Annotated in this window: 104 protein-coding genes and 1 pseudogene (2 of these 105 only partly in view); 42 read left to right on the forward strand and 63 right to left on the reverse strand. The window is 66.2% G+C overall.

Going from position 1 to position 112,845, the window contains the following annotated elements; translation table 11 throughout:
- From ACN0V4_RS01895 to ACN0V4_RS01905, 3 genes are all read left to right on the forward strand, one after another.
- Window positions 1–185, forward strand: partial view of a formate--tetrahydrofolate ligase gene (locus ACN0V4_RS01895; protein WP_417672815.1) — the end only. Its footprint begins 1,492 nt before the window's first position; 185 of the gene's 1,677 nt are visible here — the last part of the coding sequence; its start codon lies off the left edge, out of view; its stop codon occupies window positions 183–185.
- Window positions 186–361: 176 nt separating this feature from the next.
- The gene (folD, locus tag ACN0V4_RS01900) at window positions 362–1,246 is read left to right on the forward strand and encodes a bifunctional methylenetetrahydrofolate dehydrogenase/methenyltetrahydrofolate cyclohydrolase FolD (protein WP_417672816.1); all 885 of its coding nucleotides are present in this window, start codon (window positions 362–364) and stop codon (window positions 1,244–1,246) included.
- A 301-nt stretch (window positions 1,247–1,547) separates the two neighbouring features.
- Window positions 1,548–2,330 (forward strand): LytTR family DNA-binding domain-containing protein, encoded by a 783-nt coding sequence (locus ACN0V4_RS01905; protein ID WP_417672817.1) that lies wholly within the window; start codon window positions 1,548–1,550, stop codon window positions 2,328–2,330.
- 45 nt (window positions 2,331–2,375) lie between these two features.
- Here the strand turns inward: ACN0V4_RS01905 and pdeM are convergent, their stop codons facing one another.
- The 4 genes from pdeM to ACN0V4_RS01925 all read right to left on the reverse strand — a co-directional run bounded on the left by pdeM (window position 2,376) and on the right by ACN0V4_RS01925 (window position 6,848).
- The gene (gene pdeM, locus ACN0V4_RS01910; protein WP_417672818.1) at window positions 2,376–3,026 is read right to left on the reverse strand and encodes a ligase-associated DNA damage response endonuclease PdeM; all 651 of its coding nucleotides are present in this window, start codon (window positions 3,024–3,026) and stop codon (window positions 2,376–2,378) included.
- A 95-nt stretch (window positions 3,027–3,121) separates the two neighbouring features.
- Window positions 3,122–3,799 carry a ZinT family metal-binding protein gene (locus ACN0V4_RS01915; RefSeq protein ID WP_417672819.1) on the reverse strand — a complete coding sequence of 226 codons (678 nt, stop codon included), beginning with the start codon at window positions 3,797–3,799 and terminating at the stop codon, window positions 3,122–3,124.
- Window positions 3,800–3,922: 123 nt separating this feature from the next.
- Entirely contained in the window at window positions 3,923–6,343 is a 2,421-nt protein-coding gene (locus ACN0V4_RS01920) for a ligase-associated DNA damage response DEXH box helicase (protein ID WP_417672820.1), read from the reverse strand.
- Between the two features lie 7 nt (window positions 6,344–6,350).
- Complete coding sequence (locus ACN0V4_RS01925; RefSeq protein ID WP_417672821.1) at window positions 6,351–6,848, reverse strand: MarR family winged helix-turn-helix transcriptional regulator; 498 nt, start codon at window positions 6,846–6,848, stop codon at window positions 6,351–6,353.
- A 309-nt stretch (window positions 6,849–7,157) separates the two neighbouring features.
- On the opposite strand from ACN0V4_RS01925, the gene ACN0V4_RS01930 reads away from it, so the two are divergent.
- Window positions 7,158–8,684, forward strand: coding sequence for an MDR family MFS transporter (locus ACN0V4_RS01930; RefSeq protein WP_417672822.1), 1,527 nt, complete (start codon window positions 7,158–7,160; stop codon window positions 8,682–8,684).
- 26 nt (window positions 8,685–8,710) lie between these two features.
- On the opposite strand, the gene ACN0V4_RS01935 is transcribed toward ACN0V4_RS01930, so the two are convergent.
- The 13 genes from ACN0V4_RS01935 to ACN0V4_RS01995 form a co-directional block, all read right to left on the reverse strand.
- Window positions 8,711–10,018, reverse strand: a complete 1,308-nt coding sequence (locus ACN0V4_RS01935; protein ID WP_417672823.1) for an ATPase — start codon at window positions 10,016–10,018, stop codon at window positions 8,711–8,713.
- 106 nt (window positions 10,019–10,124) lie between these two features.
- Window positions 10,125–10,619 (reverse strand): prepilin peptidase, encoded by a 495-nt coding sequence (locus ACN0V4_RS01940; protein WP_417672824.1) that lies wholly within the window; start codon window positions 10,617–10,619, stop codon window positions 10,125–10,127.
- 4 nt (window positions 10,620–10,623) lie between these two features.
- Window positions 10,624–11,472 carry a tetratricopeptide repeat protein gene (locus ACN0V4_RS01945; RefSeq protein WP_417672825.1) on the reverse strand — a complete coding sequence of 283 codons (849 nt, stop codon included), beginning with the start codon at window positions 11,470–11,472 and terminating at the stop codon, window positions 10,624–10,626.
- A gap of 31 nt (window positions 11,473–11,503) precedes the next feature.
- Window positions 11,504–12,067, reverse strand: coding sequence for a tetratricopeptide repeat protein (locus ACN0V4_RS01950; protein WP_417672826.1), 564 nt, complete (start codon window positions 12,065–12,067; stop codon window positions 11,504–11,506).
- A 31-nt stretch (window positions 12,068–12,098) separates the two neighbouring features.
- Window positions 12,099–13,079 (reverse strand): type II secretion system F family protein, encoded by a 981-nt coding sequence (locus ACN0V4_RS01955; protein WP_417672827.1) that lies wholly within the window; start codon window positions 13,077–13,079, stop codon window positions 12,099–12,101.
- Window positions 13,080–13,084: 5 nt separating this feature from the next.
- Window positions 13,085–14,053, reverse strand: a complete 969-nt coding sequence (locus ACN0V4_RS01960; protein WP_417672828.1) for a type II secretion system F family protein — start codon at window positions 14,051–14,053, stop codon at window positions 13,085–13,087.
- A complete protein-coding gene (locus ACN0V4_RS01965; RefSeq protein WP_417672829.1) occupies window positions 14,053–15,528 on the reverse strand; it encodes an ATPase, T2SS/T4P/T4SS family in 1,476 nt (491 codons plus the stop codon). The genes ACN0V4_RS01960 and ACN0V4_RS01965 overlap by 1 nt, the downstream gene beginning before the upstream one ends.
- A gap of 20 nt (window positions 15,529–15,548) precedes the next feature.
- Window positions 15,549–16,790 carry an AAA family ATPase gene (locus ACN0V4_RS01970; RefSeq protein WP_417672830.1) on the reverse strand — a complete coding sequence of 414 codons (1,242 nt, stop codon included), beginning with the start codon at window positions 16,788–16,790 and terminating at the stop codon, window positions 15,549–15,551.
- A 213-nt stretch (window positions 16,791–17,003) separates the two neighbouring features.
- Window positions 17,004–17,657: an OmpA family protein gene (locus tag ACN0V4_RS01975; protein ID WP_417672831.1), complete on the reverse strand. Its 654-nt coding sequence runs from the start codon at window positions 17,655–17,657 to the stop codon at window positions 17,004–17,006.
- A 17-nt stretch (window positions 17,658–17,674) separates the two neighbouring features.
- Window positions 17,675–19,111 (reverse strand): type II and III secretion system protein family protein, encoded by a 1,437-nt coding sequence (locus ACN0V4_RS01980; RefSeq protein WP_417672832.1) that lies wholly within the window; start codon window positions 19,109–19,111, stop codon window positions 17,675–17,677.
- A gap of 192 nt (window positions 19,112–19,303) precedes the next feature.
- Complete coding sequence (gene cpaB / locus ACN0V4_RS01985) at window positions 19,304–20,161, reverse strand: Flp pilus assembly protein CpaB (RefSeq protein ID WP_417672833.1); 858 nt, start codon at window positions 20,159–20,161, stop codon at window positions 19,304–19,306.
- A 136-nt stretch (window positions 20,162–20,297) separates the two neighbouring features.
- A complete protein-coding gene (locus ACN0V4_RS01990; RefSeq protein ID WP_417672834.1) occupies window positions 20,298–20,480 on the reverse strand; it encodes a hypothetical protein in 183 nt (60 codons plus the stop codon).
- A 199-nt stretch (window positions 20,481–20,679) separates the two neighbouring features.
- Window positions 20,680–20,877: a hypothetical protein gene (locus ACN0V4_RS01995; protein ID WP_417672835.1), complete on the reverse strand. Its 198-nt coding sequence runs from the start codon at window positions 20,875–20,877 to the stop codon at window positions 20,680–20,682.
- 114 nt (window positions 20,878–20,991) lie between these two features.
- Between ACN0V4_RS01995 and ACN0V4_RS02000 the strand changes: the two genes are divergently transcribed.
- Together ACN0V4_RS02000 and ACN0V4_RS02005 are read left to right on the forward strand one after the other, a co-directional pair.
- Window positions 20,992–21,177 (forward strand): hypothetical protein, encoded by a 186-nt coding sequence (locus tag ACN0V4_RS02000; RefSeq protein WP_417672836.1) that lies wholly within the window; start codon window positions 20,992–20,994, stop codon window positions 21,175–21,177.
- A 65-nt stretch (window positions 21,178–21,242) separates the two neighbouring features.
- Window positions 21,243–22,100, forward strand: a complete 858-nt coding sequence (locus tag ACN0V4_RS02005) for a lytic transglycosylase domain-containing protein (protein WP_417672837.1) — start codon at window positions 21,243–21,245, stop codon at window positions 22,098–22,100.
- Window positions 22,101–22,225: 125 nt separating this feature from the next.
- On the opposite strand, the gene ACN0V4_RS02010 is transcribed toward ACN0V4_RS02005, so the two are convergent.
- The 5 genes from ACN0V4_RS02010 to tldD all read right to left on the reverse strand — a co-directional run bounded on the left by ACN0V4_RS02010 (window position 22,226) and on the right by tldD (window position 29,461).
- Entirely contained in the window at window positions 22,226–22,852 is a 627-nt protein-coding gene (locus tag ACN0V4_RS02010) for a 3-oxoacid CoA-transferase subunit B (protein ID WP_417672838.1), read from the reverse strand.
- Between the two features lie 2 nt (window positions 22,853–22,854).
- A complete protein-coding gene (locus ACN0V4_RS02015) occupies window positions 22,855–23,559 on the reverse strand; it encodes a CoA transferase subunit A (RefSeq protein ID WP_417672839.1) in 705 nt (234 codons plus the stop codon).
- Between the two features lie 198 nt (window positions 23,560–23,757).
- Window positions 23,758–26,394 carry a type I DNA topoisomerase gene (topA, locus tag ACN0V4_RS02020; RefSeq protein WP_417672840.1) on the reverse strand — a complete coding sequence of 879 codons (2,637 nt, stop codon included), beginning with the start codon at window positions 26,392–26,394 and terminating at the stop codon, window positions 23,758–23,760.
- A 299-nt stretch (window positions 26,395–26,693) separates the two neighbouring features.
- Entirely contained in the window at window positions 26,694–27,827 is a 1,134-nt protein-coding gene (gene dprA / locus ACN0V4_RS02025; protein WP_417672841.1) for a DNA-processing protein DprA, read from the reverse strand.
- 212 nt (window positions 27,828–28,039) lie between these two features.
- Window positions 28,040–29,461, reverse strand: a complete 1,422-nt coding sequence (gene tldD / locus ACN0V4_RS02030) for a metalloprotease TldD (RefSeq protein ID WP_417672842.1) — start codon at window positions 29,459–29,461, stop codon at window positions 28,040–28,042.
- A 176-nt stretch (window positions 29,462–29,637) separates the two neighbouring features.
- Between tldD and coxB the strand changes: the two genes are divergently transcribed.
- The 10 genes from coxB (at window position 29,638) to ACN0V4_RS02080 (ending at window position 38,755) form a co-directional block, all read left to right on the forward strand.
- On the forward strand, window positions 29,638–30,528 hold the full coding sequence (coxB, locus tag ACN0V4_RS02035) for a cytochrome c oxidase subunit II (protein ID WP_417672843.1): 891 nt from the start codon (window positions 29,638–29,640) through the stop codon (window positions 30,526–30,528).
- Window positions 30,529–30,586: 58 nt separating this feature from the next.
- Window positions 30,587–31,543, forward strand: a complete 957-nt coding sequence (cyoE, locus tag ACN0V4_RS02040; protein WP_417672844.1) for a heme o synthase — start codon at window positions 30,587–30,589, stop codon at window positions 31,541–31,543.
- Window positions 31,540–31,716, forward strand: a complete 177-nt coding sequence (locus tag ACN0V4_RS02045; protein WP_417672845.1) for a hypothetical protein — start codon at window positions 31,540–31,542, stop codon at window positions 31,714–31,716. Before cyoE ends, ACN0V4_RS02045 begins: the two co-directional genes overlap by 4 nt.
- A gap of 35 nt (window positions 31,717–31,751) precedes the next feature.
- The gene (locus tag ACN0V4_RS02050) at window positions 31,752–32,333 is read left to right on the forward strand and encodes a cytochrome c oxidase assembly protein (protein WP_417672846.1); all 582 of its coding nucleotides are present in this window, start codon (window positions 31,752–31,754) and stop codon (window positions 32,331–32,333) included.
- 22 nt (window positions 32,334–32,355) lie between these two features.
- Window positions 32,356–33,171, forward strand: coding sequence for a cytochrome c oxidase subunit 3 (locus tag ACN0V4_RS02055; protein ID WP_417672847.1), 816 nt, complete (start codon window positions 32,356–32,358; stop codon window positions 33,169–33,171).
- A 97-nt stretch (window positions 33,172–33,268) separates the two neighbouring features.
- Window positions 33,269–33,949 carry an SURF1 family protein gene (locus ACN0V4_RS02060; RefSeq protein WP_417672848.1) on the forward strand — a complete coding sequence of 227 codons (681 nt, stop codon included), beginning with the start codon at window positions 33,269–33,271 and terminating at the stop codon, window positions 33,947–33,949.
- Entirely contained in the window at window positions 33,946–35,334 is a 1,389-nt protein-coding gene (thrC, locus tag ACN0V4_RS02065) for a threonine synthase (protein ID WP_417672849.1), read from the forward strand. Before ACN0V4_RS02060 ends, thrC begins: the two co-directional genes overlap by 4 nt.
- Window positions 35,331–36,593: a M16 family metallopeptidase gene (locus tag ACN0V4_RS02070; protein WP_417672850.1), complete on the forward strand. Its 1,263-nt coding sequence runs from the start codon at window positions 35,331–35,333 to the stop codon at window positions 36,591–36,593. The genes thrC and ACN0V4_RS02070 overlap by 4 nt, the downstream gene beginning before the upstream one ends.
- Before the next feature lie 19 nt (window positions 36,594–36,612).
- A complete protein-coding gene (locus ACN0V4_RS02075; protein ID WP_417672851.1) occupies window positions 36,613–37,209 on the forward strand; it encodes a GNAT family N-acetyltransferase in 597 nt (198 codons plus the stop codon).
- 130 nt (window positions 37,210–37,339) lie between these two features.
- Complete coding sequence (locus ACN0V4_RS02080; protein ID WP_417672852.1) at window positions 37,340–38,755, forward strand: FAD-binding oxidoreductase; 1,416 nt, start codon at window positions 37,340–37,342, stop codon at window positions 38,753–38,755.
- A gap of 41 nt (window positions 38,756–38,796) precedes the next feature.
- On the opposite strand, the gene ACN0V4_RS02085 is transcribed toward ACN0V4_RS02080, so the two are convergent.
- A complete protein-coding gene (locus ACN0V4_RS02085; protein ID WP_417672853.1) occupies window positions 38,797–40,833 on the reverse strand; it encodes an FAD-dependent oxidoreductase in 2,037 nt (678 codons plus the stop codon).
- Between the two features lie 271 nt (window positions 40,834–41,104).
- Here ACN0V4_RS02085 and ACN0V4_RS02090 point away from each other — a divergent pair, with 271 nt between their 5' ends.
- Window positions 41,105–42,760, forward strand: coding sequence for an ArnT family glycosyltransferase (locus ACN0V4_RS02090; protein WP_417672854.1), 1,656 nt, complete (start codon window positions 41,105–41,107; stop codon window positions 42,758–42,760).
- Here ACN0V4_RS02090 and ACN0V4_RS02095 read toward each other — a convergent pair.
- From ACN0V4_RS02095 to lptF, 6 genes are all read right to left on the reverse strand, one after another.
- Complete coding sequence (locus ACN0V4_RS02095) at window positions 42,745–43,440, reverse strand: phosphatase PAP2 family protein (protein ID WP_417672855.1); 696 nt, start codon at window positions 43,438–43,440, stop codon at window positions 42,745–42,747. The two genes, ACN0V4_RS02090 and ACN0V4_RS02095, sit on opposite strands and share 16 nt — an antisense overlap.
- On the reverse strand, window positions 43,437–44,297 hold the full coding sequence (locus ACN0V4_RS02100; protein WP_417672856.1) for a phosphatase PAP2 family protein: 861 nt from the start codon (window positions 44,295–44,297) through the stop codon (window positions 43,437–43,439). Before ACN0V4_RS02100 ends, ACN0V4_RS02095 begins: the two co-directional genes overlap by 4 nt.
- Window positions 44,294–45,757 carry an ArnT family glycosyltransferase gene (locus ACN0V4_RS02105; protein WP_417672857.1) on the reverse strand — a complete coding sequence of 488 codons (1,464 nt, stop codon included), beginning with the start codon at window positions 45,755–45,757 and terminating at the stop codon, window positions 44,294–44,296. The genes ACN0V4_RS02100 and ACN0V4_RS02105 overlap by 4 nt, the downstream gene beginning before the upstream one ends.
- Entirely contained in the window at window positions 45,723–46,040 is a 318-nt protein-coding gene (locus ACN0V4_RS02110) for a lipid-A-disaccharide synthase N-terminal domain-containing protein (protein ID WP_417672858.1), read from the reverse strand. The genes ACN0V4_RS02105 and ACN0V4_RS02110 overlap by 35 nt, the downstream gene beginning before the upstream one ends.
- A complete protein-coding gene (locus ACN0V4_RS02115) occupies window positions 46,037–46,780 on the reverse strand; it encodes a glycosyltransferase family 2 protein (RefSeq protein WP_417672859.1) in 744 nt (247 codons plus the stop codon). Before ACN0V4_RS02115 ends, ACN0V4_RS02110 begins: the two co-directional genes overlap by 4 nt.
- A 217-nt stretch (window positions 46,781–46,997) precedes the next feature.
- A complete protein-coding gene (gene lptF, locus ACN0V4_RS02120) occupies window positions 46,998–48,140 on the reverse strand; it encodes an LPS export ABC transporter permease LptF (protein WP_417672860.1) in 1,143 nt (380 codons plus the stop codon).
- Between the two features lie 165 nt (window positions 48,141–48,305).
- On the opposite strand from lptF, the gene ACN0V4_RS02125 reads away from it, so the two are divergent.
- Complete coding sequence (locus ACN0V4_RS02125; protein WP_417672861.1) at window positions 48,306–49,901, forward strand: GMC family oxidoreductase; 1,596 nt, start codon at window positions 48,306–48,308, stop codon at window positions 49,899–49,901.
- Here the strand turns inward: ACN0V4_RS02125 and ACN0V4_RS02130 are convergent.
- The 8 genes from ACN0V4_RS02130 to ACN0V4_RS02165 all read right to left on the reverse strand — a co-directional run bounded on the left by ACN0V4_RS02130 (window position 49,898) and on the right by ACN0V4_RS02165 (window position 57,023).
- Entirely contained in the window at window positions 49,898–50,773 is an 876-nt protein-coding gene (locus ACN0V4_RS02130; RefSeq protein ID WP_417672862.1) for an EamA family transporter, read from the reverse strand. The genes ACN0V4_RS02125 and ACN0V4_RS02130 overlap by 4 nt on opposite strands.
- A 53-nt stretch (window positions 50,774–50,826) precedes the next feature.
- Entirely contained in the window at window positions 50,827–51,459 is a 633-nt protein-coding gene (gene wrbA / locus ACN0V4_RS02135) for an NAD(P)H:quinone oxidoreductase (protein WP_417672863.1), read from the reverse strand.
- 95 nt (window positions 51,460–51,554) lie between these two features.
- Window positions 51,555–52,457, reverse strand: a complete 903-nt coding sequence (locus ACN0V4_RS02140; RefSeq protein ID WP_417672864.1) for a LysR family transcriptional regulator — start codon at window positions 52,455–52,457, stop codon at window positions 51,555–51,557.
- 66 nt (window positions 52,458–52,523) lie between these two features.
- On the reverse strand, window positions 52,524–53,357 hold the full coding sequence (locus tag ACN0V4_RS02145) for an FAS1-like dehydratase domain-containing protein (protein WP_417672865.1): 834 nt from the start codon (window positions 53,355–53,357) through the stop codon (window positions 52,524–52,526).
- A 21-nt stretch (window positions 53,358–53,378) separates the two neighbouring features.
- A complete protein-coding gene (gene ectA / locus ACN0V4_RS02150; protein WP_417672866.1) occupies window positions 53,379–53,867 on the reverse strand; it encodes a diaminobutyrate acetyltransferase in 489 nt (162 codons plus the stop codon).
- Between the two features lie 62 nt (window positions 53,868–53,929).
- Entirely contained in the window at window positions 53,930–55,189 is a 1,260-nt protein-coding gene (gene arsJ / locus ACN0V4_RS02155; protein WP_417672867.1) for an organoarsenical effux MFS transporter ArsJ, read from the reverse strand.
- Complete coding sequence (locus tag ACN0V4_RS02160; protein ID WP_417672868.1) at window positions 55,186–56,184, reverse strand: ArsJ-associated glyceraldehyde-3-phosphate dehydrogenase; 999 nt, start codon at window positions 56,182–56,184, stop codon at window positions 55,186–55,188. Before ACN0V4_RS02160 ends, arsJ begins: the two co-directional genes overlap by 4 nt.
- Window positions 56,181–57,023, reverse strand: coding sequence for a helix-turn-helix domain-containing protein (locus ACN0V4_RS02165; RefSeq protein ID WP_417672869.1), 843 nt, complete (start codon window positions 57,021–57,023; stop codon window positions 56,181–56,183). Before ACN0V4_RS02165 ends, ACN0V4_RS02160 begins: the two co-directional genes overlap by 4 nt.
- A gap of 103 nt (window positions 57,024–57,126) precedes the next feature.
- Between ACN0V4_RS02165 and ACN0V4_RS02170 the strand changes: the two genes are divergently transcribed.
- Complete coding sequence (locus ACN0V4_RS02170) at window positions 57,127–57,942, forward strand: fructosamine kinase family protein (protein WP_417672870.1); 816 nt, start codon at window positions 57,127–57,129, stop codon at window positions 57,940–57,942.
- Between the two features lie 119 nt (window positions 57,943–58,061).
- On the opposite strand, the gene ACN0V4_RS02175 is transcribed toward ACN0V4_RS02170, so the two are convergent.
- The gene (locus ACN0V4_RS02175; protein WP_417672871.1) at window positions 58,062–58,259 is read right to left on the reverse strand and encodes a heavy-metal-associated domain-containing protein; all 198 of its coding nucleotides are present in this window, start codon (window positions 58,257–58,259) and stop codon (window positions 58,062–58,064) included.
- Window positions 58,260–58,420: 161 nt separating this feature from the next.
- Between ACN0V4_RS02175 and ACN0V4_RS02180 the strand changes: the two genes are divergently transcribed.
- A complete protein-coding gene (locus ACN0V4_RS02180) occupies window positions 58,421–60,907 on the forward strand; it encodes a heavy metal translocating P-type ATPase (RefSeq protein ID WP_417672872.1) in 2,487 nt (828 codons plus the stop codon).
- Window positions 60,908–60,917: 10 nt separating this feature from the next.
- The gene (cueR, locus tag ACN0V4_RS02185) at window positions 60,918–61,325 is read left to right on the forward strand and encodes a Cu(I)-responsive transcriptional regulator (protein WP_417672873.1); all 408 of its coding nucleotides are present in this window, start codon (window positions 60,918–60,920) and stop codon (window positions 61,323–61,325) included.
- A gap of 69 nt (window positions 61,326–61,394) precedes the next feature.
- Here the strand turns inward: cueR and ACN0V4_RS02190 are convergent, their stop codons facing one another.
- The gene (locus ACN0V4_RS02190) at window positions 61,395–63,737 is read right to left on the reverse strand and encodes a Tex family protein (RefSeq protein ID WP_417672874.1); all 2,343 of its coding nucleotides are present in this window, start codon (window positions 63,735–63,737) and stop codon (window positions 61,395–61,397) included.
- A 352-nt stretch (window positions 63,738–64,089) separates the two neighbouring features.
- Between ACN0V4_RS02190 and ACN0V4_RS02195 the strand changes: the two genes are divergently transcribed.
- Window positions 64,090–66,303, forward strand: coding sequence for an NADP-dependent isocitrate dehydrogenase (locus tag ACN0V4_RS02195; protein WP_417672875.1), 2,214 nt, complete (start codon window positions 64,090–64,092; stop codon window positions 66,301–66,303).
- A 79-nt stretch (window positions 66,304–66,382) separates the two neighbouring features.
- Here ACN0V4_RS02195 and ACN0V4_RS02200 read toward each other — a convergent pair whose 3' ends face one another.
- The 3 genes from ACN0V4_RS02200 to ACN0V4_RS02210 form a co-directional block, all read right to left on the reverse strand.
- A complete protein-coding gene (locus tag ACN0V4_RS02200) occupies window positions 66,383–67,084 on the reverse strand; it encodes a TetR/AcrR family transcriptional regulator (protein WP_417672876.1) in 702 nt (233 codons plus the stop codon).
- Between the two features lie 594 nt (window positions 67,085–67,678).
- Window positions 67,679–68,461 (reverse strand): HpcH/HpaI aldolase family protein, encoded by a 783-nt coding sequence (locus tag ACN0V4_RS02205; RefSeq protein WP_417672877.1) that lies wholly within the window; start codon window positions 68,459–68,461, stop codon window positions 67,679–67,681.
- Window positions 68,454–69,176 (reverse strand): GntR family transcriptional regulator, encoded by a 723-nt coding sequence (locus ACN0V4_RS02210; protein ID WP_417672878.1) that lies wholly within the window; start codon window positions 69,174–69,176, stop codon window positions 68,454–68,456. Before ACN0V4_RS02210 ends, ACN0V4_RS02205 begins: the two co-directional genes overlap by 8 nt.
- Before the next feature lie 222 nt (window positions 69,177–69,398).
- On the opposite strand from ACN0V4_RS02210, the gene ACN0V4_RS02215 reads away from it, so the two are divergent.
- From ACN0V4_RS02215 to ACN0V4_RS02245, 7 genes are all read left to right on the forward strand, one after another.
- Window positions 69,399–70,070 carry a hypothetical protein gene (locus ACN0V4_RS02215; protein ID WP_417672879.1) on the forward strand — a complete coding sequence of 224 codons (672 nt, stop codon included), beginning with the start codon at window positions 69,399–69,401 and terminating at the stop codon, window positions 70,068–70,070.
- Between the two features lie 61 nt (window positions 70,071–70,131).
- A complete protein-coding gene (locus ACN0V4_RS02220; protein ID WP_417672880.1) occupies window positions 70,132–71,658 on the forward strand; it encodes an ABC transporter substrate-binding protein in 1,527 nt (508 codons plus the stop codon).
- 75 nt (window positions 71,659–71,733) lie between these two features.
- Complete coding sequence (locus ACN0V4_RS02225) at window positions 71,734–72,753, forward strand: ABC transporter permease (protein ID WP_417672881.1); 1,020 nt, start codon at window positions 71,734–71,736, stop codon at window positions 72,751–72,753.
- A gap of 3 nt (window positions 72,754–72,756) precedes the next feature.
- Complete coding sequence (locus tag ACN0V4_RS02230) at window positions 72,757–73,614, forward strand: ABC transporter permease (RefSeq protein WP_417672882.1); 858 nt, start codon at window positions 72,757–72,759, stop codon at window positions 73,612–73,614.
- Window positions 73,615–75,438: a dipeptide ABC transporter ATP-binding protein gene (locus ACN0V4_RS02235; protein ID WP_417672883.1), complete on the forward strand. Its 1,824-nt coding sequence runs from the start codon at window positions 73,615–73,617 to the stop codon at window positions 75,436–75,438. It abuts the gene before it with no gap.
- A complete protein-coding gene (locus tag ACN0V4_RS02240) occupies window positions 75,435–76,379 on the forward strand; it encodes an NADP-dependent oxidoreductase (RefSeq protein WP_417672884.1) in 945 nt (314 codons plus the stop codon). The genes ACN0V4_RS02235 and ACN0V4_RS02240 overlap by 4 nt, the downstream gene beginning before the upstream one ends.
- Window positions 76,376–77,764 carry an FAD-binding oxidoreductase gene (locus tag ACN0V4_RS02245; protein ID WP_417672885.1) on the forward strand — a complete coding sequence of 463 codons (1,389 nt, stop codon included), beginning with the start codon at window positions 76,376–76,378 and terminating at the stop codon, window positions 77,762–77,764. The genes ACN0V4_RS02240 and ACN0V4_RS02245 overlap by 4 nt, the downstream gene beginning before the upstream one ends.
- Window positions 77,765–77,777: 13 nt before the next feature.
- Here the strand turns inward: ACN0V4_RS02245 and ACN0V4_RS02250 are convergent, their stop codons facing one another.
- Window positions 77,778–79,088, reverse strand: a complete 1,311-nt coding sequence (locus ACN0V4_RS02250) for an LLM class flavin-dependent oxidoreductase (protein WP_417672886.1) — start codon at window positions 79,086–79,088, stop codon at window positions 77,778–77,780.
- A gap of 20 nt (window positions 79,089–79,108) precedes the next feature.
- Window positions 79,109–79,642, reverse strand: a complete 534-nt coding sequence (locus ACN0V4_RS02255; RefSeq protein WP_417672887.1) for an NAD(P)H-dependent oxidoreductase — start codon at window positions 79,640–79,642, stop codon at window positions 79,109–79,111.
- 108 nt (window positions 79,643–79,750) lie between these two features.
- Here ACN0V4_RS02255 and ACN0V4_RS02260 point away from each other — a divergent pair, with 108 nt between their 5' ends.
- Window positions 79,751–80,518, forward strand: coding sequence for a GntR family transcriptional regulator (locus ACN0V4_RS02260; protein WP_417672888.1), 768 nt, complete (start codon window positions 79,751–79,753; stop codon window positions 80,516–80,518).
- Window positions 80,519–80,523: 5 nt separating this feature from the next.
- Here the strand turns inward: ACN0V4_RS02260 and ACN0V4_RS02265 are convergent, their stop codons facing one another.
- Window positions 80,524–81,723 carry an alpha-hydroxy acid oxidase gene (locus ACN0V4_RS02265; RefSeq protein ID WP_417672889.1) on the reverse strand — a complete coding sequence of 400 codons (1,200 nt, stop codon included), beginning with the start codon at window positions 81,721–81,723 and terminating at the stop codon, window positions 80,524–80,526.
- Window positions 81,724–82,006: 283 nt separating this feature from the next.
- Between ACN0V4_RS02265 and ACN0V4_RS02270 the strand changes: the two genes are divergently transcribed.
- A complete protein-coding gene (locus tag ACN0V4_RS02270; protein WP_417672890.1) occupies window positions 82,007–83,119 on the forward strand; it encodes an LLM class flavin-dependent oxidoreductase in 1,113 nt (370 codons plus the stop codon).
- 75 nt (window positions 83,120–83,194) lie between these two features.
- On the opposite strand, the gene ACN0V4_RS02275 is transcribed toward ACN0V4_RS02270, so the two are convergent.
- On the reverse strand, window positions 83,195–84,202 hold the full coding sequence (locus tag ACN0V4_RS02275) for a YeiH family protein (protein ID WP_417672891.1): 1,008 nt from the start codon (window positions 84,200–84,202) through the stop codon (window positions 83,195–83,197).
- A 111-nt stretch (window positions 84,203–84,313) separates the two neighbouring features.
- Between ACN0V4_RS02275 and ACN0V4_RS02280 the strand changes: the two genes are divergently transcribed.
- On the forward strand, window positions 84,314–85,201 hold the full coding sequence (locus ACN0V4_RS02280) for a LysR family transcriptional regulator (RefSeq protein ID WP_417672892.1): 888 nt from the start codon (window positions 84,314–84,316) through the stop codon (window positions 85,199–85,201).
- Window positions 85,202–85,204: 3 nt separating this feature from the next.
- Here the strand turns inward: ACN0V4_RS02280 and ACN0V4_RS02285 are convergent, their stop codons facing one another.
- Complete coding sequence (locus tag ACN0V4_RS02285) at window positions 85,205–85,981, reverse strand: phosphodiesterase (RefSeq protein WP_417672893.1); 777 nt, start codon at window positions 85,979–85,981, stop codon at window positions 85,205–85,207.
- 338 nt (window positions 85,982–86,319) lie between these two features.
- On the opposite strand from ACN0V4_RS02285, the gene ACN0V4_RS02290 reads away from it, so the two are divergent.
- The 7 genes from ACN0V4_RS02290 (at window position 86,320) to ACN0V4_RS02320 (ending at window position 93,039) form a co-directional block, all read left to right on the forward strand.
- A complete protein-coding gene (locus ACN0V4_RS02290) occupies window positions 86,320–87,624 on the forward strand; it encodes an ABC transporter substrate-binding protein (protein ID WP_417672894.1) in 1,305 nt (434 codons plus the stop codon).
- Window positions 87,625–87,698: 74 nt separating this feature from the next.
- A complete protein-coding gene (locus ACN0V4_RS02295; protein ID WP_417672895.1) occupies window positions 87,699–88,601 on the forward strand; it encodes a carbohydrate ABC transporter permease in 903 nt (300 codons plus the stop codon).
- A complete protein-coding gene (locus ACN0V4_RS02300; protein WP_417672896.1) occupies window positions 88,601–89,467 on the forward strand; it encodes a carbohydrate ABC transporter permease in 867 nt (288 codons plus the stop codon). The genes ACN0V4_RS02295 and ACN0V4_RS02300 overlap by 1 nt, the downstream gene beginning before the upstream one ends.
- 21 nt (window positions 89,468–89,488) lie before the next feature.
- Window positions 89,489–90,559 (forward strand): ABC transporter ATP-binding protein, encoded by a 1,071-nt coding sequence (locus ACN0V4_RS02305; protein WP_417672897.1) that lies wholly within the window; start codon window positions 89,489–89,491, stop codon window positions 90,557–90,559.
- A gap of 14 nt (window positions 90,560–90,573) precedes the next feature.
- The gene (locus tag ACN0V4_RS02310; RefSeq protein WP_417672898.1) at window positions 90,574–91,350 is read left to right on the forward strand and encodes a DeoR/GlpR family DNA-binding transcription regulator; all 777 of its coding nucleotides are present in this window, start codon (window positions 90,574–90,576) and stop codon (window positions 91,348–91,350) included.
- Window positions 91,347–92,162 (forward strand): histidinol-phosphatase, encoded by an 816-nt coding sequence (hisN, locus tag ACN0V4_RS02315; protein ID WP_417672899.1) that lies wholly within the window; start codon window positions 91,347–91,349, stop codon window positions 92,160–92,162. Before ACN0V4_RS02310 ends, hisN begins: the two co-directional genes overlap by 4 nt.
- A 103-nt stretch (window positions 92,163–92,265) precedes the next feature.
- The gene (locus ACN0V4_RS02320; protein WP_417672900.1) at window positions 92,266–93,039 is read left to right on the forward strand and encodes a carbon-nitrogen hydrolase family protein; all 774 of its coding nucleotides are present in this window, start codon (window positions 92,266–92,268) and stop codon (window positions 93,037–93,039) included.
- On the opposite strand, the gene ACN0V4_RS02325 is transcribed toward ACN0V4_RS02320, so the two are convergent.
- From ACN0V4_RS02325 to ACN0V4_RS02365, 9 genes and pseudogenes are all read right to left on the reverse strand, one after another.
- Window positions 93,026–93,709 (reverse strand): aspartate/glutamate racemase family protein, encoded by a 684-nt coding sequence (locus ACN0V4_RS02325; protein ID WP_417672901.1) that lies wholly within the window; start codon window positions 93,707–93,709, stop codon window positions 93,026–93,028. The two genes, ACN0V4_RS02320 and ACN0V4_RS02325, sit on opposite strands and share 14 nt — an antisense overlap.
- A complete protein-coding gene (locus tag ACN0V4_RS02330; RefSeq protein ID WP_417672902.1) occupies window positions 93,685–94,623 on the reverse strand; it encodes a hypothetical protein in 939 nt (312 codons plus the stop codon). The genes ACN0V4_RS02325 and ACN0V4_RS02330 overlap by 25 nt, the downstream gene beginning before the upstream one ends.
- Entirely contained in the window at window positions 94,620–95,945 is a 1,326-nt protein-coding gene (locus ACN0V4_RS02335) for a TRAP transporter large permease (protein WP_417673065.1), read from the reverse strand. The genes ACN0V4_RS02330 and ACN0V4_RS02335 overlap by 4 nt, the downstream gene beginning before the upstream one ends.
- Window positions 95,946–96,083: 138 nt before the next feature.
- Window positions 96,084–96,740 (reverse strand): annotated as a pseudogene (locus ACN0V4_RS02340) (TRAP transporter small permease); the annotation flags it as partial.
- Window positions 96,703–97,671, reverse strand: coding sequence for a TRAP transporter substrate-binding protein (locus ACN0V4_RS02345; RefSeq protein ID WP_417672903.1), 969 nt, complete (start codon window positions 97,669–97,671; stop codon window positions 96,703–96,705). The pseudogene ACN0V4_RS02340 and the gene ACN0V4_RS02345, both read right to left, overlap by 38 nt.
- 262 nt (window positions 97,672–97,933) lie before the next feature.
- A complete protein-coding gene (locus ACN0V4_RS02350) occupies window positions 97,934–99,331 on the reverse strand; it encodes a hypothetical protein (protein WP_417672904.1) in 1,398 nt (465 codons plus the stop codon).
- On the reverse strand, window positions 99,328–99,705 hold the full coding sequence (locus ACN0V4_RS02355) for a hypothetical protein (RefSeq protein WP_417672905.1): 378 nt from the start codon (window positions 99,703–99,705) through the stop codon (window positions 99,328–99,330). Before ACN0V4_RS02355 ends, ACN0V4_RS02350 begins: the two co-directional genes overlap by 4 nt.
- Window positions 99,706–99,713: 8 nt before the next feature.
- Entirely contained in the window at window positions 99,714–100,712 is a 999-nt protein-coding gene (locus ACN0V4_RS02360) for a D-2-hydroxyacid dehydrogenase (protein ID WP_417672906.1), read from the reverse strand.
- A gap of 73 nt (window positions 100,713–100,785) precedes the next feature.
- Window positions 100,786–102,060, reverse strand: coding sequence for an NAD(P)/FAD-dependent oxidoreductase (locus tag ACN0V4_RS02365; RefSeq protein ID WP_417672907.1), 1,275 nt, complete (start codon window positions 102,058–102,060; stop codon window positions 100,786–100,788).
- 208 nt (window positions 102,061–102,268) lie between these two features.
- Between ACN0V4_RS02365 and ACN0V4_RS02370 the strand changes: the two genes are divergently transcribed.
- Together ACN0V4_RS02370 and ACN0V4_RS02375 are read left to right on the forward strand one after the other, a co-directional pair.
- Window positions 102,269–103,192, forward strand: a complete 924-nt coding sequence (locus ACN0V4_RS02370) for a LysR substrate-binding domain-containing protein (protein WP_417672908.1) — start codon at window positions 102,269–102,271, stop codon at window positions 103,190–103,192.
- Window positions 103,193–103,462: 270 nt separating this feature from the next.
- A complete protein-coding gene (locus tag ACN0V4_RS02375; RefSeq protein ID WP_417672909.1) occupies window positions 103,463–104,302 on the forward strand; it encodes a hypothetical protein in 840 nt (279 codons plus the stop codon).
- A 14-nt stretch (window positions 104,303–104,316) separates the two neighbouring features.
- Here the strand turns inward: ACN0V4_RS02375 and pip are convergent, their stop codons facing one another.
- From pip to ACN0V4_RS02390, 3 genes are read right to left on the reverse strand one after another with little or no spacing between them, the layout of a single operon-like run.
- Window positions 104,317–105,258, reverse strand: a complete 942-nt coding sequence (pip, locus tag ACN0V4_RS02380; protein ID WP_417673066.1) for a prolyl aminopeptidase — start codon at window positions 105,256–105,258, stop codon at window positions 104,317–104,319.
- A gap of 5 nt (window positions 105,259–105,263) precedes the next feature.
- The gene (locus tag ACN0V4_RS02385) at window positions 105,264–105,851 is read right to left on the reverse strand and encodes a TetR/AcrR family transcriptional regulator (RefSeq protein ID WP_417672910.1); all 588 of its coding nucleotides are present in this window, start codon (window positions 105,849–105,851) and stop codon (window positions 105,264–105,266) included.
- On the reverse strand, window positions 105,851–106,339 hold the full coding sequence (locus tag ACN0V4_RS02390) for an HPP family protein (RefSeq protein WP_417672911.1): 489 nt from the start codon (window positions 106,337–106,339) through the stop codon (window positions 105,851–105,853). The genes ACN0V4_RS02385 and ACN0V4_RS02390 overlap by 1 nt, the downstream gene beginning before the upstream one ends.
- A gap of 300 nt (window positions 106,340–106,639) precedes the next feature.
- Here ACN0V4_RS02390 and ACN0V4_RS02395 point away from each other — a divergent pair, with 300 nt between their 5' ends.
- Window positions 106,640–107,782: an acyl-CoA dehydrogenase family protein gene (locus ACN0V4_RS02395; RefSeq protein ID WP_417672912.1), complete on the forward strand. Its 1,143-nt coding sequence runs from the start codon at window positions 106,640–106,642 to the stop codon at window positions 107,780–107,782.
- Here the strand turns inward: ACN0V4_RS02395 and argE are convergent.
- The 4 genes in view from argE to ACN0V4_RS02415 are tightly spaced (at most 20 nt apart) and all read right to left on the reverse strand, a layout consistent with a single transcriptional unit that may run on beyond the window.
- Window positions 107,779–108,885, reverse strand: a complete 1,107-nt coding sequence (gene argE, locus ACN0V4_RS02400; protein WP_417672913.1) for an acetylornithine deacetylase — start codon at window positions 108,883–108,885, stop codon at window positions 107,779–107,781. The genes ACN0V4_RS02395 and argE overlap by 4 nt on opposite strands.
- Complete coding sequence (locus ACN0V4_RS02405; RefSeq protein ID WP_417672914.1) at window positions 108,879–110,528, reverse strand: amidohydrolase; 1,650 nt, start codon at window positions 110,526–110,528, stop codon at window positions 108,879–108,881. Before ACN0V4_RS02405 ends, argE begins: the two co-directional genes overlap by 7 nt.
- Window positions 110,529–110,539: 11 nt before the next feature.
- Window positions 110,540–112,609 carry an NAD(P)-binding protein gene (locus tag ACN0V4_RS02410; RefSeq protein ID WP_417672915.1) on the reverse strand — a complete coding sequence of 690 codons (2,070 nt, stop codon included), beginning with the start codon at window positions 112,607–112,609 and terminating at the stop codon, window positions 110,540–110,542.
- A gap of 20 nt (window positions 112,610–112,629) precedes the next feature.
- Window positions 112,630–112,845 carry the end of a DUF1028 domain-containing protein gene (locus tag ACN0V4_RS02415; RefSeq protein ID WP_417672916.1) on the reverse strand. 462 nt of this gene lie beyond the right edge of the window, so only the last 216 of its 678 coding nucleotides appear in the window; the start codon falls outside the window, past its right edge — the gene reads right to left on this strand; its stop codon occupies window positions 112,630–112,632.

Here is a 112,845-nt window from a genome sequence, read left to right on the forward strand (position 1 = left end):
ATCCGACCCTGCTGGGCGCGCCCGAGGGGCATACCATCCCGGTGCGCGAGGTGCGGCTGTCGGCGGGCGCCGGTTTCGTGGTGGCGATCTGCGGCGAGATCATGACGATGCCGGGCCTGCCCCGGGTGCCGGCGGCGGAAGCGATCCATCTGAACGAATTGGGCCAGATCGAAGGGCTGTTCTAAGCCGCCGCGATCTGTCCCCATAGCGCGCCGCGGTGGGTTTCCGTTGCGTCGCAGCCCGTGCGGATGGGAAACCGGAGGGTCGCCCGAAACCGGTGATTATCCTTTCCCCGCACTGGCGCTTGGTACAGGCCGACGCTAGAGCTTGCGCCAGAAAGTGGATTAGGAAAGGTCGATCAATGACGGCGACAATAATCGACGGCAAGGCCTTCGCGGCGACGGTACGCGGCAAGGTGGCGGAACATGTGGCGCGGCTGAAGGCCGATCACGGGATCACCCCGGGGCTTGCCGTGGTTCTGGTGGGCGAGGATCCGGCCAGTCAGGTCTATGTCCGTTCCAAGGGCAAGATGACCGTCGAGGTCGGCATGAACTCCTATGAACACAAGCTGCCGGCCGAGACGTCGGAGGCCGATCTCCTGGCACTGATCGAGCAGCTCAACACCGATCCGGCGGTGCATGGCATCCTGGTGCAGCTGCCGCTGCCCGGCCATCTGAACGAGGATCTGGTGATCAACTCGATCGACCCGGCCAAGGATGTCGACGGCTTCCACATTTCCAACGTCGGGCTGCTGGCGACCGGGCAGAAGGCCATGGTGCCCTGCACGCCGCTGGGGTGCTTGATGATGCTGCGCCACCACCACGGCAGCCTCTCGGGGCTGGAGGCGGTGGTGATCGGCCGGTCGAACATCGTCGGCAAGCCGATGGCGCAACTGCTGCTGCGCGACAGCTGCACGGTGACCATCGCCCATTCGCGCACCAAGAACATCGAAGAGGTGGTCAAGCGCGCCGATATCGTCGTGGCCGCGGTGGGTCGTCCCGAAATGGTGACCGGCGACTGGATCAAGCCCGGCGCCACGGTGATCGACGTGGGCATCAACCGGGTCGAGGGGCGCAACGGCCTGTTGGGCGATTGCCATTTCGACAGCTGTGTCGAAGTTGCCGGCGCGATCACCCCGGTGCCGGGCGGCGTCGGGCCGATGACCATCGCTTGCCTTCTGGCCAATACGCTGACCGCCTGTTCGCGCGCCAACGGTCTGGCCGAACCCGAGGGGCTGACGGCCTAAGTTTGCGATGCCGCGCCGACCCGCCGTATTTCGGCGGGTCGGCGTGCTGGCGTTCTTCCATAGGTTGTTCTGCCTGTTTCAAGGGATGAAAGAGACCTCTGCCACAGCTCAATTTGCCACCAATCTGCACCAAGATTGTTGACGTAACGGAAATTATTACCGGAAGCGCATTTTCTCTTTCTTCAGAGACATCTAGGGTAGGGTTAGGAAACACGAATAAAACGGCGAATTATTGGGTATTTTTCCGAAGCGGAACGCGACCCGCACCTCTTTTCTGCCCCGGGTGTCACGCAGTGAGGCCGTGATCTGGGCAGTGTTTTCCTTTCTCGCAGCCTATGGCGCGCCTTTTGGGACCTATGGATTCAGTTTCAACCGCAGGTTGCTTTACTGGTCTTTGGTGGTGGTGATCTCCTCCCTGCTGGCGCGGTGCTTCAGCCGGCTGGCCTCCAGGCTGGTTCGGCGATTCTGGCAGGCAGACGGGATCGTCGTTCTGTTGATGAGCGTGTTTTTCACCCCGATTCTGCAGGGGCTGAACCTTTGGCTCCTGCCGCGTGGGGCGCCGAGCGTCGAAATGTTCCTGCATCTGATGACGCTGGTGGCCCTGATTTCTCTCGGGGTGGTGATGACGCGTCGGGTGATTCCGGCGCTGTTGCTGGGCGGCGAACATGCGGCGGCACCGGCGCCACAGCCGGCGTTGCTCGAACTGCCTGAGCCGGACCTGGTCAAGGAACGTTTGCCCGATCCGGCCCCGCCGGTTGAGGAGAATCCGCTGCCGCCCCGTCTGATGCGGCGGCTGTCCGAGGGGTTTCACGGGCCGATTCTGCGGCTTTGTTCCGAGGACCACTTTGTCGAAGTGGTTTCGGCCACTAACCGGGAGCGGCTGAGGATGCGCCTGGCCGATGCAATCGACGAGATGGACACGGTTGCAGGCCACAGCGTGCACCGGTCGCATTGGGTCACCCGCGAGGCCATCGAAGGGGTGGAACGCGAAGGCGCGCGCATCTTCCTGCGGCTCAGCAATGGCGACCGGGTGCCGGTCAGCCGGACCTACAAGCCCAAGCTGGAAGCGGCGGGGATCCTCTGACCCGGGCTCAGAGAGAGGCGGGCGGCGGATCGCTGTCCGCCACCGTCAGCGCGGCATCGGGATGGCGTGCACCGTGGCGCCGGTGAGCAGCGCCAGCGCTTCGGGGCGCATCAGGTCGGACAGAGCAGGGTCATTCGTTCTGAGCCCGCCGGTATAGCTGCCGTAGGCGGGCAGGATCACCCGGTCCCGGTCCAGCAGAAAGGCGGGGCGAGTGGCCGTCGCGAGCCGGGCCTTGGGGTGGTAATGGCCGGAAATCTCGCCGCTCGCCCCGGGGCGGGCGATATGGCGAAAGCTCAGCGGTGCCAGTGGCAGTTCGGCCAATGAGGTTCCCGCCAGTCCCGCCGGGCCTGCGTCATGATTGCCCTCGATCCAGACCCAGCGCCGTCCCGCTTGTAGCTTGGCGATCCATTGCCGTTCCTCCTCGGGCAGGGCGCGGGCGGCGTCGAGATCGTCGAAACTGTCGCCCAGGCAGATCACGATGCGAGGCTGCATCCGGGTCAGGTCGACGGCCAGACGGGTCAGCGTGTCGCGGGTGTCATAGGGCGGCAGCGCCGCGCCGCCGCGCCGGGCGATGCGTTCGGATTTGCCCAGATGCAGGTCGGAAACGCAGAGCAGCCGCTGATCGGGCCACCAGAGCGCGCCACTGCCAAAGGCCACCAGCGATATGCCGGCAAGGGTGAAGTCGAAACCGTTCATGCTCCGTTCCATGATCCGGGGCGGAGCAAAAGGCAAGGGGCGGCAACGCGCCCCCTGCGGGTTGCCGCCGGGCGGGCGGCCTCAGAAAGCGGCGATCAATGCGCCATCATCTCGTGCACGATCTGATCCGGGCTCAGCGCCGCGGGATAATAGGTCGGCCAGTTGGTGACCTCCTCCAGCAGCGCGGCGCGGTCATCGCCCCAATAGAGGTGATAGTGATCGGACACCGAGGGCGCGATGCGGTGATCGCTGAACTGGATGAAGCCCGGGGCGGCCTGGTCCCCGGCGGTCTTGGCGAAGATGAAGCGCACGCCGCGGTTGCCCTTCTTGTAGGTCAGCACCTCGAACCCGTCGCTGGCATAGGTGCCGGTGACCGCCTTGTCGCCGGTGTAAAAGCTGACCTGGTCGCCGTCGATCACGATCCGGTCGACATCGGTCCTATAGCCGATCTCGTAGTAAGCCTTGTAGTCGGCGGCGGTCTGCGTGCCGTGTTCGGCCTTATGCGCCATCACCGGGTCGAGCGTGCCGTTCATCAGCAGGGGAAAGACCGACTGCCAGCCGCCTTCCCAATCGGACAATGGGCGCGCGGCGATCTGGCTGTCTTCGAAATAGCCGTTGTAGATTTGCTTTTGCTGCTCGTCGCCATGGCTGTGGTCATGCGTGTGGGTGTGGTCGGCCGGCTTGGCGCTCTGCTCTGCCTGGGCTTCTACCGCGAAGAGCGTCATCGCCCCGATGGCCAATGCACCGACGTGCCGCGTGATCGTGGTTTTCATGGTTGGGAACCCTTTCAAGTGGTCTTGGGGATTATTAGAATCGTTACGTTATAACGTAACTTTGTGACTAGAGGACTTGCCTCTGACTGGCAATCCCCGGGGAGAGGTTGGTGGTGGCGTGGCCTAGCTCTGCGGTAGCCCCGCCAGCCCGGACGCGGCCATCAGCCGTGCCGCTTCCTCTGCCAGCAGCCGCTCCTCTGCCTGGCCGGCGACGGGCACCCGGCCGATCTCCAAGAGCAGCGGCGCGGCCAGCGGCGTCACGCGATTTAGCCGGATGTGGTCAATCCGGTCGCCGACGCGGTCGAGCATCTCTTCGATCCGTCCGAAATCGACCAGGCCGCGCATCGCCTCGGTCCGGGTGATCCGCAGCATCAGGTGGGAAGGGTCGTATTTCAGCAAGGTGTCATAGAGGATGTCCGAGGAAAACGTCGCCTGCCGCCCGGTCTTGCGTTGCGAGGAAGGGATGTTCCGTTCGATCAGCCCGGCGATGGTGGCACTGGCGCGGAAGGTGCGTTTCATCACCGCATTACCCGCCAGCCAGTCATCAAGCCCCGCCCGCAACGCCGCCCGGTCGAACAGCGGGGCGGGATCGTCGAGCGGGTCGAGCCCCCAGATCAGCGTGGCGTAATCGGTGGCGACGAAGCCCAGCGGGGCGAGCCCCATCTCTTCCATCCGCTTGGTCAGCAAGAGGCCCAGCGTCTGCTGCGCGTTGCGCCCCGCGAAGCCATAGACGCACAGATGCGCGCGCCCCTCATGTGGAAAGCTTTCGATCAGCAGCCGGCCCTGCTGCGGCAGGCGGGAGACCTGGCGCTGCAGCGCCAGCCAGTCGGCGGTATGGCGCGGCAGTTGCGGCCAGTCATCGGCCGCGAAAAGCGCGAGAATGCGCGCGCTGAGCTGCGTCGAGGTGGCGAATTTTGTCCCCGAGAATGTGGCGATCTTGGGCTCGCGCGCGGCATCCCGGCTGACCACCACGGTCATTTCGCGCAGGCCTTCGTATCGCACGATCTGGCCGCCGATCAGGAAGGTGTCGCCAGCGCTGAGCGAGGCGGCGAAGGCCTCCTCGACCTCGCCCAGGGGTTTGCCGCCCCGGCCGCTCATCCGCACCTTCAACAGGTCACTGTCCTGGATGGTGCCGATGTTCATCCGGACCCTTTGGGCGCTGCGCGGATCGCGCAATTGCCACAACCCGTCGGGTCGCTGCATCAGCCGGCGCCATTTGTCATAGGCTTTCAGCGCATAGCCACCGGTGGCGCAGAACTCCAGGCAATCGTCGAAATCGGCGCGGGGCAGGGCGGCATAGGGGCCGGCGCTGCGGACCTCTTCATAAAGCTGATCGGCATCGAAGGGGCCGGAGCAGGCCACGATCAGGATCTGCTGGCAGAGCACGTCGAGCGGCCCCGGCCCGCGCGGATCGCCATCCAGCGCGTGATCGCGCACCGCCTCCAGCGCCGCGACGCATTCGACCACCTCGAACCGGTTGGCCGGGACCAGCAGCGCCTTGGAGGGGGCGTTATAGCGGTGGTTGGCCCGCCCGATCCGCTGCACCAGCCGCTTGACGTTCTTCGGCGCGCCGACCTGGATCACCAGATCGACATCGCCCCAGTCGATGCCGAGATCGAGGCTGCCGGTGCAGACCACGGCGCGCAGCTTGCCGGCGGTCATCGCCGCCTCGACCCGTTCCCGTTGCGCTCGGTCTAGGCTGCCGTGATGGATGCCGATCGGCAGGCTGTCGTCATTGGCGAGCCACAGGTTGTGAAAGAAGATCTCGGCCTGCGCCCTTGTGTTGTGAAAGATCAGCGTGGTCTTGTGGCGCTTGATCTGCTCCAGCACTGCCGGGATGGCATAGGCGGCGCCACCGCCGGCCCAGGGCGGCAGCTCTGCCGTCTGCAACATGGCGATATCGGGATCGGGGCCGGGATCGGCCAGAACGATGGCGCAGGGATCGGGGTGACGGGCCAGCAGGCGCGCCATCGCCGCCGGATCCTCCACCGTCGCCGAGAGGCCGACGCGCCTGAGCCCGGGACAAAGACCCTGAAGCCGCGCCAGCGCCAGCAAGAGCTGATCACCGCGTTTCGATTCGGCCAAGGCGTGGATTTCGTCGACCACCACCCGTTGCAGCCCGGCGAACATCCGCGGCGCATCCTCGTAGGAGGTCAGCAGCGCCAGGCTTTCCGGCGTGGTCAGCAGGATATGCGGCGGGTCGGCGCGCTGGCGCTTCTTCTGCGTCTGGGTGGTGTCGCCGGTGCGATCCTCGATCCGGATTGCCAGCCCCATCTCTTCGACCGGGGCGCGCAGGTTGCGCTTGATATCGGCCGCCAGCGCCTTGAGCGGCGAGACATAGAGGGTATGGAGCCCCGGCGCCGGATCGGCGCCAAGCTCGGCCAGCGTCGGCAGAAACCCCGCCATGGTCTTGCCGCCGCCAGTGGGGGCGATCAGCAGCGTGGCGGGATCGCCGGCGCGGGCCAGCATTTCGGCCTGATGCGGATGGATGTCCCAGCCGCGGGCAGCGAACCAGCCGGCAATCTGCGGCGGCAGGCCGGGCATCGCCGCCTCAGGACGCCGCGGGGATGGTGCGCAGCCGCGCGGCGATCTCGTCGATCTCCTGCGGATAGCGGTCGGGGCCGACGGCGGCGGCATCGCTGGTCCAGGCGGCGAAGCGATTGAAGAGGGGGATGAAGGTCTCGATCTCCTCCGCCGTCCAGCCGGAGAGGAACTCGCCCATCACCAGGAACTTGAACCGTCGCACCGCATCGACGATGGCGGCGCCGCGGTCGGTCAGCTCGACGATGGTGCGCCGCGCATCCATCTGGCTGACGGTACGATGCGCCAGCCCCTTGGCGATCAGCTCGCTCACCTGCCGCGAGGCGCGGGAGGGGTCGATCCTGAGCCTCGTGGCGATGGTCGAGACCATGGTTTCGGGCTCTTCCTCGCAGCCGAATTCCTTGCCTGGCGCGTCGGTCGCCATCAGCACGTCAAGCTGGGCGAGGTCGATTTCCGCCTCCAGCCCCAGCGCCTTCAGCGCGGCGATGCCCAGTTCCCGCTTGTTCACGCGGCGGCGCCAGCGTTGCAGCGTCGCGTCGATCTCCAGCGCTGCTCGGGTGATGTCTCGGTCGATTCCGGCGCCTTCCAGAAAGTTCGCCAGGGCCTCATTGCGCTCGGCTATCGGTCTGTCCTCCAGATCGGGACCCGCGCGATACGGGTCATGAGGTGCAATTACATGTCATTGACATGTAATTGCAAGTTGCACATATATGCCTTCAACAAACAAGCGCAGGGCGATGCCGCCCCTGCCTGCGTGGCCTCCGCGCGAGAGGCCGTCGCCGCGCCGTTATTGAAGTTTCAAATCAAGGATTACCACGTGCCAGCCCCGACCCCAAGCCCGACCGAAGGACATGAGAGCGCCCGCATTCGTCTTGTGATCCTGGGGGCGGCCTCGGTGCTGTTCATCGCCTCGCTCGGGCAGACGGTGGTCACCACGGCATTGCCCTCGATCCTGAGCGATCTGGGCGGGCTGTCGCAGATCACCTGGGTGATCACCGCCTATCTGATGGCGGCGACCGTCGGCTCTCCGGTCTGCGGCAAGCTGGGCGATCTCTTCGGGCGCAAGGCGGTGCTTCAGGTGGGGATCGGCGTGTTCCTGTTGGGCTCGCTGATCTGCGCCCTGGCGCCGAGCCTCTGGGTGCTGGTGGCGGGGCGTGCGGTGCAGGGGCTGGGGGGCGGCGGGCTGATCGTGGTGTCGATGGCCGCGGTCGCCGATGCGGTGCCGCCGCGTCAGCGCGGGCGCTATCAGGGCATGCTGGGCAGCGTCTTTGGCGTCTCGACCGTGATCGGGCCCCTGGCCGGCGGCTTCATCGTCCAGCACGCGCCCTGGCAATGGCTGTTCCTGATGAACCTGCCGCTGGGGCTGGCCGCGCTGGTGACGCTGACGATCTGCCTGCCCTCGGCGGGGCCGCGCGGCAAGCCGTCGATCGACTTTCTCGGCGCCGGAAGCCTGGCGCTCGTGCTGTCGCTCGCCGTCATCACCGCCAGTCTCGGCGGCAGCACCTTTGCCTGGACCAGCCCCGAAATGATGGGGCTTTTGGCCGCCGTCCTGTTGGCCCTGGTCCTGTTCATCTTCATCGAGACCCGCGCGGCGGAGCCGATCCTGCCGCTGCGCCTGTTCCGCATCAACAACTTCGTGGTCTCCAATACCGTCGGGCTGATCGTCGGCACTGCCATGTTCGGCACCATCACCTTCGTGCCCTTCTTCATGCAGGTGGTGAAGGGGATGTCGCCGGCGCTGTCGGGGATGTTCACCTTTCCGATGATGCTGGGGATCATCGCCTCGTCCTTCGCGGCGGGGCAGACGATGATGCGCACCGGGCACTACCGGCTGCTGCCGGTGTTCTCGACGCTGTTGCTGATGCTGGCGATGGCGTCGCTGGCCTTGGCCACGGGGGAGACGCCGAACTGGCGCATCGCGCTGTCGATGGTGCTGGCCGGGGTCGGCATCGGCCCGGTGATGGGCGTCAGCGTCGCCGCCATTCAGAACGCCGTGCCGTTCAACATGGTCGGCATCGGCACCGCCAGCGCCAATATGTTCCGGCTGATCGGTGGGTCGATCGGCACCGCCATCTTCGGCGCCATCTTTGCCACCGGGCTGTCGCGTCAGCTTGGCAGTGCGTTGGGCGGCATGAACCCCCGGGCGCTGAGCAACGAGATGATCGCCGCGATGGAGCCCGGGCTGCGCGAAACCGTCACCCATGGCATTGCCATGGCGCTGCACCCGGTTTTCTGGATCGCGGCGGGCATGGCGGTCATCGCCTGCCTGATCTCGCTTCTGATGGTCGAACGGCCGCTGGATGCGCGGGTGCCGCTGCCGAAGGAAACCGCGCCGGCGGAATGATCCGGGCGGCGCGGCGCTTTCGGGAGCTAGCGGATGATCTCGGTCTCGCGCACGAAGAGGTTGTCCCAGGCGCGGTCGATCAGCTCGGGCGTCATCTGATAGGGGATGCCCTCGAACTCGCAGATGGCGATCATCTGGTCGATCAGGAAGACCGGCTGATAGTTGGCATAGACGTTGTCGATCTGCGGATACTTCTCCTTCAGCAGATAGATCAGCGCCTGTTCGTCCAGCGGCATGCCCTTCTTGCGGGCGACCAGGGCGAAGATCTTCAGGAAATCCTGCTGGCTGGGCCCGTCGATCAGGATCTTGAAGAAAATCCGTCTGAGCGCCGCCTTGTCGAAGATCTCGTTCGGATGGAAGTTGGTCGAGAAGATCACCAGCGTGTCGAAAGGCACCTCGAACTTCTCGCCCGATTGCAGGCCGAGGATGTCCTTGCTTTCCTCCAGGGGCACGATCCAGCGGTTGATCAGCGCCTGCGGCGGTTCCGCCTGGCGGCCGAGGTCGTCGACGATGAAGATGCCGCCGGTGGATTTCAGCTGCAGCGGCGCCTGATAGGTGCGCGCGGTCGGATTATAGACCAGATCGAGCATCGACAGCGACAGCTCGCCCCCCGTCACCACGGTGGGGCGTTCGCATTTGACATAGCGCGCGTCGAACCGTTTGGCTCGGCGCAGGCGGGTCGGATCCTCGGGTTCGGCCATGATCTCGCTATGCACGATCGGGTCATAGACGGTGATCACCTGGCCGGAATATTCGATCGCGCGGGGGACGAAGATATGATCCCCCAGCGCCTTGCGGATGCCGTTCGAGATCGAGGATTTGCCGTTGCCGGGCGGGCCGTACATCAGGATCGACCGGCCGGCGCTGACCGCCGGCCCTAAGTGGTCGAGCAGGCTTTGGGGCAGGATCAGATCGCCCATCGCCTTGGTGAGCTGGGCTCGCGTCACCTGAATGTTGCGGATCGACTGGCGTTTGACCTGCTGCTCATAGACCTGCAGCGGCACCGGCATGGCACCGAAATATTCCGATTGCGCCAGCGCATCGAGCGCGCGGGCCTTGCCCACCTCGGTGAGCTGATAGCCCATCTCGCCGCCCGGCCCGGCGTTGAGCGCCCCCGTCACCTCAAGCAGCCGCTGGTTGCGGGCAAGGTCGATCAGCTCCTGGGTGATCTGTACCGGCAGGCACAGCGCCTCTGCGGTTGCCGCGACGGTCTCGGTATTCTTGCGGAAGATCGTCTTCAGCAGGATGTCCCGCATCATCACCATGGGAAGCTGCATCTCGGCCAGCGACCGGGGCGCGGGCGGGGCAAGATCGGGGGCGGATGGCATGTTCATGCGGCGGGCCTTCGGACGTGCGGAAAGGGGGCTGCAGCCCCGGTTTGCCGTGAGGGTGGCGCGGCAATGTGGCAGTTCCGGGGCAAAGCCGCGGCCAAAGCCGGTCTCAGGCGCCGTAGATCGCGCCGAGGATCAGATAGAGCGCCAGCGTGCTGCCCAGTGACAGGCCCATGGGGAATTTCCTGCCCGCCGACCAGCTTTTCCAGCCCGGCGCGATCCGGCGGAGCGGGGTGTATTTCACCATCCGATGGGTGGCGAAGGCCGCCAGCAGGTTGGCGGCGAAGAGCGCCAGCAACAGCCGCAGGTCGCCCGGCGCGATGAAGGGGGCGGCGGCGGCGGCGAATTTCGCATCGCCCGCGCCCATGCCCCCGGCCGAGGCCAGCACGAAGCCCACCACCAGAACCCCGAGCATCTGCAACAGCCGCAGCCCATAGACCGGCAGGGGCAGGGCGATCAGCCCGATCAGCAGGAAGACCGCCGCCAGCGCCAGCACCGCCTGATTGGTGATCCGCATCTGGCTGAGATCGGTGAAGCAGACATAGAAGCAGATCGGCAGGACGAAGGGCAGGAACCAGATCGCCGCCACGGTCGTGATGGCCATGGGCTCAGGCGGCCTCCAGCGCGTTCAGCGACCGAACGGCTTCCTCGAAATACTGCGGATGGGTGTCGATCGCCTCGCGCAGCAGCGCCTTGCCGGTGTTCACGTCGCCCTGTTTCACCGCCGACAGCGCCATGGTGTAGAGAAGCTGCGCCTTTTCGGTCTGATCCATCGGGATCACCGGCAGGGAATAATTGTGCTGCGCGCCACGGGCCAGGATCAGGTTGTTCTTCGAGGTGAACAGCGTCGGATCCTGGCGGATCGCATCGGCGAACAACCGTTCGGCCCCGGCGTAATCGCCCCGGCTCAGCTTGGAATAGCCCCAGTTGTTCATCACCCCGGCCGGCGTCGTGGTCATGCCGACCGCGATCTCATAGAAGCTGTCGGCGCGTTTCCATTCGCGGTTGGCATCGGCCACCATCGCTTCGAGCCGGTAGCGTTTGAAGCTCTCATAGGTCGGCGGCACGCTGTCGAGAGTCTTCTTGGCGCGATCCCAGTCGCCGACACGGATCAGCGCGTCGGCGTAATCGACCTTGTCCTCGGCGGTGGAGCCGGGCATGGCGACGACCTCGCCCCATTCTGTCGCGGCTTCGGTATTGCGCTTGGCACGGATCAGCGATTGCGCCAGACCGCGCTGCAGGTCGATCCGGTCGGGGCTCTGCTTCAGGGTGCGGGCAAAGTAATCGACCGCCTCATTGGGATCGGCGACCGTCAGCATGACCTCGTTCAGGTTGCTGGCATCGACGACGTTGACCTCTTGAAAGGCCCGTTCGACGGTTTCCTTGCCGTCGTCGGCACAGCCGGCCAGGGCAAGGCCTGTCGCCAGACCTGCCGGAATCAGGAAAAGCTGGCGCATGGGCTGCGTCCTTATACTGCTCTCGCCTCGATCATGGTGTCGTTCGGAGCAGATATTCGCTGCGGCCCCGTCGCACCAATTTATAGTCTTGGTTTTGCGGATCAGTATTAACAGAATTTTCCGATTTTGCGAGGGCCAAGCGCAGATTGTCCCGGATTGCGTCACTTTCGCCATTGTCCAGCGCATAGGCCCGGCGGAAAATCTCGGTCGCCTCGCCGGTCTTGCCGCGCTCCATCAGCACCACGCCCAGGTTGTTCCAGGCCTCGGGCCAGTCGGGGGCCTCCTTGACGGCGCGGCGCAGAATCTGCTCCGCCTGACCCAGCCGGCCGAGCCCGAGATTGGCGGTGCCGAGGCCGGTGAGGATATCGGCGCTCATCCCGTCTTGCAGCGCGGCGCGGGTGAAGGCGTCGATCGCAAGATCATATTGCCCGGCAGCCATCAGCCGGTGAGCGACGTCGAGCTCATTGGCGCCGGTGGCGCGGTGATTGACGCCGGGAGCATAGGGGCTGTCCTTGGGGGCGGAGATCCGGTCGGGACCGCAGGCCGCGACCACCGTCAGTGCGACAATGGCCCAGATCGCCTTGCGTGCCGCCATGATCCCCGCCAAAGCGGGCGCTGGCATCGTGTCAGTTGCCCATATTGCCCAGATCCATGATGCCTCTGACCGAGGGGCCGACCAGGATGATCAGCAGCGGCGGCACCGTCAGCATCATTGTGGCAAGCGTCATCTTGGTTGGCAACTTGTTTGCTGCCTCTTCCGCCCGCATCACGCGCTTGTCGCGCATCTCGCTGGCATAGACGCGCAGCGCCTCGGCGATCGAGGTGCCGAAGGTCGCCGACTGGATCATCACCGTCACGAAGGAGGAGACATCCGGCACGCCGCAGCGGGTGCCCATGTCGCGCAGCACCCGGTCCTTGTCCTTGCCGGCCTTCATCTCGTAGGCGACGATTTCGAATTCCGAGGCGAGCGCCGGATAGGAGGCGGTCAGCTCATTGGCGACGCGGACGATGGACTGGTCGAGCGATTGGCCCGCCTCGACGCAGACCAGCATCATGTCGAGCGAATCCGGAAAACCGGCGGCGATCTCTTCCTTGCGTTCGGCGACGCGCCGGGTGATCCAGTATTTCGGCAGCAGATAGCCCACCGCGCCAGGGCCGATCACATAGATCACCAATTGCTGGCTGGTCAGCCCGCCGGCATCGTTTTTCAGCGACAGCACATAGAGAAAGCCCAACAGCAGCCCCAGAAGACCCAGCGCGAACTGGGCGAAATGAAAGAAGCGCACCGCATCCTTGGACCGATAGCCGGCCTGGCGCATCTTGAGCTGCATCGCCGAAAGTTCCTCGGCGTCCTTGGGTTCGAGGAAGGTGGCGAACCGCTCCAGCTTCTCGTTGCGGCCACGTTGGCGAAGCTGTTCCTTCTTTTCGGTCTTCCTGCTTTCCACTTGGCTGCGCTGCAGCTTCTTCAGCGGATCCTCGGGCTGGTTCATCAGCAGCGCCACGGTCAGCAGGATCAGGAAAACCCCAAGCCCGCCCATGGCGATCAGCGGCCCGAAGGGGCCGAGCTGGCTGGTCAGGATATCGTTGATCGTGTCGAGAAAGCCCATGGCGGTCACACCTTGATATTGGTCAGCACCCGCATGACGATCAGGTTCAGCCCCAGCAGGATGCCGACGACGAAACAGGCGGGGATGAAAAGCGGGTGGTCGATCACGCCGTCATAGTAATTCGGGCTCTTGATCAGGATCAGCAGCAGGCAGACCAGCGGAAAGGCCGACAGGAACTTGCCCGACCACTGCGCCTCGGCGGTGATCGCCTTGACCCGGCGGAACAGGCGGAAGCGGGCGCGGATCACCTTGGCCAGGCCGCCCAGAACCTCGGCCAGGTTGCCGCCCGATTGCTGCTGGATCGCCACCGCCACGGCGAGGAACCGCAAATCCTGCATGCCAAGCCGTTCGGCCATGTCCTTCAGCGCGTCGCTGATGTCGCGACCATAGGCGGCCTCATCGGCGATGATGCCGAATTCGGTGGCAAGCGGATCGTCAACCTCTTTCGCCACGATCTGGATTGCCGAAGAGAACGGGTGCCCGACCTTGAGCGACCGCACCATCAGTTCGATGGCGTCGGGCAATTGTTCCTCGATCAGCCCCATGCGCTTCTTGGCCTTGTGGTTGATCCAGAAATAGACGCCGCCGACCCCGATCCCGACCGAGGCGATCAGCCGGATCGCCAGCCCGGTGCCGGTGCCGACGGTGAGGCCGACATAGGCTATCAGCGCCAGCCCGATCATCAGCATCACGAGCTGACGCGGGGTGAAGGCGATCGCCGCCTTCTGCGCCTTGTCGGCCAGCAGGGAATAGAGCGGGATCGACTGCGACTTCATATGCTGGTGCATCTCCTTGCGGAGCTGCTCCAGCACCTGTTCGCGCCCGGCACCCTTTTCCAACATGTCGAGCCGGCGGTTCATCCGGCTGTTCAGGCTGATCGAGCGCCCGAAGGATACGAGATAGATCCCTTCGACCAGCACCACCACGCCGATGAAGATCAGCACATAGATGATCGCCTCAATGCCGAACTGCATCAGCGGACCTCCAGGGTGGTGGGATCATAGATCGAGGCCGGCAGATCATAGCCCCACATCCGGAAGCGTTCGGAAAAGTGGCTGCGCACGCCGGTGCCGGTGAAATGGCCGATGATCTTGTTGTCTGGGGTCAGGCCGACGCGCTGATAGCGGAAGATCTCCTGCATCGAGATCACGTCGCCCTCCATCCCGGTGATCTCGGTGATCGAAACCATCCGGCGCGAGCCGTCCTGCAACCGGCTGGTCTGCACGATCAGATGGACCGCGCTGGCGATCTGGCTGCGCAGCGCCTTGATCGGCATCTCGATCCCGGCCATGGCGATCATGTTCTCAAGCCGGCTGACCGCGTCGCGGGCCGAGTTGGCGTGGATCGTGGTCATCGACCCGTCATGGCCGGTGTTCATCGCCTGCAGCATGTCGATGACTTCCTGGCCGCGGGTTTCGCCGACGATGATGCGGTCGGGGCGCATCCGCAGGGCGTTCTTCAGGCAGTCGCGCGCGGTGACCTCGCCCTTGCCCTCGACGTTGGGGGGGCGGCTTTCCATCCGGCCGACATGAACCTGCTGGAGCTGGAGTTCCGCAGTATCCTCGATCGTCAGGATGCGTTCGGAATTGTCGATGAAGGAGGAGAGCGCGTTGAGCGTGGTGGTCTTGCCCGAACCGGTCCCGCCCGAGACGATGACGTTCAGCCGAGTGGCGACGGCGGCCTGGAGATAGGCCGCCATCTCCTCGGTGAAGGCGCCGAAATTGACCAGCTCGTCGATGCTGAGCTTGTCTTTCTTGAACTTCCGGATCGAGACCAGCGAACCATCGACCGCGATGGGGGGCACCATGGCGTTGAAGCGTGATCCGTCGGCAAGGCGGGCGTCGACGTAGGGGGTCGATTCATCTACCCGCCGCCCCACTGCCGAGACGATCTTGTCGATGATCCGGAGAAGATGGCGTTCATCCTTGAAGGTCACGTCGCTGAGTTGCAGCTTGCCATTTCGTTCGACAAAGACCTGATGCGGCCCGTTGACCAGGATGTCGCTGATGGTGTCGTCCTGCAACAGCGTCTCCAGCGGGCCCAGGCCGGTGACCTCGTCGTAGAGCTCCTTGTTGAGGGTCTGGCGATCCTCGCGGTTCAGAACGATGTTCTTCTCGGTCAGGATTTCGGTCGAGATGGCGCTGATCTCGTTGCGCAGCTCGGCTTCCGAGGCGTGTTCCAGCGCCGAGAGATTGAGGTTGTCCAGCAGCGCGCGGTGCAGCTCCAGCTTGATCTCGCCCAACCGTTCCTTGCGCTTGCGGTCACGATCCTGCGGCGCCGTCTGGGCCGGGCTGGCCGGCATCGGCTTGCGCAGCCGCGCATGGGGGGCGGGGGCCGGCGTGACCGGCTCGGTCGCTGGCTTGGGCTGTGGTGGTTGCGGCACGCGCGTCACCCGGCTGCCAACCGGCTTGGCGCCGTTTTCGGTGGCTTTCTTGAATTTCGAAAACATCGCTTCGCCCCCTTGTCGGCTCAGGCCGCCTCAGCTTCGTTGCGCCCGAGATCGTGCAGCGATCGGGCAAGCTTGGAGATTTCCTTGCGCAGCGGGTTCTTGCCGCAGGCTGAGGACAACGGCAGCCCGTGATCGCAGGCCTGGGTCACCGGCTTGCCGCCGTCGGGAAGCTGCAGGTCGATGGAAATGCCCAAGGATTCCGCCAGCCGCTTGACCCGGCTCTTGCCGGTGAGGTCGGTGAACTTCGGGGCGCGGTTCAGCACGAAACGCAGCTTGTTGAACGGCAGGTCTTCGGATTCGTAAGCCCGCTTCAGGCGCAGGGTGTTCTGCGCCGACCGCATGTCGAGTTCGATCAGCGCGAAATAGACATGCGCCGCCTGCAGCGCGGTTTCCGACCATTGGATCAATGTCCTCGGCATGTCGATCACCACATAGTCGAAATGCTTGCGGGCCATGCTGATGATCCGCTGCACGTCTTCGGGGCTGATCAGCTCCATCGGCACCATGTCGGCGGGCGCGGTCAGCACATGCAGCTTGTCCTCGAAATGCAGCAGCGCCTGGCTGAACATGTCGTCATCGAGCGCCTGAGTATCAGACAACAGGTCAAAGACGATGTCGCGCCGCGGCAGGTCCAGATAGGTGGCGACCGCGCCATATTGCAGATCAAGGTCAAGCAGGCAGACGCCGGGAGAGTCCTTGCCGTTGATATTGGCCAGTTCCCAGGCGAGGTTGACCGCAAATGTGGTCGAGCCGATCCCGCCGGCGACCCCATGCACCACGATCACCGCGCCCTCCTTGGATTGGCCGGTCTTCAGCGGTCTGGCCTGTTGCGGTGCGGCCGGGGCAGGGGCTGCTTTCAGCCCCTTGATCCGTTCGATGGCGGCCTGGAGTTCGTTCTCCGGCAGCGGGTAGGGGACGAATTCGTCGGCGCCCTTGCGCAGAAGCTGATGCAGCGAGGCCGGGGTGACATCCTCGGCGATCAGGATGACATTGATGTCGTGCGCCTTCGCCTGGGTGATGATCTCGCCCAGAAGGACCAGGTTGCCTTCATCGGAACTGTCGATCGCCAGCGCCACGAACTCCAGCGTCTCCGCTTCTGGCTGGTTGAAGAAGGCCAAGGCCTCGGCAAAGCCGAGATCGCCCCAAGCCTCGCCCAGGGCGGCTTCCATGTCTTCGATCAGAAGATCGAAATTTTGCACGTCTCTGCTGATCGTGCAGGCCGTGATCGGGGCGAGTTCGGTTTGCGGCATTGCGCTGCTCATTGCCTTCAATCCTCTGTTTTGAGGGCGGGCGAGCGCGCTGGTGGCGCAGGGACATAACCGCGCCATGTCAGCATCGCCCGGCCCCCACGCGACTCGGGTAAGTCGCCTGTCCGCTAATTTGGGTTAATGTGTTCGACAATCTAGGCGAGATTGGGGCCAAAATTCCCCAATTGTAGGGAAGACGGGAACGATGCGCCGCAACGGGCCGGGGCGTTATTCCGTCAGGGCCGACTGGACCTGTGACACATCCGATTGCGGCTTGCCGCTGACCTGGTATTCCCGATAGACGACGGCGGCATATTTCCCGTCCATCAGCGAGGGATGCCGTTCGAGAAAGCCCGACACCTCGGTCACGGTGCGGCGGTTGCGGCGGTCGCGGTCCGGGGTGGGGATCAGCGGCTGTGTCTTGCCGAAGGAGACCACCCCTTCCAGACGCGCCCGCTCAACCCCGCGTGAGACCAGATAGGCGACCACGGCATTGGCGCGGCGTTGTCCCAGGCGGCGGTTGTAAGCCTCGGTGCCGACCGCGTCGGTATGGCCGTAGACGCGAAAGCGAACCTCGGGGAACTGTCGGATCCAGCTTGCCTGGCGGTCCAGCACCGCGCGCGCATCGGCGTCAAGCTGGGCGCTGTCGAAGGCGAAGGTGATGGTGGTGGGCACCTCTGTGGCGAAGCGGTTGGCGAGGCTGACGACATAGTCGCGCTCGCCGTTCATCACTTGGGTGTTGTTGCGCGTCGCGTCGCCGAAGGCGTTGTCCTCGACCTGGGCGCCGGCCTCGCGCAGAAAGCTGCCGGGCACCGGCCCGCCGGTCTCGCTGCAGCCGGCCAGCGCCAGCGCCATCCCGAGACCGGTCATCAGCTTGTGCATCCGCGCCATCCTCAGCCTCAGTCCATCACATAGCCATAGGAGCCGCTGAAGTCCTGCTTGGCGACTTCGCCGGCGGCGCCGCGGGGCAGTTTCTTGCTGGCGCTGGTGCGGCCGAACAGGAACAGGTCGCTTTCGGTGGGCGGTTTGATCCGGTCGGTGGGCAGGGCCAGCGCCTCGCCCCGGGTGGGGGTGACCAGATGCGCGGTGACGATGATCACCAGTTCGGTCTGACTGCGCTTGTAATCGGCGCTGCGGAACAGGCTGCCCAGCACTGGCACATCGCCCAGCCAGGGCAGCTGCGAGGCATTGTCGAGGAAATCGTCCTGCATCAGCCCGGCGATGGCAAAGCTGTCGCCGTCGCGCATCTCGACCGTGGTGGAGGTCTCGCGACGGGAAAAGGCGTTGACGTCAAAGCCGTTGACGCTGACGCTGTTCGAACTGTCGATGGCAGAGACCGCAGCCTTCAGTTCGAGGTTGATCAGATCGCTGTCGACCACCCGCGGGGTAAAGGCCAGCTCGATGCCGAAGGGTTTGTATTCGATCGAATAGACCCCATCGGCCTGGGCCACCGGGATCGGATATTCGCCACCGGCGAGAAATTTCGCCTCCTGTCCGGACAGGGCGGAGAGGTTGGGTTCGGCCAGGGTGCGGACGACGCCCTTCTGCTCCAACGCCTCGAGCAGCAGGTTGACCTGGAAGGCACCGGCATTGAAGCCGAAGACCACGGCGCCGACATTTTCGTTGCTGGCGGGAATCTTGCCGGCCAGCGATCGTCTGAGCGCGGGCTGGTTGTTCAACGTGCCAGTGCCGCCGGCCACGCCGAAATTGCTGCCGCCCGATATCCCGAGCGAGGAGCTGAGCGATTTCGACACGCTGCGCTGCATCTCGGCGAAGCGAACCTTCAGCATGACCTGCTGTACGCCGCTGACGCTCATCAGATTTGACACCCGATCAGGGGCATAGCGTTCGGCCAGATCAAGCGCCCGCTGCAGTTTCTGCGCGCTGGAGGCAGTGCCGGACAGCACGATGCCGTCATTGGCGGTGCGCACCTCGATCTTCTCGCCGGGGAGGATTTGGCGCAGGCGTTCCTTGAATTCGGTCACATCGGCGGCGACCTTGACGTCGACATTGGTGATCAGCCGCCCCGAGCCGTCGAGCAGGGTCAGCGTGGTCAGCCCGGGCGATTTGCCCAGCACATAGATGGTCCGGTCGGACAGCGAGGAGATATCGGCGATCCCGGGGTTGGCGATGCTGAGTTCGGCAAAGGGCACATCGCTTTCAACCACGACGGCGCGGTTCATCGGCACATCGAGCGTCGAGGTGGTGCCCTTTTTCACGATGCGCAGAATGTCATTGCTTTGGGCGATGGCTCCGGTGGGGGCCGCCATGAACAAAGCCACTCCGATCAGCGCCGCGGCTGTCGAAAGTTTCCTTGTCCATCGGTTCTTAGCCATGTGACCTGCCTCTCGGATCACGCCTCTGATGCCAGGTCTTCTTGCCCGACTATCGAAACAGTCTGCGTCACGGGGGGATTTTTTTCAAGAATCAAAGATTTCCGGACGCTTCTTTATATGGGAAATCTTTGTGTTGGGAATGCGCAATGCCCCGGCGTGGCCGGGGCCGCGGGCAAAAGGGGCCTGTGGGCCTCAGTTGGTGCAGGGGATCGGGATTTCCACCACTTCCGACCCGCGGCGGGTGCGGATGGTGCAGACCTCGGGTTTCGTCTCCTCGAACCGCGGTTTGAGCACGTCCAACCCCAGCAGTGCGCGCTGATCCACCTCGATCGGCTGGGCGACGGTATCGTCGCCCGCGCCGACCAGGGCCAGCGACAGCTTGCCGCTGCTTTGCGCCTGGGCCAGGGCGGCAACCTGTTCGGGCAGGACCGAGACGGTGACGGTGCGGGCGATGGTGGCGCCGCTGACATCGTCGCTGGCGGTCTGGTCGACGGCGATCAGTTGCACACGGGATTCGATCAGCCGGGTGATATCGCCGCGGCCGCCCTCGGTCGCACGGCCCGGGTCGCCGGTCCAATAGACATCGACACGGTCGCCGGGGCGCAGGAAGCCGGATACGCCGGTGGCGACATCGACGCGGATGGCGAAGGCGCGCATGCCGCGGGCAAGCTGCGAGGTGATGCCGGCATCCTCTCCGGGGCCGGTCACCTTGACCGCGAGGATGGCCTCGTCCTTCTCCATCGCCCGCAGCACGACGCGGGCGCGATCAGGTTGCGCGGGCACCAGAGCGTCAAGATCGGTGAAGGCGCCCTCGGGAACGGCCGCCTTGGGCCAGCGAACCTTGCGCACGTCCTTCTTGGTCAGGGGTTCGCCATAGCGCAGCGGGTGGCTGGCGACATAGACATCCGTCAGCGGCACGACCTCCTGATGCGTCGACCGCTCCGTCGCAAGCGCCTGCTGATAATCGGCGATGTAATTCTTGGCCATCATCACCGCGCCCCCCGCCAGGGCAACGCCGACGATCAGCACGAGACCGAAAATTGCACGCATGACAGGGCCTTTCTCTGCTGGCAGACGCCGGCGATGCCGGGCGGGGGCTTTCGCTTATATCCGGACAGGCGATTGTGGCGAATCCGGGGGGATGCAGGGGCGATCTCGGGGCAAGTTTCGCTGCGGATCAGGGGTCTTAGAACACGAAGTCCAAGGCGGCGATATAGTCGGCGACCTTATCACTCAGCTTTCCCGCCGAGTTCAGCAGCGGCGGCACCACCAGAATGACCAATACGGCGATGACCCCGGTCAGTATCAGCCAATCGACGGAGATCGCGCCATTTTCATCGCGCAGGAAAATCTTGAGCCGGTCGCGCATCGCGTTCTCGAAGTCTGGTGATCATGCCGAGATCGGGGCGCTTGGGTAATCGCAAGGAGCGCGATCCGCCCTAGGGGGGATGGGCCCGCGCTTGCGGCTCAGGCAATGTCTGATCGGTGATCGGAGGAAAGGCGGCTGTCCGAAGTGGAAAACGCCGCACCCCTGCGAGGGGTGCGGTATTGATTGGGCCGGGCTGGGATCACTTGCTAGCGCCTGCGATTGTCGGCACTTCGGTCCCGATCTTGGTGGCGACGGCATCAGACAGCGTTTTGGTGTTGTTGCCAATCGCGGTATAGGCGGCGCCGGCCAGGGCGACGACGGCGGCGGTGAGCACGACCCAGTCAACGGTCACGGCACCATATTCGCTTTCGCGGAATTTCTTGAACAGCTTGGTCATAGTTGGTCCCTCCATAGGATCACAAAAGGATGTCTGTTTGCCCCGCCATCCGACCGAACCTGTTCTCTCAAAGGCCCCGTCCGTCGCGGTATGGGAGGATATAGCCAACCGGACATGGCAGGATTGGGGCCAAAAGGCGGATTTTTCGGTTCATTCCCTTTCAAGGCGAGGGGATTTCTGCAACTCATTGAAAATGAAATGAAATTATTTTTGCTCCGTGCCGGGACTCCGGCCGGGGCGATGCAATTTGGCGTCAAGCCCATCAAAAATGCCCAAATTAAGGCGGAAATTGTGGCGTGAAGGGCGGTTTTCACCCAAGCTCGCAGGCAAGAACAAGAAACGGAACCGGACAACGAGGCGGGCAGATGGGTCTTCGTGTCTTCGTGCAACGGCTGGCCGGTGGGCTGGCCGCGGTCGTGCTCATGGGCACGGGCGGCAGCGCCATGGCCGAGGCACCGCTGCCCTATCCTGATTTCCAGGCCAAGCGGATCAAGCCGCCGGCACCGGGGGCGACGCGGCGGATCACCGTGCAGATCCAGCCCGGCGACGGGCTGAAGCCGGTGGCGAAGTCGCCCGAACCAGAGGCCGAGGCACGGATGGCCGCGCTCCCCTTGCCGCTGCCGGGGGTGACGGGCTCTCCCGGCCGCTATGACTGGTTCTGGGAAAAGATCTCTCCCGAGCTGGCGCAATCGGGGCCGGGCCGGTTGCAGCGCGCCCTGCAAGTGCTGAGCGGCGCCCAGACCGTCCCCGCCCCGCGGTTGCAGGCGCTGCAGGAGATCGCCCGGGCGCGCGGCCTCGACATCCTGCGCGCCACCGTCGGCACCGATGTCTCGCCGGCGCTGGTGCTGGCAATGATCGCGGTGGAATCAGGTGGCAAGGCGGATGCGGTCAGCCGTGCCGGCGCCCAGGGGTTGATGCAGCTCATGCCCGCCACTGCCGCGCGCTTCGGGGTCGATGACAGTTTAGAGCCGCGCCAGAACATCGCCGGAGGGGTGAAATACCTCGACTGGCTGATGAAGACCTTCGGCCGGGATCCGATCCTGGTGCTTGCCGGCTATAACGCGGGGGAGGGATCGGTGCGCGACTATGCCGGGGTGCCGCCCTTCGCTGAGACGCGTGATTACGTGCCGAAGGTGCTCGCCACCTTCCAGGTGGCGCGCGGTCTCTGCCAGACCCCGCCCGAGCTGATCTCGGACGGTTGCGTCTTCGTGGCGATGAACTGACTGGGGGACGGGCCGGAGGTGGCCCAAGACAACAGGCAGAGAAGACGGGGGGACTGACCGCGCGCCTTCTCTGCCCGGATATTGTCGCACCGAAGGCGTCCCGGCCGATGGGCCGGGCGCATCGGTCAGACGATGGTGGCTTCGGTCGAGGCCAGCATCTCTTCGTGGGTGACGCCATCGGCCAGCTCGACGATATGCAGCCCCTTATGGGTGACATCGAGCACGCCGAGGTTGGTGATGATGCGGTCGACCACGCCCTTGCCGGTCAGCGGCAGGGTGCATTCCTTCAGCACCTTCGATTCGCCGTGCTTGTTGGTGTGGTCCATCACCACCACCACGCGGCCGACGCCGGCGACCAGATCCATGGCGCCGCCCATGCCCTTGACCAGCTTGCCGGGGATCATCCAGTTCGCCAGATCACCCTTTTCGCTGACTTCCATGGCGCCGAGGATCGCCATGGCGATCTTGCCGCCACGGATCATCCCGAAGGAGGTGGCGCTGTCGAAATAGGCCGATTGCGGCAGTTCGGTGATGGTCTGCTTGCCGGCGTTGATCAGGTCGGCGTCCTCGTCGCCCTCGACGGGGAAGGGGCCCATGCCGAGCATGCCGTTTTCCGACTGCAGCGTCACGGTCATGCCCTCGGGGATATAGTTCGACACCAGCGTCGGGATGCCGATGCCGAGGTTCACATACATCCCGTCTTCCAGCTCTTGCGCGGCGCGGGCCGCCATCTGGTTGCGATCCCAGGGCATGATCAGACCTCCTCTTTCTTGCGCACGGTGCGCTGTTCGATGCGTTTTTCGTGATCGCCCTGGATCAGGCGGTGCACATAGATGCCGGGCAGGTGGATGTGATCGGGATCGAGTTCGCCGGGCTGGACGATCTCCTCCACCTCCATCACGCAGATCTTGCCGCACATCGCCGCCGGCGGGTTGAAGTTGCGCGCGGTCTTGCGGAAGATCGCGTTGCCGGTGGTATCGGCCTTCCAGGCCTTGACGATGGCCAGATCGGCGAAGATGCCCTCTTCCAGGATGTAATCCTGGCCATTGAACTGCTTCACTTCCTTGCCTTCGGCGATCACCGTGCCGACGCCGGTCTTGGTGTAGAAGCCCGGGATGCCAGCGCCGCCGGCGCGCATGCGTTCGGCCAGCGTGCCTTGCGGGTTGAATTCCAGCTCCAGCTCACCGCTGAGGTATTGGCGCATGAATTCGGCGTTTTCGCCGACGTAGGAGGCCATCATTTTCCGGACCTGCTTGGATTCCAGCAAGATCCCCAGGCCGAAACCGTCGACGCCGGCGTTATTGGAGGCGACAGTCAGCTCCTTGGTGCCGGCGTCGCGGATGGCATTGATCAGCAGCTCGGGAATGCCGCAGAGGCCGAAGCCGCCCGCCGCAATCAGCATGCCGTCGAACAGGACCCCGTCCAGGGCCTCGGCGGCGGTGGCGTAGACTTTGCTCATGGATGTCTCCCTCAAACCCAGATTGCAGGAATCACTGCAGGGGGGCTGGGCAAGAGTCAATGATCCTGCCCGGGCGTCTCCTCCAGCGGCCCGCTCCGGCCGGGAGTACCGCACCGGGCGGCTTTGCTCCAATATAGTAGAAATACGGTGGTGCGATCCGGCGGGACGGGCGGGGGGCTATGCCCCCGCCGATCGGGATCAGCTTTCGGTGGCTTTCTTGGTCGCAGCCTTCTTGGCCGGGGCCTTTTTCGCCGTGGTTTTTGTCGCAGTTTTCGACGGGGTCTTCTTGGCGGCGGTCGTCTTCTTCGCCGCCGGCTTCTTGGCGCCGGGCTTTTTCGCGGCCTTTTCGGCAAGCAGTTCAAGCGCCTGTTCCAGCGTGACGGTATCAACCTCCATCGCCTCGGGCAGGGTGGCGTTGATCTTGCCCCATTTGACGTAAGGCCCGTATTTGCCCTTCATCACGTCGACTTGCCCGCCATCGGGATGCTCGCCCAGCTCGCGCAGGGGGGCCGCGGCGGCGCCAGAGCCGCGCTTGGGCTTGGCGGCAAGGATCTCAACCGCCCGGTTCATGCCGATGGTAAAGACATCCTCGACATCCTCCAGCGTGGCATTGGTGCCGCCGCGGTTCGAAATGGTGTCGGCATGCTTCAGGTACGGACCATAGCGGCCGATGTTCGACCAGATCGGGACGCCGTCCTCCGGGTGGTTGCCGATCAGCCGCGGCAGGCTCAGCAGCTTGACCGCCTGGTCCAGCGTCACCTCCTCGGGCGTCCATTCCTTCGGGATCGACTGGCGCGGCGGCTTCTTGTTGTCTTCGGTTACCTCGCCGCGCTGGACATAGGGCCCAAAGCGACCCTTGAAGGCATAGACCTTGTCACCGGCGTCCTCGCCCAGCAGCTTGCCCTCGGGCGGGATGCCCGAGGTGGAGGCATCCTCAAGGCCCGGCGGGCCGAAGGGGCGGGTATAGCGGCACTCGGGATAGTTCGAGCAGCCGATGAAGGCGCCGCCGGAGCGCGCGGTGCGCATCGACAGCCGGCCCTTGCCGCAGCTCGGGCACAGGCGCGGATCGCTGCCATCCTCCTTCGGCGGGAAGAGATGCGGCGCCAGCACCTCGTTGATCTTCTCCAGCACATCGGTGATGCGCAGTTCCGAGGTTTCCTCGATCGCCGCCGAGAAATCGCGCCAGAAGCGGGCCAGCACGTCCTTGTAATCGGCTTCCCCCGCCGAGACATGGTCAAGCTCGTCCTCGAGCTGGGCGGTGAAATCATAGCCCACGTACTTGCGGAAATAGTTCTGCAAGAAGGCGATCACCAGCCGGCCCTTGTCCTCGGGGATCAGCCGGTTCTTGTCCTTGCGAACATAGCCGCGGTCCTGGATCGTGGTGACGATCGAGGCATAGGTCGAGGGGCGGCCGATGCCCAGCTCTTCCATCCGCTTGACCAGAGTCGCTTCGGTATAGCGCGGCGGCGGCTGGGTGAAATGCTGTTCCGGGCTGATCTCGCGCTTCTGGGCCGGTTCGCCTTGCATGATCTGCGGCAGGCGCTTGTCGTCCTCGTCGGTGACGTCATCGCGGCCTTCTTCATAGACCTTGAGGAAGCCGTCGAACAGCATCACCTGACCGGTGGCGCGCAGGCCGACCTGGCTGTCGGCGCTGGCGATCTCGACCGTGGTGCGTTCCATCCGCGCCGATTCCATCTGGCTGGCCAGGGTGCGCTTCCAGATCAGATCATAGAGCCGGCGCTGATCGTGATCGGTGACCTTCAGCCCCTCGACATCCATCGTCATGTCGGTCGGGCGGATACATTCGTGGGCTTCCTGCGCGTTCTTCGCCTTGTTCTTGTAGATGCGCGGGGCGGCGGGCACATAGGCGGCGCCATAGCGGTCGCCGATGGCGGCGCGGGCGGCGGTCACCGCCTCGGGCGCCATGTCGATGCCGTCGGTCCGCATATAGGTGATATAGCCCGCCTCATAGAGCCGCTGCGCCGCGCTCATCGTCTGGCGGGCGCCCATGCCGAACTTGCGGCTGGCCTCCTGTTGCAGGGTCGAGGTCATGAAGGGCGGCGAGGGGTTGCGGCTGGCCGGTTTCGCCTCGACCTGGGCGATCTTCAGATCGCGGCTGGTGATCGCCTGAACCGCCAGCTCGGCCTGGGTGGCGTTCTCGATGTCATATTTGTCGAGCTTCTTGCCCGCCAGAACCGTCAGCCGGGCCTCGTATTCCTGGCCGCGCGGGGTGACCAGGATGGCCTTGACGCTCCAGTATTCGCGGGCCCGGAAGGCTTCGATCTCCATCTCTCGCTCGACGATCAGCCGCAGGCAGACCGATTGCACCCGACCGGCCGATTTGGCGCCGGGCAGCTTGCGCCACAGCACGGGGGAGAGGTTGAAGCCCACCAGATAGTCCAGCGCCCGGCGCGCCAGATAGGCGTCGACCAGATCGACATCGACCTGGCGCGGGTGCTTCATCGCCTCGGTCACCGCATCCTTGGTGATGGCGTTGAAGGTGACGCGCTTGACGTCGGTGTCCTTCTTGATCGACCGCCGCTTGGTCAGCGCCTCTTGCAGGTGCCAGGAAATCGCCTCCCCCTCGCGATCAGGGTCGGTGGCGAGGATCAGGGAATTGTCGTTCTCAAGCGCATCCGCAATGGCCTTCATATGCTTGCGGCTGTCCGGAGAAATCTCCCAGGTCATTTCGAAATCATGGTCGGGATCGACCGATCCGTCTTTCGGCGGCAGGTCTCGAACATGGCCGTAAGAGGCGAGAACGGTGTAATTTGGGCCCAGGTATTTGTTGATCGTTTTCGCTTTTGCGGGGGATTCGACAACAACTACAGGCATTTAGTGAATAACCTCTTGCGGCGGAGACGGCGCTTTCTATGAGCGGGCAAGATGTGGTGTGCAAGGGTCAATTGTCAATCCACGCGGTTTCGGCACAGATTGCGGCATATTTCCGACCATTGAGGCGCCGGAAGAGCGGACTGAAAACCACGCGGGCTTGGTCATTTGTCGGCGTGACGTTTCCGGTTTGGAAATCATTTTACACGCGGGCGCGGCACTTTCGTCGCCGCGGAATTCGTGCCTGGTCCAGGTCTGAAATCGCTTTCTGTCCCCCATGCGGGAGGCCGGGGTGACAGGGTTCAGGGCCGCAGCGACAAGAGACCGCCCGCTTGGCGCTGGATGCGGCCTTCCATCTCCAGCTCGACCAGGACGGGGCCGATCTGGCCCGGAGAGGTCTTGAGGTCGCGGATCAACTGGTCTTCGGCCAGCGGGGACGGGCCCAGCCGGTCGAGGATCTGCTGATGCAGCGCCGCCGTTTCGCGCAGGCTGCGCTCCGGCGGCGGGGGGACCGCCCCGGGCTGTGCGGGCTCGATCAGGGCAGCAGCCCGGGGCAGGGCGGCGATCACGTCTTCGGCATTGCGCACCAGAACCGCACCGTCGCGGATCAGCATGTTGCAGCCGGCCGCCCGCGCGTCGAAGGGGTGGCCGGGCACCGCCAGGACTTCGCGCCCCTGATCCAATGCGTCGCGGGCGGTGATCAGGCTGCCGGAACGCGCGGCGGCCTCGACCACCACCACCACCTGGGCAAGGCCCGAGATGATGCGGTTGCGGCGGGGGAAATGCCGGGACTGCGGCGCCATGCCCATCGGCTGTTCCGAGATCAGCAGGCCCCGGCGGGCGATATCGGCGGCAAGACCGGCGTTTTCAGCCGGATAGATCACATCGACGCCGCCGGCCATGACTGCCGCCGTGCCGGTGTCGAGCGCGGCCAGATGCGCCGCCGCATCGACCCCGCGGGCGAGGCCGGAGATGACGGTAAAGCCGGCCTCTCCCAGTTCCTTGGCCAATCCCCGGGCCATCCGCGTGCCGAGCGAGGAGGCATTGCGTGCGCCGACCAGGGCGATCGCCGGTTGCGCCAGCACCCGCACGTCGCCGACCGCCCAGATCAGTGGCGGCGCATCGGCGATCTGCTTCAGCGCGGCGGGGTAATCGGGGTCGTCCTCGGCGATCAGCCGGGCGCGGGCGGCGCGTCCGGCGCGCATCTCGGCGGCGACCAAGGCCTCGGGGCAGGTTTCGTACTCCTCGAGCCCGGCGGCGCGGGCGATCTCGGGCAGGGCGCGCAGCGCCTCGAATGGGTTGCCATGATCCGCCATCAGCCGGCGGTAGGTGGAAATCCCGACCCGGCGGGAGCGAAGCAGACGAAGGCGGGCGACCAGATCATCTTCCGTGGTGGGTGATGCTGGGTGGGTGGAAGAGTGCTGCGTTCTGGGCATCCTGTCCTCCGCCTGCTTGCCAAGACAACCTTAGGGCGAAAATCATTAACGCTGGATTAATCATGGCAAAAATGTGGCGGTGCTTGTCCGGATTTCGCCGCATTTCGCTATGCTCGGTCACCCTCGAAGGAAAATCGCCGCCCCGGAGTCCAAGCGGGGCGGCGATTCTATGGTCAAGTGACGCTGTTGTCCGCCCGATCGGGCGGCGGGGATCAGGCGGCAGAGCCACCCACGGTCAATTGGTCCATCAGCACGGTGGGTTGGCCGACGCCCACCGGCACCCATTGGCCGTCCTTGCCGCAATTGCCCAGCCCCGGGTCCAGCGCCATGTCGTTGCCGAGGGCGCGGATGTGCTGCAACGAGGTCGGCCCGTTGCCGATCAGCGTGGCGCCCTTGACCGGGGCGCCGACCTTGCCGTTCTGCACCCGGTAGGCCTCGGTGCAGGAGAATACGAACTTGCCGTTGGTGATATCGACCTGGCCACCGCCGAATCCGACCGCCCAGATGCCATCCTTGATCTCGGCGACGATATCGGCCGGATCGGCATCGCCGCCCAGCATATAGGTGTTGGTCATCCGCGGCATCGGCGCATGGGCATAGCTTTCGCGCCGGCCGTTGCCGGTGGGCTCCACCCCCATCAGCCGGGCGTTCTGGCGGTCCTGCATATAGCCCACCAGGATGCCGTCTTCGATCAGCACGTTGCGGCGCGAGGGCGTGCCCTCGTCATCCACGGTGATCGAGCCGCGACGGTCGGGAATGGTGCCGTCGTCCAGCACCGTCACGCCCTTGGCGGCCACCTGCTTGCCCATCAGCCCGGCGAAGGCGGAACTGCCCTTGCGGTTGAAATCCCCCTCCAGCCCGTGGCCGATCGCCTCGTGCAGCAGGATGCCGGGCCAGCCCGGGCCAAGCACCACCTCCATCACCCCGGCGGGGGCCGGAACCGCATCGAGGTTGACCAGGGCGATCCGCAGCGCCTCGCGCGCCTTGGCCTGCCAGTTCTCCGGGGCGATCAGCCCGTCGAGGCCGACGCGGCCGCCGCCGCCGGCGGTGCCGGTCTCGCGCCGACCGTTCTGCTCGACGATGACTGAGACGTTCACCCGGGTCATCGGCCGCACATCCGTCACCATCACCCCGTCGGGGCGCATGATCGCCACCTCCTGCAACGAGGCGGAGAGGCTGGCCGAGACCTGCACCACCCGGGGGTCGAGATCGCGGGCGAAGGCGTCGATCTCGCGCAGCGTCTCGATCTTCACCGGGAAGGCGATGCCGCCGATCGGATCCTCGTCAGTATAAAGCCGGTGGTTGGTGGCCTGCGGCGGCGGCGCCAGCACCCCGCCGCCCTGACCAACAGCAAGCCGCGCGGTTTCCGCGGCCCGGCGCAGCGAGGCGATCGAGACGTCGGTGGAATGGGCGTATCCCGCCACCTCGCCCTTGACCGCGCGCAGCCCGAAGCCTTCGGAGGCGTCGTAGCTCGCCGTTTTCAGCCGCCCGTCGTCGAAAACCAGCGCCTCGGATTTCCGCCGCTCGACAAAGAGTTCGCCGTCGTCGGCGCCCTCGGTGGCCGCTTTCACGATGGCGAGCGCCTCATCCTCCGGCAGGAGTGATTCGAACGGGCGGTAGGTCTCTGATCGCATTTCGCGGCCTCGTTATTTGATCCAAATCAAGAAGCGTCGCTGTGACGCAAGCATTTCGCTTTATCTGACAGGAAGAATATGGTTTTTTGCACAGTTAAAGACAACGGGTGCCTGCCGATCCCGTCGGCATTCGTTGGTTCCGGGAGGAGGGCGGGATCGACCGATCAGGACGAGATATGAAGAAGGTTTTGAGTCTTTCAGCGGGCTTTCTGGCCCTGAGCAGCCTGCCCCTCATGGCGGAGGAGGCGTTGGAGATCGTCGGCAAGCCGGTGAGCGGCAAGATGGGCTTCCAGCCCCCCGCGACGGAACTGGCCCGGAAGCTGCAGTGGCTCGATCACACGCTTCTGATCATCATCGCCGCGATTACCCTGCTGGTCATCGGGCTGATTCTCTGGGTGATCGTCCGGTATAATCGGCGCGCCAATCCGACACCGGCCCGCTTTACCCATCATTCGGCAATCGAAATCCTCTGGACCGTTGTACCGATCGTGATCCTTGCCTTCATCGGCGCGATTTCCCTGCCGGTGCTGTTCCAGCAGCAGGAGATCCCCGAGGCCGATATCACCATCAAGGTCACGGGATACCAGTGGTACTGGGGCTATGAATATGTCGACGCGGGCTTTTCCTTCGACAGCTACATGATCGGCCAGCCGGCGACCGGCGGGAATTATATGCTGACCCCCGAAGTCGAGGCCAAGCTGGTCGAGGCCGGCTATAGCCGTGACGAATTCCTGCTGGCGACCGACAACGCGGTGGTGGTGCCAGTCAACAAGATCGTTGTCATGAATGTGACCGGTGCGGACGTGATCCACTCCTGGGCGATGCCGGCCTTCGGGGTTAAGCAGGACGGCGTGCCGGGCCGGCTGGCGCAGCTCTGGTTCAAGGCTGAACGGGAGGGCATCTATTTCGGCCAGTGTTCCGAGCTTTGCGGCAAGGACCATGCCTTCATGCCGATCACGGTGAAAGTGGTCAGCCAGGAGGCCTATGACAAATGGCTGGAAAAGGCGATCGAGGAATACGCCGGCACTCCTGCCGCGCCGGCGAGCTACCAGGTCGCGGCCAACTGACGGAAAGACGAACGGCCGTGGACGGGGAGGACCGTCGGCCTTGGAGACGTGAAGAGACATGAGCGACGCCAGCATCAACCCCAGTATCACCACCAGTTCGGCCCCTGACCGCGAGGCCGGGTTCGGCGATTACTTCGCCCTGCTCAAGCCGCGGGTGATGTCGCTTGTCGTCTTCACCGCCCTGGTCGGGCTGGTGGCTGCGCCGGTTCCCGTCAATCCGATCGTCGGCTTTTGCGCGATCCTGTTCATCGCCATTGGCGGCGGCGCCTCGGGCGCGCTGAACATGTGGTGGGATGCCGATATCGACATGGTGATGAAACGCACCAAGAATCGGCCGATCCCGCTGGGTCGGGTCGATGCGGGCGAGGCGCTGCAGATCGGTCTGGCGCTGTCGGGCCTGTCGGTGATGATGCTGGCGCTGGCCACCAATATCTTCGCCGGCGCCTTCCTGGCCTTCACCATCTTCTTCTATGTGGTGATCTATACCATCTGGCTGAAACGGGCGACGCCGCAGAATATCGTCATCGGCGGCGCTGCCGGGGCCTTCCCGCCGGTGATCGGCTGGATCGCCGCCACCGGCTCGATGTCGATCGAGCCCTGGCTGATGTTCGCGCTGACCTTCCTGTGGACGCCGCCGCATTTCTGGGCGCTGGCGCTGTTCATGCGCTCTGACTATGACGATGCCGGCGTGCCGATGCTGACCGTGACCCATGGTCGCCGGTCGACCCGTCGCCACATCCTGGCCTATACCGTGCTGCTCGCCGTCTTTTCGCTGGGCGCGGCCTTCACCGGCATCGGCGGGCCGATCTATCTGGCGGTGTCGCTGGTGCTGAACGCGCTGTTCCTGCGCGGCGCCTGGCGGATCCTGCGCCGGGACGAGACGGCCTCGGAAGCCGACAATTTCAAGGTGGAGCGCGGGTTCTTCAAGCTGTCGCTGCTCTATCTCTTCCTGCATTTCGGCGCCATCCTGCTTGAGGCGGTGCTGAGGCCCTACGGGCTTGGGGGCTGGGGATGAGCTGGAGACCGCTTCACGATCTGCACCGGCGTCGCTTCGGCCGTAACCTCGGCGTGGGGCTGGTGCTGGGCGCCTTCGTGCTGATCGTCTTCGGCCTGACCATCGCCAAGACCCAGCGGGGGGAGGGGCCGCACCCGGTCGCCGCAGTTTCCCAAGGAGGAACGGGAAACTGATGCGCCTGGGGAGGAGCTGAAGGGAGGAGGAAGACATGTCGGGCCAACAATCCGCCATCAAACGCACGGTGCTGCAGCTCGTGGCTGTCGTCGTCACTATGGGCGCCCTCGCCTGGGCCGCGATTCCGGCCTATAACTGGTTCTGCCGGGTCACCGGCTATGGCGGCGAGACCAGCGTGGCCGAGACGGGGTCGGAGGTGATCCTGGATCGCACCATCAAGATCCGTTTCGACGCCTCCAAGGATCGGAACATGCCGTGGGAGTTCAAGCCGCTCCAGCGCGAGGTGACGCTGCGGATCGGTGAAACCGGGCTGGCCTTCTACGAGGCCTATAACCCTACCGACCGGCCGATCGCCGGGCAGGCCTCCTATAACGTGGCGCCCTATTCGGCCGGCAGCTATTTCGACAAGATCGCCTGTTTCTGCTTCACCGAGCAGGTGCTGCAGCCCGGCGAGCGGGTGGAGATGCCGGTGTCCTTCTTCGTCGATCCCGCGATCGTCGAGGATCCTGAGGCGAAATTCGTCCGCACCATCACCTTGTCCTATACATTCTACGAAATTGATCTGCCCGAGGGCTTTGCCGCCCTGTCCCAGAAGGCGGACACAAACCTGAACTGAGACCGAGAGGAGAGGTCGCTTCATGGCACACGCGAAAAATCACGACTACCATATCCTGCCCCCGTCTGCCTGGCCGCTGCTGGGGTCGATCGGCGGTTTCACCATGCTGTTCGGCGCGGTGCTCTGGATGCATGGGGTCACCTCGGCCGCCTTCTGGGTCGGGCTGATCCTGGTGCTCTACACCATGTATGGGTGGTGGTCCGAGGTGGTGGCCGAGGCGCGGGTGGGCGACCACACGCCGGTGGTGCGGATCGGGCTGCGCTATGGCTTCATCCTCTTCATCATGTCCGAGGCGATGTTCTTCTTCGCCTGGTTCTGGTCGTTCTTCAAACATGCGATCTACCCGATGCAGGATTATTTCGGCACGGAATACGTCCCGCCGCATATCCAGGCCGTCGACCCGTTCCACCTGCCGCTGATCAACACGGTGATCCTGCTGCTGTCGGCCTGTGCCGTCACCTGGGCACACCATTCGCTGGTGCATGGCAACGATCGCAAGGGGCTGGTGCAGGGCCTGGCGATCGCCATCGCGCTGGGGCTCAGCTTCACCGGGCTGCAGGCCTATGAATATTTCGTCCTGCTGACTGACGAGGGCTGGGAATTCGGCGGTGACCAGTTCTATTCGAACTTCTTCATGGCGACCGGTTTCCATGGCTTCCACGTGATCATCGGCACGATCTTCCTGGCGGTCTGCCTGGTGCGCGCGATGAAGGGGGACTTCACCCCGGAAGAGCACGTCGGCTTCGAGGCGGCCGCCTGGTACTGGCACTTCGTCGACGTGGTCTGGCTGTTCCTGTTCTTCGCCGTCTACATCTGGGGCAGCTCGGGCCTGTCTTGAGCGATTGCGGGGTTTGCGGTTGAAATCCCGCCCCCGCCCTAGGTAAAGCGAGGCGCGCGGACCCCCGCGCGCCTTTTTTGTCCCCCGGAGCCCTGGCATGCGCCGTTTCCTGTTCCTGCTGCTGATCGGCCTCGCCGGTGCTGCCGTTCTGGTGGCGCTGGGCAATTGGCAGATCCGGCGACTGGCCTGGAAACAGGCGGTCCTGGCCGAGATCTCGGCGCGGATCGACGAGGCGCCGGTGCCCTTGCCCGCCAATCCCGACCCGGAGCGCGACCGCTATCTCGCGGTCGAGGTGCAGGGCACGATGGAACCCGGAGAGATCGACGTTCTGGTCTCGACCAAGGCGCTTGGCGCCGGCTATCGGGTGATCGCGCCCTTCGTCACCGACACCGGGCGGCGCATCCTGATCGACCGCGGTTTCATCCCGGCAACCGACAAGGGGGCGCCCCGCGGCATCGGGCCGATGTCGGTGACGGGAAACCTGCACTGGCCGCAGGAGATCGACAGCTTTACCCCCGAACCTGATCTTGCCGCGAATATCTGGTTCGCCCGCGACGTGCCCATGCTGGCGAAGGAACTTCGAACCGAACCGGTGCTGCTGGTCGCGCGCAGCGAAAACGACCCCGCCATCACGCCCCTGCCGGTTTCGACCGAGGGAATTCCCAACGACCACTTGCAATATGCGGTGACCTGGTATGGTTTGGCGCTGATCTGGGCGGTGATGACCCTTTACTTTCTGTGGCGCACGCGCGCCCGATCGCGGAGTATCAAGCGATGAAATATGTCTCGACCCGCGGGCAGGCGCCCGTGCTGTCCTTTGAAGAGGCCATGCTGACCGGGCTGGCCCGCGACGGTGGCCTCTATCTGCCCGAATCGATCCCGCAGATGTCCACCGCCGACATCGCCGCGCTGGAAGGGCTGAGCTATGAAGAGGTTGCCTTCCGGGTAATGCACCCCTTCATCGGCGACAGCTTCACCGATGACGAATTCCGCGAGATCATCGCCAAGGCCTATGCCGGCTTCGGCCATATCGCCCGGGCGCCCTTGGTGGAACTGGCGCCGGGCCACTTCCTGCTCGAATTGTTCCACGGGCCGACGCTGGCCTTCAAGGACTTCGCCATGCAGCTGATCGGCCAGTTGTTCGAAGTGGCGCTGAAGCGGCGCGGTGATCGGGTGACCATCGTGGGCGCCACCTCGGGCGATACCGGTTCCGCCGCGATCGAGGCCTTCCGCGGGCTCGAGAATGTCGATGTCTTCATCCTCTTCCCGCATGGCCGGGTCAGCGAGGTGCAGCGCCGTCAGATGACGACGCCGGCCGATGCGAATGTGCATGCGCTGGCGCTCGATGGCGATTTCGACGATTGCCAGGCGCGGCTGAAGGACATGTTCAACGATTTCGAGTTCCGCGATGGCGTCAAGCTCGCCGGCGTCAACTCGATCAACTGGGCGCGGGTGCTGGCGCAGGTGGTCTATTACTTCACCTCCGCCGTGGCATTGGGCGCGCCGCACCGCACTGTCAGCTTCACCGTGCCGACCGGCAATTTCGGCGATATCTTCGCCGGCTATATCGCCAAGCGGATGGGGCTGCCGATCGACCGGCTGGTGGTGGCGACCAACCAGAACGACATCCTGCACCGCTGCCTGTCGGGGCAGGGCTATTTCAAGGGCGAGACCATCCCCTCGATCAGCCCGTCGATGGATATCCAGGTCAGCTCGAACTTCGAACGCGCGCTCTATTACGCCTATGATCAGGACAGCGCCGCCGTGGCGCAACTGATGAACGAGCTGCAGTCGGGAGGTTTCAACGTGAGCCAGGGCGCCATGCAGGCGCTGGCCGAGACGTTCTCCTCTGGCCGCGCCTCGGAACAGGAAACGCTTGCCACCATCGCGACCACGCTGAAGCAGAGCGGCGAGCTGATCTGTCCGCATACCGCCGTCGGCGTGAAGGTGGCCGAAGAGGCGCGCGTGATCGGCACCCCGATGATCACGCTGGCCACCGCGCATCCGGCGAAATTCCCCGATGCGGTGGAGAAAGCCTGCGGCATCCGTCCACCCCTTCCCCCGCGGATGGCGGATCTGTATGACAGGCCGGAACGGGTGACGCGGATCGCCAACGATCTCAGCACCATCGAAGACCATATCAAGGGACATATCGCCAGGTGAGCGTTCAGCAGCATCAATTGGCCAACGGCTTCCGCATCGTCTCCGAGCGGATGCCGGGGTTGCAGTCGGCCTCTATCGGGATCTGGGTCACGGCCGGTGGACGGCACGAGCGGATCGAACAGAACGGCGTCGCCCATTTTCTGGAGCATATGGCCTTCAAGGGAACCAAGACGCGCAGCGCCCTGCAGATCGCCGAGGCGATCGAGGATGTCGGCGGCTATATCAACGCCTATACCTCGCGCGAGGTGACCGCCTATTATGTCCGGGTGCTCGAGGCCGATGTGCCGCTGGCGGTCGATGTGATCGCGGATATCCTGCTGAACCCGGTGTTCGACCCGCGAGAGATTGAGGTCGAGCGCGGGGTGATCCTGCAGGAGATCGGCCAGGCCAATGACACGCCCGATGACGTGATCTTCGACTGGCTGCAGGAGGCGAGCTATCACGATCAGCCGCTGGGCCGCACCATCCTGGGGCCGACCGAGCGGGTCAGCGCCTTTTCGCGCGATGATCTGGCGGGCTTCGTGTCCGAGCACTATTGCCCGGGGCAGATGATCCTGGCCGCTGCCGGCGCGGTCGATCACGACCAACTGGTGCGATTGGCGACCGAACTCTTCGGCGATCTGCCGGCTGGCCCGGCGAGCGTGGTGACCCCGGCGCGGTTCACCGGCGGTGAATTCCGCAAGGTCAAGTCGCTGGAGCAGGCGCATTTCGCCCTGGCGCTGGAAAGCCCGGGCTATTGCGATGACGAGATCTATACCGCCCAGATCTATTCCAATGCGCTTGGCGGTGGCATGTCCTCGCGGCTGTTCCAGGAAGTGCGGGAAACGCGCGGCCTGTGCTACACGATCTTCGCCCAGACCGGCGCCTATGCCGATACCGGCACCACGACGATCTATGCCGGCACCTCGGCCGAGCAGATCGGCGAATTGGCTGGCATCACCATCGACGAGATGAAACGCGCCGCCGAGGACATGACCGATGCCGAGATCGCCCGCGCCCGTGCGCAGATGAAGGCCGGCATGCTGATGGGGCTGGAAAGCCCGTCGAACCGGGCCGAACGGCTGGCGCGGCTGGTGCAGATCTGGGACAAGGTGCCGCCGTTGGAAGAGACGGTCGCACGGATCGACGCGGTGACCATCGAAGCGGTCCGCGCCTTTGCCGAGAAGACCGCGGTCGCGGCCCCGGCGGCGCTGGCGCTCTATGGTCCGGTCGAGGCGGCGCCGAGCCTGGCCGAGCTGCAAGAGCGGCGCGCCGCCTGAGGCGCGCGGAGTCCGAGACATGCTGCTGGCCAAACGCAAGCTCAGGATCGAGACCGAGCGGCTGACATTGCGGCCGCCCGCCCATTCGGATTTCCGCGCCTGGACCGCGCTGCGGGTCGACAGCCGGGCCTTCCTTACGCCCTGGGAGCCGTCCTGGGCCGAGGATCACCTGAGCCGCAAGGCCTTTACCAACCGGGTCTATTGGGCGCAGCGCTCGGTGGCCAATGGCTCGGCGCTGCCGCTGTTCCTGTTCCGCCGTTCCGATCAGGTGCTGCTGGGGGCGATCACGCTCGACAATATCCGGCGCGGGCCGGCGCAGATGGGCACGCTGGGCTATTGGACCGGCGAGATCCACGCGCGCCGCGGCTATATGCGCGAGGCGATCGGGGCGGTGGTGCATCACGCCTTCACCCGGATGGAGCTGAGCCGGATCGAGGCCGCCTGTCTGCCCGAGAACGCCGCCTCGCGCGGGCTTCTGGAAAGCGCCGGGTTCAAATACGAGGGCGTGGCGCAGTCCTATCTGCAGATCAACGGGCGCTGGCGCACCCATGTGCTTTATGCCTGCCTGCGTAGCGATCGCCGTGGTCGCACCGATGCCGGGGTGAGCGGCGCCTGAGGCGCGCTGGGCATCGGCCGTCGCGCTGGCGTCGGGTGCGGAAGCCTCCGGCGGGAGTATTTGGACAGAGAAGACGGGCCGGGCGGTCTCTGCTCTTGCCGGGGCGGCCGGCTTGCGGCAGGAAAGCAGCATGACACTGAATCCCGCCGATGAAGCCTTCGCCGCCCGGCTGCGCCAGACGCTGCCGGAAGAGGTGTTCCGCAGCCCCGCCCCCCGTTATCTGGAAGAACCGCGCGGCCGCTGGGTCGGGCAATGCGGTGTGCTGGCCCTGCCGCGTCGGGTCGAGGAGGTCTCGGCGCTGGTTTCCGCTGCGGCGGCGGCGCGGGTGCCGGTGGTGCCCTATGGCGGCGGCACCGGGCTGGTCGGTGGCCAGGTGATGCCCGAGGGGCCGGCGCCGATGGTGATCTCGCTCGAGCGGATGACTGCAATCCGGGGGGTGTTTCCCACCGAGAACGTGCTGATCGCCGAGGCGGGCGCCATCCTGGCCGATGTGCAACTGGCCGCGACCGAGGCGGGGCGGCTGTTCCCGCTGTCGCTGGCGGCCGAGGGCACGGCGCGGATCGGCGGCAACCTGTCGACCAACGCCGGTGGCACCGCGGTGCTGCGCTATGGCAATGCGCGCGATCTCTGTCTCGGGCTCGAGGCGGTGCTGCCCGACGGGCGGATCTGGCATGGGCTGTCGCGGCTGAGAAAGGACAATACCGGTTATGATCTGCGCAACCTGCTGGTCGGCGCCGAGGGCACGCTGGGGGTCATCACCGCGGCGACGCTGAAGCTGTTTCCCCGGCCGGCGGCGCAGGGCACCGGATTTTTCGTGCTGCGCGACCCGCAGGCGGCGATCGACCTTCTGGCGCTGGCGCGCGATCAGGTGGGCGAGGGGGTGAGCACCTTCGAGCTGATCTCGGGGCAGGGGCTGCGGTTCCTGGCCGAGACGCTGCCGGATATCCGCCAGCCCTTCGACACACCTCCGGACTGGTCGGTGCTGATCGAGCTGGGATTGCCGCGCGGGCTCGATCCCGAGGCGGCGCTGGCCGATCTCTACGCCGCGGCCGAGGAGCGCGGACTGGTCAGCGACGCGGTGATCGCCCAGTCGCAGGCGCAGCGCGATGCCTTCTGGTCGGTGCGCGAACATATCCCCGAGGGCAACCGCCGCATCGGCGCGATCTCCAGCCACGACATCTCGGTCCCGATCAGCCTGATCCCCGAGTTCATCCGCCGCGGCAATGCGGTGGTGGCCGGGCTTGGCGGGTTTCGGATCAATTGCTTCGGCCATCTGGGCGATGGCAACCTGCATTACAACGTCTTCCCGCTGCCGGGGCGGAGCAAGGCGGATCACGCCAATCAGGCCGGGGAGATCAAGCGCGCGGTGCATGATCTGGTCAACGAGATGGGCGGATCGGTCAGCGCCGAACACGGCATCGGCCGGGCCAAGGTCGAGGATCTGGAACGCTATGGCGATCCGGTGCGGCTGGATGCGCTCAGGGCGATCAAGGCGGCGCTCGACCCGCTTGGCATCATGAACCCGGGCGCGGTGCTGCGGGCCTAGGCAGCGCCGTCAGGTGATGCCGGCTCGTCCGGCGGCTCGCCTCAGACCCGGCGCATCAGGCGCAGTGCGTCATAGATCGCGGCATGGGTGTTGCGCGCGGCCACCGCATCGCCGATCCGGTAGAGCAGGAAGTCGCCTTCCGCCTTCTCGTGACCGGGCTGCGGCCGCCCGGCGATCAGGGCGGTGTAATCCACCGCGCCCTTGTTGCGCGACTTGGGTTTCAGGTCGAAATAGATCTCGTCCATCGGCCGGGTGCCGTGGTTGATCACCACCTGGTCGAAATCACGGTCCTCGCGCCAGCCGGAATAATCGGTGCCGATCACCGCCCTCAGCCCGTTGCCGGCGCGTTGCACCGCCTTCAGCCGATAGGTGACGGTCAGCCGCACATCCTTGTCCTGCAGTGCCCGCATGTAGGGGACCAGGTTCATCCCCATCACATCGGGGGCAAAGCTGCGATCCGGCGTCATGATTTCGACATGCGCGCCGGTCTCGGCGATCATCTCGGCCGCCTGCAGCGCCGCCGGATCGCCGGCATCGTCGAAGATCAGCACCCGCCGCCCCGGCGCCACATCGCCCGCCAAGATATCCCAGGCGGAGATCACCAGATCGTTGCCGGCCTCCAGAACGTCAGTATCGGGCAGGCCACCGGTGGCGACGATCACCACATCGGGATCAAGGGCGGTGACATCCTCGGCCTCGGCGAAAGTGTTGAAGTGGAAGGCGACATCGCGGGCGGCGCATTGTGCCATGCGCCAGTCGATGAGGCCGATCATCTCGCGTCGGCGCGGGCTGCGTGCGGTCAACCGTACCTGCCCGCCGGGGTCCGGGGCGGCCTCGAACACCGTCACCTCATGGCCGCGCTCGGCGGCGACGCGGGCGGCCTCAAGCCCGGCGGGGCCGGCGCCGACGATCACCACGCGCTTCTTCTCGGCCGCGGGCGCGATGGCATGGGGTTCGCTCAGCTCCCGTCCGGTCGAGGCGTTGTGGATGCAGAGCGCCTCTCCGCCCTGATAGATGCGGTCGAGACAATAGGTGGCGCCGACGCAGGGGCGGATGTCATCCTCCCGCCCGGCGATGATCTTGCGCACGATATGCGGGTCGGCGATATGGGCGCGGGTCATCCCCACCATGTCGAGCAGCCCGGCACCCACCGCGTGGCGGGCGGTGGCGACATCGGGGATGCGGGCGGCGTGGAAGGTGGGCAGGCCGACCTCGGCCCGCACCCGTCCGGCGAAATCCAGATGCGGCGCGCTGCGCATCCCCTGCACCGGGATCACATCGGTCAGATCGGCGTCGGTGTCGATATGGCCGCGAATGACGTTCAGGAAATCGACCTGACCGGAGGCCTTGAGGCGGCGGCCGATCTCCAGCCCTTCTTCGGCAGAGATGCCGTTCGGCGCCAGATCGTCGGCGGTATAGCGCAGCCCGACGATGAAATCGGGGCCCACCCGGTCGCGGACCGCCTTGAGCACGTCGAGAGAGAATGTCATCCGCGCCGCCAGATCGCCGTTCCAGGGCGCGTCGAGCGCATTCTGTCGCGGCGACCAGAAGGCATCCAGCAGATGGCCATAGGCCTCAAGCTCGATCCCGTCGAGCCCGGCCACCTTCATCCGTTCGGCGGCATCGGCGAAATCCTCGATGATGCGGGCGATGTCCCAGTCCTCCATCACCTTGGGAAAGGAGCGATGCGCCGGTTCCCGCAGGCCGGAGGGGGCGACGACCGGCAGCCAGTCGCCCTTGTTCCATCCCGTGCGCCAGCCCAAGTGGGTGAGCTGGATCATGACCGCGCAGCCCTGCCCGTGACATTCGTCGGCAAGCTTGGCCATCCAGGGCACGATTTCGTCCTTATAGGCCTGCAAGTTGCCGAAGGCCGCCGGGCTGTCGCGCGACACCAGCGCGGAACCGGCGGTCATCACCATCGCCACGCCGCCCTTGGCGCGTTCGACGTGATAGGCGCGGTAGCGATCCTTGGGCATGCCATCCTCGCCATAGGCGGGTTCATGCGCGGTGGTCATGATCCGGTTCTTCAGGGTGAGATGTCTGAGCTGATAGGGCTGGAGCAGCGGATCGGTGGTCATGGATATCCCTGTCGGTCTGGCGTTCTGGATCGAGCCTAGCAGCGGCAGGCGGGTGGGCGATCCTGAAAGCGACATTTGCCGGCGTTTCTGGGCAGGATTGTGCAGAGGCCGGGCAGGGACGCGCCTGGCGGCGCGTGCCTTCGGCGAGGATATTTGAAGCTAGAAAAAGGCAGGGGCGCCAGGTCGGGGCGGGTGGATTGCATTGCCGCGCGGTTTCGGCCAGACAGGAGGCGCGCCCATCCCCCGGGCGCGGCGGGTCTGGGAGTGTCGCATGCTGTTGCGGGAACGGGCGGAGCTTGCCCTTGCGGATTTGGCGGCGGGGCCGTCCTGGCGGCCGATGCTCTTCGTCGGGCTCTTCGCGCTGGTGATGTTCCTGCCGGGCTTTTTCTCGCTGCCGCCGATCGACCGGGACGAGACCCGCTTTGCCCAGGCCTCGCGCCAGATGGTGGAAAGCGGCGACTACATCGACATCCGGCTGGGCGAGGGGACGCGATACAAGAAACCGGTGGGGATCTACTGGCTGCAATCGGCGGCGGTGCAGTTGGTCGGCGTGAGCCATGATCGCGAGATCTGGGTCTATCGCCTGCCGTCGCTGGTGATGGCGGTGGCGGCGGTGCTGCTGACCTATCTGATTGCCCTGTCGCTGGCCGGCGCCCAGCCGGCGCTGCTGGCGGCGCTGCTGCTGGCGGTCTGTTTCGTGCTGGGCGGCGAGGCGCGGCTGGCCAAGACCGATGCGACGCTGCTGGCGACGATCCTGGCGGCGCAACTGGTGCTGGCACGGCTGCACATGCGCGGGGCGGAGGCCTTGCGGGGCGGCTGGCCCTGGCTCTTCTGGGCGGCGATGGGCGTCTCCATGCTGATCAAGGGGCCGATCGGGCCGATGGTGGTGGGGTTGACCCTGCTGGCCCTGATCGTGATCCGGCGCGGGGTGTCCTGGCTGGCGCCGCTGCGCTGGGGCTGGGGGATCGCCCTGTTCCTGCTGATCGTGCTGCCCTGGTATGTGGCGATCACCGTCAAATCCGGCGATGCCTTCTGGGCCGAGGCACTGGGGCGCGATCTGATCGGCAAGATCGGCGAGGGGCAGGAGAGCCATGGCGCCCCCTTCGGCTCCTATGCGCTGGCGGTCTGGCTCACCTTCTGGCCGGCCTCGATCCTTCTGCCCTTCGGTCTCTGGTATGGCTGGCGCGCGCGGCGCGAGGCGGCGGTGCTGTTCTGCCTGGCCTGGATCATCCCCTCCTGGCTGGTGTTCGAGATCACCGCGACCAAGCTGATCCATTATGTGCTGCCGCTCTATCCGGCCCTGGCGATCCTGAGCGCCAGGGGCTGGCTGGCGCGGTCGGAAGAAGGGTTCGGGCGGGTTTATACGGTATTTCTGGCGGTCTTTTTGCTGTTGGCGCTGGTGCTGGTGGCGGCACCCTTGGTCTTCGCGCTGCAATACGGGCGTGGGCCGGGGCTGATCTGGGCCTTGGGGCTGGCGATCAGCCTGTTGGGCATCGGCTGGGTCTGGGGCGCGATGCGCGGCGGCGATCGGCTGGCGCCCGTGCTGGGGTTCGGCGCGCTGTCACTGGGGCTGTCGATCAGCCTTTTCGGCCATCTGGCGCGGCTCGATCACATCTGGCCGTCGAATGCGTTGGCGGGGCTCGAGGTGAAGGCCGATGGCATGTGCGATGCGCCGCAAGTCCTCTCCGTCGGCTATGAGGAGCCGTCGCTTTTGCTGCTGAGCCCGCGGATGCCGCTGTTCCGCGGTGCCGAGGTGGCGGCCGAGGTGGCGGCGGCGGCGCCCTGCGCGCTGGTCTTCGTCCGGGCCGATCAGCGCGCGAGTTTCGAGGCGGCAAGCGCGCGGCCCTTCGAGGTGATCGGAGAGGTCAAGGGATTTGCCCTTGGCGGTGCTGATAACGTGGATGTGGCGGCCTATCTGTTTCGCTGAGCGATCCGGGCGCGCAGGTCGCTGAGCCTGCGGCCGATCTCCAGCCGGTCCCACCCCCGGCGGGCCAGCCGTTGCGTGTTGCGACCGGCGCGGCCGATCAGGCTGCCGGTCCCGCTCCAGAACCGGCGGAACAGCCGATCGAACCAGGTCAGCGCCAGGAATTGCGCCATCCAGCCGACGAAGGCGCCGGACAGCACCTGCCAGACGCTATGGGCGCCGACCTGAATGCGGGTGCCACCGACGAAGCCCGCCGACAGCAGCGTCAGCCCCTGGGCCATGCGGTTCTCGGCCAGGCAGCTGCTGACCAGCCAGGTGGCGCCGAAGGTGCTGGCGGCGGTATGGCCCGAGGGGAAGCCGCCATAGCCGCCGTTCGGACGTTCGTTGATCGCAGTCGCGCCCAGACCGCGTTTCGACAGGGTGTAGGTGGTGACCAGCAGGGTGAACCGCCCGAGGTATCGCACGCCCTCGCCGGTTGCCACCGCGCAGGCCAGGCCGGTCAGCGGCACCGCGATCTGCATGTTGTCGCCGATATGTTCCAGCTTGCGGTCCGACAGCCCCCAGGACAGGATCGCAAGCATCAGGATCAGAGAGACGCCGAAGCGCCGCATCGCCCGGCGCAGCCAGGGCCGGGTGGCCAGGGGCGTTTCGGGCGGCTCTGTCGCAGGCGGGGGAAGGGTCATGGGTGCCGGTTCCTTGCGAAGGCCTGACGCAGCCGTTGCAGGCTGGCATTCGCCGGGCGTTTCAGCCCGAGCGCGCCGGAGAGGAGCCGCTGGCCGAGGAGGCGCAGGTCGGCGAACACGGTTCGCGCGTCATGGCGCAGCGCGCTGGCGGTGACCTGCGCGTGGATGCGGTCGAGCCGGAACAGCCGGGCCAGCGCCCAGGCCAGCGTGCTTGTGAAGATCATCGCCCAGATCACGTCCGACAGGAAATGCCGGCCCTTGAAGATCCGCATCGAGGCCAGCGCCAGCACCGCCAGGATGAGGCTCGCGACCAGCAGGCGGCGGCGCTGCGGCGGCACCACATGCCACAGGATCACCCCGATGATGAGGCCGCCGGCGGTGACGAAGGCGGCCTCGCCCGAGACGAAGGAACAGTTGCTGAGGCATTGGTCGGTGATCTGGAACGGCGGCGTGAACTGGGCGTGACCGCCGAACAGCTCGATCTGCGCCGGGCGGGCGCGGCCCCAGTGCGACTTGAGGATCACGTTCACCAGAATGCCCGGCCCGAGCAGGATCAGACTGACGCACCAGCCCCAGAACCGGGGCGGGATGCGCATGGTGTGGCGGGTGAACAGCCCGTAGATCAGCAGCCCGAGCAGCCCCAGGGTGCCGAGGTTGAGAAGCTTCCAGACGGTGGAGCGCAGGATCTGCAGGCTCTGGCTCTGTTCCGCCGGGAAGGTGCCGGTCGCGGGATCATAGGCCAGCCGGGCGACGGCCAGGTCGATGCCGGGAAAGGTGGCGAAGAGCAGCGCGACCGCCAACCAGACGATCAGGATCGCCCGGTTGATCTGGCTGGACTGGCGCGGGGGCTGCGTCATTCGTCAGGCTGGCCCCAGCAGTTCCGGGGCTGCAGATAAAGCCGCAGGATGTCGCGCGAATAGGCGCCGGGGCTCGGCTTCCAGGTGGCGGTGGGCAGCGCCTCGCCACAGGCGGGGGCATCGTTCAGCGTGGCGAAGAGGAAGGGCGCGGCCCGCCCGGCGGGATAGGGGTGGCGCTGGGCATAATAGTTGTCGGGTCTGCCCTCGGGCGGCACCGCATAGATGGCGATGTCGCTGCCCTTGGCGCGCAGGAACAGATCGGCCAGCAGCAGGCGGTTGTCGCTGACCACGGCGGTCACCCCGCGCAGTCGCGCCTCCTCGAGGATGCGGGCGCTCATCTCCTCTTCGCCGACATAGCGGCGCATCAGCAGCTCGCCCTTGGGGGTGGTCCAGCGGGTGGCCTGGGTGAAGGCGAAGGGCAGCAGCGCGGCCAGCGCCAGATCAAGCACCAGTGCGATCCACAGCCAGGTGCGGCCGCGGTGCCACAGCACCGGCACCACCAGCAGCAGCAACGCCAGGCAGGCGGTGACCGCCCAGTTGGCATAGGCCTTGGACAAGATCGCCTGCACCGTCACCAGGATCAGCGTCGGCGCCGCCATCAGGACCAGCCAGCGCGGTTGCCATTCGGGTCGCACAAAGGCGCGGGGCGCCAGCCACAGGAAGGCACCGAAGAACACCGGCCCCATCACCGCGAATTGCGACGCCAGGAACTCCACCGCCTTGTCCAGATGCAGATGCACCCCGGGGCGGCGCACCCAGTCGACGTTGTCGGCAGTGTGCGAGAAGGTCATCAGGTCGTTCTGCAGGTTCCAGACCAGATTGGGCGCGATCACTGCCAGAAAGACCAGCGCCGCGATGCCGGCATCGCGCCAGGCGATCCGCGCCTGCGGCACCACCAGCGCGCCAAGCCCTGCGCCCAGCAGGAAATAGACGGCGGCGTATTTCGCCAGCATGCCGAGCCCGAGGCAGAGCCCCAGCCCGACCGCGGCCCAGGCCGAGCGCGTACCGGTCAGCCGCAGATAGAGCCAGAGCGCCCCAGCGAAGAAGGGCATCAGGATGGTGTCGGTCGAGACCAGGAACGCCCCCGCCGTCACCACTGGCAGGGTGACAAAGGCGATCGCGACCATCGCCGCGGCGCGCCGGTCGGTCACCTGCCGCGCCGCGCCCATCAGGATCAGCGCGGTGGCGGCCTGAAACAGCGGGCCCGGCAGCCGGATCCAGAAGGTGGTATCGCCGCCCAGCTCGGTGAAGCCACGCAGCACCCAGCCGATCAGCGGCGGCTTGGAGTAGTAGCCCCAGGCGAGCTCTTGCCCCCATTGCCAATATTGCGATTCATCGACGAAAAGCTCGGCTTGCGAGAAGGCCAGCAGGACCACCCGGTAGATCGTGATCGCCGCGACGGCGGCGACGCCGATCCACAGGGGATCAGAGGCTCTGTCTTGCGGTGCGCTTTTCAGCATAGATCAGCCAGAGGTTGCGAAGGTAGATGACGACCCCAAGCGATTGGCCGAGGATGAAGACCGGATCCTGCCGGTGCAGCGCGTAGGCCAGCAGGGTGAGGCCGCCGATGATCGAGAACCACCAGAACAGTTCCGGCACCACCGAGCGGCGCTGCTTCTCGGAGGCGATCCACTGGATGATGAAGCGCATCGAGAACAGCAGTTGCGCACCCACCCCGATGATCACCCAGATCAGCTCGGCCCGGGTTTCGACCTTGAAGAAGCTCAGCAGCGTTTCGATCATTCGTGACCCTCTCCGGGGGCGGGGATTTCCTGCGGGCGGGCGGTCTTGGCGCGGCGGATCAGCCAGGCCACGCCGAAGAGATCATAGATCCCCACCAGGGCGCGCTGCAGGTTGTTGTAATTCGAACTGCCGCCGCCGCGTTCGCGGTGGGAGACATCGACATGGGCCACCTGCCAGCCATCACGGGCGAAAAGCGCCGGCAGATAGCGATGCATGTGGTTGAAATAGGGCAGCCGCAGGAAGGCATCGCGACGGAAAGCCTTGAGCCCGCAGCCGGTGTCGCGGGTATGGTCGTTCAGCATCCAGGCCCTGAGCCCGTTGGCCAGCTTCGAGGCGATCTTCTTCGACCAGGTGTCCTGCCGCTTGACCCGCTGGCCGGCCACCAGCGCCAGATCGGCGGGGGCGTCGGCGGCCATCAGGGGGGCCACCATCTTGGGGATCTCGGCCGGCGGGTTCTGCATGTCGCCGTCGAGCGTGCAGATGATCTCTCCGGTCGCGGCCAGCACGCCGCTGTGCACCGCCGCCGACTGGCCACCGGCCTTCGGATGCTGGATCAGCCGCAGCCAGGGATAGTCGGCCCGAAGCTTCTGAATCAGCCGCGCGGTGTCGTCGCTCGATCCGTCATCGACCAGGATCAGCTCCTTGTCGGGCAGGCCGGCGCAGGCGCTGTCGATTTCGCGGACCAGAGGCACGACGTTCTCGGCCTCATTGTGCATGGGAATGACGATTGAGAGCTTCATGGCCTCAGTATGTAGTCTTTTTAGCTGGCGGTCTTTGATTCGGCGTACCTTAGTTGCGGCAGATGACAATTCCGCAGCAAGGTTCAGGTTATGCGAAATCGACCCGTTAGGCTCAACTTATGGCCAGGCAGATTGCTGTCTGGTCGGTGCATGTAACGCCCGGTCAAAACAGTTTTGTTGCCGCAGGGCAACGCCCTATTTGGTGCAAAACGCGATTTTAGGCAGATTTCTGCGTGTTTTTCACACTGTACAGATAGAGACGCAACGGGCGTCCCGAGGCGCGTAGCAGTAGCGCGGCGAGCACGAGGCCGACCCCCGCCGGCAGGTAGAGCAACCACCAGAGCCCCGGCTGGTTCACCACCACCGAGGTCGCCATGCCCCTGAGCCCCTCGAGCACCAGCAGGATGGCGAAAGCCGTCAGCGCCTGCGGCCAGAGCCCGAAACGGGAAAATCCCCCCATCATCATCGCCGCATAGCCGACCAGGGGCACGGTGATCACGATCACGATCCAGGCCAGGCGTTCGTGCAGCTCCTCGGCGATCTCGCCGACGGTATAGCCATCCTTGGCGGCAAGTGCGGCCCGGCCCGAGCTTGTCAGCAGCTCGATTGTGGGGACGCCGCGCAGGTTGCGCTTGACCCCGTCGCGTCCGGTCGCGAGCGAGGTGATGTCGTAGGAGAAGTCTTCGAACAGCGTGGTGGATAGCGTCTTGGCCGCCGTGACATAGCGCATCGCGATCCCCTGGACCATCACCAGGCTGATCTGATCATCGGTGGAGACCAGGAAGGCCCGCGCGGCGGTATAGGTGATCGGCCGGGCGGTGTCGCGGCGGTCGGACAGGAAGACGTCGTGCAGGGTGCCGTCGCTGTCGATCTTGGCGATATAGAAGGTCACCCCCTTGGCGGGGTGCATGAAGCTGCCCTCGTTCAAGAGCTGCGCCGTCAGGTCGCGGGTCACCTCGGCCTCGCGCAGGCCGAGCTGCTGGATCGAGGCAGGGCGCAGATAGGTGGTCAGCACCGCCATCATCAACGCTGTGGCGATGCCGAAATAGAGCACCGGCCGCGCCAGCCGCAGCGGGCTGGAGCCGGTGGCGAGCATCACCGTCAGTTCACTGTCGCGGCTGAGCCGGTTGGTGGCATAGACAGCCGCACCGAAGGCGGCCATCGGCATCACCGTGCGGATCAGCGTCGGCAGTGACAGGGCGGTGAACTCCAGAAAGACCATCGCCGATTGGCCGCCACCAATCAGCTTGTCGAACAGGCTGACCGAACGCGAAATCCACAGCACGCCCACCAGCACCAGCAGGAAGAAGCCGAACAGCACCAGCAACTGGCGCAGGACATATCCGTCAAATCTGGACATTGGCGGTTTGATCTTCTCCGCGGGTCGGGGGGGGTAATGGCGCGGACCATATGGCAGTTGTGGGGCGGTTGGAACAGCTAAACGCCAGAACCCGCGTCCGGGGGCTGGACCGGGGCGGTTTTGTAGTAAAGGATCGCCGGACGATTGCTTGGGAGGAAGAGCGGGATGGAGGCGGAGGCATTCGATTACATCATCGTCGGTGGTGGCAGCGCGGGCTGCGTGCTGGCCAATCGGCTGAGCGAGGATCCGATGGCGCGTGTGCTGCTGCTAGAGGCAGGCGGGCGCGACAATTACCACTGGATCCATATCCCGGTTGGCTATCTCTATTGCATCGGCAATCCGCGTACCGACTGGTGTTTCAAGACCCGGGCTGAGCCGGGGCTGAACGGCAGGTCGCTGGGCTATCCGCGCGGCAAGGTGCTGGGCGGCTGTTCCTCGATCAACGGGATGCTCTATCTGCGCGGCCAGGCGCGGGATTACGACACCTGGCGACAGATGGGTTGTACCGGCTGGGGCTGGGACGATGTTCTGCCCTATTTCCTGAAGTCCGAAGATCACTTCTCCGGCCGCTCGGCCAGCCATGGAACGGGGGGCGAATGGCGGGTCGAAAAGCAGCGGCTGCATTGGGATGTGCTCGACGACGTCGCCCGCGCCTTCGAGGCGGTGGGTATCCCGCATCGCGATGATTTCAACACCGGCGACAATTTCGGGGTGAATTACTTCGAGGTCAACCAACGCGCCGGCTGGCGCTGGAACACGGTCAAGGGCTTTCTCAACCCGGTCAAGGATCGGCCCAATCTGACCGTGCGCACCCATGCCCAATGCGCCCGGATCACCTTTGACGGCCGCCGCGCCACCGGGGTCGAGCTGATCGGCGGCGAGAGGCTGCGCGCCCGGCGCGAGGTGATCCTGTCGGCCGGCGCCATCGGCTCGCCGCAGCTTCTCCAGCTGTCCGGGATCGGGCCCGGGGCGCTGTTGCAGAAACACGGGGTCGAGGTGCTGTGTGATTCCCCCGATGTGGGGCGCAATCTGCAGGACCACCTGCAATTGCGCTGCGCCTATAAGGTGACCGGGGCCAAGACGTTGAACACCCTGGCCGCGACCCTCTGGGGCAAGGCGAAGATCGGGATGGAATATGCGCTGTTCCGCTCTGGCCCGATGTCGATGGCGCCAAGCCAGTTGGGCGGCTTCGCCTATTCCGCGCCAGAGATCGAGACGCCGGATCTGGAATATCACGTGCAACCGCTGTCGCTGCCGGCCTTCGGGCAGGATCTGGACGATTTTCCGGCGGTCACCGCCTCGGTCTGTCATCTGCGGCCCGACAGCCGTGGCCATGTCGAGATCACCTCGCCCGATCCCGCTGCTGCGCCGGAGATCGCGCCGAATTACCTCTCGGCGGAGACCGACAGGATCACCGCCGCCCGCGCCATCCGGCTGACCCGCAGGATCATGGCGGCCGAGCCGATGGCGAAATATCGCCCCGAGGAATTCCGCCCCGGTCCCGGCTATGACAGCGATGACGATCTGATCCGCGCGGCGGGAGAGATCGGCACCACCATCTTCCACCCCGTCGGCACGGCGCGCATGGGCAGCGACCTGCGCGCCGTGGTGGCCCCTGATTGCCGGGTCAACGGCGTGCAGGGGCTGAGGGTGGTCGATGCCTCGGTGATGCCGCGGATCGTCTCGGGCAATACCAATTCCCCCACCATCATGATCGCCGAAAAGGTCGCCGCCATGATCCACGCCCATCGGGCGAGCTAGGCGGGCGCCCTGCGCGAGGCGGTGGCGGGGCGTGCCGCCCGCTGCCCCAGCCAGACCGATCCCAGCACCGCACCCACGCCGATCATCTGCAGCCCGCTCAGATCCTGTCCCAGGGCCAGCCAACCCAGCAGAACGGCGGTGACCGGGCTCATCATCCCGAGCATGGCGATCGCGGCGGGCTCGATCCGGGCGATGCCGCGGAACCACAGCAGATAGGTCAGCGCCGCGCCGATCAGCCCGAGATAGAGCAGCCCTCCCAGGGCGCGGGCATCGGGCATCGGCATCATCGGCTCGGCGATCAGCGCCACCGGCACCAGCAGCAGCCCGCCGGCCGTCAGTTGCCAGGCGGTGAAGGTCAGGGGCGGCACCGGCGGTTGCCACTTGCGGCTGAAGACGGTGCCCGCGGCCATCGAGACGGCGCCGCCAAGCCCCGCCGCCACCCCGAGGGGATCAAGCGCCGCATTCGGCCCCAGCACCAGAAGCGCGACGCCGCCCAGTCCGGCGAGGGCGGCCAGGACCGACAGCGGGCGGATTTGGCTTCCCAGCGCCAGCCGCGCCAGCAGCAGCACGATCAGCGGCTGCGTCGCCCCCAGCGTTGCCGCCACCCCGCCCGGCAACCGGTAGGCAGAGATGAACAGAAGTACCCAGAAAATGGCGAAGTTGAAGGCGCCGAGCAGCAGCACCCGCCCGAGCCAGGCGCGGGGCGGCAATTGCCGCACAAGGAGCAGAAGCAGCAGCCCCGCCGGCAGCGCCCGCAGGACCGACAGGGTGATCGGAAAGCCCTGCGGCAGGAATTCCGTGGTGACGAAATAGGTGGAGCCCCAGATCGCAGGGGCGAGCGCGGTCAGGATCAGATCGGCGGGACGGGACATATCGGTTTCTCCTTCGGGACGGGGCGTGCGCGCGCGCGCGCGCCCCGGGTCATTCAGGCGGCCTTGCTCTCGGCGCGCAGGTCGGCGCCGGCGGCAAGCTGCGCGGCAAGCTCGGCCACATGGCGGCCCTGGAAGCGGGCGCCGGCCAGATCGGTCGGGGTCGGCTGCAACGACCCGTCGCCCCCGGCCACGGTGCCGGCGCCATAGGGGGAGCCGCCGACCACCTCGTCCATCCGGGTCTGGCCGGCGAAGGTATAGGGCAGGCCAGCCACCAGCATGCCGAAATGCATCAGCGGCACCTGGCTGGTCAGTACCGCCGCCTCGTGCCCGCCGTGCTGCGATCCGGTCGAGGTGAAGACCGCGCCCAGCTTGCCCACCAGGGCGTTCTGCGCCCAAAGCCCGCCGGCCATGTCGAGGAATTGCTTCATCTGCGCCGCCATGGTGCCGAAGCGGGTGGGGGTGCCGAAGATGATGGCGTCGTAGTCGGGCAGCATCGCAACTGTCGCCTCCGGCGTGTCGTCGTCGATATATCCGGCGGCCTCGCGCACCGGCTGCGGCACGGTTTCGGGGATGCGCCGGAGATCGACCTGAACGCCGGCGACCGATCGCGCGCCCTCCGCCTCGGCCTCGGCCATCTGGCGGATATGGCCGTAGCTGGAATAATAAAGGATCAGAACTCGGGTCATCGGAATTTCCTGCACAAGGGGTCTCTGGCGCGGACCATGCCTTGAGCCGCCGCCGGGAATAACCGGGCCGGGCGCAAATCAGTCTTTACGCTGGTTCAGGAATGGTCGGGGTCCGGCCGCAGGGCCGCTTGCAGGAAATCGAGAAAGGCCGTGGTCTTGGCATCGGCGCTGAGCCGCGAGGCGGTGACCGCATAGATATGGCGGGGCGGGCGTTCGTATTCTGGCAGCACCGGCACCAGATCGCCGCGCCGCAGCAGATCGGCGGTCATGAAATCGGGCAGCGATCCGATGCCGAGGCCAGCGACCAGCATGTCGCGCAGGATCAGGCTCGACCCGATCAGATGGCGCGAATTGAGCGTAACCATGGTGGTGCCCTCGGGCCCGGTCAGCGCCCATTGGCCGGTATGGGTGGAATGCAGGAACTCAAGCGTATCATGCCCGGCCAGATCCGCCGGGCTGCGCGGCACTCCCCGGGTCGCAAGATAGGCGGGCGCGGCGAACAACCCCTGCCGAACCCGGGCCAGACGGCGGGCCAGCAGGCCGGAATCGGGCAGGTCGGGGCGGATGCGGATCGACAGATCAAAGCCGCCCTCGATCATGTCGATCACCCGATCCTCAAGCGTCAGGGTCAGATCGACCTCGGGATAGCGTTCCAGAAACCGGGGCAGCAGCGGCGCCAGCAGGGTGGTGCCGAAGGAGTGCGGCGCATTGACCCTGAGCCGGCCGGCCACCGTTCCGGCGCCGGCGCGGACCCGATCCTCCATCGCCGTGACGCGGTCAAGGATGCCGCGCGCCTCGTCGTAATAGAGCCGCCCGTGATCGGTCAGCGCCATGCTGCGGGTGGTGCGGGTGAGCAGGACGCAGCCGAGGCTTTCCTCAAGCAGCTTCACGTCGCGGCTGATCAGGGCGGCCGAGACGCCCAGATCCTCTGCCGCGCGGGCAAAGCTGCCGCGTTCGACGATCCGGCAGAAGGCCTTCATGACCGAGAGCCTGTCCATGGCTGCCCTCCCGTAGTGGTGATGCCTGCGGCCCGCTAGCAGTTTTCGCGGCGGCGGGCGAGGGGGTTAGCGATACTCTGCCTCGGCCCGCATCGCCAGCGCGCCCTCGGGATTGGCCGCCCAGACCTCGGCCGTCTCGGTCTCCACCCGGGCGCGGAGCGTGAAGGGGGCGGTGTCGAACAAGGGGCTGATGGCGCGAAAGGCGAAGCGCGCCAGATCGCGGTGACCTGCCCGGCGCGCCAGATCGGCCAGCAGGGTGGCGGTGAGCGGGCCATGGAAGACGAGACCGGGATAGCCCTCGACCTCGCGGCAATAGTCGATGTCGTAATGGATGCGGTGGCCGTTGAAGGTGGCGGCGGAATAGCGAAACAGCATGACCGCGCTGGGGGTGATCCGCTCCTCGATCTTGGCCGGATCGGCCTGCGGCGGGGTGGCGGCCGGGGTGCCCGGCGCCGGATTCTCGCGATAGACGATATCGTGTTCCTCAATCAGCCGAACCTCTCCGGCGACGGCAAAGCGGTGTTCCACCGTCACGAAGCAGAGCGCGCCGCTCCGTCCCGATTTCTCCGCCACGTCGAGGATGCGGGAGGTCTTGGTCACCCGCTCCCCCAGCCTGAGATCGCCGGGAAACTGGAACCGCCCGCCGGCCCACATGCGGCGCGGCAGCGGCACCGGCGGCAGGAAACCGCCGCGCGCCGGATGCCCGTCGCGACCGAGGCCGGAGAGCGGCGCGAACTGCGGGAAGTAAGCCCAGTGCCAGAGCGGCGGCAGCGCCGCGCCATCGGTCAGCGGATCGACGCCCGGCAGGATCGAGCGCAGCTCAAGCGCCGGGCGCGGGATGAGGATATCCTCCTGCACCTCTTCCCGGCCGATCCAGTCGGTAAGCGGGGGATTGGTCATGTTCAGTCTCCTGATCCGGTCTCAGGCCAGCGTGATGGTGATCCGGTCCTCTGACGGATGAAGGCCGGCCAGATGGGCATCGCTGTCGATATAGGGCTCTGTGCTCAGCGTCGCGTTGCGGCGGCGGGCAAACCCTTGGAGCATCGCGCGAGAGGCGTCGTTCGTCGGCGTGACGGTGGCCTGAATCTGGCGCACCCCGGCGCAGAACGGGCGGTCAAGAAGCGCCTCCAGCATCCGGCCGCCCAGACCCATGCCGCGGGCCGCGGGCGCCACCGCCACTTGCCAGACGAACAGCGTGTCCGGCGCGCCCGGCATCAGATAGGCGGAAATCCAGCCGCCGATCTCTCCGCTCGCTTCGGCGATCACGCAGGTGTCGCGGAAATGATCGCTCTGCAAGAGGTTGCAGTACATCGAGTTCTCGTCGAGCGGCTTGCAGGCCCGGATCAGCGCCCAGACCGCGCTGCCGTCTTTTCCGGTCGGCATGCGCAGGGTGATCTCGGGGCTGGGCATCGGCGGTTCCTTTGCGGTTTCGCGGGCCAGCCTAGCGGCTGATCCGTGAACTGCAACCGGGGCTATGCCCTGAGCCGCCCGGCGCCAAGCGCGCTGAGCCCCACCAGCAGGGCCGCGGTGCCCAGGCAGGCGGGCAGCCCGCCGATCTGATAGCTGAGGCCGGACAGCAGCGTGCCCAGCAGCCGTCCCGCCGCATTGGCCATGTAATAGAACCCCACATCCATGGTGACGCGGCTGTCTTCGGTAAAGGCGAGGATCAGATAGGAATGCAGCGCCGAGTTCACCGCGAAGACGGCGCCGAAGGCCAGCAGCCCCAGCACCAGCAGCCCCGTCAGCCAGGGAGAGGGCGCCCCGGCCAGCCCGGCGGCCAGTGCCAGCACCAGCGGGATCGGCAGCAGGATCAGCGCCCAGTGCCGCGCGGCGGCGACCATCGCGGCCTCCCCCCGCGCGCGGGCGCGCAGGAGCTTCGGGGCGCTCGCCTGTACCGCGCCGTAAAGGATGATCCAGCCGGCCATGAAGCTGCCGATCAGGAAGAAGGCGGCGCGATTGCCGGCCTCGGACCCGTCCGACAGCACGGCATAGAAATAGATCGGGATGCCGACCACGAACCACACGTCCCGTGCGCCGAAGAGGAAGAGGCGCGAAAAGCTCAGCCAGTTGATGTTGCGGTTCTTCGAGAAGACCTCGCGGAACTTGGCATCCTTGCGGCCGGCGGGCAGGCCGGCGGGCATGCCGATCAGCACCGCGACCAGGATCAGCGCCAGCACCAGCGCCATGCCCCAGAGCGCGGCATTGAAACCGGCCAGCGCCAGCAGCGCTGCCCCCAGCAGAAAGCCGAAGCCCTTGACCGCGTTCTTCGAACCGGTCAGCAGCGCCACCCAGCGGAACAGCGCGCCGTCACCCTTGGGCGCCAGCAGCTTGACCGCCGACTTTGCGCTCATCTTCGCCAGATCCTTGGCAACGCCCGAGGCGCCCTGAACCGCCATCACGAAGACCACCGAAAGACCCACCGACCAGCCGGGATCAAGCCGCGTCAGCGCCACCAGCGCCGCCACCTGCAGGGCGAGCCCGGCATAAAGCGTGGTGGTCAACCCGAAGCGCGCCGCGATCCAGCCCGCCGACAGGTTGGTGATCACGCCGGCGACCTCGTAGAGGACGAAGAGATAGGCCAGTTGCACCGGGGAAAACCCCAGCCCGTGGAAATGCAGCAGCACCAGCATCCTCAGCGCGCCATCGCTGAGCATGAAGGCCCAATAGGCCGCCGTCACCGCGATATAGGCGGCAAGCCCCCGGTCGGCGCGCCCCGAGGGGGCAGCGGTCACAGCCCGCCCCCGACCATCAGCGCCACATCGACCAGACGGTTGGCATAGCCCCATTCATTGTCATACCAGGCATAGATCTTCACCTGGGTGCCGCCCACCACCATGGTGGAAGGCGCATCAATGATCGAGGATCGCGGATCGTTGGTATAATCGGCGCTGACCAGCGGCCGGGTCTCATAGCCCAGAATGCCGGCCAGTTCCCCTGCCGCAGCGGTCCTGAGCAACGCGTTGACCTCTTCCGCCGAGGTCTCGCGCTCGACCTCGAAGACGCAATCGGTGAGCGAGGCGTTCAGCAGCGGCACCCGCACCGCATGGCCGTTCAGCTTGCCGGTGAGGTCTGGGAAGATCTGGGTGATCGCCTTGGCGCTGCCCGTCGTGGTCGGGATCAGCGAATTCAGCGCCGACCGCGCCCGGCGCAGATCCTTGGCGGGGCGGTCCACCATGGTCTGGGTATTGGTCACGTCGTGGATCGTGGTGATCGAGCCGTGCCGGATCCGCAGATTCTCGTGGATCACCTTGACCACCGGGGCGAGGCAATTGGTGGTGCAGCTCGCCGCCGTGACGATGTGGTGCGTCGCCGGATCATAGCTGCCCTGGTTGACACCATAGACGATATTGGCGGCGCCTGCGTCCTTGACCGGGGCCGAAACCACCACCTTCTTCACCCCCGCGGCAAAATAGGGGGCGAGCTTGTCGGCCGTCTTGAACACCCCGGTGCAGTCGATCACCACATCGACGCCGTTAAGCGGCAGATCCTCGATCCGCGCGGCGTTCAGCAGCGGCAGCCGGGTGCCGTCAATGCTCACGCCCGCGTCGTCATGGGCGAAGCTGGCCGGCCAACGGCCGTGCACGCTGTCGAATTCCAGCAGATGCGCGATCATCTCGGCATCGCCGGTCTTGTCGTTGATCCAGGCGATTTCGGCGCCGCGCTCCAGCAGCGGGCGCAGCGCCAGTTTCCCCATCCGGCCAAGGCCGTTCAGCGCATAGGTGGTCATGCCGGGGTATTCTCCAGATCCGATGCGCCGATCCCGTCGACCGCCGCCTGCAGCGAGATGCGGTCAAGCGTGTCGAAGGGCAGGGCCGTGAAGGTGGTGATGCGGTTCTTCAACCCGCCATAGGCCTGCTGAAAGGCGAGCTTCTTTTCGGCCTCGGTTCCTTCCGCCGTCACCGGATCGGGCATCCCCCAATGGGCCGAGACCGGCTGACCCTCCCAGGTGGGGCATTCCTCGTTGGCGGCCTGGTTGCAGACGGTGAAGACGAAATCCATCCGCGGCGCCTCCGGCCCCTGGAATTCCGATACGTTCTTGGCCCGCAGGTTTGAGATATCGTGCCCCTTGGCCGCCAGCAGGCTGACCGCATAGGGGTTCAGTTCGGAGTGGGGCCGGGTGCCGGCGGAATAAACGTTGAACCGATCGCCCCCCATGTCGCGCAGCAGCGCCTCGGCGAAGATCGAACGGGCGGAATTGCCGGTGCAGATGAAGAGCACGTTGTATTTCCGGTGGTCCATGATGTCGGGTCCATCTTTGACAGGGAGGGGCGGGCAGAGATCGGGGCGCCCGCGGCAGCAATCGTTCAGCAGATATCCCATCAGCCGTTGCAGCGTCGCGGTCTCGGCCCGGTAGTGTAGAGAGGTTCCATGACGGATCTGCGTCACCAGCCCGGCCTCGCGCAGCGCGGCGAGATAGACCGAATTGGTGCTGGCCTTCAGCCCCAGCGCCTCGGCGATCTCTCCGGCCGGAACGGCGTCGGGATAGCGGCGCATCAGCAGACGGAAGATCTGCATCCGCTGCGGATGGCTGAGGGTGGCGAGTTGGGTGAGCGATTCTTTTTCCATATTTCATGAAATAATAAAATATGGCGCATGAGGCAAGTCTCATCTTGCGCTCGCCTGAGCTGTGGCCTTTGTGCGACACTGGAACGCAAAGGAACCGCACAGCATGACCCAGGACGAGATCGCACAAGCCGCCGCACAGCTTCTGGGCGCCGATCTGGCCGGCTGGTATCCGGTGTCCGGCGGCGATCGGACCCGGGTGCTGCGGCTGCGGTTGATCTCCGGCGAGGAGGTGATCGCCAAGACCGGCCCCGATCCGCGTGCCGAAGCCGCGATGCTGATCGCCATCCGTGCCGCCGGGGTGCCGGCCCCGAGGGTTCTGGGCGCCACGCCCCGGGTGCTGGTGATGGAGGCGCTGGAAGAGACCGGCGGCCTTTCCTCCTCCGGCTGGCAGGAGCTTGGCGCGGCCTTGCGCCGGCTGCATCAGGTGCCGGGGATCGCCTATGGTTGGGAGCACGACTTCGCCTTCGGCAAGGTGGCGATCTGCAATGCGCCCTTGCCGACCTGGCCCGACTTCTGGGCCGACCGTCGGCTGCTGGCCGATCTCTCCGCGCTGCCTTCGGCCTTCGCGCGGCGGTTGGAGCGGTTGGCCCAGGATCTGCCGCAGCGCCTGCCGGCGACGCCGGCGCCGGTGCTGTTGCATGGCGATCTCTGGTCCGGCAACGTGCTGGCGGCCGACGGTCATCTGAGCGGGGTCATCGACCCGGCCTGCTATTGTGGTCACGGCGAGGTCGACCTGGCGATGCTGGCGCTTTTCGGTTCGCCCGGCGCGGCCTTCTACAATGGCTATGGCCCGCTGGAGCCGGGGGTGGAAGAGCGCCGGCCGATCTATCAGCTCTGGCCGGCCATTGTGCATTTGCGGCTGTTCGGGGGCGGCTATGCCGGGCTGCTCGACGGGCTGTTGCGCCAGGCCGGCGTCTGAGCGCCCTTGGGGGCGGACAACCGCACCAGCCAACCGCCCTTGTGCAAAGAGGCGCCCGGATCGGGGCGCCCCTGTCTTGTTCTCTGCCCGAATTCGCCGGCCGAAGGCCCGTGCGGCGGTCAGGCGGCCGGTTTGGCCTCGAAGCCGATCTCGTCGAGCGTGGCGGCGATGGCCTCGGCGCTGAGGGCGCTTGTCACTTCGACGCTGCGGCTGGGCAGGTCGCAGGCGACCTGAGCCGCCGGGTCGGCTTCCTTGATGGCTTTTTCGATGCTGGCGGTGCAATGGCCGCAGCTCATTTCGGGAACGCTGAATTTCATTGTGCGGACTCCTGATTATGGTCTGGACCCGATCTGGGGCCTTCCATCGCTGGAAGGTCAAGGGCTGGCACAGGGAAAAAGAAAATTCACCGCTCACCCTTGACCCTCCAGCAACTGGAACCCCTATCTGAGGGGCAGACCTGACCTGCGGGAGAAGACCGATGACCGGATCGAACCATGTGATGTTGTCCATCGAGGGGATGTCCTGTGCCTCCTGCGTGGCGCGAGTGACGCGCGGGCTGTCGCGGCTGGATGGAGTGTCGGATGTTTCTGTCACACTTGCCGACGAGCGGGCGCAGATGGATCTGGAAACCCCCGACCGGCTGGACGATGTGGTCCGGACGCTCGACAAGCTGGGCTATCCGGCACGGCGCGCCACGGTGGTGCTGAACGTGGCCTCGATGTCCTGCGCCTCCTGCGTCGGGCGGGTCGACCGGGTGCTGTCGGCCTTGCCGGGGGTGATCGAGGTTGCGGTCAACCTGGCGGCTGAGACGGCCACCGTTACCTATCTCGAGGGCGCGGTGAGCCCGGAGGAGATGATCGCGGCGGCGGACAAGATCGGCTATCCCGCGACATTGGCGGAGCCGGAGGCGGAAGAGAAGCGCGGCCAGCGCAAGGAGGCCGAGGCGCGGGAGATCGCGCGCAAGGCGCTGATCGCGGCGGCATTGGCGCTGCCGGTCTTCGTGATCGAGATGGGGGGGCATCTGGTGCCTGCCTTGCATCATTGGATCGCCGCCACCATCGGCCAGCAGACCAGTTGGATTCTGCAATTCGTGCTGACGACGCTGGTGCTGATCGGGCCGGGGCGGCTGTTCTATGTCAAGGGCATCCCGGCGCTGCTGCGCGGGGCGCCTGACATGAACAGCCTGGTCGCAGTGGGCACGGCGGCGGCCTATCTCTATTCCGTGGTGGCGACCTTCCTGCCGGGGCTTCTGCCGGCGAGCCAGCGCGCGGTCTATTTCGAGGCGGCCGCGGTCATCGTGGTGCTGATCCTGATCGGCCGTTTTCTCGAGGCGCGCGCCAAGGGGCGCACCGGCGCGGCGATCCGCAAGCTGTTGGGGCTCAGGCCCCGGTCGGCCCGGGTGCTACGGGATGGCGTGGCGGTGGAGGTGGCAATCGACGCCATCCGGGTGGGCGACATCCTGCTGGTGCGCCCGGGCGAGCGGATCGCGGTCGATGGCGAGGTCACCGAGGGCGAGAGCCATGTCGATGAAAGCATGATCTCGGGCGAACCCTTGCCGGTGGCCAAGGCCGCGGGCGACGCGGTGACCGGCGGCACGGTGAACGGGCAGGGCAGCTTCCAGTTCCGCGCCACCCATGTGGGGGCGGAGACGGTGCTGGCCCAGATCATCCGCATGGTGGAGCAGGCGCAGGGCGCCAAGCTGCCGATCCAGGGGCTGGTCGATCAGATCACGCTGTGGTTCGTGCCGGCGGTGATGGGCGCGGCGCTGGGAACGGTGCTGATCTGGTTGGTCTTCGGCGCCGATCTGACGCTGGCGCTGGTCGCCGGTGTTTCGGTGCTGATCATCGCTTGCCCCTGCGCCATGGGGTTGGCGACGCCGACCTCGATCATGGTGGGCACCGGGCGGGCGGCGGAACTCGGGGTGCTGTTCCGCAAGGGGGATGCCTTGCAACAGCTCTCGGGCGTTTCCATCGTGGCGCTGGACAAGACCGGCACGGTGACGGCGGGGCGGCCCGAGCTGACCGATCTGGTCCTGGCCGAGGGGTTTGAACGGGCCGAGGTGCTGGCGCTGGTCGCGGCGGTCGAGGCGCGATCCGAACATCCGATCGCCGAGGCGGTGGTGCGCGCGGCCAAGGCCGAGGGCGCGAAGCTGGCCGAGGTCAGCCAGTTCACCTCTTTCACCGGTTATGGCGTGCGGGCGCTGGTCGCCGGGCACGAGGTGCTGGTGGGCGCCGACCGGCTGATGGCGCGCGAAGGGGTAGAGATCGCCGCCCTTGCGGGCGAGGAGGCGCGGCTCGCTTCGGCCGGGCGCACAGCGCTCTATGCGGCGATCGACGGACGGATCGCTGCGGTGATCGCGGTCTCCGATCCGGTCAAGCCCAGCAGCGCCGAGGCGATCGCCGCGCTGCACCGGATGGGGCTGCAGGTGGCGATGATCACCGGCGACAAGCGCGAGACGGCCGAGGCGATCGCGCGCGAGGTGGGGATCGACCGGGTGATCGCGGGCGTGCTGCCCGAGGGCAAGGTCGCCGCATTGGACGATCTGCGTGGGCAGGGCGGACAACAGGGCGGGCTGGCCTTTGTCGGCGACGGTATCAACGACGCCCCGGCGCTGGCCCATGCCGATGTCGGCATCGCCATCGGCACCGGCACCGATGTGGCCATCGAATCGGCCGATGTGGTGCTGATGTCGGGTGATCTGCGTGGCGTGGTGAACGCGGTCGAGGTGTCGCGCGCGGTGATGCGGAACATCCGGCAGAACCTGTTCTGGGCCTTCGGATACAACACCGCGCTGATCCCGGTGGCGGCGGGGGTGCTTTACCCCGCCTTCGGGCTGTTGCTGTCGCCGATGCTGGCGGCGGGGGCGATGGCGCTGTCGTCGGTCTTCGTGTTGTCGAATGCGCTGCGTCTGCGCCGGCTGCGTCCGGCGCTGGACGAGCGGCGTGGCCTGGCCGTGGCAGAGTGAGGATCAGGACATGAATATCGGGGATGTATCGCGCCTGTCGGGGCTGCCGGCCAAGACGATCCGCTATTACGAGGATATCGGACTGGTCCAGCCGCAGCGCAGCGCCAACGGCTATCGCGCCTTTCGCGACAGCGATCTGCACAAGCTGGCCTTTCTGGGCCGCGCCCGTGCCCTGGGCTTCTCGATCGAGGATTGCCGGGGTCTGCTGGCGCTTTACGAGGACGAGAGTCGCGAGAGCGCCAGCGTCAAGCGGATCGCCGAGGATCATCTGCTGCGGATCGACGAGAAGATTGCGCAGCTGCAATCCATGCGGGCGACCCTGGCGCATCTGGTGTCCTGCTGCGCCGGGGATGACCGGCCCGATTGCCCGATCCTGGAGGATCTGGGGGCGGGAGAGCCGGCCTGCGCCAAGGCCTGAGACCTGCCCTTGTCGGGATTGGCCGAACGCGGCGCCCGGGCGTTGACCCGGGCGCCGCTTCGTTTCAGCTCATTTCTTCCTGAACGCGTTCTGCAGCGCCGCGCCCAATGCGCCGGTCTGACTGCCGCCCTTGGGGGCGGCGGACATCGGGCCGCGCGGTTTGCCCTTGGGGCCGCCGGGGCGCGGGCGATCATTGCCGGGGCCGCGGGCGTCACGATCATCGCGCGCGCTGGCGCCACCGTCCTTGCGCATGGTGAGACCAATGCGCTTGCGGGGCACGTCGACCTCGACCACCGTGACCTTGACCACCTGGCCGGCCTTGACCACCTCATGCGGGTCCTTGACGAAACGGTCGGCCAGTTGGCTGACATGGACCAGCCCGTCCTGATGCACGCCGATATCGACGAAGGCGCCGAAGGCCGCGACGTTGGTCACCGTGCCCTCCAGCACCATGCCGGGGCGCAGGTCGGTGATTTCCTCGACCCCGTCGGTGAAGGTTGCCGTCTTGAAGCTGGGGCGCGGGTCGCGGCCCGGTTTCTCCAGTTCGGCGAAGATGTCGCGCACGGTGGGCAGGCCGAAATGATCGTCGACGAATTGGTCTGCCCTAAGCCCCTTGAGCGCGTCCTCATGGCCCATGATCTGGCGGATGTCGCGGCCGCAGGCCTGGACGATGCGGCGGGCGACGTCATAGGCCTCCGGGTGGACCGAGGAGGCGTCGAGCGGTTCGGCCCCGTCGCGGATGCGCAGGAAGCCGGCGCATTGTTCAAAGGCGCGCGGCCCCAGGCGGGCGACCTTCAAAAGCTCCTTGCGCGATTTGAAGGCGCCGTTGATGTCGCGGTGCGTCACCACGGCCTCGGCCAGTCCCGGCCCGAGGCCGGAGACATGCGCCAGAAGCGGCGCCGAGGCGGTGTTGAGATCGACGCCCACGGCGTTCACCACATCCTCGATCACCGCCTCCAGCGACTTGCCGAGTTTATGCTGATCGACATCGTGCTGGTATTGGCCGACGCCGATGGATTTCGGCTCGATCTTGACCAGCTCGGCCAGCGGATCCTGCAGGCGGCGGGCAATCGACACCGCGCCGCGCAGGGACACATCCAGATCGGGGAATTCCCGCGCCGCCAGCTCCGAGGCGGAATAGACCGAGGCGCCGGCCTCGCTCACCACCACCTTGGTGGGTTTCTGCACGCCGGAGGGCAGCATCGCCAAAGTGTCGGCCACCAGCTTTTCGGTCTCGCGGCTGGCGGTGCCGTTGCCGATGGCGATCAGTTCCACCCCATGTTTGGCAATCAGCGACATGATCGCCGCCTGGGCGCCCCTCACATCGTTTTTCGGCTGGAAGGGATAGATCGTCTCGGTCGCCACCAGCTTGCCGGTGGCATCGACCACCGCCGCCTTGACGCCGGTGCGGATGCCGGGATCGAGCCCCAGGGTGGGCCGGGCGCCGGCCGGTGCCGCGAACAGCAGATCCTTGAGGTTGCGGGCGAAGACGGCGATCGCCTCTTCCTGCGCGCGGGCTCGCAGATCACCCATCAGATCGACCATCATGGTCAGGCTCAGCTTCACCCGCCAGGTCCAGCCGGCGAGCTTGCGCAGCCATTGATCGCCGGCGCCCTGGGTCCTGGTCCCGAGGTAGGAGGCGACGAGGGATTCGGCCCGGGCGGCGCCGGTTTCGGGATCAGGCGCGATATCGAGGGTGACGACGCCTTCCTTCTGGGCCCGCAGCATCGCCAGCGCCCGGTGCGAGGGCACCTTGGACCAGGGTTCCACATGGTCGAAATAGTCGGAGAACTTGGCGCCGGCCTGTTCCTGGCCTTCGATCACCTTGGCGGTCAGTCGCGCCTCCGCCTGCATGAAGGCGCGCAGATCGCCCAGAAGCTGGGCGTTTTCGGTCAGCCCTTCGGCAATGATGTCGCGGGCGCCGTTCAGCGCGTCCTTGGAGGTTGGCACCGCCTCGGTCACAAAGCTCTGGGCCAGGGTCTCGGGATCGGTGGCACGATCGGCGAGGATGGCCTCGGCCAGCGGCTCCAGCCCGTTCTCGCGCGCAATCATCGCCTTGGTGCGGCGCTTGGGCTTGTAGGGCAGATAGATGTCCTCAAGCTGCGCCTTGGTCTCGGCGCCTGCGATGGATTTCGCCAGAGCCTCGGTCAGCTTGCCTTGATCCTTGATCGAATTCAGGATCGTCTCGCGCCGTGCCTCCATTTCGCGCAGATAGGAGAGGCGGTCTGACAGGGTGCGCAGCTGGGTGTCGTCGAGGCCGCCGGTGACCTCCTTGCGGTAGCGGGCGACGAAGGGGACGGTGGCGCCCTCATCCAGCAGCTTGACCGCGGCGCCGACCTGATCGGGCCGGGCGCCGATCTCGGTCGCGATGGTGCGGGCGATGCGGGCGGCGGTCTGGGGCGCAGTGTCCAAGGACGACTCCTTTCAACATGTTCGGGAGGTCTTCTTAGCCACGGTTTGCCCGGGGTGCCAAGAGGGCGCCGCGGCGGTCGGCGGAAGCCTGATCAGCCCGCGCCGCAGGCAGGGCCTTGCCGCTGGTCCCATGTTTGCGCGAACGGTGGCGAAATGCAGCGCCTGTGTCGATTGATTACCGGCGCGGGGTGATTTACACGGGTCGCCGAACCGCAACCGCAACCGCAACGGGTGCGCGCAGGATTATGCGTGGCATTGCTGCGGTCCGCATCATTTCGCCGCCGCGCGGTCCCGCGCGGGTCCAACGTTCAGAATCTCAGGCCCTCAGCAAGGCAGGAAAGGTACGAGAACCATGGCAGACACGTCCAACCCCGATATTGTGTATACCGTCGTAGACGAAGCGCCGGAACTGGCCAGCGCCTCGCTGCTGCCGATCATCCGCAGCTTCGCCGGCGCTGCCGGCGTCACCTTCGGCACCAAGGATATTTCGCTGGCCGGCCGCATCATCGCCACCTTCCCCGAAAATCTGACCGAAGCGCAGCGCCAGTCCGATGACCTGGCCGAGCTGGGTGAGCTGGTGAAGACCGCCGACGCCAACGTGATCAAGCTGCCGAACATCTCGGCCTCGGTGCCGCAGCTGACCGCCGCGGTGAAGGAACTGCAGGCGCAGGGCTATGACATTCCGGATTATCCCGAAGCGCCGCAGACCGATGAGGAAAAGGCGATCCGCGCCCGCTTCGACGCGATCAAGGGCTCGGCCGTGAACCCGGTCCTGCGCGAGGGCAACTCGGACCGCCGCGCCGCCAAGGCGGTGAAGAACTACGCCCAGAAGAACCCGCACCGGATGGGCAAATGGGCCTCGGACAGCAAGACCCATGTGTCGTCGATGCCGGGCAATGATTTCTACGCCAATGAAGTCGCCGCCACGCTGACCGCCGACCAGGCCGGTCCGGCGAAGATCGAATTCGTCGGCAAGGACGGCAGCACCACGGTTCTGAAGGACGGCTGGAAGCTGATCGAAGGCGAGGTGGTCGATGCCACCTTCCTCAGCGCCAAGGCGCTGGACGACTTCCTGGCCAAGGAAATCGAGGCCACCAAGAAGGACGGCATCCTGTTCTCGATCCACCTCAAGGCCACGATGATGAAGGTCTCCGACCCGATCATCTTCGGTCATGCGGTCAAGGCCTGGCTGGCCCCGGTGTTCGAGAAATTCGGCGACGAGATGAAGGCGCTGGGCGTCAACCCGAACTCCGGCATGGGGGACGTGCTGGAACGGGTCAAGGACAATGCCGACATCATGGCTGCGGTCGAGGCCTGCGTTGCCGACCGTCCGGGCATGTATATGGTGAACTCCGACAAGGGCATCACCAACCTGCACGTGCCCTCGGATGTGATCATCGACGCCTCGATGCCGGCGCTGATCCGCGCCGGCGGCAAGGGCTGGGGTGCCGACGGCAAGGAAGGCGACACCAACTGTGTCATCCCTGACAACTGCTATGCCCCCGTCTATGACGAGGCGGTCGAGTTCTTCAAACGGAACGGCGCGCTGAACCCGGCCACTGCCGGCACCGTGCAGAACGTCGGCCTGATGGCCCAGAAGGCCGAGGAATACGGCTCGCACCCGACCACCTTCGAGGCCGCCGCCGATGGCGCCATCCGCATCGTGTTGGCCAATGGCGAGGTTCTGCATTCGCTCGACGTCGAGGCCGGCGACATCTGGCGCGCCTGCACCGCGAAGAAGGCGCCGATCGAGAACTGGATCCAGCTTGCGATCGACCGTCAGCGGCTGACCGGCTTCCAGTCGATCTTCTGGCTGGATGAAAACCGCGCGCATGACGCCGAGCTGATCAAATACGTCAAGCCGGCGCTGGAAGCGGCGGGGGTTGCCGACAAGTTCGTGATCATGGCGCCGCGCGAAGCCACCCGCGCCTCGCTGGAAACCATCACTGCCGGCAAGGACAGCATCGCCATCACCGGCAATGTGCTGCGCGACTATCTGACCGACCTGTTCCCAATCCTGGAGCTGGGCACCTCGGCCAAGATGCTGTCGATCGTCAAGCTGATGAACGGCGGCGGCATGTTCGAAACCGGTGCCGGCGGTTCCGCCCCGAAACACGTGCAGCAGTTCCTGGAAGAGGGGCACCTGCGCTGGGATTCGATGGGTGAGTTCTGCGCGCTGAGCGAGTCGCTGAACTTCCTGGCCGATGCCAAGGGCAACGCCAAGGCCGCCGTTCTGGCGGCCGGGGCCGAGGACGCGACCCAGGGCATCCTGGACTTCGACCGCTCGCCCTCGCGCAAGGTGGGTGAGCCGGACAACCGCGACAGCCACTATTGGTTCGCCCGTTACTGGGCGGAATCGCTGGCCGCGCAGGACGCGGATGCCGAACTGGCCGCGCATTTCGCCCCGATCGCCAAGGCGCTGGCCGAGAAGGAAGCCGACATTCTGGCGGAACTCGCCGCCGCGCAGGGCAAGCCGGTGGACATGGGCGGCTATTACCACCCCGATTTCACCAAGAAATCGGCGGCGATGCGTCCGAGCGCCACGCTGAACGCCATCATCGGCTGAGCCACGGCCTCAGAGTTGTGACGAGAAACGCCCGGAGGCTTCCTCCGGGCGTTTTCTTTGTTCTCACGTGGGGTGGCAGCTAATCCGCCATGGCGGCGATCGACTGATGGCGGCGGAAGGTCTCAAAAAGCACCCTGTGCGCATGTCTCAGCGCGGAATGGTCGCTGGCCTTCTCCGAGCCATGGGCGGTATAGATCTGGCGTCGCAGCGCATATCCGCGCAGGAAGTCCGACATGGAATGAACGGTGGCGACCAGTTCGTCGATATCAAGGTCCACATCGGTGAAAACCTCGGACATGAGCTGCTCCAGGGTGGCAAGCTGCCGGCCGCGGTAATCCATGACAAGCTGCATCAGCTCGGGATCGTTGCGGGCGCTAAGCGCCACCTCGGTCAGGGCGAGATAACGGTCGTTCCCATAGATCGACCAGAAATGGTCGACGACATGCGCAACACGCTCCTCCAGCGTTGTCGCATGGGGAACCTGGTTCGATCCGATGCTTTCGGCAAAAGGTCGGAATAGCGACTTAATGACCTCGGCAATCAGCCCGGTTTTCGATCCGAAATGATGCTGTATCGCGCCGGTCGTCACCCGTGCTCTGCGACAGATCTCCTGCACCGTCGTGCCGCGCATTCCCCGCTCCTTCAGCAGCTCCACCGTTGCATTTATCAGGGCGGCTTGTGTCTGTTCCGTTCGTTCAGATTGGCTTCGGCGTTTCCTGGTCAAAGTGCGTCCCCATGCGTGTAAAACACCATTTATTGTTATAATGGGGGTCAGTCGCATCCGATCCCGCCCAGCCGGTGATTGCCTGGATGAGAGGAGAGGGAGGCCTGACCCAGTCGCTAAAGTCCGCAGAAGGGCGAGGCTTGTGACCTGTGACCCTAGTTAGGGGGCGTCAGCGGCTCTATGGGCGCATTAACGTTTAATTGATGCAAGTATAATCGCCAGGAGAATTTGAAAAATTTTGGCCGATTTCTATTCGACGTGATTTGTTTTCGGAGTTCGGAAAGAGACAGGCTGGTCCGTTGCCGCTTTCTATAATTTCTGTTGCAACAAATTACTCATAACTTTGTCGTTTATTGCGTCCCTTCGCGCAGGGGCGGGGCGCCGTCAGCATGGCGCATCGGTCTGCGAGTGTGCTGAGAAGGTTGATGAAATCGCTGCCGATTGGGCCGTGGCGGGGCGCCGGGCCTGCGGCGCGGCAAACTTTTTGGGGGCGAAAGTTTCTGCCCGGCACCGTTCGCGGCACTGTCCTGAATAGACAGCATCGTTTCGCCGGGGATGGCGCGTCATTTTAATGGGATGAACGAGCAACTTTCCCTTGCGGGAAAAAAGCGGCCCTTGGCGGGGCCGCTTCTTGGTGAACAGCGGGGGCGTTCAGGCGGCCGGCTGGTCCGCGGTGGGCGCTTCGGCCGGCTGCGGCGCCGCGGCGGCGAAGCCCTGGGCGACAAGGCTGATGTCGTTGGCGCTGACCGTCAGGGCAAAGCCCTCGGCCTGACGTCTGCGGGCGTCTTCGGTGCCGCCGGTGAACAATCCGCAGGGCAGGGCGGCGGCGCGGCAGACCTTGAGGATATGCTGGATCGCCGCTTCATAGGCGGGGCTGGGAACCGGGAACTCGCCCATCGACAGGGCCAGATCGCCGGTGCCGATGAAGATGAAGTCCAAGCCGGGGGTGGCCGCGATCGCTTCGACATTGGCGAGGCCGGCGGCGGTCTCGATCATCACGCCGACCACGGTCTGATCGCGGGCGTCGGCATAGTATTTCGCGAAATCGGCCTTCAGGGGTCGGATGCCACCGCCCGAGCGGCGCCCCTCGGGCGGGTAGCGCGAGGCGTCGACAAAGGCCTGCGCCTGGTCCGCGGTCTCGACCAGCGGGCCGAGGACGCCGACGGCGCCGCCATCGAGTGCGGCCGAGATCGCGGTTTCGCTCAGATCGGCGGTGCGCACCAGCGCGGGGGCGCGGCCGTCAAGAACGCCTAGGGTTTGCTCCAGGCTCTGGCGCGACCAGAGCCCATGCTGGGCGTCGATCACCACCGCCTGAGGGCGCGCCTCCAGGCTGATTTCGACCATCGCCGGAGAGCCGATGGCGAACCAGAAAAGTTCGGCGGCTCCACCGGCGCGGAGATGGCTCCGCAACCCGGGTGCTGTGATGTCAGTCATTCTTGTCTCCCGCTTCTGGGGTCTGTTCTTCGGCCAGGCGGCGCATCAGGAAGAAACTGCGCTCGGCCTCGATGGTGAAAGCAAGCATGCGGTCCATGGCGGCGCTGGCGTCGCGGCGCTCGAAGGCGTCAAGGATGGATATCAGCCCGTTGACGACGATCTTCTGGATGTCGGGATCAATCAGCGTGTCGCGGCGGACGACATGGGCCTGATCGGTGAAGCGCATGATGGTCGCGGCCAGACGCCGGTTGCGCAACGCGCCGATCCAGGTTTCGCGAAAGTCGATATTGGCCTCGCTCATCTCGGCGAAGGAGCCGGCCGCCATGGCGCGCTTGGAGCGTTCGACCGCCGCGTGCAGCCGCGCCAGCCCCTCGTCGGTGAGATCACGGGTGGCGTTGGCGGCAGCGCGGGGCTCCAGCAGTTTGCGTACCTCGAAGATATCGGCAACATCCTCGTCGGTGAGGTCGGGCAGGGCGAATCCCCGCGTGGTGCTGATCAGATGGCCTTCGATGGTCAATTGCAGCAGGGCCTCGCGAACGGGCATGCGCGAAACGCCTGCCGCCTTGGCGATCTCGACATCGACCAGCCGGTCCTCGGTCTGGAATTCGCCACGGCGCAGCCTTTCGCGCAGATCCTGATAGATCTGGCGCCGCAGACTCTGACCCTTCGGGGCATTGTCCAACGGGCGTATCATGTCGAACTCGGGGGTATCCATGCCGCCTCTTGCAGAAAACAGTATACTATAATGTGTCTTGTCCCTGGCCGGTCAAGCGCGGGAGCCGCGTGCCATCTGACCTTTAGGTCGGAGAAGCTTAAGAATACAGCAAAAAATTGCGTGCATAAGAAATATCCTGGAGATTTCTTTTGGCTTGACTTGATTTCAGGCGTCGCTAGCGTCACTGATTAGTATACAGTTTACCGCTATAAGGACTTCGCCATGTTCGTTCTCGAGCTGAGTGTTTCCGGCGCCCCGGATGCCGTGGCGGCATGGGAGGCGCAGCAGGGGGCGAGTCTGGCTGCGCTGCCGGGGGTCGCTCTGGCCGAGGGCCTTTATCCCTATGAGAATCTCGGGACCGCCGCGGCCTATCACGATGCCGAGCCGGCGGCGCCGGTCGTGATGATCGTGCTGGGATTCGCGATCGAGGCCGATCTTGTCGCCGCGCTGGACGCGCCGGCCCTGCGCGCTGCGATCGACGCGCTTCCCTTTGGGGCGCATCTCGAGGCGGCGGCGTTCCGCCGTCATCGCCAAGGCCTGCCCGATGACGATCTGCGCCAGGGGGGCGGGACAAGCTATGTGGTGCGTTACAGGCTGCCCTGCGCCGAGGCCGAGGCCTTCGTTGCAGAATATCTGGCGGGGCATCTGCCGATCCAGTCCGATTTTCCCGGCATTCGCCGCATCCTTGGATTCGAGCCGATCGCGGCGGCACCGGAGGGGAGCCTGCCGGCCGGCTATCTGGTCGGCAACGAGGTGACCTTCGACGATCTTGAAAGCTTCGTGGCCGCCATGGCGTCCGACGTCTTGCCGCGGCTCAAGGCGCATTCGCAGGAGCTGCCGCCGCGCCAGGGCATTTGTACCCATCATCTGATGCAGAGACGACCGCTCGCATAATTGCGGCGCCGTGACGCCGGGGCGGAAGCGCCGGCGATCATACCGACAGGGAGAAAGAAAAATGACACTCAACAGACGTGATATTCTTCAGATATTGGGCATCGGCGCGGCCGGGGCCCTGTTGCCGGGGCGTGCCGTCCTGGCCGGCGCCTCGGACGCTTCGGTGACCATCGCCTGGCCCTCGGACGTGCCGTCCTGGGATCCGAACAAGCGGTTCGCGCCGGATGCGCAATCGCTGTTCAAGCTGGTCTATGATCAGCCGATCCTGCAGGATCCGGATCTGACGCTGATCCCCAGCCTGATGACCGAATGGGAGCTGGCGCCCGACGCCCTGTCGATGCGCTTTACCCTGCGCGACGATGTGAAGTTCCAGAACGGCGCGCCGATGACCGCCGAAGACGTGCGTTTCACCTTCTTCGAGCGGGTGCAGTCCGGCGAGAAGCTGGATATCGGCAACAGCTGGAAGCACATCGCCGATATCGAGGTGACCTCGCCGACCTCCGGCGTCTTCAAGTTCAGCCGCCCGGCGCCCACCGCGCCGCAATGGCTGGCCTTCATGGGCGGTTTCATCGTGCCCAAGGCCTATATGACCGAGGTCGGCGCCGAGGGTTTCCTCAACGCCCCGATCGGCACTGGCCCCTACAAGCTGGTCGAATACCAGATGAATTCCCGCATGGTCTTCGAGGCGAACGAGGACTATTGGGGGGGCGCGCCTGAGATCAAGAAGATCACTGTCGATGTCATCAAGGACGCCTCGGCCCGGGTCGCGGCGGTGCAGTCGGGCCAGGCCGATCTGACCATCAACATCCCCGTGCGCGAGACTGAGCGGCTCGACAAGCTGGATGGCATCACCGGCGAGATCAACCCGATCACCCGGGTGATTCTGCTGCAGATGCGCAACGACGGCGAATTCGCCGACGAGAACGTGCGTCTGGCCGCCCATCACGCGATCAACAAGGCGGCGCTGTCCAAGGCCTTCTATGGCGGCGCGGCGGTGCCCCTGTCGGTGGTGGCGCCTCCGGGCACCCCGGGCTTTGTCGAGGGCTTCGATTTCGCCTTCGATCCGGACAAGGCGAAGGAGTTGCTGGCGGCCTCGGGCTATTCCGAAGCGAACCCAGCCAAGTTCAAGATGGCCACCACCAACGGCCATTTCCCGTCGGATTTCGATATCGCCCGCGCGTTGCTGCAGATGTGGAAGAAGGTCGGCATCGAGGTCGAGCTGGAGGTGATCGAATACGCCAAGTATTTCGAACTGAACCGCGGCCACAAGCTGCCCGCCGCCACGCTCTATTCCTGGGACAACGCCACCGGCGACCCCGAGATCTTCACCGGCTATCTCTTGAACCCGAACATGCCGTTCTCCTCGTGGAAGGGGGAAGCGCCGGGTGATCAGATCCCGGGGTTGTTCCAGGAACCCGACTATGCCAAGCGCATTGCCGGCTATCAGAAGCTGAACAGGGAAGCGACCGAGATGGGCGCCACCATTCCGCTGCTGCAAAGCGTGCAGACCTTGGCCCGGAAATCCGACCTGAGCTATCGCAAATACAAGAACGGCTGGGTTCTGGGCAACACGATGTCCTGGGGCTGATCCGCCGCTGCCCGCGCCATCGGTCCGATCCTTCGGGGTCGGACCTTTTCGACTTCCCCCCACCGGAGACCGTCCATGTCCGGACCCGTCATGAAGCTGCTGATGCGGCGGCTTCTAACCCTGATCCCGACGCTGATCCTGGTGTCGCTGCTGCTGTTCTGCATCCTGCGCCTGCTGCCGGTCGACCCGGCCGCCATGTCGCTGCCGCCCAACGCCACCAATGCCGAGATCGAGGCGATGCGCCTGGAAATGGGGCTCGATAAGCCGCTGATCCAGCAATATGGCATCTGGTTCGCCGATATGCTGCACGGCGATTTTGGCCGGTCGATCCATTACCGCACCCCGGTGTCGCGGCTGGTGCTCGATACCCTGCCGGCGACGATCGAGCTGGCGCTGATGGCGATGGTCTTCGGCACGCTCTTCGGCGTGCTGGGTGGGCTCTGGCTGTTCCATTCGCGGGGCGGCGTGGTTGAAGGGGCGCTCGATCTCGGCACGGTGGCGCTGTTGTCGATCCCGGAATTCCTCTGGGGGCTGTTCTTCATGCTGCTGTTCGGCGTGTCGCTCGATCTGCTGCCCTTCATTGGCCGGTTGGGGTCGGATGTGCCCCGGCCCGAGACGATCACCGGCTTTCTGCTGATCGACAGCCTGCTGTCGGGCAGCCTCCCGACCTTTCTGGACGCGCTCAAGCACATGATCCTGCCTTCGGTGGCGCTGGGTCTGTCGGCGGCACCGCCGATCATGCGGATCCTGCGATCCTCGCTGATGGAGGCCTATCAGGAGGATTACATCCACCAGGCCCGCCAGCGCGGCATCTCGGAAGGGCGTATCCTGGTGTTTCACGCGCTGAAGAACGCCTTTCTGCCGACGCTCAGCCTGATGGGGGTGCAGTTCGGCTTTCTGTTCGGCGGCACGCTTCTGGTCGAGATCATCTATTCCTATCCGGGCATGGGCAACCTGATGGTCGATGCCATCCGCAACGCCGATCTGCCGATCATCCAGACCGTCGGGCTGACCTATTGCGTGATGGTGCTGCTGATCAGCATGGCGGTCGATGTGCTCTATCTCGTTCTCAACCCCAAACTGCGGGAGGCCTGAGCCATGGCGAAACGCTTTTACTGGCTGCGCTCGGGGCGGGTGGTGGCGGGGCTGACCATCATTGCGCTGCTGATGCTCTGCGCCATCTTCGCGCCCTGGCTGGCGCCGAACGATCCGACCGAACAGGATATCCTGAACACGCTGGTGCCGCCGATCTGGAATGCGGGCGGCGACTGGGCCTTTCCGCTGGGCACCGACAGCCTGGGCCGCTGCGTGCTGTCGCGGCTGATCTATGGCTCGCGCATCGCGTTGACCGTGGCGGTCTTCGGCGCCCTGGGGGCGATGATCATCGGGGCGATCCTGGCGCATGTGGCGGGCTATTTCGGTGGCTGGATCGACTGGGTGATCGGCCGGGTGGTCGAGATCTGGCTGTCCTTCCCGCCGGTGATCCTGTCGCTGATCCTGATGGTCGGCCTGGGCGCCGGGCTGCAGAACGTCATCCTCGCCATCATCCTGGTCGACTGGACCCGCTTCTGCCGGGTGCTGCGCAGTGACGTGATGGTGGTGGCGCGGCGCGATTACGTCGCCGCCGCGCGGCTTCTGGGCTTTTCCCACGGCCGCACCATCGTCCGCGAAATCCTGCCCGCCACCCTGCCTTTGCTGATCACGCTGATGAGCCTTGAGATGGGCGTCGCCGTGGTGGTCGAGGCGATCCTCTCCTTCGTCGGCATGAGCGTCGGCGCCGAGGTTCCGGCCTGGGGTCAGATGATCGCCGACGCGCGCCAGGACATCTATCAGGCGCCGTGGAACCTGATCCTGCCGATCCTGGCGATCTTCGTGACCGTCTTCGGCTTCAACATCCTGGGGGACGGGCTGCGCCGCACGCTCGACACCCGGCTGACCCAGACGGAGCGCGCGTAAATGGCCCTGCTCGATGTGAAACAATTGACCGTCAGCCTCACCACCAAGGAGGCGAGCCTACAGGCGGTCAGCGATCTGACCTTCGCGCTGGAGCCCGGCAAGACCGTGGGGCTGGTGGGGGAATCCGGTGCCGGCAAGTCGATGATCGGCCGAACCATCGCCCAGTTGCTGCCCTCGGGCTTTGCGGTCACCGGCGGGGCACTGTTGTTCGATGGCGAGGATTTGGTGACCATGGCGCCCGACCGGCGCCGGGCGCTGCTGGGCCGCGACATTGCCTTCATCCCCCAGGAACCGCTGTCGGCGCTGAACCCGGTGCTGACCATCGGCCAGCAGTTCCACGAACACCTTGATCACATCGGCAAGGGCGGCGCGGGCTGGAAGGATCGTGCCGTGGCCGAGATGGAGGCGGTTCGGCTGACCGATCCGCGCGGGCTTCTGGACCGCTATCCGCATCAGCTTTCGGGCGGCATGTGCCAGCGGGTGCTGATCGCCATGGCCTTCGCCAGCCGGCCGCGCCTGTTGATCGCGGACGAGCCCACCACCGCGCTCGACGTCTCGGTGCAGGCGCAGATCGTGCGGCTGATCGCGGAGATGCAGAAGCGCGACGGCACCGCGGTGATCTTCATCACTCACGACCTGCGGCTGGCGGCCGAGATCTGCGACGAGGTGATCGTTCTCTATGCCGGTCGTCAGGCCGAATATGGCCCGGCCGAGGTGCTGTTCCGCGCCCCGGCGCATCCCTATACCCGCTGCCTCGAACTCGCGGTGCCGGACGTGGCGGGGGCGCCGCGCGGGCTTTATCTGCTGCCTGAGCGGATGCCGGGACTGAAGGCGATCGCCGAGCTGAAGGGGTGCCGCTTTGCCAGCCGTTGCCCGCTGGCCGATGCCAAATGCCACGCCGAGGAGCCCGCGCTGGCCGAGGTCGGCACCGGCCATGTCTCGGCCTGCTGGAAATCTTTTGCCACCGATGGCATCGCGCCGCCGCCGGCGCCGGAACGGGTGGCGACCGGGCAGGAGAAGATCCTCGAGGCGCAGGGGCTGACCAAGAGCTTTGTCACCAAATGGCGGCTGTTGGGCGGGGCGCAGTATTTCCACGCGCTGAAGGCGGCGGATTTCATCGTGCGCGATGCCGAATTCGTCGGCGTCGTCGGCGAGAGCGGCAGCGGCAAGAGCACGCTGGCGCGCACGCTGATCGGGCTGGAAACCCCGACCTCCGGCGCGCTGGAACTGCTCGGGCGCGATATCACCGGCACCGATGGCGGCAGCCGGGACTGGCGGCAGAAGCAGATGCAGATCGTGTTCCAGGATCCGCAGTCGGCGCTGAACCCGCGCCGCAAGGTGGGCTCGATCGTCGGTCAGGCGCTGGAGGTGGAAATGCCGCGGCCGAAGGTGGCGGCGGTCGAGGCGCGCATTCGGGAACTCTTGTCCGAAACCGGTCTCTCGCAGGAGATGGCGGCACGCTATCCGTCGCAATTGTCGGGCGGGCAGAAGCAGCGGGTCAATATCGCCCGTGCGCTCTGCCGGCTGCCCCGGCTGCTGATCGCGGATGAGATCGCCTCGGGCCTCGATGTCTCGGTGCAGGCGCAATTGCTGAACCTACTGCTCAGGCTGCGCGAGGAACTGGGCTTTTCCATGCTCTTCATCTCGCACGATCTGGCCGTGGTGCGCTATCTCTGCGACCGGGTGCTGGTGATGTCGAAGGGCGAGATCGTCGAAAGCGGCCCGACCGAGGCGGTCTTCGCCGATCCGCAGCATCCCTATACCCAAAGCCTGCTGGCCGCGGTGCCCAAGGGGGTGCATCACAGCCAGATGGTGCCGGCATGAGGGCGGTGTGCTATGCCCGTTACGGTGGGCCCGAGGTGCTGGAACTGGTCGATGAACCGCAGCCGGCCCCCGGGCCGGGTGAGGTTCGGGTCGCGATGCGGGCGGTCAGCGCCAATCCGGTCGATGGCAAGTTGCGCGGCGGTCTGCTCGGCGCGGTGGCGGGGGGCGGTGATCTGCCGGCCGGCACCGGACGCGACGGTGCCGGTATCGTGGTCGAGCTGGGCGAAGGTGCCGATCCGGCGTTGATCGGTCGGGCCGTGGCGCTGCTGACCCCGCGCGGGCAGGGCGCCTGGGCCGAGGAGCTGGTGGTGCCCGAAGGCTGCGTGACCCTGGTCCCCGAGGGGGTCGATCTGGTCACCGCCGGAGCCTTGCCGCTGGCGGCGATCTGCGCCTGGCGCGGGCTGGTCGATGTCGCGGGGTTGCAGCCCGGCCAGCGGGTGCTGATCCATGCCGGCGCCGGCGGGGTCGGCCATCTGGCGGTGCAGATCGCGCATCACATCGGGGCGGAGGTGATCGCCACCTGTTCCGCCCGGAACCGTGATTTCGTGCGGAGCCTTGGGGCCGATCGCGTCGTGGCCTATGATGAAGAGGTGTTCTCGGAACTGCTTTCGGACCTTGATGTCGTCTATGACCTGATCGGCGGGCCCGTGCATCTGGCGAGCGCCGGGGTGCTGCGGCCGGGTGGGGTACTGGCCTATCTGAACGCCGCGCCCTTCGATGCCACGGCCCTGCGCCCCGATATCCGCCACGCGCTGGTGCAGGTCGCGCCCGACCGGGCCGCGCTTGGCGCTGTGCTTCAATTGGTGGCCGGTGGTGCCCTTCGCCCCGAACTCACCATCCTTCCCTTCACCGATTTCGCCCGTGCCCAGACGCTCAGCGACGCGGGCCATACCCGTGGCAAGATCGTTCTGGACCTTGCCGCCGCAGAGACGCAGCCATGACCCAAGATTTCGCGCAACAGCTCCTCGCCACCCTCGGCCCCGATCTGGTCGCCCTGGGCGCCGATATCCCGCCCCGCTACCACCACGATTGGGCCGGGCTGCCGCCGGTCACGCCGCTGGCGCTGGTGCGGCCGCGCCGGACCGAGGATGTGGTGGCGCTGATGCGGCTCTGCCACGCCGCCGGCGTGCCGGTGGTGCCGCAGGGCGGGCTCAGCGGGATTTCCGGCGCGGCGCATCCGCGGGCCGACGCCGTGGCGCTGTCGCTCGACCGGATGAACCGGATCGAAAGCGTCGATCCGCAGGCCGCCCAGATCGTGGCCGAGGCTGGCGTGGTGCTTGAGGTGGCGCAGATGGCGGCGCGCGATCAGGGGATGCTGCTGGGTATCGACATCGGCGCGCGGGGAAGCTGCCAATTGGGCGGGGTGATCGCCACCAACGCGGGGGGCAATACCGTGATCCGCTATGGCATGGCCCGCGATCACGTGCTGGGGCTCGAGGTGGTGCTGGCCGACGGCACGGTGATCAGCGACATGGCCGGGCTGATCAAGAACAACGCCGGGATGGACCTCAAGCAGCTTTTCATCGGGTCTGAGGGGCTGTTGGGCATCGTCACCCGCTGCATCCTGCGGCTGCAACCGGCGCCCCGGGCGATCGAGACCGCGCTTTGCGCCGTGGCCGACACTCAGGGCGCGCTGGCGCTGCTGGCGCATCTGCGCGGCGCTCTGGGGCCGCAGCTTTCGTCGTTCGAGGTGATGTGGCCGAGCTTCTATAATGTCATGGCGCCCGGTGCCGGCATCGCCCTGCCGCTGCCCCCGAGGGGGCCGCATGTGCTGGTCGAGGCGACCGGCTTTTCCGATACCGCCCTGCGCGAGGGGATCGAGGAGGCCCTGGGCGAGGCGCTGGAGCAGGGCATCGTCAGCGATGCGATCCTGGCCAAATCGGCGCAGGAGGGGCGCGGCCTTTGGGCAGTGCGCGAAAGCGTGTCGGAATATCCCGTCATCCTCGGGCCGCTGGTGCCCTTCGACGTGTCGATCCCGCTCAAGGCCATGGCCGAGACCGTGGCGCTGATCGAGGCCGGGATCGCCGCTCGCTGGCCGGGCGCCCGGGCATTGACCTATGGTCATATCGGCGACAACAACCTGCATCTGGTGGTGGCGCTGCCGGATCCTGCGGATCACGCGGCGGAAAAGGCGTTGAAGGGCTTTGTCTACGACGCCATTCGCGACGCCGGCGGCACCGTTTCAGCCGAACACGGCATCGGTGCGATCAAGCGGGACTATCTGGGCCATTCGCGGACCGCGGCTGAGATCGCCCTGATGCGGGCGATCAAGGCGACGCTCGACCCGAAGGGGATCCTGAACCCGGGGAAAGGCTTTGCCGCCTGACCCCGGGCGGTGATCAGCGCAGGGATTTCTCTGGCAGGCCGAGGTTCTGCCGCAGGGTCGTCCCTTCATAGTCGCTGCGGAACAGGCCGCGGCGGCGCAGTTCCGGCAGCACCAGATCGGCGAAATCCTGCAGCGCCTCGGGCAGGTGGGTGGGGATGATGTTGAACCCGTCCGCCGCCCGCTGTTCCAGCCAGAGCTGCATCTCGTCGGCGATCTCCTCCGGGGTGCCCACCACCATCCGGTGCCCCCGCCCGGCGGCCAGCGCCATATAGAGCTGGCGGATGGAATAGCCTTCGCGCTGCGCCAGCTTGTACATCACCTCGGCCCGGCTGCGGAACGCGGGATCCTTCGGTTCCGGCACCGGCCCGTCGAGATCGTAGCCCGACAGATCCCCCAGCCGGTCATAGAGCGAGGCGAGCCCGACGCGCGGGTCGATCAGCGCCTGAAGCGTGTCGAGCTTGGCCTGCGCCTCGGCCTTGGTGCGCCCGACGATGGGCATCAGACCGGGCATGATCAGCACCTCGTCCTCCGCCCGGCCAAGTGCCGGCAACCGATCCTTGATCGAGGCATAGAAGGCCTGGGCGTCGGACAGCTCCTGCTTGGCGGTGAAAACCACATCGGCGGCCCGCGCCGCGGTGGCGCGGCCAGCCTCGGAATCGCCGGCAAAGAAGATCACCGGTTCGCCCTGCGGGCTGTGCGCCATATGGAGCGGCCCCTGGACGCTGAAGAAGTCGCCCTGATGGTTCAGCGCATGCATCTTGTCGGGGTCATAGAAGATGCCCGAGTGCTGGTCGCGGATGAAGGCATCGGCGTCGAAGCTGTTCCACAGCCCGCGCACCACGTCGACGAATTCGGCGGCGCGGTCATAGCGGCTGTCGTAATCCGGCTTGTCCATGTGACCGAAGTTCAGCGCATCCTCCTTGCCCCAGGAGGTGACGACGTTCCAGCCGGCCCGGCCGCCACTGAGATGGTCGAGCGACAGGAATTGCCGGGCCAGGTTGAAGGGCTCGGAATAGGTGGTCGATCCGGTCGAGACCAGGCCGATCCTTTCGGTCAGCGGGGCGAGGGCCGACAGCAGGGTGATCGGCTCAAGCTCGGCCACATGGCTCGACCGGCGGCGGGAGCCGGCGGGATTGTCCTCGCCCCGGATCGCCAGTTCGTCGGCCATGAACAGCAGGTCGAATCTGGCGGCCTCGGCGATCTCGGCGATGCGGCGGAAATAGGCCAGATCCATCGACCCGTCTGGCTGGTTGTTCGGGTGGCGCCAGGCCGCAACGTGATAGCCCATCCGGAACATGGACAGGCCGAGCTTGAGCTGTTTCATCTGTGGTTTCCCTGTTGTGGTTATCCCTTGGCCATCTGCGCGAACCCCTTGGTGGCCAGGCCGATTCGCTGCAGCAGGGCGGGGTCGCTGACCTTGCCATCGGTGAAATCCGCGCTGCTGGCATAGATGGCGATCGGCGCCGTGGCCGCGCCGAAAAAGGCAAAGAGCGGCCGGATCTGATGTTCGACCATCAGCGCGTGCCGTTGGCCGCCGCCCGAGGCGCAGATCAGCACCGGCTTGTGCAGCAGCTTGTCGGGATCGACCAGATCGAAGACATGTTTGAAGGCGCCGGAATAGGACCCCTTGTAGACCGGAGATCCCACCACCAGCAGATCGGCGTTCTCGATCCCCTGCAGGATCGCGCGGGCATCCTCGGGCAGCTCGTCGCGATATTGACCCAGTCGCACTTGCATGAAAGGCGCGATATTGGCCTGGGTGGTCTCGACCGGCATCGCCTTGGCGATCTCTGCGACCACGGTGTCGATCAGGATCGCGGTTTTCGAATTCGGGCTATCGCTGCCGCAGAAGGCGAACAGGTTCTGCTTGTCGGTCATGGTCTGGTCCTGAGTCTGTCGGGGCGGTTTGGGGACACCGCCGCGAGGGGCTTGAGAGGTTTTCTGATTCATATATACTATATATAAAATATCGGAGCAAGAATCTGCATGACGGATGACACTTCAGAAACCGATCTCTGGCCGCCGCGCGGCGCGGCGCGGGGCATACCGCTCTACGAGGTGGTCAAGGACCGGATCACCGAGGCGATCTTTGCCGGTCGTTGGCCGGCGGGCACGGTGCTGCCGAACGAGATCGACCTGGCCGACCGCTTCGGTGTCGCCGTGGGCACGCTGCGCCGGGCGCTGAATGATCTGACCAAGGAAGGGCTGCTGGCCCGCCGACGCAAGACCGGCACCGTGGTCACCGACAGGATGCCGCAGATCAGCCTGCGCTTTCTATTGCAGTATTTCCGTCTGCACAGTCTCGACGGTGCCTTGCAAAAGGCCGATCCGCAGCCCGCTACCGTTGCCTTCGGCCCGGCGACGGTGGCAGAGGCAGAGACCCTGGGTCTTGCCCCGGGGGCGGAGGTGCTGCGCATCAACCGGCTGCGCAGGGTCGCGGGCCAGCCGGCGATGACCGACCGTTACGTGCTGTCGACCGCGCGGTTTCCCAACCTGCCGCGCGAGGCGGGAAAGATGCCCGGGCTGATCTATTCCCATCTGATCGAGGCGGATGGGCTGCGGATTTCCGCGGTGCGCGAGAAGCTGGCGGCGGTCGCCGCGCCGCCCGAGATCGCCGCCGATCTGGGGTTGCAGCCCGGCGCGCCGGTGCTGCTGATCGAAGAGACGGTCTATGATCAGCACAACCAGCCGGTGATCGCGGCGGTTCATCACGCCAATACCGCGCATCATCGCTATGTGAACGAACTGCAATAGAGCGGTCATGCCGGCGCCCTGCGGAACAGGCAGTCGGGGCCGAGCGCGGCGCGGCTGGCGCAGCCCAACAGGGCGGCGGTGCGTTCGGCCTCTTCCCGCAGGATCGCGTGGGCGCGCATCGCGCCGGGCGTACCGGCGGCGCCCAGGCCGTAAAGCCCGGCGCGGCCCACCAGCACCCCGTCGGCACCAAGCGCCAGCGCCTTGACGATATCGCTGCCGCGACGGATGCCGCTGTCGATCAGCAGGCTCAGATGCCCCTTGGCGATCGGTGCCACCTGTTCCAGCACCTCGACGGGGGAGGGCACGCCATCGAGCTGCCGTCCGCCGTGGTTCGACAGCACCACCGCGTCGGCGCCGATGCGAATGGCGCGCTCCACATCATCGGCGGCCAGCAGGCCCTTGAGGATCAGCCGGCGCGGCCAGATCCGGCGCAGCCAAGCGACCCGGTCCCAGTCCAGATCGGGGTCCATCTGATCGCGCAGCCAGCCGGTGGCGCTGACCATGTCACCCTTGCCCTCGGGCAGCATCGGGGCGAGGGTGCCGAAGACCGGCTGGCCGTGGCGGATCAGGTCGATCATCCAGCGCGGGTGGGTCAGCATCTCAAGCTTGCGGGCGAGCGTCGGCTCCGTTCCGGTGCGATAGTTCCGCTTGTCCCAGGGCCGGTTGCCGAAGACGCTGCCATCGACCGTCAGCACCAGCGCCTCGGAGCCCGCCGCCTCGGCACGCGAGACCAGCATTTCCACCGCCTGCTGGCTCTGGAAGACATAGAGCTGCATCCAGTGCCGTAGGCCGGGGATCGCCGCCACCTGTTCCATCGGGTCGTTCGAAACAGTGCTTTGCACGAAGGGGATGCCGGCGGCGGCGGCCGCCCGGGCCAGCGCGAGATCGCCCTTGGGCCAGAGCAGCCCGTTGAAGCCGGTGGGCGCCACCGCCATCGGGATCGGCGCCGGCCTGCCCAGCAGATCGCCGCCCAGGCTGGTGCCGCCGATCCGTCGCAGCATGCGCGGCATCAGGGCGATCTCGTCATAGGCCGTGCGGTTGCGTCTCAGCGTGATCTCCTCCTCGGCGCCGCCTTCGAGATATTCGAAGACCAGCGCGGGCAATCGCCGCCGCGCCATTTCGCGCAGATCGCGGATTTCCACCGCCCGGGCCGGAGTGCGGCCGCGATAGAGGTGGCGTTTCAGATCGGTGCCGAGATGCGTCATGCCTGCTCTCTAAAGTTTAGGGATAAACAGAATACGGTTTCAGCCGGTGAAAAGGTCATTCGGTGCCCGATTTTGGGGTGAAACCCTGGAACCAAGCGGGAACATCCCGAAATTTTGATAGATGCACCCTTTATGTGTCAAATATCACGATTGACTCGGGCTTCAAACATTTCTTTATAGTATACTGTAATCACCCTTCCTGCCGGGGCAAACCGCCGCTTTCACGGGCGAGTCGCCGCAGGGGGCGGCAAGAAACGACGGATGCGACAGGAAAGGAAAGCTCATGACGAGCGAGGCCGGAGCGATTGCGGCACACCCCATGCGGGGGCCGAACAAGTTCAAGCTGGGCGTGTTTTCGATGAACGCCGACGGTGGGCTGGCGCTGACCAAGGTGCCGGAACGCTGGTCGGCCAAATGGGAGGATGTCGCCGCCGCCGCCCGCATGGCGGATGAGGGCGGTCTGGACTTCCTGCTGCCGATCGCCCGCTGGAAGGGATTTGGCGGCGAGATGAACAGCCGCGAATATTCTTATGAGACCTTCACCTTTGCCGCGGCGCTTGCCGGCATCACCAAGCGGATCGCACTGTTTTCCACCGTGCACGTGCCGATGGTGCATCCGGTCTTCGCCGCGAAGGCGCTGGCGACGGTCGATCACGCCTCGAACGGGCGGGCCGGGCTGAATATCGTCTGCGGCTGGAACCCGGAGGAATTCGATCTCTTCGGTCTGGAGATGATCGAGAACCGCTATGATCAGGGGCTGGAGTGGTTCGACATCATCCAGCGCATCTATACCGCGGACGAACCCTTCGATTACGAGGGCGAATATTATTCGCTGCGCAATGTCTCGGGCAAGCCGCGGCCGTTGCAGCAGCCGCGCCCGATCACGCTGAACGCCGCCTTCTCGCCTCCGGGTCGGGATTTCGCAGCCAAGGCGGCGGATTACCTGTTCACCACCTTCAACGAGATCGACAAGGCGCATGAGCCCTTGGACGACATGAAGAAGCGCGGGGCGGAGCAGGGGCGCGACGTCGGCGTCTTCACCACCTGCTATGTGGTCTGCCGGCCGACCCAGGCCGAGGCAGAGGACTATTATGACTATTATTCACGGCAGATGGCGGATGAGGAGAGCCTCGACATCTACATGGCCGGGAAGTCCAAATTCTCCAGTTCGCACGATCCCGAGACCTACAAGCTCTATCGTCAGCGTTTCGCGGCGGGCGGTGGCTCCTATCCGCTGGTGGGCACGCCTGAAACCATCGCGGCCGAGATCGAGAAGATCGCGGGCGTCGGTTTTGCCGGCACGGCGCTGTCCTTCGTGAACTATCGCAACGAATTGCCCTTCTTCATCGACAAGGTCTTGCCGCTGCTGCGCGAGGCCGGTCTGCGCGAAAGCTGAGCGGAGCTCCCCTGCGTTCAGATGACTGGCGCCCGCTTGACTGGATCAGGCGGGCGCTTTTTTGCGGCAGGTGGGTCAGAGGATCAGGCTGGTGCCGAGCGCGCCGGCGCCGGCGATGAAGATCCAGCCGATCGCCCCCAGCAGCAGCGGCCGCGGCCCCTTGTGCAGCAGGCGTTTGAGGTGGGTCTCCATCCCCATCGCCCCCAGCGCCATGGTCAGGAAGAAGGTCGAGGCGGTCAGCAGCGCGCCGCGCAGCTCGGAGGGCAGGGTGATCACCGAGTTCAGCGCCGCGACCGCCAGGAAGCCGAAGACGAACCACGGGATCGGCGCCTTTTGCGCGCCGCCCTCGACATTGCGGACCAGGCCGAGGCCGAGGATCAGGGGCGCCAGCAGCATCACCCGGGTCAGCTTGGCGATGGTCGCGGTCTCTCCCGCCGTGTCGCTGACCGAGAAGCCGGCGCCGACGGCCTGAGCGACTTCGTGCAGTGCCGATCCGGTCCAGAGCCCGAAGGCGTGATCGTCGAAGCCGGTCAAGGGCATCAGCACCGGGAACAGCAGCATGGAGAGCGAACCGAAGATGGTGACGCAGGCGATGGCATAGGCGACATCTTCGTCACTGCCGCGGGTCACCGTGTTCACCCCCATCACGGCGGAGGCGCCGCAGACCGAGGTGCCGGCGGCGATCAGCTCGCTCAGCTTGGCGCCGACCCCCAGCAGGCGGCCGACAAAGCGCACGAGGAAGAAGGTGGAAAACAGCACGGTGACGATCATCGCAAGGCCGGCGGGACCGACCGCGATCAGATCGCCCAGGGTCAGCCGGAAGCCCAACAGCACGATCCCCAGCCGCAGCACCGGTTTCATCGACAACGCCGTGCCGGGGCTGAGATTGGCCGGCAGCCCGACGGTATTGCGCAAAAGGATGCCCGCGACCATGGCCAGAACCATCGGGCTGAACAGGGCCGGCCTGCCGGTGATCTCCCAGATCAGGGTGGCGGCCAGTGCCAGACCGGCGCTGACCAGCAGCCCGGGCAAGGGGGGCCAGAGGCCGAGAGCTTTTGCGGCGGGGGCGGTTTGCTCGGTCATGGCGGGATCCTCTCTGGCCTGGCTGTGGACGAGGGGAGGATGACGGAATGATAACAATCAATCCAACGGATTGAATTTGTCAAATCATTCGATTTTTCTTATCATTATCGCATGACCCTGGAACAAATCCGCATCTTCCTGGCGGTGGCAGAGCTGTGCCACGTCACCCGGGCCGCCGATCGGCTGGGGTTGACCCAATCGGCGGTCTCCGCCGCGATCTCGACGCTCGAGCGGCAGTATGACGTGCGGTTGTTCGACCGGGTCGGGCGCGGCATCGTGCTGACCGAAGAGGGGCGGGTGATGATCGGCGCCGCCCGCGCGCTGATGAACGAGGCCGAGACGGCGCGGTTGACGCTGATGGATCTGGCGCGGGAAACGCGCGGCCAGCTCAGGATCGCGGCGAGCCAGACGATCGCCAGCTATTGGCTGCCGCGCTATCTGGCGCGGATGCACGACCTGCACCCGAGGGTCGATTTGACCCTGCGCCAGGGCAATACCGAAGAGGCCGCCCGCGCGGTTCTGGAGGGGAGCGCCGATCTTGGGTTCGTCGAAGGCGACTTGCCTCCTTCGGATCTGCGTCAGCGGGTCCTGGCGCGGGACGAATTGGTGCTGGTGCTGCCGCGCGATCACCCGCTGGCGCGCAAGCCCCGGTTGACGGCGGCGGACTATCGCGGCCTGCGTTGGCTGATGCGGGAAAAGGGCTCCGGCACCCGCACGGTGATGGAGGCGCATCTGGCCGCGATGGGGCTGGCCGAGACGGATCTGGACGTGATCCTTGAGCTGCCCTCGAACGAGGCGATCCTGAACGCGATCAGTGCCGGGTCTTCGGCGTCGATGCTGTCCTGGCGGGCGGTGCGGCAAAGCCGGACCTCCGGCTTGGCGCTGCGGCGGATCGGCTGGGCACCGCGGCCGCGCCGCGACTTCCGTGTGCTCAGCCATCCAGACCGCCACCGGACCCGGGCGGCGGCGGCCTTCCTTGATCTGCTGTCGGCGGGCTAGGGGTCAGGCTGCGGCCACCGGCACCGTATGGCTGACCAGGCCATCGCCCGGCTGCCACAGGTGCATCATGTATTGCGCCGGCTCCCCGGTGAAGCGATAGGGCTGATCCGCGCGCAGGTCGAAGGCGATCTGATGCGAGGCGGAGGGGCTGACGCGCACCGGGGCGCCGCCGCATTCCCCCTGAATCGCGCGGTGCATATGGCCGCAGAGGATCGCCTGCACCTGGCCGTGGGCGGCGATCAAGCGGGCCAGATCCTCGCGCCCGCTAAGAAGCCCCATGGAATCCATGTCTCGCAGGCCGGTGGTGATCGGCGGATGGTGCATGAAGATCAGCGCGGGCCGGTCGGCGCAGGCCTGCAGCCGATCCTCCAGCCAGCCCAGCCGATCGGAGCAGAGCACACCATGCGGCGCCCCTTCGACCAGCGTGTCGAGGCCGATGATCGCCAGCGGCAAGCTATCGTCATAGACACAGAGATGCCCCGCCGCGGTGCGACCCAGCATGTCGGGCAGCTCTGCCCACATCGGCGCGCGGGCGTCGTGATTGCCGGGCACGGCGCGCACCGGAATGCCGAGATCGCGCAGCCGGGCGCCGACATGGGCGTATTCCTCGGCGGTGGCATCCTCGCCCAGATCGCCGGAGAAGAGGATCAGATCGGGTCGCACCGGCTGCCGCGCCAGGCTGTCCATCAATCTGTCGAAGGCGGCGCCGGTGTCGAAGCGGTCGGCCAGCAGGCGGCCGCCGGTCAACACATGGGAATCGCTGATCTGAGCGAGCAACATTGAGGGATCTCCCTGTGGGATTGGTTGGAAGTACGGCTCATCCTGCCGGGTTCTGATGGTTTCTGCACGGATTTCATGACGATTTCGCGTAAATTTGTGGCTTTGTATGCAGTTGTCACAAAAATTACGTGGAATTTGAGCAAGTGGGATTTGGAAACCTAACGAACCTACATCACCCTTCGGCCAGGGCCCTGTTCAGGTCATGAATGCGCAACCGCTCGAAACATCGGATCACCCCCATTGAAACACGGTCAGAGAGCGCCGCAGCATCTGAGTACCCCATCGAAGGACTGATGCAGACTCCAAATGGTTTCCACGCAACGCAGAGAGGATATCAGATGACTTCCACAAAATCCAACATAAGCCGTCGCCGCCTGCTCGCTTCCGGCCTGGCCGCGCCCTTCGTCAGCATGATGCCGGGTCTCCTGACCCCGGCGCGTGCCGGCGAGACGGTGAAACTGCAGTTCATGTATCCGGTCGGCGTGTCGGGCGATATCAATACGATCATCTCCGGCATGATCAAGGAATTCAACGACACCCATGATGGCGTCGAGGTCGAGGCGATCTATGCCGGGTCCTATGACAATACCGAGCAGAAGGTGATCACCGCGCTGGGCGTCGGCGAGCCGCCGGCGCTGTGGCTGCCGATCAACTCCTCGCTGCAGACCTTCCTGGGACTCGATGCGCTGGAGGATATCACCGCGCAGGCCAAGGCCGACGACATCTATCAGGACTTCATCGGTGGCTTCCTCGATACCGCGGTGTCGGATGATCGGCTCTACGGCCTGTCCTATCAGCCCTCCACCCCGGTGCTCTATTACAACATGGACGCCTTCAAGGCTGCCGGCATCACCAAGGCGCCGGAAACCTGGGACGAGCTGTTCGAGACCGCCAAGGCGCTGACCATTCGCGACGGCGACGAGTTGAAGCGCTGGGGCCTGATCATCGGCGGCGGCTGGCACGACTGGATGTTCGAAGGCTATTGCCGGCAGAACGGCCTGGTGCCGTGGGAAAAGGACAAGGTGCTGTGGGATCGCCCCGAGTCGGTCGAGGCGCTGAGCTTCTGGAAGACCATGGTGGACGCGGGCTGCATGGCGCCGGCCTCGACCTGGCAGGGCTCTGCCAACGACTTCATGGCCGGGTCCACCGCGATGCTCTATCACTCCACCGGCTCGCTCACCAACCTGCGCAAGTCCTCGCCCTTCGAGGTCGGCGTCGCCTTCATGCCGAAGAAGAAGCAATGGGGCGCGTCGCAAGGTGGCGGCCCGCTGATGATCGCCAAGAACCAGTCGGACGCCAAGAAAGAGGCCGCCTGGACCTTTGCGCGCTGGATGACCAACACCAAGAACCAGTCGGAATGGTGCCGCGCGACCGGCTATCTGGCGGTGCGCAAGTCGGCCTGGGAAACCCCCGAGATGCAGCAGTACCTGATCGAGGTGCCGCAGGCCAAGGTGGCGATGGAACAGGCGCAATATTCCGGCGCCTTCCTGCAGGTGCCGGCCTATTCGCGCGCCCGTGACGTGCTGAAAAGCGCCATCGACCGCACCCTGGCCGGCGAGATCGCGCCGCAGGCGGCGCTGGAGGGGGCCACCACCGAGGTGAACCGCGAGATCACCCGCGTGCTGCGCCGTCAGAAGAGCTGATTCCCCCTTCGCCAAGGAGGGGCGCGGGCCGTTGCCGGTTCGCGCCCGTCACCCGTTTCCCCAAGGATAAAAGAATGGCCCAGAGTTTCGCCCAGACGCGCCGGAAAGAGGTTCTGCTGGCTTACGCCCTGCTGCTTCCCTCGCTCGTCTTTCTTGCCGTCTTCACCTATTGGCCGATCCTGCGGTCGATCTGGTTCAGCCTGCACGATGTGCTGCTGGGCGATCCCGAGATGTATTGGCTGGGGGCGGAGAACTATATCCGCCTGCTCGAGGACCGGCTGTTCTGGAAGGTGCTGGGCAATACCGCCTTCTACACGCTGACGACGATCCCGCTGTCGATCGCGGTGGCGCTGCTGCTGGCGGTGGCGCTCGACAGCAAGCTGCGCGGCATGGCGGTCTATCGCTCGGCCTTCTTCTATCCGGTGATGATCCCCTCGGTCGCGGCCGGTATGGTCTGGGTGTTTCTCTATGCCCCCGGCTATGGCCCGATCAACGAGGCGCTGACCACCTTCGGCCTGCCGCGGCTCGACTGGCTTTACGACAGAAAATGGGCGCTGCCGGCGATCGTGATCATGAGCATCTGGAAATATTCGGGCTATTTCATGCTGATCCTGCTGGCGGCGCTGAAGCTGGTGCCCTCGGACCTTTACGAGGCGGCGCGGCTCGACGGGGTGAGTGGATGGCAGCGGCTTCTCCACATCACCGTGCCGCTGATCTCTCCGACGCTCTATTTCGTCATCGTGATCGGGATTCTGCACAGCTATCAGATCTTCGATTATGTCTATGTGATGACCCAGGGCGGCCCCGCCGATAGCACCAATGTGCTGACCTTCTACATCTATCAGAACGGCTTTCAGTATCAGGACATCGGCTATGCCTCGGCGCTGGCCAATGCGCTCCTGGTCTTCGTGCTCGGCGTGATCGGGCTGGTTGCCGTCACCCTGGGCCGCCGGGTCCATTATCTGGGAGAACGCTGATGCGCGATCTGACCCCGGCCGCCACCCCGGCGCGCCGTCCCGCCCTGCGCAGGCTCTTGCGCGAGAAATGGCTGCATCTGCTGCTGGTGCCGCTGGCGCTTTTGTGGCTGAGCCCGCTGATCTGGATCGTCATCACCTCGCTCAAGACCAATGCCGAAGTGTTCGACCAGGCCGCCGGCTTCTGGCCGAAGGCATTGAATTTCGCCAACTATCCCAACACGCTCGCGGTGGCGCCCTTTGGCACCTATCTGATCAACTCGGTGATTGTCACTGGCTCGATCCTGACCGGGCAGATCGTCACCATCACGCTTGCGGCCTATGCCTTTGCGCGGCTGGAGTTTCCGTTCAAGAACGCGCTTTTCACCCTGTTCCTGCTGCAGGTGATGTTCCCGATCTATGCGATCTTCCTGACCAACTTCGTCACCCTGCGCGAAATGGGGCTAGTCAATACCCTGCCGGCGATGATCGTGCCTTTCGTCGCCTCGGGCTATGGCACCTTCATGCTGCGGCAGAGCTTTCGGCAAGTCCCGTCCGAGCTGTCGGATGCGGCGCGGCTGGATGGCTGCGGGCATTTCAGCATCCTGTGGCATGTCTATCTGCCGCTGGTGAAGCCGACGCTGATCGCCTTCGGCATCATCTCTGTCGTCACCCACTGGAACGATTACATGTGGCCGCTTCTGGTCACCAACTCGGAAAGCGTGCGCACCCTGCCGATCGGGCTGGGGTTGCTGGCCAAGGCCGACAGCGGCGCCGACTGGCCGCGGCTGATGGCCGGAACCACTCTCGTGGTATCGCCGCTGCTGCTGCTTTTCGTGATCTTCCAGCGTCGTTTCATCGACAGCTTCATGCATACCGGCGTCAAGTGACGCCAGAACCGGAGACCCCTCATGGCGACCGTCCAACTCAAGAACATCTGCAAGTCCTACGCCAAGCGCGAGACGGTGCATGACATCAACCTGACCATCGAGGATCACGAATTCATGGTGCTGGTCGGCCCGTCGGGCTGCGGCAAGTCCACCACGCTTCGGATGATCGCGGGGCTTGAGGATATCACCTCGGGCCAGTTGCTGATCGACGGGGTGGATGTCACCGACACCGCGCCGCAGAAGCGCGATATCGCCATGGTGTTCCAGAGCTATGCGCTCTACCCGCATATGACGGCCTATCGGAACATGGCCTTCGGGCTGATGAAGACCACCCGGCTGAGCAAGGCCGAGATCGACGCGCGCATCCGCGAGGCGGCCGAGATCCTGCATATCACCGACCTGCTCGACCGCCGACCGAAGGAGCTGTCGGGCGGCGAACGCCAGCGGGTGGCGATCGGTCGGGCGCTGGTGCGCCAGCCCAAGGTGTTCCTGTTCGACGAACCGCTGTCGAACCTCGATGCCAAGCTGCGCAACCGCATGCGCGGAGAGCTGAAGCGGCTGCATCAGGAACTGGGGCTGACGGTGATCTATGTCACCCATGACCAGATCGAGGCGATGACATTGGGCACCCGCGTTGCAATGATGTCGAAGGGGCAGTTGCAGCAGGTCGGCGCGCCGATGGAGATCTACATGCGCCCGTCGAACACCTTTGTCGCCACCTTCATCGGGTCGCCGGAAATGGGGCTGGTGCCCTGCCGCAGCGATGGGGCGGGGCGGATCGGCCACGCCGCCTTCGGTGCCGGGATCGACGTTGGCGGCGAGCTGCCCGACGAGGTGATCCTGGGCGTGCGGCCGGAGGAGATCAGCTTTGTCACCGCCGCGGCCGGCATGGCGCGCGGCCGGGTCGAGCGGACCGAGCTGATCGGTGCCGAGGCGCTGGTCGAAGTGGCGCTGGGCGCGGATCGGGTGGTGGTGAAAAGCCCGGTGGCCCTGGCCCCCGAGGCCGGCAGCGAAGTGGGGTTGGATTTCGACCTCAGCCGCGCGAGATTGTTTCACGCGGGAACCGGTCAGGCCATCGCGAGCGAGGCCTGATCAAGGGGGGAGAGATGACCAGAACAGCACGTCAGCAGCAGATTCTCGCGCTGCTCGAAGACCGCCGGAAGGCGGCGATCACCTATCTTGCGGAACAGTTCGACGTTTCGGACGAAACCATCCGCCGCGATCTCAAGGTCCTGTCGGAGGAGGGCATCGTCGAGAAGTTCCACGGCGGGGTGCGGCTGTCGATGCCGCGCACCGAGCCGCCCTTCGAGCGCCGGCTGCGCGAGGCGACCGAGGCCAAGACCGCCATCGCCGCCCGCGCCGCCAGCCATATCCGCGAAGGCGCCACGGTGCTTTTGGACAACAGCACCACCGCTTGTTTCCTGGCCCGCGAACTGGTGCATCGCGAACCGATGACCATTCTCACCATCTCGTTGGAGATCGCGCAGATTCTCTCCGCCGCCGACAGCCCGCACCGGGTGATCCTGCCGGGAGGGGAGTTGCGCAGCGCCGATCGCACCATCTCGGGGGCGGGCACGATCGAATTCCTGTCGCATTTCACCCCCAGTTATTTCGTGACCTCGATGGTCGCGGGCTCGGCCCGGGGCTGCTACGACTTCGATCTCTTCGAGGCGGAGTTCAAGCGTGCGATGATCCCGCTGGCGGATGAAACCATCGTGCTGCTCGATTCCAGCAAGTTCGGCAAATCCGGGCTGATCCATGTCTGCGACTGGTCGCAGGTGGATGTTCTGGTCACCGACGGCGCCCCGAATGAGATTCTGGAACAGATCGAACATGGCCATCTGCTGCTGACCGATCCCGCCGCCGGCGAGGCCAAGGCATGAGCGCGCCTGTGGACGTCGAGGCCGTCGCCGAAGAGATGCTGGCCGCCGCCCGACCGCTGGCGCGGGCCTATTTCCGCACCCCGCTGGAGGTCGAGCGCAAGGCGGATCACAGCCCCGTCACCCTGGCCGACCGCGCCATCGAGAAGGCGATGAAAGAGGTTCTGGCCCGGCGGCTTCCCGATCATGGCGTCTATGGCGAAGAGCATGGGGCCGCCCGGCTCGACGCGCGGCATGTCTGGGTGATCGACCCGGTCGACGGCACCAAGAGCTTCATCTCGGGCGTGCCGCTGTTCGGCACATTGATCGCGCTGCTTGACGCCGGCGCGCCGGTGATGGGGGTGATCGACATGCCGATGCTGGGGGAAACCTGGATCGGCCATGCCGGTGGCGAGACGCGGCTGAACGGGCGGCGCTGTGCCACTTCGGGCCGCACCCGGCTGGAGGAGGCGATCCTCTTCGCCACCTCGCCCGATCAGTTCACGCCGGCGGAGATGCAGGTCTTTGACGGGGTGAGCGCCGCCTGCCAGGCGCGCCGCTTCGGTGGCGATTGCTACAGCTATGGGTTGCTCGCCTCGGGTCATATCGACCTGATCCTCGAAGCCGAGCTGCAACCCTATGACTACCTGCCGGTGGTGCCGGTGGTGACGGCGGCGGGCGGGGTGATCAGCGACTGGCAGGGGGAGCCGCTGTCGCTGGCTTCCTCGGGGCAGGTGCTGGCGGCGGCCACGCCCGCGCTGCACCGAGCCGCGCTGGAGCGGATCGCGGAGCTGACGGCGAAGGCCTCGGGGCACCCGGCGCTGCGAGGGCTTTGATCCGCGGGCGGAAATCGCTGGGCGGGCAGGGGGCGAAGGCGGTATCACCATTGCAGGGCTGCGTCGTCAGCCCTGCCAACGACCGCGACGAGATGGAGCCGCCATGAAACTCGCCCTGCTGCAGACCCCGCCCGCCAATGGCGACCCCGATCAGGCGCTGGCCCGGCTGGAGGTCGCGGTAACCGCCGCCGCCGCGGCCGGTGCCGATCTTCTGATCGCGCCGGAGCTGCTGCTGCCCGGGTATAATTGCCCCGATCTTCATGCCGTCACGGCGCAGCCGGTCGAGGGGGCGTGGATCGCCCGGCTTTCCGCCCTGGCTGCGGCGCATCGCTGCGGGCTGGTGTTCGGCTGGGCCGAGCGGGCGGGCGATAGGGTCTTGAACAGCGCCACCGCCATCGGGCCCGACGGCGCTGTGCTCGCCACCTATCGCAAGCGCCAGCTCTTCGGCGCGATGGAGCGGGCGAGCTTTGCGCCCGGTCGCGATCCGGCGCCGGTCTTCGATCTGGCCGGGCGGCGCTGCGGGCTGCAAATCTGCTATGACATCGAGTTTCCCGAACATGCCCGCGACCTGGCCCGGCGCGGGGCCGAGGTGATCCTGGTGCCGACCGCCAATCCGGTGGGCTTCGAACATGTGCAGCGCCTGTTCGTGCCGGCCCGCGCCGCCGAGAATGCGGTCTTCGTCGCCTATGCGAATTATTGCGGCGCCGAGAATGGGCTTGAGTTCGGGGGGATGTCGGTCATCGCCGGCCCCGATGGCGTGCCGATCGCCAGCGCCGGACGCGGGCCCGCCTTGCTGATCGCCGATCTGCCGGCGCGGGGGGATTATCCGGCCGGGATGCTGTCGAGCCAGCTCGACGATCTGGTCAGCGGGGCATGACCAGCCGCGCGGCATCCAAGAGGCTGAACACCGGCCGCGCCGTCGCCTGTTGGATCGCGGCGGCATAGGGCGGCAGGTTGCCGCATTCCAGCACGATGGCCGCGATCTCGGGGGCGCGGGCGATCAGGCCACGGGCGGTCTCGGTCGCCTCGGCCTCCATCGCCGCCGGGTCGAAGCCGGTGCGCTGGCTCTCCTTCGCCGCCAGGAAGGTTTCCGCGAAAAGCGGCCGGTCCTGCAACCCGGCGATGCGCACCTCATCGGGGGTGGCGCCGGCGGCGCGGATCGCGGTCTCTCCCAGGGCGGTGGCCGAGGCGGTCAGAACGCCGATCGGCCGCGCCCCCATCATCTGCCGCACCACGGGCAGCAGGCACAGGCCCGACAGCGCCACCGGCACCGGCAGCCCCGCCGCGATCTCGCGCTGGACGGTGATCAGGAACCCGCAGGTCGAGGTGATCAGACAGGCGCCTTCGGCCACCAGCTCCTCGGCGGCGGTGCGAAACCGCGCCACCAGCTCGGGCGCGGGGCGGCCGTCGCGGACGATATCCGGGCTGCCGGCGCCTTCGATCACCCGCACCCGGGCGGGCAGGTGATAGCTGTCCGGATGGCCGGCATCGCCGGGAATCCGCGGAAAGCGGGTGTCGAGGCTCAGGATTCCGATGAAGGCGGGCATGGTGTCTCGAAGGCTGAGAAAAGAAGCGGTGTGGCGTAGATCGGGAATTGCATGGCCGCGACGAAGAGTGTCAGCAGCGGGTCGAACGGCAGCGAGGCCAGCACGACCGAGGTGTTGCGGTTACCGAAGACCAGCCCCAGGGCGCGGGCTGCCGGGCGCGGCAGCATGGTCATGGCGGCGGAACGGATCAGCAGGTTGCCGCCGAAATTCAGCGTGAGCGCCAGCAGAAGCAGGCCCAGCACCAGATGCGGCCGGGTCATCAGCGCCTCGCGACTGCCGGCGAGCAGCGGGAAGAGAAAGGCAATCATCGCCAGCGCGGCGAGGCCGTTCAGGATATCGGTGTTGCGGGCGATGCGGGCGCCGCCCCAGAGCGCGCGGATCGCGAGGCCCAGCAGAATGCCGCCCGAGAGCATGCCGCAGACCCGGAGCGCGAGCTGCGGGACCGAGGCCTCGAACGGCAGGCCACTGAGCCCGAGGGTGGCGGGCAGCAGGACGGGCGCCAGCAGGGTGCCGAGCAGGGTCAGCCGCAGCCCGAGGCTGAAGTCATAGCCCAGCATCAGGCAGAGGTTCGGGGCCGAGCCGAGGGGGGCTGCGGCGAAGAAGGCGGCGAGCAGCAGGAGAAGCTGGGGATCGGCCCCGGCCAGCCGGCCGAGCCCCACCACCAGCAGCGCCGCGCCGATCTGCGACAGCGCGAGCCAGAGCACCATCCCCAGCACCGGCCCCGGCGCGAAGAGCCGGCGCAGCGTGGCGGGGTCGAGCGGCTGGCGCGCGATGCCGAGGGCGGTGACCAGAACCACCAAGGCAGGCAGCAGCGGTCTCAGCCGGTCGGGCGACAGCGGCAGCAGCGGCACCGTCACCAGGCCCAGAAGCAGGAGGGCCGAGGCATGCCGGCCCATCCATGTCAGCGGGGTCATTGCGCGGCCTGCACCAGTTTCGGCAGCCAGGTGGCCAGGCCGGGAAAGGCCACCAACACCGCCACCATCAGCACCATGATCAGGAACATCGGCAGGGCGGTGCGGGCGATATACCCCATGTCGTGCCGGGTCATTCCCTGCAGCACGAAGAGGTTGAAACCCACCGGCGGGGTGATCTGCGCCATCTCGACCACCACCACGATGAAAATGCCGAACCACAGCAGGTCGATGCCGGCGGCGCGCACCATCGGCTCGATGATCGCCATGGTCAGCACCACCGCCGAGATGCCGTCGAGGAACATGCCGATGACGATATAGAACACGGTCAGCGCGGCGATCAGCGCCACCGGCGACAGATTCATCTGCGCGATCAGCCCGGCCAGGGCGCGTGGCACCCCGGTAAAGCCCATGGCGAGCGTCAGGAAGGCCGCGCCCATCAGGATCAGCGCGATCATCGCCGAGGTGCGGGTGGCGCCCAGCAGGCTGTCGCGGAAGGCCGCCCAGCTCAGCGAGCCCTGGATGCCGGCCAAGAGCAGCGCGCCGATCACCCCGAAGGCGGCGGCCTCGGTCGCGGTGGCGATGCCCAGGTACATCGAGCCGATGACGACCACGATCAGCACGATCACCGGGATCAGCAGGACCGAGGCGGACAGCTTTTCACCCAGGCTCATCCGCGGCTCGGGCGCCGGGGCCTGATCCTTGCGCACCACCGACCAGGCGGCGATATAGGCCATGAACATGCCAGCCAGCACCAGCCCGGGCAGCACGCCGGCCATGAACAGGCTGGTGATGCTTTCCTGCACGGTGACGCCGTAGACGATCAGCGTCAGCGACGGCGGGATCATCAGCCCCAGCGTGGCGGCGCCGGCCAGGGTGCCGATGATCATGAACTCGGGATAGCCGCGCTTGCGCAGTTCCGGGATCGACATCTTGCCGACGGTGGAGAGCGTCGCGGCCGAGGAGCCGGAGACCGCCGCGAAGACGGTGCAGCCCACGACGTTCGAATGCAGCAGCCCGCCCGGAAACCGTGCCAGCCAGGGGGCGAGTCCCTTGAACATGTCCTCGGACAGGCGGGTACGATAGAGGATCTCGCCCATCCAAATGAACAGCGGCAGCGAGGTCAGCGTCCAGCTTGAGGCCGAGGACCAGACGGTGATCGACATCGAACTGCCGGGGTTGCGCGGCGTGAAGCCGATCATCCCCATATAGGCCACCCCCATCAGCGCCAGCCCGACCCAGAGGCCGGAGCCCAGCAGGAAGAACAGCACGAAGAGGAAGACGCCGATCTTCAGCCCCACGGCATGGCGGTCGAAGCCGGTCATCAGGTGGACGGCGGCATAGATCACCAGGGCAGAGGCCGCCAGCATCACCAGCCGGGCGGGGATCGCGGCGAGCGCATCGCGCAGGATCGGCCTGCGCGGCGTGTCGATGCCATAGCCATCGGTAAACAGCAGTGCCAGCAGGCTGTCGAGGATGGCAATCGCCAGCAGGCAGGCGCCGAAGGCCATGGCGATCTGCGGTATCCACAGCGGTGTGCCGTCCTGCCCTTGCGAGACATCATTGATCTTGTGGCTCAGGATCGGTGCCTTGACCGCATACCAGGCGAAGAACAGCGCCACCACGGCGGCAGTGGTATAACACCAGATCTCGATCCCGCGACGCAGCGCGCTGGTGCGGTCGACCAGCATGCCGACGCGGATGTGTTCGTTGTGGCGGAAGGTGTCGGCCAGCGCCAGGAAGGAGGCTGTCGCCATCGCATAGCCGGCATAATTCGCGCCGCCGGGAAACAGGATGCCCAGCCAGCGGCTGACCATCTGCGCCACCACAAGGCAGAGAATCGCCACCAGCGCCAGCGCCGCGCCAAGGCCTGACAGGGAATAGAGGCGGTCGAACAGGCGCCGCATCAAGGTCGGCGTCCGGTTGCCGGGTTCGGGATCGGTCAATGTATCTCTATGCATCGGTTGTCCGACAGGCGCCCGGCGCATGTTCCACCCTGGCCGCAGCGCCGCGGCGCACTGGCAGGAGGGGTCACAGGTGCCCCGGAGCATCCGGGGCACCGTGCGGCGGGTTAGCCTGTTCTTACTCGGCTTTATAGGCGTCGATGATGGCCTTGCCATCCGCGCCGGTGGTGGCCAGCCATTCGGTCGTCATGGTCTCGCCGATCTCGGACAGCTTGGCGCTGACGGCGGCGGTCGGTGCGCCCACCGTCATGCCATGCTCGGCCAGGGTCTTGACGAAGCCATCGGCCAACTCGGCCGCCTTCTGGGTGCCGCGAAGCTGCGCCTTGGCCGCCTCGTCGGTGACGCAGGCCTTGGCCTTGTCGGACAGCCCGTTGAAGGCCTCGGTATTGACGAAGACCGTGTTGCGCGGCAGCCAGGCCTTGACGTCGTAGAAGTTGGTCATGTCTTCCCAGACGCTTTCGTCGACGCCGGTCGAACCCGAGGAGATCATCGCTGAAACGACGCCGGTGGCCAGCGCCTGTTTCAGATCGGCGGCCTCGATCTGGGTCGGCACCATGCCGGCCAGTTCGGCCACCCGGGCGGTGATCGCGTTATAGGCGCGGAACTTGACGCCCTTCATCGCCTCGGGCGTTTCCACCGGCTTGGAGAAATAGAGCCCCTGCGGCGGCCAGGGCACCGAATAGAGCAGGGTCAGGTTCTGATCGGCCATCACCTTGGACAGCACCGGCGCGGCGGCATCGCGCAGCTTGTCGGAGGCTTCGAAGGAGGTGGCGAGGAAAGGCACGGAATCATAGGCGAAGATCGGGTTTTCGTTGGCATGGGCCGACAGCAGACGTTCGCCGATCTGCGCCTCGCCAAGCTGGACGGCGCGCTTGATCTCGTCGCCCTTGAACAGCGACCCGCCGGCATGGATCACGATCTCCAGATCACCGCCGGTGCATGCCTTGACCGCATCGGCGAAGACCTGCGCGTTTTCGGTGTGATAGTTCGAGGCCGGGTAAGCCATCGGCATGTCCCAGGTCTCGGCCGTGGCGGCGCCGGCCAGCACCGTCGACAGCGCCAGGATCGAAGCTGCGGTGATTTTCATGATAAACCTCTCCGTGGTCATTATTGCAGTTTCTTGGGGGCCTGGGCCGATCGCGCCGACCCTTGGACTCCCTCAGTTTAAGACGTTGGCAGAAGTTGTCAGCTATTGGAATGAAACAAAGCTGGGTTCGCCATGACTGAAAGTCATGATGGGCGGATGCTCTCCGGTTTGTCTGCCTCCTGGCGGCGTCATTTTCAGTCGGCGAGCGATACCGGCGCCGGTTCGGGATGGAGATTGCCGGGGCCGGGGGGCGGCAAGCGGATTAGCCGCCGATGTAGAAGATCAGGCTGATCAGCAGCGCTGCAAGCGCGAATGTCATGGCGACGAAGCGGATGTTCCAGCGATGCGCCACCCGGGCGGCGGGCACGTCGCAGAACCTGCCGACGATCAGGTTCATCGCGCTGATCGGATTGATGCAGATCGCCAGCGCCCAGCCGATGCACAGGGTCAGCCCCAGCGCCAGCGCATGGCTCTGCCCCAACTGGGTCGGCCCGAGCAGCTGGGCGGCCAGCACCACCAGGATGGTATTGGGCAGATAGAGCGCGGCGGCGAAGGGGATGGCGAAGAGGCAGATCAGCAGGGTCGGCAGGCTGGCGAAGCTGCCGCCCGACAGCAGCGGCCAGAGCGGGCTGGCCTGCACCGCGACCGAGAGGGCGGCGCCGATCACATTGGCCGAGAGGAAAAGCGCGCTCTCTGATCGAAGATCGGCCAGCGCCAGCAACGCGTCGCGCAGGCGGGTTTCGAACGGCTGGATCCGCCCGGCTTCGAGCGCCAGCCAGATCAGTGAAAAGATCGGCAGGATCACCACGGCGGAGAGGGTGAAGTTGAGAACCAGCAGGTGATGCAGGGTGATCGTCAGTGCCAGCAACAGCGCGCTGGCGCCCAGCACCTGGGCCAGGGCTGCGGGCCGGCCGCTGGCGCTGCGGGCGGGCGGTTCATCCTGCGGCAGGCTCGCCTCCGGTGGCAGCAGCGGCCAGAGCGCCGAGAGGATCAGAATGACGAGGGTGAAGGCGAAGGCGGTGGCGATCAGCTCCATCGGCTCGATCCGGGGCAGGCCGGCGGTGACGATGGCAAAGCCCAGCGACATCGGTGACCAGATCGACACCAGCGCCGCGCCGCGCATTGCCGCCGTCACCATGGCGCGTCGGGCCGGGTCGTGCCGCACGTCGCGCCCGTCGACCGGCTGGGTCAGGTCGCCGATCATCGCGATGATGCCGATATTGAACATCAGCGCCATGAATTGCGCCCCGGTCTGCAGCGCGCCATAGCGGTGTCGGGGTCGGAAACCGAGCAGATATTCGGCCGCCGACCGGGTGATCTCGGCCCGTTTCACCGGCTGGCGCAGCAAGCCCAGCACCATCATCAGCCCGGCAAAGCCGCTGCCCTGCACCAGCGCCCGGACCAGTTTTGGCGTGGCCTCCGGCCAGACCAGCAGCACCAGCCCGAAGCCTGCCACCGCCAGCGCCGCGAACAGGCGCGCGAGCGGGATCAGCCGCGCCCATTGTGTCGCGACCCAGATCACCGACAGCACGGCGGCAAGCTGGCTCAGTCCCGGGTGATGCAGCAGCGCGCCGGCGATCAGCGCCAGCAGCAGCGCGCATTGCAGGGCGACCCCGGCGGTCAACCCGACGCGGGACAGGGGCGGCGTCGCGGGTGTCATGCCGGCAGGTCAAGCTCGGCGCAGGGGAGGCGGGTCATGGCGTCTTGCAGTTCCGCTGTCGAGGTGGCGTAGGAGAGCCGGAAATAGGGCGAAAGCCCAAAGGCTGCCCCCGGTACCATGGCGGCATGGGCGGTCTCAAGCAGCCAGGCGCAAAACTCGCGATCCGTGGTCAGGGTTTGCCCCGCGGCGGGCCCGGCACCATAGCCCAGCCGCCAACCGGTCATCGCATAGGCTTTCGAAACGCCGTTGACGATCCCCGGCTGGCCTTGGCGCCGCGGCTCGGCCGCCCGCGCCCCGATGGCGAGGATTTCCGAAACCTTCTGATCCGCCAGGCGTCTGGCGCGGCGGAAGGCCGGGGTTTGGGGATCGGACATCGCAGATCTCAGACGATCTGGTTGACGAGATCGCCCCGTCCCGCCCAGAGCCGGTCGAGATTCTGGGTCAGCAGGTTGAGCACGTTCAATTCGTAGCGGCGGGTTTCCCCGGCGGAGTGCGGGGTCAGGACCACGTTCCGCATCGCCCACAGCGGGCTGTCGGCCGGCAGCGGCTCGGTCGCGCAGACGTCGATGCCGGCACCGGCAAGGCGGTTCTGCTGCAGGGCGGCGATCAGCGCCGCCTCGTCGACGCAGGCGCCGCGGGCGACATTGATCAGGAAGGCGCTGGGTTTCAGCCGACCCAGTGCTTCAGCGTCGATGATGTGGCGGGTCTCTTCGGTCAGCGGGCAGCTCAGCACCAGCACGTCAGCTTGGGGCAGCAGCGTCTTCAGTGCCTTGAACGAATGGATCTCGTCGGCGGCACCGGAACCTTTGGCCGGATCGCGGCGCAGGCCGATCACCTTCATGTCGAAGGCCTTGGCAAGCCTGGCGATACGGTCGCCGATGCCGCCGGTGCCGACGATCACCATGGTCTTGCCTGGCAGCTCGTCCTCGCGCTGCATCGGGTTGCTCTGTTCGCGCCGCCATATCCGGGCGTTCTGGTTGTCGCGGGCCAGTGCCAACTGGCGGGTCAGCGACAACATCAGCCCGATGGCATGTTCCGACACCGCGTTCTTGTTCACCCCCTGGCCCGAGGCCAGCCGGATGCCGCGAGCGCGGAAGGCGTCGAGATCGTATTGGTTGATGCCGGCGCTGATCGATTGCAGGTACTTCAGCCGGGGGGCGTGGTTCAGCAGGTCGTTCTTCCACAGGCCGGAGATGACGAGCACATCGGCCTCGGGCAGGGCGGCTTCGAGATCGGCATGAGTGCCGACCTGCATCGTGTTGATGATGCCATGGGGGGCGGCATCGAAGCTCGGCTTGAAGTCATAGGCGGCGTGGGCAAAGCAGATGGTCAACTCCTGGCGGCCGGGCAGAAGGGGGGTGAGCGGGGGGTGGTCCGTCATCTCGGGTCTCCGTCAGAAAGGTAAAGAGCATCGGGCCGCGGCGCAGCCGGAACAAGGCGAAAGGCGAGGCGGCTCAGCCGAAGCGGGCCGGAGAGAAGGGGGCGATGTCGATGGCGGGCGGTCGGCCGGCAACGAGATCGGCAATCAGCTGCCCGGTCATCGGGGCGGAGTTCAGCCCGATATGGCCGTGGCCGAAGGCATAGAGGACATCCGGGCAGGAGCGGGCGGCGCCGATCACCGGCAGCCCATCCGGGGTGGAAGGGCGGTTGCCCTGCCAGCGCTTGACCGGGCCGGCCTGCCCGTCGCGGCCAAGGCCGGGGAAACAGGCGATCAGCTTGTCGCGCAGGATATCGGCGCGACGCCAGTCGGGGGCGGCGCTCGCCGAGGCGAATTCGACCTGGCCCGCGACCCTGAGCCCGCCGGCGGTGCGCACGATGGCGACCTTCAGATCCTGCGGCATCACCGGGATGGTCAGATCGAGCGCGGCCTCGGGCAGCTCCACATGATAGCCGCGCTCCGCCTCCAAGGGGATCGGGTCGCCGCTGCGCCGTGCCAGCGAGCGCGATCCGATGCCGGCGGCGATCACCGCGCGGTCGCAGCGGATCGCGCCCTGATCGGTCTCGACCGCACGCAGCCGCCCGTCGGCGATCGTCAAGCCGGTGGCGCGGGCCTTGGCGTGGGTCATGCCCTGGGCCGCGCAATGGTGGGCGATGGCGGCGACATAGCCGCCGGGATCGGTGCAATGGCGCCCCTCGGGCAACAGGATGCCCAGGGTGTAGCGGTCGGCCAGGCCAGGGGCCAGCCGGGCCAGTTCGGCGCCTTCGACCTGCCGGGTCTGCACCCCGCAGAGCGCGCGCAGCCGCCAGGACAGCCCGTCGGCCTCAAAGGCGGCGCGGTCGGTATAGAGGTACAGCAGCCCCTCGGCACGGATCATCCCGGCGACGCCGGCGCGGGCGGCCAGATCGCCATGCCGCGCCGGTGCCTGATCCAGCAGGCTGGCCAAGGCCCGGGCGGTGCGGGTCACCCGCGCCTCGGTCCAGCCGGCCAGCAGGAAGCGGATCAGCCAGGGCAGCAGGCGCGGCAGATAGGGCCAGCGGATGGTCAAGGGGCCGCTGCGGTCGAGCAGATAGCGGGGCACCTGCGCCCAGAGCCCCGGGGCTGACATCGGGATCACCGAGGCCGGGCTGATGAAGGCGCCATTGCCATAGCTGGCCGCCTGGTCGCCGCCGAAGGCGCCGGGCTCGATCACGGTGACGCGGTTGCCGTCACGGATCAGCGCCTCGGCCGTGGCGATGCCGACGATGCCGCCGCCGATCACAACGATATGCTGGCCTGAGCCCTGTGCCATGGTATCCTCGGTTCTGTCAGTTTCGGCATGACCTCAGCTCATCCCCGGACAGGGTATGGTGCGCAGGCATTGCCGTAAATCTTTGCATATTTCTTCGACAACGCCAGATCGCCGTCACCTTTTCAGGTGTGCCAGAGTTGCTTTCGTTCGAGAACTGCCGAAAAGGTCAGACAAGGATGACTTTTGGTCATGAAGAGAGATCCCTGAGATGCGGCGGTTCCTGCCCTCCCATACGGCGCTTCTGGCGTTCGAATCCGCGGCGCGGCACATGAGCTTCACCAAGGCGGCAGAGGATCTGTCGATCACCCAGAGCGGGGTGAGCCGGCAGATCAGCAATCTCGAGACCTTGCTGGGGGTGCGGCTGTTCGAACGGGTGGGATCGCGCCTGGTGCTGACCGAGACGGCCAAGACCTATCTTGAGGAGGTGACCAGCGGGCTGAACCAGATCGAGCAGGCCTCGGTCAATTGCGTGCGTGGCCAGACGCTGGAGGAGGCGCTGGTGGTCTGCGCCCATCCGACACTGATCTCGCGCTGGTTGACGCCGCGGTTGCGGGATTATCTCGGTGGGCGGTCGGATGTGGTGATCGAGCTGGTCACCACCACCAAGGACATCGACTTCACCCAGACGCGGATCGACCTGGCGATCCTGCGCGGGCGTGGGTCGTGGACCGCCAGCCGCTCGCACGAGCTGTTCCGCGAGGAGCTGGCGGTGGTTGCGGCCCCCGGTGTCGTCGCCCCGCGCCATCCCGGCGAGGCGCTGGATTTCGACCAGTTGCCGACCTTGCAGAACGCCAGCCGGCCCGATCTGTGGCTGACCTGGTTGCGCGGGGCCGGGTTGCGCCATTGCGGTGCGATCCGCGGACCACGCTTTCCGCACAGCGAATTGCTGATCTCGGCGGCGAAGAATGGGCTTGGCCTGGCGGTGGTGCCGCTGCCCTATGTCGAGGCCGAACTGGCGAGTGGCGCGCTGGTCCTGCCGTTCGGCGGGCCGGTGGTCACGGCGGACAGCTATTGGCTGGTGCGGCCGGAACAAGGCAGCGAAATTCCCGCCGCGCATCAGTTTGCCCTCTGGGTGAAAGATCAGGCGCGACAGTTCCGCCGTACCGCCTCGCATCTGCGCGGCGGCATGTGACCGCGTGGCGCTGGCCGGTCGCTCTGCCCCGGCGGTCTGGGCGGCTGGCGCGCTTTGATGGATCATCAATGGTCGCGACGCCGGTCAGGCCCATCGTGCCGTGCCGCATGGCATTGGGGGATAGCGGCTGAAAGCCCGGCGGCGCAACGGCTGTGGAACCCGCTGGGAAACCTGCTAGGGGGAGGAGGAAAAGACAGTCAGGACAGAAGCATAGCCTTGTCAGAAATAATATCGCCCGGCCCCGTTCATATCGCCGAGGTACTGGTCGCGATGCCCCGATTCTGGGACGGGCTGTCGCGGGAGGTCGAGGATCTTCTAAGCGTGCACGCCACACTGCCGGCCGAGGTGCATTATCTGGCCGACATCCGCCACTGGATCCTGATCCAGATGGCAATCGCGCTGCATTTCGAACGCCAATGCGACGAGACCCGTCCGCCGCTGTCGCCGAAGACCCTGACCGCGGCGATCGCCGTCACCGGGATCGCCAGCCGCAACACCGTTCGCGCCTTTCTGAACGAGATGACCCGGGTGCAGCTGACCGATCACCCCCCGCGCGCGGTGCAGCGCCAGCGCGCGCCCCAGGTGTCGCGCAAGAGCGAGCGGCTGATGCTGACCTATATCGACACCCATCTGCGCGCGCTCGATACCATCGACGGCGGCAGTCGCAGCGGCGCGCTGCGGCGCCGGCCCGGGATGCTGGCCTATCTGCAGCCGTGCTTCGCCCGCCGGATTTGCCTGTCGCCGGCCTGGTACGATCCGCCGGCAGAGGTCAGGCTGTTCACCAACAGCGCCTCGGGCAGCAGTGTCCTGCATGATCTGGTGTTGTCCGCCCGGCAGCGGTCCGCCGATGCCGAAGGGCGGATCTGGGTTGGCCAAGTCGCCGCCGCGCAAGTGGCGCAACGCTATCAGGTTTCGGTCGCCCATGTGGCGCGGATGTTCGGCAAGGCCCGCACGCTTGGCGCGATGGGCTGGGCGCGCCCGGGCAATCGCGGCGACTGCTGGATTTCCGAAGGGCTCGGGCGGGCCTATCTCAGCTGGCAGGCGGAAAAGCTTGCCGCACTGTCCGCCGCCTGCCCGGAGGCCTGGGCGCGGGCCGGGGTCTCAGGCTAAAGCCGGTACATCGGTCAGCCGGCAAACCTGTCGGTCGCGCGGATCAGCCGGTCGCGGATGCCGGGCTCGGTGGCGGCATGGCCGGCGCCCTCGACGATATGGAGCCTCGCCTCCGGCCAGGCCTGATGCAGGTCATAGGCCGTCTTGACCGGGCAGGGCATGTCATAGCGGCCATGGATGATCTCGCCGGGGATGCCGCGCAGCTTGCCTGCGTCGCGCAGCAATTGCCCGGGCTCCAGCCAGCAGCCATGCAGGAAATAGTGGTTCTCAAGCCGCGCGAAGGCCAGGGCGAAATGGGCGTCGCCATAGGTGCGCTCGACCTCAGGGCGCGGCAGCAGGGTGATCGTGGTGCCCTCCCAGATCGCCCAGGCCTGGGCTGCCTCCAGCCGGACGGCCTCCTCCGCGGCGGTCAGGCGTCTGCGATAGGCCGCGATCAGATCGTCGCGTTCGGCTTCGGGGATGGGGGCGAGAAAGCGGTCCCAGGCGTCGGGGAACATCTGCGAGACGCCAAAGCGGTAATACCAGTCGATCTCGGCCTGGGTGACGGTATAGACGCCGCGCAGGATCAGGGCGCTGACCCGTTCGGGGTGGGTCTGCGCATAGGCCAGCGCCAGCGTCGAGCCCCAGGAACCGCCGAACACCAGCCAGCTGTCGCAGCCGACCAGCCTGCGCAGCCTCTCGATATCCTCGACCAGATGCCAGGTGGTGTTCGCCTCGAGCCCGGCATGTGGGGTCGAACGGCCGCAACCGCGCTGATCGAACAGCAGCAGATCATAGCGCGCGGGGTCGAAGAACCGGCGATAGTCGGGGTTGATGCCGCCGCCCGGCCCGCCGTGCAGGAATACCGCCGGTCGCGCGCCGGGCGTGCCGACGCGTTCGTAATAGACGCTGTGGCCGTCCCCCACCTCCATGAAGCCGGTCTCGTAGGGCTCGATTTCGGGATAGAACTCCCGCAGATGGGTCATGATGGGCTGTCCTTTGCATCGGCTTGGCTGAGCTGGGGCGAGGGGGCCGCGATCTGCGCGACGATCTCGTGGAACAGGCAATCCCTGGCGGTGGCCCGTGTCAACACGATCGCCCCCTGTATCGCCGCGATGATCTGCGCCGCCCTGGCAAAGGCCGCGTCTTCCGGCAGGCCCGCGCGCCTCAGGCAGCCCGACAGGCTGGCCAGCCAGCGGTCGAAGTATTGCGCGATGCGCTCGGCAAAGAGATCGCGGGTGCGATCCAGCGCGAAGGCGCCGACCAGGCAGATCCTTTGCCCCGAGCGGAAATACTCCGTCACCGCCCGGATCATCGTCGGGATCGCCTCGGCCTCGGGCTGGGTGTCGAGGGGGGAAAAGATATGTGTCTCGAACCAGAGCGCGACATTGTCCAGCACCGCCGCCGCCATCTCCTCCTTGCCGCCGGGGAAGAAGTGATAGAGGCTGCTGCGCCCGGCGCCGGTTTCGGCGACGATCAACCCGATGCTCGCCCCCTCGTATCCGTGCTGGCGGAAGATTTCGGCGAGCTTCGGGATCAGGTCCTCCCGTTCGAAGATTTGGCGCACCATTATCCCCGCTCCATCGGATAGCAGGTGCCGCTCAGCCGGTGGAAGGCGATGGCGATGATCACCAGCAGCACCGTGCCGGAGAGCACCGGGAACAGCAGGAAGTCGAAGCCGGGATGCGCGGCGAAGATCACCAGCGGGTCGGCCCCCGCCGGCGGATGGGTCACACGCAGCGCCACCATGGCGGCGATCGCCAGGCCGACCGCCAGCGCCAGGGCCCACCATGTGTTCGGAAGCTGCGTCCGCAGCAGAAGGCCGATCAGGCTTGTCAGGACATGCCCGCCAATGACGTTGATCGGTTGCGACAGCGGCGCCTGCGGGGCGGCGAAGAGAAGAACGCAGCTCGCCCCGAAGGGAGCCATCAGCAAGGCGAGGGAGGCGTGTTCGCTCAGCAGGGCGAGACAGGCGACGGCGAGAAAGCCGCCGGCTCCCGCCCCGAGGATCATCTTCAAACTCGGTCGGGGGAGGGTGGGGGAGATCAGCTTTTTCACGGTCGAGGCGCCTGCTTGTAACGAAGATTACATTTTGGACTGTTCGTTACATTTGTTTTGAGGGGAGCTCAAGCCCCCGGGCTTTGGGCGCGGGCGGAGCAGATGTGCTCGACGCATCGCCTCACCGTCCGGGGCGGCGGCGCCGGCTGGCCGTTACGTCTTGCACCGACCGGCTGTTCAGTCGGGACGATCCCCGCTAGGCTCCGACCGGCGCGGGATGGCTTGGGCGGCAGGGACTGCCCGCCATTACCGGAGGAGCGGCCGCCCCGGCGGCCGAGGCGATATGCGAGGAGGGCAGGCATGCTGTTGAACGAAGACCAGCAGATGGTGCGCGATATGGCGCGCCGGTTCGCAGTGGAGAAACTGGCGCCGAATTCGGCGGACTGGGACAAGACCCATCATTTCCCGGCCGAGGAGATCGCCGAGATGGGGGCGCTGGGCCTGATGGGCATGCTGGTGCCGGAGGAATGGGATGGCGCGATGTCCGATCACGTCTCCTATGCCCTGGCGCTGGAGGAGATCGCGGCCGGCAATGGCGCGGTCTCGACCATCATGTCGGTGCACAACTCGGTCGGTTGCGTGCCGATCCTGCGCTATGGCAACGAGGCGCAGAAAGAGGAATACCTGCGCCCGATGGCGCGCGGCGAGGCGCTGGGCGCCTTCTGCCTGACCGAACCGCATGCCGGCTCGGACGCCTCGGCGCTGAAGACGCGGGCGCGGCGGACCAATACCGGCTGGGTGCTGAACGGGGTCAAGCAGTTCATCACCTCGGGTCAGAACGCAGACACCGCCATCGTCTTCGCGGTCACCGATCCCGATGCCGGCAAGAAGGGGATTTCCGCCTTTATCGTGCCGACCGATACGCCGGGCTACCGTGTCGCCTCGATCGAGGAGAAGCTGGGCCAGAACCTGTCGGACACCGCCCAGATCGCCTTCGACGACATGGAGCTGCCGGCCGAGAACCTGCTGGGCGCCGAGGGCGAGGGATATCGCATCGCGCTGTCGAACCTCGAAGGTGGGCGGATCGGCATCGCCTCGCAATCCGTCGGCATGGCGCGCGCGGCCTTCGAGGCGGCGCGGGACTACGCGATGGAGCGGGAATCGATGGGGCAAAAGCTGATCGGCCATCAGGCCGTCGCCTTCCGCCTGGCCGACATGGCCACCCAGATCGAGGCGGCGCGGCATATGGTGCTGCATGCCGCCAGCCTGCGCGACGCCGGCCTGCCCGCCTTGCAGGCGGCGTCGATGGCCAAGCTCTTCGCCTCGGAGATGGCGGAAAAGGTCTGTTCGGCGGCGATCCAGACCTTCGGCGGCTATGGCTATACCCGCGACTTCCCGGTCGAGCGGATCTATCGCGATGTGCGGGTCTGCCAGATCTACGAGGGCACCAGCGATGTGCAGCGCATGGTGATCGCCCGCGATCTGGCCCGGGCGGCGGGTTAGGCGCGCACCAGCCGGTCGAGCACCCGGGCGCAGAGGGCGAGCTGATCCAGCGCGATGGATTCGTCGGGCTGGTGGCCGTCACGCTCCATCTCTCCCGGGCCGCAGACCAGCGTGGGGATGCCGAGGCCGGCGAAATAGCCGGCCTCCGTCCCATAGGAGACCTTGATGGGCGTCGGGTCGGGCAAGAGGGCGATCAGCCGGGCCAGCGCCGGATCCCTGGGATCGCTCGACAGGCCCGGATAGGCGCCGGTCGGGGCGATGTCGATGCCCTGCGGCAGGCGGGCCTTGATGCGAGCGAGGATATCGCCGGGTGTCTCGGCGGCGAGATGGCGGATTTCGAACTCCACCTCGGCGCGGTCCGGCACGATGTTCAGCGCCACGCCGCCTTGCATCTTGCCCGCGTGCACGGTGGAGCAGGGGATGTCATCATCCGCATCCTGCGCCCCTTCGGCGATCAGCCGGGCCTGTTCGGCGCGCAGCGCCGCGATCAGATCGGCGGCCAGATGCAGCGCATTGGCGAAGCGAGGCGCCAGCGACGAATGCCCGGCCTCGCCCCGGCAGATCGCGTGATAGCTGGCCTTGCCCTTGTGGCCGATGGCTGGGCGCATTCCCGTCGGTTCGCCGACGAGGCAGAGCGCTGGCCGGCCAAGCACCGGGATCACATGGTCGATCATTTGCGGGATGCCGCGACAGCCGATCTCCTCGTCCCAGCTCAGCGCGATCATCACCGGGGTCGTGGGCGGCGTCTCGCGCAGGGTCGCGGCCAGGGCCAGCACGCAGGCGAGAAACCCCTTCATATCGGTGGCGCCGCGCCCCTGCAGCCGGTCGCCCCGTCGGGTGAGGGTGAAGGGATCGCTGCTCCAGCTCTGGCCCGTCACGGGCACCACGTCGCTGTGGGCCGACAACAGCGTGCCGCCCGTCCCTTCGCCGAAACGGGCCAGCAGCCCGGCCTTGTCCTCCCCCCGCGCGGCGATGCGGGTGACGGCAAAGCCGGCGCCGGTCAGGAACTCCTCCACCCAGTCGATCAGGTCGCGGTTCGAACGGTCCGGTGTGGTGGCAAAGCCGATCAGGCGGGACAGGAGAGCTTCGACAGCGGTCAGCATTGCGGCAACTCGGTATGGAGGATCACCCCGTCGCAGAGGGTCAGCACCACGCGGCAGGCCTCGGGGGCGGTGGCAAGGGCCTGGGGATCGCCCTCCAGCAGGATCACATCCGCCGCCTGCCCAGGGGCGAGGGTTCCGCGCCTCGTCTCCTCGAACAGAGGATAGGCGCCGCCACGGGTATAGGCGGCGATCACCTCGGCGAAGGGCAGCCGCTGGTCGGGCATTTCCGCCGCCCAGGGTTGGCGAGACAAGGCCGCATGGATCGCGTTGAGCGGTGACAGTGGCGCGGTCGGCCAGTCGGTGCCGAAGGCCAACGGCACCCCGGCCGCCGCCAGCGCCGCCCAGGGAAAGGTATCGGCCCAGCGGTGCCGCCCCATGATCGAGATCGTGGGCTCCAGCGGCAGACCGCTCGACCCCGGGGGGTGCACCGGCTGCATCGAGGCCACCACGCCAAGCGCCTTGATCCGGGCCAGATCGTCGGGGTGGAGCATGTCGATATGTTCGATCCGGTGGCGCGCGTCGCGCGGTCCGTTGGCGGCGCGGGCGGCGGCATAGCCGTCGAGCGTGGCGCGCACCGCGCCGTCGCCGACGCAATGCACCTCGATCTGCAGGCCGGCGGCATCGGCCTTGCGGCAGATTTCGGCGAACCGTGGGGGTGCAAAAAGCGGCGCGCTGCGGACCCCGGGGCGGCCCGGGTAGTCGTCGGTGCGAAAGGCGGTCCAGGTGTCGAAGACACCGTCCATGAACATCTTGATCCACCCGAAGCTGAGCTTGCCGACGGGGGCGCGCCCGGCCGCCGCGATCAGCCTGTCGATGCGGGCATCGTCGTGATCGGGGGCCAGGGTCATCGGCAACACCACGCGGATCGGCAGCTCTCCCGCCTGCGCCATCTCGGTCAGCAGATCGGCCTGATAGAGGTTGCCGTCCATGTTGACCGCCGTGGTGATCCCGAAGGCGGCGCAGGTGGCCATCGCGGTGGCGAGTGTCGCCTTGTCGCGGGCCCGCTGGTCGGGGTCGGGCGGTGTTTCGGGTTCCACCCCGCCTATGCCCAAAAGCTCGCGCCCGGCGTTGGCGGTCAGGCGGGTCACCGGTTCGATCGCGGCGCCCTCGCGCAGCTCGCCATTGGGCCGCCCGTCCGCGTCCAGAACCACCTCGGCGCCGCGCAGCGCCGGCACATGATCCATCAGCCCGGCCAGCCGCAACGCGACCGTATTGGCCCAGGCCGCGTGCCCATCCACCGCCCTGATCAGCAGCGGTCGGTCGGGCAGCAGGGTGTCGAGCGCCCGCCGATCCGGCCGGGTGCCGGGGCCGAGCAGGTCGTAATTGGCCGAATAGGCGCAGATCACCTCTCCCTCGGGACGGGTGGCGGCGAAGGCGGTGATCGCCCGGGCGGCGCTGTCGCGGTCGTGCACGTCCAGAAGGTTGAGCTGATTGAGCGTTACCCCACCCCAGAACAGGTGCAGGTGACTGTCGCAGAACCCCGCGCTCAGCCAGCCGCCGGCGGCGTCGATCCGTTGGCCCTTGGGCGCGGGCCAGTCGGTGGGATCGCCGGCGTATTCGATTTGCCCGTCGCGCAGCCGCAGCGCCATCGGTCGGCCGGTCAGCAGGTCGCGGGCATTCAGGATGTCGATGGTCTGCGGCATGGGGGCTCCTCTCATTCGGCCAGCGCCGTGACCTCACGGCGGAACGGCAGCGCGTCACCGATATCGGGCTGATCGAGCTCGCGCGCATAGCGATGCCCGGCATAGGTCGCCCAGGCGATCGGACCGGGCGCACAGGCGTCGCCGATCACCTTGACCGAGCGGATGCCCGCATCGGCCCAGTCGCCCTGCCGCGCCATCAGATCGTGGTAAAGCGCATCGTCCGAGACCCGCGAGGCGACCATGACGACCGCATCGCAGCCGAGCCGCGCGGTGGCGCCGGTGTAGACGCATTCGGTCTCGACGCCCCCGGCATGCAGTGCCGCGATGCCGGTGTTGAGGGTGATCGTCACGCCGTTCTCGACCAGCCGGCGATGGATCGCCCCCTGTTCGAGCGTGTTCAGCGTCCAGTCCGAAACATAGGCCGAGGGGGTGACGAGGGTGACGGTGCAGCCGGCCTTGGCCAGCAGTTCGGCCATCACGCCCCCCATGTAATAATGGTCATCGTCGAACACGACGACTTCGCCCTTGGGCAGGCGGCCCGCCATGATGTCGTCGGGGGTGAAGACCGGCATCGCCGGATCGGCCGGCATCGGCTCGACATGCTGACGCGCGACGCCATCGGCGCGCCAATGCGCCCCGGTCGCGATGCAGACATTCTCGAAGCCGAAATCAAGGATCTCCTGCGCGCTGAGGCGACTGTCGAAATAGGTTTCGACGTTCGGGCGCTGCCCAAGCTGATAGGCGCGGTAATCGGCGACCCGGCCCCAGGCGCTCAGCCCCGGCAGCTTGCGCTCGCGCGCGACGCGGCCGCCAAGCTCGGTGCCGGCTTCGGCCAAGGCCACGTCATAGCCGCGCAAGGAGAGCGCGCGCGCGGCCTCGAGCCCCGCCGGCCCCGCGCCGACGATCAGCACGTTCGTGCTTTCGCCCTTCGGGTTCATCTTCTCCGGATGCCAGCCCTTGCGCCACTCTTCCATGAAGGTCGGGTTCTGCGTGCAGCGGCTGATCGACATCGTCATGTCGCCGGTGATGCAGATGTTGCAGCCGATGCATTCGCGGATGTCCTCGATCCGGCCCTCCTCGATCTTCTTCGGCAGGAAGGGATCGGCGATCGAGGGGCGGGCGCAGCCGATGAAATCGAGCACGCCCTGCCGCACCAGCCGCGCCATCACATCGGGCGAGGTGAAGCGGCCGACGCCGACGACGGGCTTCGTGGTGAGATCGCGAATGCCGGTCACCAGCACCTCCTGCGCCGCCTCGTCCTTGAAGCGGCTCGGGCCCGAGCAATCTTCCCACGTCCCCTGCGCCAGATCCCACAGGTCGGGCAGATCGGCGTTCATCTCGATGAACTCGCGCAGCTCGGCGTTCGAGAAGCCAAGCGCGCCGATATGCTCGTCAAGGCTCACCCGCAGCGTCAGGCCCATGGTGTCGCCGACCGCATCGCGCATGTCGGCGATCACCTCGTTGACGAACCGCGCCCGGTTCTCGAGCGAGCCGCCGTATTCGTCCGAGCGCTGGTTCGTCGCGCGGCTGAGGAAATGCTGGAAGATGCCGAAGCCATGGGCGCCGTAGAGGCAGATCAGATCGAACCCGGCCAGCTTCGAGCGCTTCGCCGCATTCACGAACCAGCGGCGCAGGTTCCTGATGTCGGTCTTGTCCATCGCCCGCGCCTGCACCGGGTCATTGGTGAAGGTGCGAATGGGCAGTGCCGAAGGGGCCAGCGGCACTTCCTTGGTATAAAGGTTCGGGCCGTTGATGCCGGAATAGGCAAGCTGGATGCCCGCCAGCGCGCCGCGCGTCTTCATCGCCTCCGACATGCGATTGAGCGCCGGAATATCGGCATCGTCCCACAGCCGCAGCTCGATGAACGGGGTGATTTCCGAGGTGTGGTGCATCTCGGTCTGCTCGGTGAAGATCACGCCCCAGCCGCCCTCGGCCTTGATCCCGCGCATCGCGGCCGCGGCAGAGGGGTCGCGATAGCCGCCGCCATTGCAATGGGGCACCTGGTAGAAGCGGTTCTTCGCGGTGAGCGGCCCGATCTTGGCCGGTTGAAACAGGATGTCATAGGCGGGCGGGGTCGGCATCTTCGGCTCTCGGGCTGGGGTCATTCGTCGCCCGGCACGCCGTAGGAGGGCGCGGCGGCGGGGGCGAGGGCGCGGGTGACGTAATCATCGGCCTGGGGTTTGTAGACCTCCCAGGCGCGGGCGAGGGCGGCGATCGGGCAGGTATCGTCAAGCCAGTCGATCCGCAACTCGGCCCAGGGCCAGGGCTGTTCGTCGACGATCAGAAGGCCGGCGGAATGGACCGGGCCGGCCTCTCC

It is taken from the genome of Pseudodonghicola sp., assembly GCF_048268305.1.
Taxonomy (GTDB): domain Bacteria; phylum Pseudomonadota; class Alphaproteobacteria; order Rhodobacterales; family Rhodobacteraceae; genus Pseudodonghicola.

Coding starts and splice junctions, on each gene's coding strand:
- ACN0V4_RS02300 (WP_417672896.1), top strand. CDS start 88,601: ATGCGCGATCTGACCCCGGCCGCCACCCCGGCGCGCCGTCCCGCCCTG.
- ACN0V4_RS02175 (WP_417672871.1), bottom strand. CDS start 58,259: ATGAAATTCAGCGTTCCCGAAATGAGCTGCGGCCATTGCACCGCCAGC.
- ACN0V4_RS02180 (WP_417672872.1), top strand. CDS start 58,421: ATGACCGGATCGAACCATGTGATGTTGTCCATCGAGGGGATGTCCTGT.
- ACN0V4_RS01965 (WP_417672829.1), bottom strand. CDS start 15,528: ATGTTTTCGAAATTCAAGAAAGCCACCGAAAACGGCGCCAAGCCGGTT.
- ACN0V4_RS02405 (WP_417672914.1), bottom strand. CDS start 110,528: ATGCCGCAGACCATCGACATCCTGAATGCCCGCGACCTGCTGACCGGC.
- ACN0V4_RS02275 (WP_417672891.1), bottom strand. CDS start 84,202: ATGACCGAGCAAACCGCCCCCGCCGCAAAAGCTCTCGGCCTCTGGCCC.
- ACN0V4_RS01990 (WP_417672834.1), bottom strand. CDS start 20,480: ATGCGCGACCGGCTCAAGATTTTCCTGCGCGATGAAAATGGCGCGATC.
- ACN0V4_RS01915 (WP_417672819.1), bottom strand. CDS start 3,799: ATGAAAACCACGATCACGCGGCACGTCGGTGCATTGGCCATCGGGGCG.
- ACN0V4_RS02015 (WP_417672839.1), bottom strand. CDS start 23,559: ATGAGCAAAGTCTACGCCACCGCCGCCGAGGCCCTGGACGGGGTCCTG.
- cyoE (WP_417672844.1), top strand. CDS start 30,587: ATGAGCGACGCCAGCATCAACCCCAGTATCACCACCAGTTCGGCCCCT.
- ACN0V4_RS02110 (WP_417672858.1), bottom strand. CDS start 46,040: ATGATCGAAACGCTGCTGAGCTTCTTCAAGGTCGAAACCCGGGCCGAG.
- ACN0V4_RS01950 (WP_417672826.1), bottom strand. CDS start 12,067: ATGGCGGCACGCAAGGCGATCTGGGCCATTGTCGCACTGACGGTGGTC.
- ACN0V4_RS02125 (WP_417672861.1), top strand. CDS start 48,306: ATGGAGGCGGAGGCATTCGATTACATCATCGTCGGTGGTGGCAGCGCG.
- wrbA (WP_417672863.1), bottom strand. CDS start 51,459: ATGACCCGAGTTCTGATCCTTTATTATTCCAGCTACGGCCATATCCGC.
- ACN0V4_RS02410 (WP_417672915.1), bottom strand. CDS start 112,609: ATGCCGACCCCGCCCGCCTATGACATCCTGTTTCAACCGGCCAAGATC.
- ACN0V4_RS01955 (WP_417672827.1), bottom strand. CDS start 13,079: ATGGGCTTTCTCGACACGATCAACGATATCCTGACCAGCCAGCTCGGC.
- ACN0V4_RS01940 (WP_417672824.1), bottom strand. CDS start 10,619: ATGGCCATCACGACCGTGGCGGCGATCTGGTTCCTGCCCTTCGTCCTG.
- ACN0V4_RS02005 (WP_417672837.1), top strand. CDS start 21,243: ATGGGTCTTCGTGTCTTCGTGCAACGGCTGGCCGGTGGGCTGGCCGCG.
- ACN0V4_RS02090 (WP_417672854.1), top strand. CDS start 41,105: ATGCTGTTGCGGGAACGGGCGGAGCTTGCCCTTGCGGATTTGGCGGCG.
- ACN0V4_RS02130 (WP_417672862.1), bottom strand. CDS start 50,773: ATGTCCCGTCCCGCCGATCTGATCCTGACCGCGCTCGCCCCTGCGATC.
- ACN0V4_RS02055 (WP_417672847.1), top strand. CDS start 32,356: ATGGCACACGCGAAAAATCACGACTACCATATCCTGCCCCCGTCTGCC.
- ACN0V4_RS02235 (WP_417672883.1), top strand. CDS start 73,615: ATGGCCCTGCTCGATGTGAAACAATTGACCGTCAGCCTCACCACCAAG.
- ACN0V4_RS02375 (WP_417672909.1), top strand. CDS start 103,463: ATGCCCCGATTCTGGGACGGGCTGTCGCGGGAGGTCGAGGATCTTCTA.
- ACN0V4_RS01920 (WP_417672820.1), bottom strand. CDS start 6,343: ATGCCCGGCCTGCCGCCGCAGATTGCCGGCTGGTTCGCTGCCCGCGGC.
- ACN0V4_RS02310 (WP_417672898.1), top strand. CDS start 90,574: ATGACCAGAACAGCACGTCAGCAGCAGATTCTCGCGCTGCTCGAAGAC.
- coxB (WP_417672843.1), top strand. CDS start 29,638: ATGAAGAAGGTTTTGAGTCTTTCAGCGGGCTTTCTGGCCCTGAGCAGC.
- ACN0V4_RS02200 (WP_417672876.1), bottom strand. CDS start 67,084: ATGCGACTGACCCCCATTATAACAATAAATGGTGTTTTACACGCATGG.
- ACN0V4_RS01970 (WP_417672830.1), bottom strand. CDS start 16,790: ATGAGCAGCGCAATGCCGCAAACCGAACTCGCCCCGATCACGGCCTGC.
- ACN0V4_RS02325 (WP_417672901.1), bottom strand. CDS start 93,709: ATGCCCGCCTTCATCGGAATCCTGAGCCTCGACACCCGCTTTCCGCGG.
- ACN0V4_RS01975 (WP_417672831.1), bottom strand. CDS start 17,657: ATGCACAAGCTGATGACCGGTCTCGGGATGGCGCTGGCGCTGGCCGGC.
- ACN0V4_RS01935 (WP_417672823.1), bottom strand. CDS start 10,018: ATGAACATGCCATCCGCCCCCGATCTTGCCCCGCCCGCGCCCCGGTCG.
- ACN0V4_RS02085 (WP_417672853.1), bottom strand. CDS start 40,833: ATGACCACCGATCCGCTGCTCCAGCCCTATCAGCTCAGACATCTCACC.
- folD (WP_417672816.1), top strand. CDS start 362: ATGACGGCGACAATAATCGACGGCAAGGCCTTCGCGGCGACGGTACGC.
- dprA (WP_417672841.1), bottom strand. CDS start 27,827: ATGCCCAGAACGCAGCACTCTTCCACCCACCCAGCATCACCCACCACG.
- ACN0V4_RS02290 (WP_417672894.1), top strand. CDS start 86,320: ATGACTTCCACAAAATCCAACATAAGCCGTCGCCGCCTGCTCGCTTCC.
- ACN0V4_RS02210 (WP_417672878.1), bottom strand. CDS start 69,176: ATGGATACCCCCGAGTTCGACATGATACGCCCGTTGGACAATGCCCCG.
- ACN0V4_RS02115 (WP_417672859.1), bottom strand. CDS start 46,780: ATGAAGCTCTCAATCGTCATTCCCATGCACAATGAGGCCGAGAACGTC.
- ACN0V4_RS02195 (WP_417672875.1), top strand. CDS start 64,090: ATGGCAGACACGTCCAACCCCGATATTGTGTATACCGTCGTAGACGAA.
- ACN0V4_RS02045 (WP_417672845.1), top strand. CDS start 31,540: ATGAGCTGGAGACCGCTTCACGATCTGCACCGGCGTCGCTTCGGCCGT.
- ACN0V4_RS02365 (WP_417672907.1), bottom strand. CDS start 102,060: ATGGCACAGGGCTCAGGCCAGCATATCGTTGTGATCGGCGGCGGCATC.
- ACN0V4_RS02370 (WP_417672908.1), top strand. CDS start 102,269: ATGCGGCGGTTCCTGCCCTCCCATACGGCGCTTCTGGCGTTCGAATCC.
- ACN0V4_RS02305 (WP_417672897.1), top strand. CDS start 89,489: ATGGCGACCGTCCAACTCAAGAACATCTGCAAGTCCTACGCCAAGCGC.
- ACN0V4_RS02220 (WP_417672880.1), top strand. CDS start 70,132: ATGACACTCAACAGACGTGATATTCTTCAGATATTGGGCATCGGCGCG.
- hisN (WP_417672899.1), top strand. CDS start 91,347: ATGAGCGCGCCTGTGGACGTCGAGGCCGTCGCCGAAGAGATGCTGGCC.
- ACN0V4_RS01960 (WP_417672828.1), bottom strand. CDS start 14,053: ATGCAGTTCGGCATTGAGGCGATCATCTATGTGCTGATCTTCATCGGC.
- ACN0V4_RS02240 (WP_417672884.1), top strand. CDS start 75,435: ATGAGGGCGGTGTGCTATGCCCGTTACGGTGGGCCCGAGGTGCTGGAA.
- ACN0V4_RS02295 (WP_417672895.1), top strand. CDS start 87,699: ATGGCCCAGAGTTTCGCCCAGACGCGCCGGAAAGAGGTTCTGCTGGCT.
- ACN0V4_RS01945 (WP_417672825.1), bottom strand. CDS start 11,472: ATGCGCCAGCTTTTCCTGATTCCGGCAGGTCTGGCGACAGGCCTTGCC.
- ACN0V4_RS02270 (WP_417672890.1), top strand. CDS start 82,007: ATGACGAGCGAGGCCGGAGCGATTGCGGCACACCCCATGCGGGGGCCG.
- ACN0V4_RS02250 (WP_417672886.1), bottom strand. CDS start 79,088: ATGAAACAGCTCAAGCTCGGCCTGTCCATGTTCCGGATGGGCTATCAC.
- ACN0V4_RS02255 (WP_417672887.1), bottom strand. CDS start 79,642: ATGACCGACAAGCAGAACCTGTTCGCCTTCTGCGGCAGCGATAGCCCG.
- ACN0V4_RS02010 (WP_417672838.1), bottom strand. CDS start 22,852: ATGCCCTGGGATCGCAACCAGATGGCGGCCCGCGCCGCGCAAGAGCTG.
- ACN0V4_RS02140 (WP_417672864.1), bottom strand. CDS start 52,457: ATGGACAGGCTCTCGGTCATGAAGGCCTTCTGCCGGATCGTCGAACGC.
- ACN0V4_RS02000 (WP_417672836.1), top strand. CDS start 20,992: ATGGCAGGATTGGGGCCAAAAGGCGGATTTTTCGGTTCATTCCCTTTC.
- ACN0V4_RS02050 (WP_417672846.1), top strand. CDS start 31,752: ATGTCGGGCCAACAATCCGCCATCAAACGCACGGTGCTGCAGCTCGTG.
- ACN0V4_RS01995 (WP_417672835.1), bottom strand. CDS start 20,877: ATGACCAAGCTGTTCAAGAAATTCCGCGAAAGCGAATATGGTGCCGTG.
- pdeM (WP_417672818.1), bottom strand. CDS start 3,026: ATGAACGGTTTCGACTTCACCCTTGCCGGCATATCGCTGGTGGCCTTT.
- ACN0V4_RS02160 (WP_417672868.1), bottom strand. CDS start 56,184: ATGACCACCTATGCGCTGAACGGCCTTGGCCGGATGGGGAAACTGGCG.
- thrC (WP_417672849.1), top strand. CDS start 33,946: ATGAAATATGTCTCGACCCGCGGGCAGGCGCCCGTGCTGTCCTTTGAA.
- ACN0V4_RS02100 (WP_417672856.1), bottom strand. CDS start 44,297: ATGACGCAGCCCCCGCGCCAGTCCAGCCAGATCAACCGGGCGATCCTG.
- cueR (WP_417672873.1), top strand. CDS start 60,918: ATGAATATCGGGGATGTATCGCGCCTGTCGGGGCTGCCGGCCAAGACG.
- ACN0V4_RS02265 (WP_417672889.1), bottom strand. CDS start 81,723: ATGACGCATCTCGGCACCGATCTGAAACGCCACCTCTATCGCGGCCGC.
- tldD (WP_417672842.1), bottom strand. CDS start 29,461: ATGCGATCAGAGACCTACCGCCCGTTCGAATCACTCCTGCCGGAGGAT.
- ACN0V4_RS02170 (WP_417672870.1), top strand. CDS start 57,127: ATGACCCAGGACGAGATCGCACAAGCCGCCGCACAGCTTCTGGGCGCC.
- ACN0V4_RS02060 (WP_417672848.1), top strand. CDS start 33,269: ATGCGCCGTTTCCTGTTCCTGCTGCTGATCGGCCTCGCCGGTGCTGCC.
- ACN0V4_RS02350 (WP_417672904.1), bottom strand. CDS start 99,331: ATGACACCCGCGACGCCGCCCCTGTCCCGCGTCGGGTTGACCGCCGGG.
- ACN0V4_RS02205 (WP_417672877.1), bottom strand. CDS start 68,461: ATGACTGACATCACAGCACCCGGGTTGCGGAGCCATCTCCGCGCCGGT.
- argE (WP_417672913.1), bottom strand. CDS start 108,885: ATGCTGACCGCTGTCGAAGCTCTCCTGTCCCGCCTGATCGGCTTTGCC.
- ACN0V4_RS01980 (WP_417672832.1), bottom strand. CDS start 19,111: ATGGCTAAGAACCGATGGACAAGGAAACTTTCGACAGCCGCGGCGCTG.
- ACN0V4_RS02230 (WP_417672882.1), top strand. CDS start 72,757: ATGGCGAAACGCTTTTACTGGCTGCGCTCGGGGCGGGTGGTGGCGGGG.
- ACN0V4_RS02165 (WP_417672869.1), bottom strand. CDS start 57,023: ATGGAAAAAGAATCGCTCACCCAACTCGCCACCCTCAGCCATCCGCAG.
- ACN0V4_RS02280 (WP_417672892.1), top strand. CDS start 84,314: ATGACCCTGGAACAAATCCGCATCTTCCTGGCGGTGGCAGAGCTGTGC.
- ACN0V4_RS02225 (WP_417672881.1), top strand. CDS start 71,734: ATGTCCGGACCCGTCATGAAGCTGCTGATGCGGCGGCTTCTAACCCTG.
- ACN0V4_RS02335 (WP_417673065.1), bottom strand. CDS start 95,945: ATGACCGGCTTCGACCGCCATGCCGTGGGGCTGAAGATCGGCGTCTTC.
- ACN0V4_RS02385 (WP_417672910.1), bottom strand. CDS start 105,851: ATGGTGCGCCAAATCTTCGAACGGGAGGACCTGATCCCGAAGCTCGCC.
- ACN0V4_RS02360 (WP_417672906.1), bottom strand. CDS start 100,712: ATGACGGACCACCCCCCGCTCACCCCCCTTCTGCCCGGCCGCCAGGAG.
- ACN0V4_RS02285 (WP_417672893.1), bottom strand. CDS start 85,981: ATGTTGCTCGCTCAGATCAGCGATTCCCATGTGTTGACCGGCGGCCGC.
- ACN0V4_RS02075 (WP_417672851.1), top strand. CDS start 36,613: ATGCTGCTGGCCAAACGCAAGCTCAGGATCGAGACCGAGCGGCTGACA.
- ACN0V4_RS02395 (WP_417672912.1), top strand. CDS start 106,640: ATGCTGTTGAACGAAGACCAGCAGATGGTGCGCGATATGGCGCGCCGG.
- ectA (WP_417672866.1), bottom strand. CDS start 53,867: ATGCCCAGCCCCGAGATCACCCTGCGCATGCCGACCGGAAAAGACGGC.
- ACN0V4_RS02320 (WP_417672900.1), top strand. CDS start 92,266: ATGAAACTCGCCCTGCTGCAGACCCCGCCCGCCAATGGCGACCCCGAT.
- ACN0V4_RS02345 (WP_417672903.1), bottom strand. CDS start 97,671: ATGAAAATCACCGCAGCTTCGATCCTGGCGCTGTCGACGGTGCTGGCC.
- cpaB (WP_417672833.1), bottom strand. CDS start 20,161: ATGCGTGCAATTTTCGGTCTCGTGCTGATCGTCGGCGTTGCCCTGGCG.
- ACN0V4_RS02215 (WP_417672879.1), top strand. CDS start 69,399: ATGTTCGTTCTCGAGCTGAGTGTTTCCGGCGCCCCGGATGCCGTGGCG.
- ACN0V4_RS02330 (WP_417672902.1), bottom strand. CDS start 94,623: ATGACCCCGCTGACATGGATGGGCCGGCATGCCTCGGCCCTCCTGCTT.
- ACN0V4_RS02245 (WP_417672885.1), top strand. CDS start 76,376: ATGACCCAAGATTTCGCGCAACAGCTCCTCGCCACCCTCGGCCCCGAT.
- ACN0V4_RS02260 (WP_417672888.1), top strand. CDS start 79,751: ATGACGGATGACACTTCAGAAACCGATCTCTGGCCGCCGCGCGGCGCG.
- lptF (WP_417672860.1), bottom strand. CDS start 48,140: ATGTCCAGATTTGACGGATATGTCCTGCGCCAGTTGCTGGTGCTGTTC.
- ACN0V4_RS02145 (WP_417672865.1), bottom strand. CDS start 53,357: ATGACCAATCCCCCGCTTACCGACTGGATCGGCCGGGAAGAGGTGCAG.
- ACN0V4_RS02095 (WP_417672855.1), bottom strand. CDS start 43,440: ATGACCCTTCCCCCGCCTGCGACAGAGCCGCCCGAAACGCCCCTGGCC.
- ACN0V4_RS02080 (WP_417672852.1), top strand. CDS start 37,340: ATGACACTGAATCCCGCCGATGAAGCCTTCGCCGCCCGGCTGCGCCAG.
- ACN0V4_RS02355 (WP_417672905.1), bottom strand. CDS start 99,705: ATGTCCGATCCCCAAACCCCGGCCTTCCGCCGCGCCAGACGCCTGGCG.
- topA (WP_417672840.1), bottom strand. CDS start 26,394: ATGCCTGTAGTTGTTGTCGAATCCCCCGCAAAAGCGAAAACGATCAAC.
- ACN0V4_RS02105 (WP_417672857.1), bottom strand. CDS start 45,757: ATGCTGAAAAGCGCACCGCAAGACAGAGCCTCTGATCCCCTGTGGATC.